This window comes from Pseudomonas sp. GW821-FHT09C10, assembly GCF_059418085.1.
This window is the reverse complement of sequence record NZ_JBWKPE010000012.1, coordinates 113,935-226,092: the sequence shown is the minus strand read 5'-3', so window position 1 is coordinate 226,092 and position 112,158 is coordinate 113,935. Positions and strand designations below refer to the sequence as shown.

At 60.5% G+C, this 112,158-nt stretch carries 107 protein-coding genes and 2 other RNA genes (2 of these 109 cut by a window edge); 51 read left to right on the top strand and 58 right to left on the bottom strand.

Features of this window, described 5'->3' with window-relative positions; all coding sequences use genetic code 11:
* Positions 1-1,193, bottom strand: partial view of a xanthine dehydrogenase small subunit gene (gene xdhA / locus AC07OT_RS22605; RefSeq protein WP_495109076.1) — the 5' portion only. It extends 256 nt beyond the left edge of the window; 1,193 of the gene's 1,449 nt are visible here — the first part of the coding sequence; its start codon is at positions 1,191-1,193; its stop codon lies beyond the left edge, outside the window.
* A gap of 280 nt (positions 1,194-1,473) precedes the next feature.
* On the opposite strand from xdhA, the gene AC07OT_RS22600 reads away from it, so the two are divergent.
* From AC07OT_RS22600 to AC07OT_RS22570, 7 genes are all read left to right on the top strand, one after another.
* Positions 1,474-2,133 (top strand): GntR family transcriptional regulator, encoded by a 660-nt coding sequence (locus tag AC07OT_RS22600; protein WP_027603706.1) that lies wholly within the window; start codon positions 1,474-1,476, stop codon positions 2,131-2,133.
* 2 nt (positions 2,134-2,135) lie between these two features.
* Positions 2,136-5,624 (top strand): chromosome segregation protein SMC, encoded by a 3,489-nt coding sequence (smc, locus tag AC07OT_RS22595; RefSeq protein ID WP_092355397.1) that lies wholly within the window; start codon positions 2,136-2,138, stop codon positions 5,622-5,624.
* Between the two features lie 259 nt (positions 5,625-5,883).
* Complete coding sequence (gene zipA / locus AC07OT_RS22590; RefSeq protein WP_027603708.1) at positions 5,884-6,747, top strand: cell division protein ZipA; 864 nt, start codon at positions 5,884-5,886, stop codon at positions 6,745-6,747.
* Between the two features lie 86 nt (positions 6,748-6,833).
* A complete protein-coding gene (ligA, locus tag AC07OT_RS22585) occupies positions 6,834-9,200 on the top strand; it encodes an NAD-dependent DNA ligase LigA (protein WP_495109075.1) in 2,367 nt (788 codons plus the stop codon).
* 133 nt (positions 9,201-9,333) lie between these two features.
* On the top strand, positions 9,334-10,500 hold the full coding sequence (locus AC07OT_RS22580) for a zinc-binding metallopeptidase family protein (RefSeq protein WP_495109074.1): 1,167 nt from the start codon (positions 9,334-9,336) through the stop codon (positions 10,498-10,500).
* A gap of 146 nt (positions 10,501-10,646) precedes the next feature.
* Positions 10,647-10,743: signal recognition particle sRNA small type (gene ffs / locus AC07OT_RS22575), an RNA gene on the top strand.
* Positions 10,744-10,824: 81 nt separating this feature from the next.
* Positions 10,825-12,231 carry a tyrosine-type recombinase/integrase gene (locus tag AC07OT_RS22570; protein WP_495109073.1) on the top strand — a complete coding sequence of 469 codons (1,407 nt, stop codon included), beginning with the start codon at positions 10,825-10,827 and terminating at the stop codon, positions 12,229-12,231.
* Between the two features lie 40 nt (positions 12,232-12,271).
* Here AC07OT_RS22570 and AC07OT_RS22565 read toward each other — a convergent pair whose 3' ends face one another.
* From AC07OT_RS22565 to AC07OT_RS22555, 3 genes are read right to left on the bottom strand one after another with little or no spacing between them, the layout of a single operon-like run.
* On the bottom strand, positions 12,272-12,574 hold the full coding sequence (locus AC07OT_RS22565; RefSeq protein ID WP_495109072.1) for a type II toxin-antitoxin system Phd/YefM family antitoxin: 303 nt from the start codon (positions 12,572-12,574) through the stop codon (positions 12,272-12,274).
* A gap of 56 nt (positions 12,575-12,630) precedes the next feature.
* On the bottom strand, positions 12,631-12,993 hold the full coding sequence (locus tag AC07OT_RS22560; protein WP_495109071.1) for a BRO-N domain-containing protein: 363 nt from the start codon (positions 12,991-12,993) through the stop codon (positions 12,631-12,633).
* Positions 12,990-13,193, bottom strand: a complete 204-nt coding sequence (locus tag AC07OT_RS22555) for a hypothetical protein (RefSeq protein ID WP_495109070.1) — start codon at positions 13,191-13,193, stop codon at positions 12,990-12,992. Before AC07OT_RS22555 ends, AC07OT_RS22560 begins: the two co-directional genes overlap by 4 nt.
* A 188-nt stretch (positions 13,194-13,381) precedes the next feature.
* Here AC07OT_RS22555 and AC07OT_RS22550 point away from each other — a divergent pair, with 188 nt between their 5' ends.
* Complete coding sequence (locus tag AC07OT_RS22550; protein ID WP_495109069.1) at positions 13,382-13,603, top strand: hypothetical protein; 222 nt, start codon at positions 13,382-13,384, stop codon at positions 13,601-13,603.
* A gap of 55 nt (positions 13,604-13,658) precedes the next feature.
* On the opposite strand, the gene AC07OT_RS22545 is transcribed toward AC07OT_RS22550, so the two are convergent.
* The 4 genes from AC07OT_RS22545 to AC07OT_RS22530 form a co-directional block, all read right to left on the bottom strand.
* Positions 13,659-14,147 carry a ribonuclease H family protein gene (locus AC07OT_RS22545; protein ID WP_495109068.1) on the bottom strand — a complete coding sequence of 163 codons (489 nt, stop codon included), beginning with the start codon at positions 14,145-14,147 and terminating at the stop codon, positions 13,659-13,661.
* 361 nt (positions 14,148-14,508) lie between these two features.
* Positions 14,509-15,306, bottom strand: a complete 798-nt coding sequence (locus AC07OT_RS22540; protein WP_495109067.1) for a hypothetical protein — start codon at positions 15,304-15,306, stop codon at positions 14,509-14,511.
* A 692-nt stretch (positions 15,307-15,998) separates the two neighbouring features.
* Complete coding sequence (locus tag AC07OT_RS22535; protein WP_281113920.1) at positions 15,999-16,268, bottom strand: hypothetical protein; 270 nt, start codon at positions 16,266-16,268, stop codon at positions 15,999-16,001.
* A gap of 382 nt (positions 16,269-16,650) precedes the next feature.
* Complete coding sequence (locus tag AC07OT_RS22530; protein WP_495109066.1) at positions 16,651-17,229, bottom strand: recombinase family protein; 579 nt, start codon at positions 17,227-17,229, stop codon at positions 16,651-16,653.
* A gap of 734 nt (positions 17,230-17,963) precedes the next feature.
* Here AC07OT_RS22530 and AC07OT_RS22525 point away from each other — a divergent pair.
* The 4 genes from AC07OT_RS22525 (at position 17,964) to AC07OT_RS22510 (ending at position 22,131) form a co-directional block, all read left to right on the top strand.
* A complete protein-coding gene (locus tag AC07OT_RS22525) occupies positions 17,964-19,862 on the top strand; it encodes a DUF262 domain-containing protein (protein WP_495109065.1) in 1,899 nt (632 codons plus the stop codon).
* 290 nt (positions 19,863-20,152) lie between these two features.
* An RNA gene (gene ffs / locus AC07OT_RS22520) (signal recognition particle sRNA small type) lies at positions 20,153-20,249 on the top strand.
* A 243-nt stretch (positions 20,250-20,492) separates the two neighbouring features.
* Entirely contained in the window at positions 20,493-21,539 is a 1,047-nt protein-coding gene (locus AC07OT_RS22515) for an N-acetylmuramidase family protein (RefSeq protein WP_495109064.1), read from the top strand.
* A 1-nt stretch (position 21,540) separates the two neighbouring features.
* Positions 21,541-22,131 carry a hypothetical protein gene (locus tag AC07OT_RS22510; protein ID WP_253491713.1) on the top strand — a complete coding sequence of 197 codons (591 nt, stop codon included), beginning with the start codon at positions 21,541-21,543 and terminating at the stop codon, positions 22,129-22,131.
* A 62-nt stretch (positions 22,132-22,193) separates the two neighbouring features.
* Here the strand turns inward: AC07OT_RS22510 and AC07OT_RS22505 are convergent, their stop codons facing one another.
* Positions 22,194-23,057 carry a LysR family transcriptional regulator gene (locus tag AC07OT_RS22505; protein WP_495109063.1) on the bottom strand — a complete coding sequence of 288 codons (864 nt, stop codon included), beginning with the start codon at positions 23,055-23,057 and terminating at the stop codon, positions 22,194-22,196.
* A gap of 102 nt (positions 23,058-23,159) precedes the next feature.
* Here AC07OT_RS22505 and AC07OT_RS22500 point away from each other — a divergent pair, with 102 nt between their 5' ends.
* A complete protein-coding gene (locus tag AC07OT_RS22500; protein WP_495109062.1) occupies positions 23,160-24,119 on the top strand; it encodes a DMT family transporter in 960 nt (319 codons plus the stop codon).
* Here AC07OT_RS22500 and AC07OT_RS22495 read toward each other — a convergent pair.
* Both AC07OT_RS22495 and AC07OT_RS22490 read right to left on the bottom strand, forming a co-directional pair.
* Positions 24,033-24,404, bottom strand: coding sequence for a VOC family protein (locus AC07OT_RS22495; RefSeq protein WP_495109061.1), 372 nt, complete (start codon positions 24,402-24,404; stop codon positions 24,033-24,035). The two genes, AC07OT_RS22500 and AC07OT_RS22495, sit on opposite strands and share 87 nt — an antisense overlap.
* A gap of 54 nt (positions 24,405-24,458) precedes the next feature.
* On the bottom strand, positions 24,459-25,220 hold the full coding sequence (locus tag AC07OT_RS22490; protein ID WP_495109060.1) for a substrate-binding periplasmic protein: 762 nt from the start codon (positions 25,218-25,220) through the stop codon (positions 24,459-24,461).
* Positions 25,221-25,353: 133 nt separating this feature from the next.
* On the opposite strand from AC07OT_RS22490, the gene dnaX reads away from it, so the two are divergent.
* The 4 genes from dnaX to recR all read left to right on the top strand — a co-directional run bounded on the left by dnaX (position 25,354) and on the right by recR (position 29,620).
* Positions 25,354-27,402, top strand: a complete 2,049-nt coding sequence (dnaX, locus tag AC07OT_RS22485; RefSeq protein WP_495109059.1) for a DNA polymerase III subunit gamma/tau — start codon at positions 25,354-25,356, stop codon at positions 27,400-27,402.
* Positions 27,403-27,445: 43 nt separating this feature from the next.
* Positions 27,446-27,784 carry a YbaB/EbfC family nucleoid-associated protein gene (locus tag AC07OT_RS22480; protein WP_003193199.1) on the top strand — a complete coding sequence of 113 codons (339 nt, stop codon included), beginning with the start codon at positions 27,446-27,448 and terminating at the stop codon, positions 27,782-27,784.
* Between the two features lie 132 nt (positions 27,785-27,916).
* On the top strand, positions 27,917-28,951 hold the full coding sequence (curA, locus tag AC07OT_RS22475) for an NADPH-dependent curcumin/dihydrocurcumin reductase (protein WP_065924748.1): 1,035 nt from the start codon (positions 27,917-27,919) through the stop codon (positions 28,949-28,951).
* Between the two features lie 66 nt (positions 28,952-29,017).
* Positions 29,018-29,620: a recombination mediator RecR gene (recR, locus tag AC07OT_RS22470; RefSeq protein WP_027603720.1), complete on the top strand. Its 603-nt coding sequence runs from the start codon at positions 29,018-29,020 to the stop codon at positions 29,618-29,620.
* A 78-nt stretch (positions 29,621-29,698) separates the two neighbouring features.
* Here recR and AC07OT_RS22465 read toward each other — a convergent pair whose 3' ends face one another.
* Positions 29,699-30,247 (bottom strand): adenine phosphoribosyltransferase, encoded by a 549-nt coding sequence (locus AC07OT_RS22465; RefSeq protein ID WP_027603721.1) that lies wholly within the window; start codon positions 30,245-30,247, stop codon positions 29,699-29,701.
* A 79-nt stretch (positions 30,248-30,326) separates the two neighbouring features.
* Positions 30,327-31,061, bottom strand: a complete 735-nt coding sequence (fnr, locus tag AC07OT_RS22460) for a fumarate/nitrate reduction transcriptional regulator Fnr (protein ID WP_027603722.1) — start codon at positions 31,059-31,061, stop codon at positions 30,327-30,329.
* A gap of 151 nt (positions 31,062-31,212) precedes the next feature.
* Here fnr and AC07OT_RS22455 point away from each other — a divergent pair, with 151 nt between their 5' ends.
* Positions 31,213-31,680 (top strand): hypothetical protein, encoded by a 468-nt coding sequence (locus AC07OT_RS22455; protein WP_495109058.1) that lies wholly within the window; start codon positions 31,213-31,215, stop codon positions 31,678-31,680.
* Here AC07OT_RS22455 and hemN read toward each other — a convergent pair whose 3' ends face one another.
* From hemN to ccoN (AC07OT_RS22375), 16 genes are all read right to left on the bottom strand, one after another.
* Entirely contained in the window at positions 31,681-33,063 is a 1,383-nt protein-coding gene (gene hemN / locus AC07OT_RS22450; protein WP_495109057.1) for an oxygen-independent coproporphyrinogen III oxidase, read from the bottom strand.
* 102 nt (positions 33,064-33,165) lie between these two features.
* Positions 33,166-33,849 (bottom strand): sulfite exporter TauE/SafE family protein, encoded by a 684-nt coding sequence (locus AC07OT_RS22445; RefSeq protein ID WP_027603725.1) that lies wholly within the window; start codon positions 33,847-33,849, stop codon positions 33,166-33,168.
* Positions 33,842-34,060, bottom strand: a complete 219-nt coding sequence (gene ccoS / locus AC07OT_RS22440; protein ID WP_027603726.1) for a cbb3-type cytochrome oxidase assembly protein CcoS — start codon at positions 34,058-34,060, stop codon at positions 33,842-33,844. The genes AC07OT_RS22445 and ccoS overlap by 8 nt, the downstream gene beginning before the upstream one ends.
* Positions 34,061-34,082: 22 nt before the next feature.
* Entirely contained in the window at positions 34,083-36,533 is a 2,451-nt protein-coding gene (locus AC07OT_RS22435; RefSeq protein ID WP_495109056.1) for a heavy metal translocating P-type ATPase, read from the bottom strand.
* Between the two features lie 8 nt (positions 36,534-36,541).
* On the bottom strand, positions 36,542-37,081 hold the full coding sequence (locus AC07OT_RS22430) for a FixH family protein (RefSeq protein ID WP_065940648.1): 540 nt from the start codon (positions 37,079-37,081) through the stop codon (positions 36,542-36,544).
* A 15-nt stretch (positions 37,082-37,096) separates the two neighbouring features.
* Entirely contained in the window at positions 37,097-38,524 is a 1,428-nt protein-coding gene (gene ccoG / locus AC07OT_RS22425; protein ID WP_141155755.1) for a cytochrome c oxidase accessory protein CcoG, read from the bottom strand.
* A gap of 207 nt (positions 38,525-38,731) precedes the next feature.
* Positions 38,732-39,142 (bottom strand): type II toxin-antitoxin system VapC family toxin, encoded by a 411-nt coding sequence (locus AC07OT_RS22420; RefSeq protein ID WP_053132925.1) that lies wholly within the window; start codon positions 39,140-39,142, stop codon positions 38,732-38,734.
* Entirely contained in the window at positions 39,142-39,396 is a 255-nt protein-coding gene (locus AC07OT_RS22415) for a type II toxin-antitoxin system Phd/YefM family antitoxin (protein WP_027603731.1), read from the bottom strand. Before AC07OT_RS22415 ends, AC07OT_RS22420 begins: the two co-directional genes overlap by 1 nt.
* 176 nt (positions 39,397-39,572) lie before the next feature.
* Positions 39,573-40,550: a cytochrome-c oxidase, cbb3-type subunit III gene (gene ccoP / locus AC07OT_RS22410; RefSeq protein WP_090400261.1), complete on the bottom strand. Its 978-nt coding sequence runs from the start codon at positions 40,548-40,550 to the stop codon at positions 39,573-39,575.
* The gene (locus AC07OT_RS22405; protein ID WP_003193169.1) at positions 40,547-40,732 is read right to left on the bottom strand and encodes a CcoQ/FixQ family Cbb3-type cytochrome c oxidase assembly chaperone; all 186 of its coding nucleotides are present in this window, start codon (positions 40,730-40,732) and stop codon (positions 40,547-40,549) included. Before AC07OT_RS22405 ends, ccoP (AC07OT_RS22410) begins: the two co-directional genes overlap by 4 nt.
* A 6-nt stretch (positions 40,733-40,738) precedes the next feature.
* Positions 40,739-41,347: a cytochrome-c oxidase, cbb3-type subunit II gene (gene ccoO / locus AC07OT_RS22400; protein ID WP_003193167.1), complete on the bottom strand. Its 609-nt coding sequence runs from the start codon at positions 41,345-41,347 to the stop codon at positions 40,739-40,741.
* On the bottom strand, positions 41,347-42,789 hold the full coding sequence (gene ccoN / locus AC07OT_RS22395) for a cytochrome-c oxidase, cbb3-type subunit I (protein WP_027603733.1): 1,443 nt from the start codon (positions 42,787-42,789) through the stop codon (positions 41,347-41,349). Before ccoN (AC07OT_RS22395) ends, ccoO (AC07OT_RS22400) begins: the two co-directional genes overlap by 1 nt.
* A gap of 350 nt (positions 42,790-43,139) precedes the next feature.
* Entirely contained in the window at positions 43,140-44,087 is a 948-nt protein-coding gene (ccoP, locus tag AC07OT_RS22390; RefSeq protein ID WP_065940645.1) for a cytochrome-c oxidase, cbb3-type subunit III, read from the bottom strand.
* The gene (locus AC07OT_RS22385; protein ID WP_027603735.1) at positions 44,084-44,284 is read right to left on the bottom strand and encodes a cbb3-type cytochrome oxidase subunit 3; all 201 of its coding nucleotides are present in this window, start codon (positions 44,282-44,284) and stop codon (positions 44,084-44,086) included. Before AC07OT_RS22385 ends, ccoP (AC07OT_RS22390) begins: the two co-directional genes overlap by 4 nt.
* Before the next feature lie 3 nt (positions 44,285-44,287).
* Positions 44,288-44,896, bottom strand: coding sequence for a cytochrome-c oxidase, cbb3-type subunit II (ccoO, locus tag AC07OT_RS22380; protein WP_065873836.1), 609 nt, complete (start codon positions 44,894-44,896; stop codon positions 44,288-44,290).
* 10 nt (positions 44,897-44,906) lie between these two features.
* Positions 44,907-46,331, bottom strand: a complete 1,425-nt coding sequence (ccoN, locus tag AC07OT_RS22375) for a cytochrome-c oxidase, cbb3-type subunit I (RefSeq protein WP_065940644.1) — start codon at positions 46,329-46,331, stop codon at positions 44,907-44,909.
* A 79-nt stretch (positions 46,332-46,410) separates the two neighbouring features.
* On the opposite strand from ccoN (AC07OT_RS22375), the gene AC07OT_RS22370 reads away from it, so the two are divergent.
* A complete protein-coding gene (locus tag AC07OT_RS22370; RefSeq protein ID WP_495109055.1) occupies positions 46,411-47,103 on the top strand; it encodes an alpha/beta family hydrolase in 693 nt (230 codons plus the stop codon).
* Positions 47,104-47,196: 93 nt separating this feature from the next.
* On the opposite strand, the gene AC07OT_RS22365 is transcribed toward AC07OT_RS22370, so the two are convergent.
* Both AC07OT_RS22365 and AC07OT_RS22360 read right to left on the bottom strand, forming a co-directional pair.
* Positions 47,197-48,762, bottom strand: coding sequence for a methyl-accepting chemotaxis protein (locus AC07OT_RS22365; protein WP_495109054.1), 1,566 nt, complete (start codon positions 48,760-48,762; stop codon positions 47,197-47,199).
* A gap of 103 nt (positions 48,763-48,865) precedes the next feature.
* Positions 48,866-49,657: a CPBP family intramembrane glutamic endopeptidase gene (locus tag AC07OT_RS22360; RefSeq protein ID WP_495109053.1), complete on the bottom strand. Its 792-nt coding sequence runs from the start codon at positions 49,655-49,657 to the stop codon at positions 48,866-48,868.
* 425 nt (positions 49,658-50,082) lie between these two features.
* Here AC07OT_RS22360 and AC07OT_RS22355 point away from each other — a divergent pair, with 425 nt between their 5' ends.
* Entirely contained in the window at positions 50,083-50,943 is an 861-nt protein-coding gene (locus tag AC07OT_RS22355; protein WP_495109052.1) for a DMT family transporter, read from the top strand.
* 30 nt (positions 50,944-50,973) lie between these two features.
* On the opposite strand, the gene AC07OT_RS22350 is transcribed toward AC07OT_RS22355, so the two are convergent.
* The gene (locus AC07OT_RS22350) at positions 50,974-51,858 is read right to left on the bottom strand and encodes a DMT family transporter (protein ID WP_495109051.1); all 885 of its coding nucleotides are present in this window, start codon (positions 51,856-51,858) and stop codon (positions 50,974-50,976) included.
* Positions 51,859-51,910: 52 nt separating this feature from the next.
* Positions 51,911-53,521, bottom strand: a complete 1,611-nt coding sequence (locus tag AC07OT_RS22345) for a methyl-accepting chemotaxis protein (protein ID WP_373682387.1) — start codon at positions 53,519-53,521, stop codon at positions 51,911-51,913.
* Positions 53,522-53,926: 405 nt separating this feature from the next.
* Between AC07OT_RS22345 and aceK the strand changes: the two genes are divergently transcribed.
* Positions 53,927-55,648 carry a bifunctional isocitrate dehydrogenase kinase/phosphatase gene (aceK, locus tag AC07OT_RS22340; RefSeq protein ID WP_495109050.1) on the top strand — a complete coding sequence of 574 codons (1,722 nt, stop codon included), beginning with the start codon at positions 53,927-53,929 and terminating at the stop codon, positions 55,646-55,648.
* Between the two features lie 133 nt (positions 55,649-55,781).
* On the opposite strand, the gene AC07OT_RS22335 is transcribed toward aceK, so the two are convergent.
* On the bottom strand, positions 55,782-56,261 hold the full coding sequence (locus AC07OT_RS22335) for a hypothetical protein (protein WP_147296056.1): 480 nt from the start codon (positions 56,259-56,261) through the stop codon (positions 55,782-55,784).
* A 1,059-nt stretch (positions 56,262-57,320) separates the two neighbouring features.
* Here AC07OT_RS22335 and hrpA point away from each other — a divergent pair.
* From hrpA to AC07OT_RS22315, 4 genes are all read left to right on the top strand, one after another.
* The gene (gene hrpA / locus AC07OT_RS22330; RefSeq protein WP_495109049.1) at positions 57,321-61,232 is read left to right on the top strand and encodes an ATP-dependent RNA helicase HrpA; all 3,912 of its coding nucleotides are present in this window, start codon (positions 57,321-57,323) and stop codon (positions 61,230-61,232) included.
* A 350-nt stretch (positions 61,233-61,582) separates the two neighbouring features.
* Positions 61,583-62,704 carry a beta-ketoacyl-ACP synthase III gene (locus AC07OT_RS22325; RefSeq protein WP_115488411.1) on the top strand — a complete coding sequence of 374 codons (1,122 nt, stop codon included), beginning with the start codon at positions 61,583-61,585 and terminating at the stop codon, positions 62,702-62,704.
* A gap of 17 nt (positions 62,705-62,721) precedes the next feature.
* Positions 62,722-63,336 (top strand): RNA polymerase sigma factor, encoded by a 615-nt coding sequence (locus tag AC07OT_RS22320; protein WP_027603751.1) that lies wholly within the window; start codon positions 62,722-62,724, stop codon positions 63,334-63,336.
* Positions 63,330-63,563, top strand: coding sequence for an anti-sigma factor family protein (locus tag AC07OT_RS22315; protein ID WP_495109048.1), 234 nt, complete (start codon positions 63,330-63,332; stop codon positions 63,561-63,563). The genes AC07OT_RS22320 and AC07OT_RS22315 overlap by 7 nt, the downstream gene beginning before the upstream one ends.
* Positions 63,564-63,645: 82 nt before the next feature.
* Here AC07OT_RS22315 and AC07OT_RS22310 read toward each other — a convergent pair whose 3' ends face one another.
* A complete protein-coding gene (locus tag AC07OT_RS22310) occupies positions 63,646-64,998 on the bottom strand; it encodes a putative porin (RefSeq protein ID WP_115488409.1) in 1,353 nt (450 codons plus the stop codon).
* Between the two features lie 283 nt (positions 64,999-65,281).
* Here AC07OT_RS22310 and AC07OT_RS22305 point away from each other — a divergent pair, with 283 nt between their 5' ends.
* The 3 genes from AC07OT_RS22305 to AC07OT_RS22295 all read left to right on the top strand — a co-directional run bounded on the left by AC07OT_RS22305 (position 65,282) and on the right by AC07OT_RS22295 (position 66,988).
* Complete coding sequence (locus tag AC07OT_RS22305; protein WP_495109047.1) at positions 65,282-66,406, top strand: GNAT family N-acetyltransferase; 1,125 nt, start codon at positions 65,282-65,284, stop codon at positions 66,404-66,406.
* A gap of 77 nt (positions 66,407-66,483) precedes the next feature.
* Positions 66,484-66,762, top strand: a complete 279-nt coding sequence (locus AC07OT_RS22300) for a BrnT family toxin (RefSeq protein ID WP_065940630.1) — start codon at positions 66,484-66,486, stop codon at positions 66,760-66,762.
* A complete protein-coding gene (locus tag AC07OT_RS22295) occupies positions 66,740-66,988 on the top strand; it encodes a BrnA antitoxin family protein (protein WP_065940629.1) in 249 nt (82 codons plus the stop codon). Before AC07OT_RS22300 ends, AC07OT_RS22295 begins: the two co-directional genes overlap by 23 nt.
* Before the next feature lie 53 nt (positions 66,989-67,041).
* Here AC07OT_RS22295 and aqpZ read toward each other — a convergent pair whose 3' ends face one another.
* From aqpZ to AC07OT_RS22270, 5 genes are all read right to left on the bottom strand, one after another.
* Complete coding sequence (gene aqpZ, locus AC07OT_RS22290; protein WP_115488407.1) at positions 67,042-67,743, bottom strand: aquaporin Z; 702 nt, start codon at positions 67,741-67,743, stop codon at positions 67,042-67,044.
* Positions 67,744-67,969: 226 nt separating this feature from the next.
* Positions 67,970-69,802, bottom strand: coding sequence for an ABC transporter ATP-binding protein (locus AC07OT_RS22285; protein ID WP_108573754.1), 1,833 nt, complete (start codon positions 69,800-69,802; stop codon positions 67,970-67,972).
* An 82-nt stretch (positions 69,803-69,884) separates the two neighbouring features.
* Complete coding sequence (locus AC07OT_RS22280) at positions 69,885-70,448, bottom strand: peptidylprolyl isomerase (RefSeq protein ID WP_027603757.1); 564 nt, start codon at positions 70,446-70,448, stop codon at positions 69,885-69,887.
* Between the two features lie 3 nt (positions 70,449-70,451).
* Positions 70,452-71,255, bottom strand: coding sequence for an alpha/beta fold hydrolase (locus AC07OT_RS22275; protein ID WP_065940626.1), 804 nt, complete (start codon positions 71,253-71,255; stop codon positions 70,452-70,454).
* 14 nt (positions 71,256-71,269) lie between these two features.
* Positions 71,270-72,193, bottom strand: a complete 924-nt coding sequence (locus tag AC07OT_RS22270) for a PA3225 family LysR-type transcriptional regulator (protein ID WP_058425360.1) — start codon at positions 72,191-72,193, stop codon at positions 71,270-71,272.
* A gap of 49 nt (positions 72,194-72,242) precedes the next feature.
* Here AC07OT_RS22270 and AC07OT_RS22265 point away from each other — a divergent pair, with 49 nt between their 5' ends.
* The 4 genes from AC07OT_RS22265 to AC07OT_RS22250 all read left to right on the top strand — a co-directional run bounded on the left by AC07OT_RS22265 (position 72,243) and on the right by AC07OT_RS22250 (position 74,883).
* Complete coding sequence (locus tag AC07OT_RS22265) at positions 72,243-72,557, top strand: hypothetical protein (RefSeq protein WP_027603760.1); 315 nt, start codon at positions 72,243-72,245, stop codon at positions 72,555-72,557.
* A gap of 151 nt (positions 72,558-72,708) precedes the next feature.
* The gene (locus tag AC07OT_RS22260) at positions 72,709-73,311 is read left to right on the top strand and encodes an FMN-dependent NADH-azoreductase (protein ID WP_065940625.1); all 603 of its coding nucleotides are present in this window, start codon (positions 72,709-72,711) and stop codon (positions 73,309-73,311) included.
* 211 nt (positions 73,312-73,522) lie between these two features.
* Positions 73,523-74,398: a carboxylate/amino acid/amine transporter gene (locus AC07OT_RS22255; protein ID WP_141155740.1), complete on the top strand. Its 876-nt coding sequence runs from the start codon at positions 73,523-73,525 to the stop codon at positions 74,396-74,398.
* A gap of 68 nt (positions 74,399-74,466) precedes the next feature.
* Positions 74,467-74,883, top strand: a complete 417-nt coding sequence (locus AC07OT_RS22250; RefSeq protein WP_027603763.1) for an Lrp/AsnC family transcriptional regulator — start codon at positions 74,467-74,469, stop codon at positions 74,881-74,883.
* A gap of 28 nt (positions 74,884-74,911) precedes the next feature.
* On the opposite strand, the gene AC07OT_RS22245 is transcribed toward AC07OT_RS22250, so the two are convergent.
* The 6 genes from AC07OT_RS22245 to AC07OT_RS22220 all read right to left on the bottom strand — a co-directional run bounded on the left by AC07OT_RS22245 (position 74,912) and on the right by AC07OT_RS22220 (position 81,276).
* Positions 74,912-75,589: a phenylalanine--tRNA ligase beta subunit-related protein gene (locus tag AC07OT_RS22245; protein WP_495109046.1), complete on the bottom strand. Its 678-nt coding sequence runs from the start codon at positions 75,587-75,589 to the stop codon at positions 74,912-74,914.
* 4 nt (positions 75,590-75,593) lie between these two features.
* Positions 75,594-76,811 carry an ATP-grasp domain-containing protein gene (locus tag AC07OT_RS22240; RefSeq protein ID WP_495109045.1) on the bottom strand — a complete coding sequence of 406 codons (1,218 nt, stop codon included), beginning with the start codon at positions 76,809-76,811 and terminating at the stop codon, positions 75,594-75,596.
* A 12-nt stretch (positions 76,812-76,823) separates the two neighbouring features.
* Positions 76,824-78,005, bottom strand: coding sequence for an MFS transporter (locus AC07OT_RS22235; RefSeq protein WP_141155738.1), 1,182 nt, complete (start codon positions 78,003-78,005; stop codon positions 76,824-76,826).
* Positions 78,006-78,013: 8 nt separating this feature from the next.
* Positions 78,014-78,328, bottom strand: a complete 315-nt coding sequence (locus AC07OT_RS22230) for a Rieske 2Fe-2S domain-containing protein (protein WP_115486718.1) — start codon at positions 78,326-78,328, stop codon at positions 78,014-78,016.
* A 12-nt stretch (positions 78,329-78,340) separates the two neighbouring features.
* Positions 78,341-79,720, bottom strand: coding sequence for an iron-containing redox enzyme family protein (locus tag AC07OT_RS22225; protein WP_065940620.1), 1,380 nt, complete (start codon positions 79,718-79,720; stop codon positions 78,341-78,343).
* Between the two features lie 269 nt (positions 79,721-79,989).
* Positions 79,990-81,276 (bottom strand): mechanosensitive ion channel family protein, encoded by a 1,287-nt coding sequence (locus tag AC07OT_RS22220; RefSeq protein ID WP_065940619.1) that lies wholly within the window; start codon positions 81,274-81,276, stop codon positions 79,990-79,992.
* 193 nt (positions 81,277-81,469) lie between these two features.
* On the opposite strand from AC07OT_RS22220, the gene AC07OT_RS22215 reads away from it, so the two are divergent.
* Entirely contained in the window at positions 81,470-82,816 is a 1,347-nt protein-coding gene (locus tag AC07OT_RS22215) for a DEAD/DEAH box helicase (protein WP_495100669.1), read from the top strand.
* Positions 82,817-82,865: 49 nt separating this feature from the next.
* Here AC07OT_RS22215 and AC07OT_RS22210 read toward each other — a convergent pair whose 3' ends face one another.
* Positions 82,866-83,141, bottom strand: coding sequence for a hypothetical protein (locus AC07OT_RS22210; protein WP_065940618.1), 276 nt, complete (start codon positions 83,139-83,141; stop codon positions 82,866-82,868).
* Positions 83,142-83,295: 154 nt separating this feature from the next.
* Here AC07OT_RS22210 and AC07OT_RS22205 point away from each other — a divergent pair, with 154 nt between their 5' ends.
* The 5 genes from AC07OT_RS22205 to copD all read left to right on the top strand — a co-directional run bounded on the left by AC07OT_RS22205 (position 83,296) and on the right by copD (position 87,681).
* A complete protein-coding gene (locus tag AC07OT_RS22205; RefSeq protein WP_017134854.1) occupies positions 83,296-83,685 on the top strand; it encodes a hypothetical protein in 390 nt (129 codons plus the stop codon).
* A gap of 130 nt (positions 83,686-83,815) precedes the next feature.
* Positions 83,816-85,531, top strand: a complete 1,716-nt coding sequence (locus AC07OT_RS22200; RefSeq protein WP_495109044.1) for a copper resistance system multicopper oxidase — start codon at positions 83,816-83,818, stop codon at positions 85,529-85,531.
* A 10-nt stretch (positions 85,532-85,541) separates the two neighbouring features.
* Complete coding sequence (locus AC07OT_RS22195) at positions 85,542-86,366, top strand: copper resistance protein B (protein ID WP_092355284.1); 825 nt, start codon at positions 85,542-85,544, stop codon at positions 86,364-86,366.
* Positions 86,367-86,416: 50 nt separating this feature from the next.
* A complete protein-coding gene (gene copC / locus AC07OT_RS22190) occupies positions 86,417-86,803 on the top strand; it encodes a copper homeostasis periplasmic binding protein CopC (protein ID WP_495109043.1) in 387 nt (128 codons plus the stop codon).
* On the top strand, positions 86,800-87,681 hold the full coding sequence (gene copD, locus AC07OT_RS22185; RefSeq protein ID WP_495109042.1) for a copper homeostasis membrane protein CopD: 882 nt from the start codon (positions 86,800-86,802) through the stop codon (positions 87,679-87,681). The genes copC and copD overlap by 4 nt, the downstream gene beginning before the upstream one ends.
* On the opposite strand, the gene AC07OT_RS22180 is transcribed toward copD, so the two are convergent.
* The 3 genes from AC07OT_RS22180 to AC07OT_RS22170 all read right to left on the bottom strand — a co-directional run bounded on the left by AC07OT_RS22180 (position 87,678) and on the right by AC07OT_RS22170 (position 89,719).
* Complete coding sequence (locus AC07OT_RS22180; protein ID WP_495109041.1) at positions 87,678-88,544, bottom strand: DUF6279 family lipoprotein; 867 nt, start codon at positions 88,542-88,544, stop codon at positions 87,678-87,680. The genes copD and AC07OT_RS22180 overlap by 4 nt on opposite strands.
* A 66-nt stretch (positions 88,545-88,610) precedes the next feature.
* Entirely contained in the window at positions 88,611-89,333 is a 723-nt protein-coding gene (locus AC07OT_RS22175; RefSeq protein WP_027603777.1) for a TorF family putative porin, read from the bottom strand.
* A gap of 206 nt (positions 89,334-89,539) precedes the next feature.
* The gene (locus tag AC07OT_RS22170; protein WP_003193095.1) at positions 89,540-89,719 is read right to left on the bottom strand and encodes a PFL_1563 family small protein; all 180 of its coding nucleotides are present in this window, start codon (positions 89,717-89,719) and stop codon (positions 89,540-89,542) included.
* Between the two features lie 322 nt (positions 89,720-90,041).
* On the opposite strand from AC07OT_RS22170, the gene AC07OT_RS22165 reads away from it, so the two are divergent.
* The 3 genes from AC07OT_RS22165 (at position 90,042) to AC07OT_RS22155 (ending at position 93,031) form a co-directional block, all read left to right on the top strand.
* Positions 90,042-90,878, top strand: coding sequence for a CvfB family protein (locus AC07OT_RS22165; protein ID WP_053133042.1), 837 nt, complete (start codon positions 90,042-90,044; stop codon positions 90,876-90,878).
* A 113-nt stretch (positions 90,879-90,991) separates the two neighbouring features.
* Entirely contained in the window at positions 90,992-91,390 is a 399-nt protein-coding gene (locus AC07OT_RS22160; RefSeq protein WP_495109040.1) for a DUF2177 family protein, read from the top strand.
* A 198-nt stretch (positions 91,391-91,588) separates the two neighbouring features.
* A complete protein-coding gene (locus AC07OT_RS22155; protein WP_495109039.1) occupies positions 91,589-93,031 on the top strand; it encodes an NCS1 family nucleobase:cation symporter-1 in 1,443 nt (480 codons plus the stop codon).
* On the opposite strand, the gene AC07OT_RS22150 is transcribed toward AC07OT_RS22155, so the two are convergent.
* Positions 92,943-94,151, bottom strand: a complete 1,209-nt coding sequence (locus AC07OT_RS22150) for an MFS transporter (protein ID WP_495109038.1) — start codon at positions 94,149-94,151, stop codon at positions 92,943-92,945. The genes AC07OT_RS22155 and AC07OT_RS22150 overlap by 89 nt on opposite strands.
* Positions 94,152-94,254: 103 nt before the next feature.
* Here AC07OT_RS22150 and ptrR point away from each other — a divergent pair, with 103 nt between their 5' ends.
* The 3 genes from ptrR (at position 94,255) to AC07OT_RS22135 (ending at position 97,997) form a co-directional block, all read left to right on the top strand.
* Positions 94,255-95,148, top strand: a complete 894-nt coding sequence (ptrR, locus tag AC07OT_RS22145; RefSeq protein ID WP_141155730.1) for a putrescine utilization regulator PtrR — start codon at positions 94,255-94,257, stop codon at positions 95,146-95,148.
* A gap of 143 nt (positions 95,149-95,291) precedes the next feature.
* Positions 95,292-95,414, top strand: a complete 123-nt coding sequence (locus tag AC07OT_RS22140) for a PA1414 family protein (RefSeq protein WP_003193089.1) — start codon at positions 95,292-95,294, stop codon at positions 95,412-95,414.
* A gap of 483 nt (positions 95,415-95,897) precedes the next feature.
* Positions 95,898-97,997 (top strand): NAD(P)-dependent oxidoreductase, encoded by a 2,100-nt coding sequence (locus tag AC07OT_RS22135; protein WP_495109037.1) that lies wholly within the window; start codon positions 95,898-95,900, stop codon positions 97,995-97,997.
* A 65-nt stretch (positions 97,998-98,062) separates the two neighbouring features.
* Here AC07OT_RS22135 and AC07OT_RS22130 read toward each other — a convergent pair whose 3' ends face one another.
* The 4 genes from AC07OT_RS22130 to speB are packed head-to-tail and all read right to left on the bottom strand — an operon-like array spanning position 98,063 to position 102,378.
* Positions 98,063-99,445, bottom strand: coding sequence for a sodium:solute symporter family protein (locus AC07OT_RS22130; RefSeq protein WP_098478939.1), 1,383 nt, complete (start codon positions 99,443-99,445; stop codon positions 98,063-98,065).
* Between the two features lie 24 nt (positions 99,446-99,469).
* A complete protein-coding gene (locus AC07OT_RS22125) occupies positions 99,470-100,984 on the bottom strand; it encodes a purine-cytosine permease family protein (protein WP_495109036.1) in 1,515 nt (504 codons plus the stop codon).
* Between the two features lie 21 nt (positions 100,985-101,005).
* Positions 101,006-101,428, bottom strand: coding sequence for a YybH family protein (locus AC07OT_RS22120; RefSeq protein ID WP_495109035.1), 423 nt, complete (start codon positions 101,426-101,428; stop codon positions 101,006-101,008).
* Positions 101,428-102,378 (bottom strand): agmatinase, encoded by a 951-nt coding sequence (gene speB / locus AC07OT_RS22115; RefSeq protein ID WP_027603787.1) that lies wholly within the window; start codon positions 102,376-102,378, stop codon positions 101,428-101,430. The genes AC07OT_RS22120 and speB overlap by 1 nt, the downstream gene beginning before the upstream one ends.
* 149 nt (positions 102,379-102,527) lie before the next feature.
* On the opposite strand from speB, the gene AC07OT_RS22110 reads away from it, so the two are divergent.
* The 7 genes from AC07OT_RS22110 to AC07OT_RS22080 all read left to right on the top strand — a co-directional run bounded on the left by AC07OT_RS22110 (position 102,528) and on the right by AC07OT_RS22080 (position 110,356).
* The gene (locus tag AC07OT_RS22110; protein ID WP_065924693.1) at positions 102,528-103,421 is read left to right on the top strand and encodes a LysR family transcriptional regulator; all 894 of its coding nucleotides are present in this window, start codon (positions 102,528-102,530) and stop codon (positions 103,419-103,421) included.
* A gap of 5 nt (positions 103,422-103,426) precedes the next feature.
* Positions 103,427-104,032, top strand: a complete 606-nt coding sequence (locus AC07OT_RS22105; protein ID WP_495109034.1) for a tRNA-uridine aminocarboxypropyltransferase — start codon at positions 103,427-103,429, stop codon at positions 104,030-104,032.
* A gap of 231 nt (positions 104,033-104,263) precedes the next feature.
* Positions 104,264-105,166: a cysteine synthase CysM gene (gene cysM, locus AC07OT_RS22100; RefSeq protein ID WP_015885254.1), complete on the top strand. Its 903-nt coding sequence runs from the start codon at positions 104,264-104,266 to the stop codon at positions 105,164-105,166.
* On the top strand, positions 105,166-106,518 hold the full coding sequence (gene rlmD / locus AC07OT_RS22095; RefSeq protein ID WP_495109033.1) for a 23S rRNA (uracil(1939)-C(5))-methyltransferase RlmD: 1,353 nt from the start codon (positions 105,166-105,168) through the stop codon (positions 106,516-106,518). The genes cysM and rlmD overlap by 1 nt, the downstream gene beginning before the upstream one ends.
* Before the next feature lie 123 nt (positions 106,519-106,641).
* Positions 106,642-108,885: a GTP diphosphokinase gene (gene relA / locus AC07OT_RS22090; RefSeq protein WP_027603791.1), complete on the top strand. Its 2,244-nt coding sequence runs from the start codon at positions 106,642-106,644 to the stop codon at positions 108,883-108,885.
* Positions 108,886-108,951: 66 nt separating this feature from the next.
* The gene (mazG, locus tag AC07OT_RS22085; RefSeq protein ID WP_065940604.1) at positions 108,952-109,785 is read left to right on the top strand and encodes a nucleoside triphosphate pyrophosphohydrolase; all 834 of its coding nucleotides are present in this window, start codon (positions 108,952-108,954) and stop codon (positions 109,783-109,785) included.
* A gap of 25 nt (positions 109,786-109,810) precedes the next feature.
* The gene (locus AC07OT_RS22080; protein ID WP_010208656.1) at positions 109,811-110,356 is read left to right on the top strand and encodes a DUF2058 domain-containing protein; all 546 of its coding nucleotides are present in this window, start codon (positions 109,811-109,813) and stop codon (positions 110,354-110,356) included.
* Positions 110,357-110,507: 151 nt separating this feature from the next.
* On the opposite strand, the gene AC07OT_RS22075 is transcribed toward AC07OT_RS22080, so the two are convergent.
* The 3 genes from AC07OT_RS22075 to purN form a co-directional block, all read right to left on the bottom strand.
* Positions 110,508-110,696: a hypothetical protein gene (locus AC07OT_RS22075; protein WP_027603793.1), complete on the bottom strand. Its 189-nt coding sequence runs from the start codon at positions 110,694-110,696 to the stop codon at positions 110,508-110,510.
* 273 nt (positions 110,697-110,969) lie between these two features.
* Positions 110,970-111,683, bottom strand: coding sequence for a DUF3108 domain-containing protein (locus tag AC07OT_RS22070; protein WP_065940602.1), 714 nt, complete (start codon positions 111,681-111,683; stop codon positions 110,970-110,972).
* 8 nt (positions 111,684-111,691) lie between these two features.
* A protein-coding gene (gene purN / locus AC07OT_RS22065) for a phosphoribosylglycinamide formyltransferase (RefSeq protein WP_027603795.1) crosses the window boundary here: on the bottom strand, positions 111,692-112,158 show its 3' portion. It continues 184 nt past the right edge of the window; the window shows 467 of its 651 coding nt (coding positions 185-651); its start codon lies beyond the right edge, outside the window; it ends in the stop codon at positions 111,692-111,694.

Sequence of the window (112,158 nt, the reverse complement as noted above, 5' to 3'; positions counted from 1 at the left end):
TCACTGATCACACCGTTGTCGATCTTTAGGTTGAAGGCTGCACACACAGCGGAAATATCGTCGTCCAGGCGCTTGGAAACCTTGTAGGCACGGAACAGCGCGTGGCCCTTGGGGACGATGATTTTCTCGATGAACTCGCTGTCCTGGCGCGCCGTCACGCGGTAGTCGATGAAGTAGTCTTCCAGCGCCAGGATGCGGCGCACCTCGCCTTTGCACAGCACGATCTGCGCCCCCAGGGCGATCAACAGCGGCGGCGAATCGCCAATCGGCGAGGCGTTGCCGATATTGCCGCCGAGGGTGCCCTGGTTGCGGATTTGCAGGGAGGCGAAGCGGTGCAGCAGGTCGCCGAAATCCGGGTATTCGTGGTGCAGCGCGGTGTAGCAGTCGGAGAGGGCAGTGGCGGCGCCGATTTCCAGGCGGTCGTCGAAGTCCTCGATGCGCTTCATCTCTTCAATATTGCCGACATAGATCATCACCGGCAGGGTGCGGTGAAACTGGGTGACTTCCAGCGCCAGGTCGGTGCCGCCGGCCAACAGGCGGGCTTGCGGGTAGGCGTCGTAGAGGTCGGCCAGGTCGGCGACGGTGAGGGGCACCAGGCAGCGTTTGTCGCCGCTGTTGAGTTCACCGGTTTGGGTCGGCGTGATGGCTTTGAGGCGGGCGATGGTCTCGGCCTGGCGGCTGTCGAACTGGTCCGCCGGTTTGTTGCAGCAGGCCTGTTCGGCGGCGGCCAGGATCGGCCGATAGCCGGTGCAGCGGCACAGGTTGCCGGCCAGGGCTTCGTGGGCCTTCTGGCTGTCGGGGGCGTCGCTGTTCTTTTGCAGGGCGAACAACGACATCACAAAACCGGGGGTGCAAAAGCCGCATTGCGAACCGTGGCACTCCACCATCGCCTGTTGCACGCTGTGCAGTTGGCCCTGGTGCTTGAGGTCTTCGACGCTGATCAGTTGCTTGCCGTGCAGCGACGATACAAATGTCAGGCAGGAATTGAGGCTGCGATAACGGATCTGCTCCACGCCCTGAGGGTCGGTGTGCAACTCGCCGACCACCACGGTGCACGCACCGCAGTCGCCGCTGGCGCAGCCTTCCTTGGTACCGGGTTTGCCCACATGCTCGCGCAGATAGTTGAGCACGGTCAGGTTGGGGTCCAGGGCGTGCTCGCTACGGAGTTCCTGGTTAAGTAAAAACTGGATCACGGAAGGCCTCGCAGACTCATTATTGTTGTTAACCGCTTTGCGCCGAATCTAGTCATGTCTGACTTTTCGGTCAATGATTTTCTGACCAGAAGGTCAGGAAAATGCGATCACAACACTTTCAATTATGGTTCAGTCTTCTGAAACCGGCGTTTTTGGGGGCGTGTGGGTGTTCAGCGTTGCTTATTTCATGCCAAATTCGCCACGGTGGGCGTAGCGCCATCAGCGGGCCAATGCGCTACACTGCCGCGCTTGTACCGATAGACGATTTTGAAGGGAAAACATGACGTTCAAGGCGCCGGACAGTCTCGCCGAGCAAATCGCTCACCACCTCGCCGAACGTATCATTCGCGGCGATCTCAAGCCTGGGGAGCGGATCCAGGAACAGAAAGTCACGCTGGCGCTGAATGTCAGCCGTGGCTCCGTACGTGAAGCTTTATTGATCCTCGAACGCCGCCACCTGATCGCGATCCTGCCGCGCCGTGGCGCCCATGTCACCGAGCTCACGGCGCACAAGGTGCAGAGCCTGTGCACGCTGATGAGTGAGCTGTATATCCTGCTTGGCAATGCGGTCGCCCAGGGCTGGCAGACCCAGGCCGACATGGCGCCGTTCGTCCAGATCCAGCAGCGCCTGGTGAGCAATTTCGAGCGCCAGGACATCCGCGCCTTTGTCGAAGAATGCTTCAATGTGATGCGCGCCGCGTACCCCTTCGCCAACAACCCGTATTTGCAGGAAACCGTCGAGAACCTGCAGCCGGCGATGAACCGTGCCTATTACCTGGCCCTGGATCAGCGCAAGGCGTCCATGAGCGAGTACCTGGCGTTGTTCGAGCAACTGCTCGCCGCCGTACTCGCCCGTGACCTGGAGCAGATCCGCCAGGTGCTGTCGGCCTACTGCCAGCGCAGCAGCTCGCTGGTCATCGCTGCGTTGGCGGACGCCTAAACGTGCGGCTCAAGTGCATCAAACTGGCGGGGTTCAAATCCTTCGTCGACCCGACCACGGTGAACTTCCCCAGTAACATGGCGGCAGTGGTCGGGCCCAATGGCTGCGGCAAGTCGAACATCATCGACGCCGTACGCTGGGTGATGGGCGAGAGCTCGGCAAAAAACCTGCGTGGCGAGTCGATGACCGACGTCATCTTCAACGGCTCCACCAGCCGCAAGCCGGTGAGCCAGGCCAGCATCGAACTGGTGTTCGACAACTCCGACGGCACCCTGATCGGCGAGTACGCGGCCTACGCGGAAATCTCGATCCGCCGCAAAGTGACGCGCGACAGCCAGAACAGTTACTTCCTCAACGGCACCAAGTGCCGGCGCCGCGACATTACCGACATTTTCCTCGGTACCGGCCTGGGCCCGCGCAGCTATTCGATCATCGAACAGGGCATGATCTCCAAGCTGATCGAAGCCAAGCCCGAAGACCTGCGCAACTTTATCGAAGAAGCGGCCGGCATCTCCAAGTACAAGGAGCGCCGCCGCGAGACCGAAAACCGTATCCGCCGCACCCATGAAAACCTCGCCCGCCTCACCGACCTGCGCGAAGAGCTGGAGCGCCAGTTGGAGCGCCTGCACCGCCAGGCCCAGGCGGCCGAGAAGTACCAGGAATACAAGGGCGAAGAGCGCCAGCTCAAGGCGCAACTGTCGGCCCTGCGCTGGCAGGCGTTGAACGATCAGGTGGGCCAGCGCGAAGCGATCATCGGCACCCAGGAAATCAGCTTTGAAGCGCTGGTGGCCGAGCAGCGCAATGCCGACGCCGCCATCGAGCGCCTGCGCGACGGGCACCATGACCTGTCCGAACGCTTCAATCTGGTGCAGGGCCGCTTCTATTCGGTGGGCGGTGATATTGCCCGCGTCGAACAAAGCATCCAGCACGGCCAGCAGCGTCTGCGTCAGTTGCAGGATGATCTGAAAGAAGCCGAACGCGCGCGCCTGGAAACCGAATCGCACCTGGGCCACGACCGCACCTTGCTGCTGACGTTGGGCGAAGAGCTGGACATGCTCACCCCCGAGCAGGACATCACCAACGCCGCCGCCGAAGAGGCCGCCGCTGCGCTGGAAGAATCCGAAACCACCATGCACGGCTGGCAGGAGCAGTGGGACGCCTTCAACCTGCAATCCGCCGAACCGCGGCGCCAGGCCGAGGTGCAGCAGTCGCGCATCCAGCAACTGGAAACCAGCATGGAACGCCTGGCCGAGCGCCAGCGTCGCCTGCAGGAAGAGCGCGTGCTGCTTGCCGCCGACCCGGAAGACGCGGCGATCATGGAACTCAGCGAGCAACTGGCCGAAAGCGAAATGACGCTGGAAGAGCTGGAAGCCAGCGAAGAACAACAAGTGGAGCGCCTGGAGCAATTGCGTCAGCAACTGCAACAGGCGACCCAGGCCCAGCAGCAGGCCCAGGGCGATTTGCAGCGGCTTAACGGCCGCCTGGCTTCCCTTGAAGCCTTGCAGCAAGCGGCATTGGACCCAGGCACCGGCACCGCCGAATGGCTGCGTGACCAGCACCTGGCCGAGCGTCCGCGCTTGGCCGAAGGCTTGAAAGTTGAAGCCGGTTGGGAACTGGCGGTAGAGACCGTTCTAGGCGCCGACCTGCAAGCCGTACTGGTGGATGATTTTGGCGGCTTCGACCTGGCCGGTTTTGCCCAGGGCGATCTGCGTTTGCTCAGCCCCGCCGCTGATGGCACGCGAGTGCCGGGCAGCCTGCTGGACAAGGTCGAAGCGGCGATTGACCTGTCGCCGTGGCTGGGCCAGGTCAAGCCGGTGGAGTCCCTGGAACAGGCCTTGGCCCAGCGCGGTCAACTGGCGGGCGGCGAAAGCCTGATCAGCCGCGACGGATACTGGGTCGGCCGCCACTTCCTGCGGGTGCGCCGCGCCAGTGAAGCGGAAAGCGGTGTTCTGGCCCGAGGCCAGGAAATCGTCAACCTGATCGCCGAGCGTGAAGAGCGCGAAGCCACCCTGGAAAGCCTCGAAACCGAACTGCAAACCCTGCGCGCCACCCAGCGCCAGCAAGAGACCGGCCGCGAGCACCTGCGGCGCCTGTTGCAGGACGAAGCGCGCCAGCAAGGCGAATTGAAAGCCCAGCTTTCCGCGAGCAAAGCCAAGGCCGAGCAACTGACCCTGCGCCGCACCCGCCTCGACGAAGAAGTGGCCGAGATGGGCGAGCAGCGCGCCCTGGAACACGAACAGATCGGCGAAGCGCGCCTGCAGTTGCAGGAGGCCCTCGACAGCATGGCCCTGGACACCGAGCAGCGTGAATTGCTGCTGGCCCAGCGTGACAGCTTGCGCGAACGCCTCGACCGCGTGCGCCAGGAAGCCCGCCAGCACAAGGACCACGCCCATCAGTTGGCCGTGCGCCTGGGTTCGCTCAAGGCCCAGCACGCGTCCACGGCCCAGGCCCTTGAGCGCCTGGAGATGCAGTCCGAACGCCTCACCGAAAAACGCGAGCAACTGAGCCTCAACCTGGAGGAGGGCGAAGCGCCGCTGGAAGAGCTGCGCCTCAAGCTTGAAGAGTTGCTCGACAAGCGCATGACCGTCGACGAAGAACTCAAGACCGCGCAGATCGCCCTGGAAGACGCCGACCGCGAACTGCGCGACGCAGAAAAACGCCGGACCCAGGCCGAGCAGCAATCCCAGCTGATTCGCGGCCAGCTCGAACAACAGCGCATGGAATGGCAAGCCCTGACCGTGCGCCGCAAGGCCCTGCAAGACCAATTGCTCGAAGACGGCTACGACTTGCATGGCGTGCTCAATACCTTGACCGCCCAGGCCAGCGAGAAAGAAGCCGAGGAAGAACTTGAACGGATTGCCGCACGTATCCAGCGACTGGGCGCGATCAACCTCGCGGCCATCGATGAATACCAGCAGCAGTCCGAGCGCAAACGTTATCTGGATGCCCAGGACGCTGACCTGGTGGAAGCCCTGGACACCCTGGAAAACGTGATCCGCAAGATCGACAAGGAAACCCGCAACCGCTTCAAAGATACCTTTGATCAGATTAATGGCGGTTTACAGGCGTTATTCCCGAAAGTTTTCGGTGGTGGCAGCGCTTACTTGGAACTGACGGGCGAAGATCTACTCGATACAGGGGTAACGATCATGGCGCGGCCTCCGGGCAAGAAGAACAGCACCATCCATTTGTTGTCCGGCGGCGAAAAAGCCCTGACCGCGTTGGCCCTGGTGTTTGCCATCTTCAAGTTGAACCCGGCGCCGTTCTGCATGCTCGATGAAGTTGACGCCCCATTGGATGACGCTAACGTTGGACGCTATGCCCGACTGGTCAAGGAGATGTCCCAGACGGTGCAGTTCATCTATATCACCCACAACAAGATCGCCATGGAAATGGCTGATCAGTTGATGGGGGTGACAATGCACGAGCCAGGCTGCTCGCGGTTGGTCGCGGTGGATGTGGAAGAAGCGATGGCGATGGTGGAATCTTGAGTTGGGCCATGAGAGAAAGTTTTCAGCGCGATGTCAGGTGATTTACCGGCCTGGTGAAAGTGGCAAATGGACATATTTGTTCAAGGCATTTTGACAGGCGGTGTAAAGTTATCTTTGGTCGTGCTAGTTTAATGTCAATTTTTCGTGTGCGTGGGCAAAACGTCAGTCAGAACATAGAGTTGGCGCCACGTTTTAAAGCGGTTTGCACGGTGCTAAACCTCTTATTTTTCAGCATTTTTTATTAGAGGCACGGGATTACATGGAAATCGGTCTGCGCGAGTGGCTGATCGTCATCGGCATTATTGTCATTGCCGGTATTCTTTTTGATGGCTGGCGCCGCATGCGCGGTGGCAAGGGCAAGCTCAAATTCCGTCTGGACCGCAACCTGTCCAACTTGCCCGACGACGACGGCAGCGCCGAGCTGCTGGGGCCGCCCCGTGTGCTGGATACCCATAAGGAACCGCAACTGGACGAGCATGACCTGCCGTCGATGAGTGCACCGGTGCGTGAAGCCCGCGAGCCCTCGTCCAAGCGTGGCAAGCGCGCCAGTGCAGCTGTTGCCGAACCCCATCAGGGTGACCTGAACCTCGATGTCGATGAAGGCCCGAGCTTCAGCAGCCGTGATGACGATTTCCCGGATGAAAACGCCGGCAAGAATGCGCCGCGTCAATCCGTCAACGATCAGCCTGCCGCCGAAGAAGTGCTGGTAATCAGCGTGATCTGTCGCGACGCCGCCGGCTTCAAGGGCCCGGCCCTGTTGCAGAACATCCTCGAAAGCGGCCTGCGCTTTGGCGAGATGGATATTTTCCACCGCCACGAAAGCATGGCCGGCAACGGCGAAGTGCTGTTCTCCATGGCCAACGCGGTCAAGCCAGGCACGTTCGACCTGGACGACATCGACCTGTTCAGCACCCCTGCGGTGAGCTTCTTCCTCGGCCTGCCGGGCCCGCGTCACCCGAAACAAGCCTTCGACGTGATGGTGGCCGCTGCCCGCAAGCTGTCCCAGGAACTCAACGGCGAGCTCAAGGATGACCAACGCAGCGTCCTGACCGCCCAGACCATCGAACACTACCGTCAGCGCATCGTCGAGTTCGAGCGTCGCGCCCTGACACAGAAACGCTGAGGATTGGTTTCCAGCGTTGTCATTAGAATAAGCGCACCAACATTTGAGCAGCTTCGGCTGCTCTTTTGCTTTATGAGAGAACACCCATGACCGCCGCCCACACCCGCATCCTCGAACTGCGCGCTGAACTGGATCAGCACAACTACCGTTACCACGTGCTCGACGAGCCGAGCATTCCGGACGCCGAGTACGACCGCTTGTTTCACGAGCTCAAGGCCCTGGAGGCCGAGCATCCGGACCTGGTGACGCGTGATTCACCGACGCAGCGGGTCGGCAGTGCGGCATTGTCAGCCTTTACCCAGGTGCGTCACGAGATCCCCATGCTCAGCCTGGGCAATGCGTTTGATGAAACCACCATGCTGGAATTTGATCGCCGGGTCACCGAGGGGCTTGACTTGCCCGTGGGCGATCTGTTCGGCGGTGGCGCGGCGGTGGAATACAGCTGTGAGCCGAAGCTGGATGGCCTGGCGGTCAGCCTGCTTTACCAGGATGGCGAATTGGTACGCGGCGCCACCCGTGGCGACGGCACCACCGGCGAGGACATCAGCGTCAACGTGCGCACCGTGCGCAATATCCCGTTGAAACTGCACGGCAGCGGCTGGCCGGCGACCCTGGAAGTGCGCGGCGAAGTGTTCATGTCCAAGGCCGGTTTCGAGCGGCTCAACGCCTCGCAACTGGAAGTCGGCGGCAAGACCTTCGCCAACCCGCGTAATGCGGCGGCGGGCAGCTTGCGTCAGCTGGATTCGAAGATCACCGCCAGCCGTCCGCTGGAGTTCTGCTGCTACGGCATCGGCCAGGTGACCGGGGATATCAGCGACACCCATATCGGTAACTTGAAGCAACTGCAGAAGTGGGGCATGCCTATCAGTCATGAGCTGAAACTGGCCAAGGGCATCCAGGAGTGCTTGGACTATTACCGCGATATCGGCGAGCGTCGTAACAGCCTGCCCTATGAAATCGACGGTGTGGTGTTCAAGGTCAACAGCATCGCCTCCCAGCGTGAACTGGGCTTTCGCGCCCGCGAACCGCGCTGGGCCATCGCGCACAAATTCCCGGCCATGGAAGAACTCACCGAGTTGCTCGACGTGGAGTTCCAGGTCGGCCGCACCGGCGCCGTGACGCCGGTGGCGCGCTTGAAACCGGTCAAGGTCGCGGGCGTCACCGTGTCCAACGCCACCCTGCACAACATGGATGAAGTTGCGCGCCTGGGCTTGATGATCGGCGATACCGTGATCATCCGCCGTGCCGGGGATGTGATCCCGCAGGTTGTCTCCGTGGTCACCGAGCGCCGCCCGGAACACGCCCGTGCGGTGCAGATTCCCGAAAGCTGCCCGGTGTGCGGTTCCCATGTGGAGCGCACGCAACTGGTCAAGCGCAGCAAGGGCAAGGAAACCGTCAGCGAAGGCGCGGTGTACCGCTGCGTCGGGCGCCTGGCCTGTGGTGCCCAGCTCAAGCAGGCGATTATCCATTTCGTCTCGCGCCGGGCCATGGACATCGACGGGCTCGGTGACAAAACCATCGAGCAACTGGTGGATGAAAAACTCATCGGTTCGCCGGCCGACCTCTACAAGCTCAAATATGAGCAGATCATCGACCTGGAAGGCTTCGCCGATATTTCCAGCAAGAAGCTGATCACCGCCATCGAAAACAGCAAGACCCCGACCCTGGCACGCTTTATCTATGCCCTGGGCATTCCCGATGTGGGCGAAGAGACGGCCAAGGTGCTGGCGCGCTCCCTGGCGTCCCTTGAGCGTGTGCAGAAGGCCTTGCCGGAAGTGTTGACGTACCTGCCGGATGTGGGCCTGGAAGTGGCCCATGAGATCCACAGCTTCTTCGAAGACAGCCACAACCAGGAAGTGATCGGCGCGTTGCTGTCGCCTGATGAATGCGGCCTGCAATTGCAGGATCAGGGCGAGCTGAGCGCCGAGTTCGCCGCCAGTACCACCTTGGGCGGTTTCCTCGACAAGCTGCACGTACCCTCCGTCGGCCCCGGCGCCGCGCAGAAACTTGCGGACAAGTTCGGCAGCCTGGAAGGTGTGATCAAGGCGGACTGGCTCGACATGCGCCAGGCGCTGCCGGAGAAGCAGGCCAAGGCCGTGCGCGAATTTTTTGATAATCCGGAAAACGCCAGCCGTGCCCTGGCCATCGAGCAGCAGCTCAAGGACTTCGGGATGCACTGGCAGAGCGAGAAGAAGGTGGTCGAAGGCCTGCCCGAGGCAGGGCATACCTGGGTGCTCACCGGCTCCCTGGAGCTGATGAGTCGCGACGTGGCCAAGGACAAGCTCGAAAGCCTCGGCGCCAAGGTGGCCGGTTCCGTGTCGGCCAAGACCCATTGCGTCGTGGCCGGGCCGGGTGCCGGCTCCAAGTTGGCCAAGGCCAGCGAACTGGGGTTGAAGGTGCTGGACGAAGAGGCCTTTGTCGCATTCCTTGCCAAACACAACATTTCGGTCTGACGCGGCGCCGGTGGTGAGCGGGCTTGTCGAATCGTCGCACCGCCCGCGCCGGACTGCGAAGCCGCCCTTGAAGAAAGTGGAACGATCCTGAGTCCCAGATGATCTAGTCTCAGTCACCCAGGGAGAGATCGCCATGTTCCGCTACTTCGAGCAACTCAGTTCGCGCATCGCTGCACCGTTCATGGCCGAAACCTCGCGCAACGGCAAGGTGTGGCAGTGTCGGTGCGGGCAAGCGCTGTTCTTTCGCAACAGCCAATGCCTGGCCTGCCACGCGCTGCTGGGCTATCAACCGCAGCAAAGCCGCTTGTCCTCCTTGCAGCCTGGGCCCGTGGAAGGCACCTGGCTACAGGACGACAACCTCGACGCCGGCGCCTTCCGCCGCTGCGCCAACCTCGACACCGCGGCGGCCTGCAACTGGCTGATTCCCGCCCACAGCACCGCACCGCTGTGCGTGGCGTGCAGCCTCAACCGCACCATCCCCGACCTGTCGATCCCGGAAAACCCCGAGCGCTGGCGCAAGGTGGAGACCGCCAAGCGTCGGCTGGTAGCACAGTTAATCAGCCTGGGCCTGCAAGTGGTGCCCAAGAGCGTCGACGAGGACAGCGGCCTGGCGTTCGACTTCGTCGGCATCGACCTGGAAGGCAACGCGCCCATGACCGGGCATGCCAACGGCCTGATCACCCTCGACATCAAGGAAGCCGACGACGCCCACCGAGAAAAAATCCGCGTGCAGATGCGCGAACCCTATCGCACCTTGCTGGGCCACTTTCGCCATGAGGTCGGTCACTATTACTGGGATCGCCTGATCGCCAACAGCCACTGGCTGGAGCCTTTTCGCAGCCTGTTCGGCGACGAACGCGCCAGTTACGCCGAGGCCCTCGACCAGCACTACCAGAACGGCCCGCGCCCCGACTGGCAGCAGACCTGCGTCAGTGCCTACGCCACCATGCACCCCTGGGAGGACTGGGCCGAAACCTGGGCCCACTACCTGCACATGATGGACGCCGTCGACACCGCCCTGGGCTTTGGCATGAGCGCCCGTGAGATGGACCTGGATTACCAGCCATTCCCCCTCACCACCCTCTACGACCCCGAACATCCCGGCGGCGTGGCATTCCTGTCCTTCGTCAACGCCTGGATCGAACTGGCGGGCATGCTCAATGAACTGTCCCGCGCCATGGGCCAGCCGGACTTCTACCCATTCGTGCTGCCACCGGCGGTGATTGCCAAGCTGCACTTCATCCACCTGGTGATCCAGGAAGAGGGTGGCCGGGCGGACGAGGTGTTGCAGGCACAATGATGAACCCCTGTGGGAGGGGATGCTGACGGCCATGGCAAGTGCTTGAACCTCTTCATATTTTTAATCCGTTGCCAACGGTTGTAACTTCCGATGAGATCGGTACAATGGCCCCGCTTGCCGAGAGGCCAGCGTCGTTATGGTGACCCCATCGGTCCCCCCGCAACGATTACCCGTGAACCTGGTCAGAGCCGGAAGGCAGCAGCCACAGCGGGAACATTGTGTGCCGGGGTGTGGCTGGTGGGGTTGCCTCCATAACGCTCAAGTAATTGATTCTTAACGGTTTTTCACTCTTTACCACGCGGTGGTACAAGGAGTGATACATCCGTGTCGACCATCCCGTCCTACCTTTTGCTGTCCCGCCACTCGGTCTACTACTTCCGAATCGTGGTGCCGGATGTCATTCGCCCGTTGTTCCCCCAAAGAGAAATTCGTCGCTCCCTGCAAACTCGTTGCAAGCGGGAGGCGCTGATTCGTGGGCGTGACATTCTGGCCCAGGTCCAAGGTCTGTTCACGCAAGCGTTCCAGGGGAATAGACCCTGTGTTGAGCTTCTGCGCGGTGCCTGGGAGGCTGGGGGGAAGCGCCTTGCTTGTTGGGCGTCGTGGCTGCGTCAGCAGCAGTTGCTTGGCGTCGCCATGCCTTCGCCTGAGGTCTTACGGGAAACGCCCTCAGTCGCCGTACATGCACCCACAGCCGCGCCTTCCGTGATAGCAAAGGGGCCTGTGCAGCAATCACCTGGCTTCCTTGCTGTGGTGGATGAACAACTGGTCCAGCAACGCCGGGAGGGAGTTGCGGTGAAGTCGCTGGACGACAAGCGTGCGGTCGCCGTGCTGCTGACCCGAATCATTGGCGACATGCCCATCGACCAGATAACCCGGAAGGATGCACACCTGTTCCGGGAGACTGCTTTGAAGCTTCCGCCGCGACTTCATCAGTTGCCCGACCAGCCCCTTGAGCAATCAGTTGCGGAGGCGACCACGACCATCAGCGTTACGACGTTCAACAACTACGTGAAGAACCTTACGACCTTCTTTTCGTATGCGGTCAGGGAGGGCTATTGCAGTCGCAATCCGTTCGATGGTCTGCGTGTGCGTATTCGGCGCAAGGTCAGCGAGGAACGAAGCGCTTTCAGTGCTGATGACTTGGAGGCGTTGTTTAACAAGTCCACCTATGCGCCAGCCCATGGCCCTAAGCCAAATCAATACTGGCTTCCGCTCCTAGGGCTCTACACAGGGGCTAGGCTCAACGAACTGTGCCAGCTTTACACTGACGACGTGGTGACCATAGACGGTATCGCCTGCATTCACATACGAGCTACAAGGCCCGACCAGAAGCTCAAAACGGCGTCATCCGAAAGACTTGTACCGTTACATTCCAGGCTCTTGGCATTGGGCTTCTTAGAGTACGTGACAAAGGTGAAAGAGGCGGGGAGCGAGCGTGTATTCCCAGAGCTTACTTGCCATAAGAAGCATGGTTACAGTGCCGCGCCGTCGAAGTGGTTTACTCGGGTGCGTGAACAGTTGGGCTTCCGCGATGACGCTGCCAAGAAGGACTTTCACAGCTTCCGCCACACCTTGGCTGACCACCTAAAACAAAAGGGGGTCGCGGAGTCACTTGTCGGTGGGCTACTGGGGCATCAGACGGGGGGCATCACGTTTGGTCGTTATGGAAAGGACTTCAGGCCGGATGTACTGGCACCCGTAATGGAACTGGTCACCCTTGAGTCTTTCTAGGGGGCTTGGATGAATACTGTCCAGGTGTTCCAGTGTGCTGTCAGGAACCCTTGTCGCCATCGCCTGACTTCGTCGGTGTAAGTCCTGCGGCGGTGGTACCTTCAGTGAGTGGATTGCCTACATAAAAAAGGTCTTCGATTTCTTTATCCATCGCGTTGGATGCACTGGCGTCGAATGTGTATTGACCTTTCAAGGCGCCAATGCGTGGCAACACCGGTTGGAGCGCGACAAGTTTCACCAGCGGCTTTCCGTCACGAGTGATGACGACTTCCTCCCCGCTGTATGCGCGCTCGACGTACTGCTTGAAATCGGCGTCCAGCTTCGCGTAGTCGATGTAGTGCATGTGTAACCCCGGTCAGTGCATGTTGTTCGATGGTAGCAGGGAAGGCGGTGACCAGCTCATCTTCGGACAGCTCGCCGGTCGCAACCTTTTCTTCGCCCAGGACATAGGCGCCGTCCTTGCGGATGGCTGGGAGGTGTCACCCAATCCTGGAAGGCGCGGGCTTCGGGCTTGTTGGAGCGCATGACCAGCTTGTACACGCCGGACTCCGCAAGGATTTTCGCGGTGCCCATGCCTTTGGCAGAGGTTAAACCCCTGGGTAAGGTGCGAATCTCGTTGGCTGATAGGAAGCTGAAGTTTGTACCCGCTTGAGCAATGCCCAGGGCGCGACGGACGTCGGAGGCGACAAACCAGGGGCTACCCTCCAGCTCGACCACGCGGACGTCTAAGGGGCCAAAGGCGAACTTTTGAAGGGGGCTCATACAGCGCACTCCAGCACCGGCCGGGTGGTGTGAAGGCGGCGCGTCATTTGCTGCATGTAAATCATCAGCTCCAGGGCCGTCGTGACGGGCAGGTCCGGGGCAATGCTTTTGTGAACCTGCTCGATGTCGTCAGCGTCATAGCCTTCGACTTCCAGTTGTTCCTGGAACAGCTCCAGGATGCTTTCAAGACGCCGGCTCATTGGACGTCACCGACCAGGACGCGAATGTTCAGGGCCGCTTGCGTTGCCGCTTTTGCTTCGTCACGGAGGGCCACGGCCTGGGTGTCCAGGGCTTCGGCTTGCTCGACCTTGGCGTTAGCCTGGTCGTGGTTACATCGTGGCGCGAATAGCTGGCTACACTGGATTACCGGAACGCAATGGAGGCGGTTATGGGAGCAATCGATGATAAGGAGCGATCCGACGCCTACCTTGAAGTGATGGAGCGTCTGTGTCGTGAATACGGCGAAGCCTTGAAAGATTACGACAAGGCTAAGGAGGCTGGGGACTCTGAAGTAGCATCCCGGTTGGAGCTGGTCGTGGCTAAAAAGTCCAGCGTCATGCAGGCATACATGGAGCGCATTCGGGATGGCACTGACGCCGACCTGCACTGAAGCGCAAGCTAAAACGACAGGGGGCTGGGCACACGCCCCATTCCCCCATCGGTGATTACGTCGCCTCGCTCGCCATGGTCAGCTCATAAAGGTACTCGCCATTAGCTCCTCGGCAGGCCAGGGAGTCGGCCTCCTCGTTACCCAGGTTACCGGTGTGCCCCTCGACCCAAACGAAAGTCACCTCCCGGTGCTCTATGAGCTGGTCGATCTGCTCCCAGAGGTCACGGTGCTCAACAGGCTTCTTCTTACTATTCTTCCAACCCTTGGCCTTCCAGTTGGGCAGCCATTCGTTTGCCCCTTTGACCACAAGCTGGGAGTCGCTGTAGAGCGTGATAGGCATTGGCTTGTTGCACCGCTTCAGCGCCTCCAGGGCAGCCAGCAGTTCGGCTCTGTTGTTGGTCTGGGGCTGGTCACGGGGGACCGGAGCGGCAAGTTTCATTGTCTTGCCTTCGGGGTTGGTGATGTAGGCGCCCCAGCCTGCTTTGGCATTGGGTTTACCGTTGTTCGGGCAGGCGCCGTCGACGTAAGCAATGTACGTGGTCATGGATTGATGTCCTTTGAAAGTGGGTGTGCAGTGGCAGACCAGATAGCTCTGTGTCTACCAGTGAGGGTTTTTAAATGAAGGGTAGAAACGCACCGGGCCAATTCTGCACATATGTATAAAGGCGAACAGACCGAGCCAATGATTGGGCATCGACACAAGGGCGGCCGTGGTAGCCGGCAGTAGCGAAGCTGCTGTCGGGTGCCCAACGAGGACGACCAACAACAAGGGAGGGTGTTGGGGATAATCCGTTGTTGGCTTCTGTAAAGGTGAAACCTGATTAAAACTTTGGTGGATGACTACTAAGCATGGCCCTCTAACCTGGCCTTTATTGTTGGTCCGGCTCTACGGTCCCATGCAGCAGCTACGCTACTGCCTGTGCCACGCCTGCCCCTGAATCGTTAGTTCGTTGAGTTACTACATCTGAAATAGGCACCATGGAGGGGTCTTCTGGGGCTCTCTTATAGTATGCGGCGTTAATTAAGTAGCCAGGGTCGAAGGCATCATCGCCAAGAGCGCGTCGAAGTATTGTCAGTTCTTCACGTGTCGGCATAGTTGTTTGGCAGTCAATTGTCGGGTGGGTTTGGAGGAGTTTTTTCCGGTACTCGGCATTCGCTACCTCATCGGTTGGAAGATCCATCTCGTAGACAAGTGATGCCGGTCTGGATTTCATGAGGTACGGCAATGCTAATTCGACCGCTTTCACATAACGCTGAGCGTGCCGAGCCTGTATCCCAAGCAAATCACCAACATTGTTTGAAGTGATTGTTTCAAGGCTTTCTAGAACGACCATCAGACTTTTAACGGAAAGAGGCTTGGATGAGCCTCCTTGGCCTGTAGCGCGGTCATGCCAGTCAAGCCTAGCGATGCCCTCAATGATTTCCTGGGCAAAGTACGGGTATCGGCCATACAAGGTGTAGGGGCCAAGTATTCCATTAAAGGGGTTCTGGATCTGTTTTGCGGGGCGTCCCCGTCGCTCGCCAGGTTTCTTTACCACTTCTTTTTTTGATGTGGCTGGTCGGTCCCCCTTGGCTTTGTAGATTGCTAAGCGCTGCTTGATTAGCAGGTCGGCGTTAGCCTTCATCCGTTGATACATTTCTTGGACTTGGCGTGGGTCGAGCTTTTTATCACCTTGAGTCGCGGTCTTATTTCCATTAGTCATGGCTGGTTCACCGTGCCCGCACGATAGGGCCGAGGGCTTGCCAGTAAGGTGCCTCCCAGTCGGGCTGGAGAAGGTCAAGTATGTCGGCGTTGTTCCACGTAAGGCCGCTGACCATGGCCAGCTCCAGGGCTTCAGCAATTCGTGTGTCGCGTCCTTTGCGCCGACTAATGGCGCGGGCAAGGTGGGTCAGGCGGTCAAGGTGGTCTGCACGTAGGTGTAGATTGAGGCGCACAAGGCGCATGGGTTGTTTCATGGGATTGAAGTCCAGTGATAGCAACACCAAAGCCCCGCCGTGGTTTGCCAGGCAGGGTTGATGGGTCGTAGGAGGTGGGATTGAGGTGCCGCCGGTCGGGACGCCGGCCTGGTTATACAAAGACTGGCAGTAATTCCCCTGGGTGCCGTCTGAAGGGGGATGACGGGTGCCTTTCTTACTGACTGGCACTAATTAATGTTTTTAGTCCTCAAGCCCAGCAGGGCCAAGGGTTACAGGCACATTACAGATGCTGGAGAAATGGTTGTTCAGCGGGATTGCTCGGAAAGAGGCGATGGTTCGCCCTGATGTGAACCATGAGGCGGTACGTCTACCTGATGGCTCAACACGGGCTATGGGGCCGGAGTTAGTGATAAGCCCCCCTCCGGACTGTATAGGGGGCAGCAGTGCGCCAGGTTGTCCTCCCCAGGGCTTCGTTTGCCTACATGAAGTGGATCATGGCCTGGGTGATAGTGATGCGGTGTTCCTTTGCGTAAGCCTCGATCTTGGCCATTTTTTTCCCTTTCTCCATGGCAATCCGAGACGCCTTAGTTTCAATGGCGTTCAGCCGCTCTGCCTCTTCGGCTTCTTTCTTCTGTGACTTGGGTTCCTCTACAGCGTAGATACCCGTCTTCACCAGCGCCTTATCGGGTCTGAACCTAGCCTGAGCCTTGATTGTGCGCTTGCTTCTCGACTTCTTTTTCTTCGTCATTTCGTAGGTGACTCCAGGTAATTGGAGCCCACTTTTTAGCAGCGCTGACAGGTTCAAAACAGTCTGGTTGGGAAGTGTGATAACGTTGACTCTATGCCCTGTAGCCCAGTAGCTGCGGGCCTTAGCTACCATCTTTGAGACCCGGAACCGGACCTGTTTGTGGCTATTTGCCACAAAGTTCTTAGGCCATGGCTTATTGCATGGACAAAGTCTGCAATAGTCATTCGACCTACAACGGCGTAGATACCCAGCAATACAAAACGTTTAGACCGCCTCAATGCTTCGCTGTATGAAGGCGCCAGAATTGCTGGCGTGATAGTTGAAGCATCCCCCCTCCCACTGAACACACGCCATGTCGCCCGCAGAGGTCGCCGGATGCGATTCAATCGGAAGACAAGCTAGCCTTGCAGGCCCGCTTCACGGTGGCCGTCGACACTCCCCAGTGGTCAGCAGTGGCTTTGATGCTGGAGCTGGTCTCCTTCCTCCACGCGGCAATAGCGGCATCGTCGTGCTGCTTGGGAGGGCCCAGCTTGCGACCGTCGGCCTTGGCCTTGTTGATTCCCGCCATCTGCCGCGCCTTAATGTTCTCCCGCTCCAGCTCCGCGACACCGGCCAATAGTGTCAGCATGAGTTTCCCCGTGGGGGTGGACAGGTCGAAGCCCTCGCGCATCGACACGACAGTGACTCCCTTTGCTTTCAGTGATTCAACACTCTCTAGGACGTCGATGGTATTACGGCCCAGTCGGTCGATGGCGGCGACGACAACGGTGTCCCCTTTCCTGGCATAGCTGAAGAGGGCTGCGAACCCCTTCCGCTGCATCGCCTTGGTCGTTCCGCTGGTGGCTTCGTCTGTGAACCAGCCATCTTCCGATACGTTGAAACGGTGGCCGATGGCGTGGCGCTGCGACTCGATGGACTGGCCGTCGGTGCTGACGCGGGTGTAGGCGATGATGGCGGTCACGGTCGAAGCTCCTGGTTCACAATGTAGGATCATAAAGCTACAGGCTAGCTCATATCAAGTCAACACTTGTGATCCATCCTGCAGGCCGCATTCCTCCACCCACGGACATGGCCGGCGAGGCTGGCTCATAAGGTGTACTTACTGAGCTATGCATTGACTAGAAAACGGGGGGGGGGGGGCGGACACGAGCATTGATTCATGGCAAGCGGCACGACGACTTACTAGCAGCCCAGATTTTGATGGCGTCTATCTTGGATGTATCTCTGTTACCAAAGCGACTGATCTAGTCACAGGCTATGACGTTCGCGTTGCGCCGTATCCGCCCCCTAGTTCGAAGATGTGAGGAAAGGGGGGGGGGAGGGGGGAAAACTCCGGTGCCTATATTGCTAAAAGGGGGACAGATTTTTCGGTAGAAAATACTCTACATCATGCAGTGAGTAAGGCTGAGTTAACCTAAGTCGCGCGCATGTCTTCTACCTAATCGGTGTGTTTCATATACTTTATCGGAATAAAGCAGTAAGCAGCTCACGATTCTCGGCCATGCTCTTTTTGTCTAGTGATAAGCCCTACAGCAATGGTCAGCTGGTCGCATCTTCAAAGGATGGATGGCATTTTGCCTCTAACGTTGGTAGCGTAATGGGCATGAGCTTAGGCGTTTCGGTCTGCGGGTTTCACGGGGGCGTAAGGCTGGGTTTTCATTTCTTCGCATGCTTTCACAAGGACTTGAATTTTATATGCAAATAACGTTTGATAGAAAAACTGTAAATACATGCTTGCAGCAAAAGTTTGTGCTGCCGACGTATCAGCGCGATTATAAGTGGGAGTCAAAGCATCTTCATGAATTGCTATCCGACATTCAAGAAGCATTTTTGGCTTGTTGGAAGCCAGCGCATGGCAGGAAAGATGTTTTAGGCTACGACTCCTATTTTCTGGGTACGATAATAACGACGCAGGTAGGTCAGGGCGGAAAGGCTATTGTAGACGGCCAGCAACGGGTGACGACTCTGACATTGCTCTTTGCTTACATTCATAGACTAAGGAAAAAGCATCCTGCGCTCAATATATCTCCCGTGGAGCAAGCCATAAGGCGTCAAGTGGCTGGGCAAAGTGAATATAATCTTGATATGGATCCTTCTCGGCACGCATTGTTTGATGCGCTAATTGATGGCCCCGACGACGAGGCTGATCTAATTTCAGTTGTTGAAAGTATTCCTAATAAAGATTCGGGGACAATCAGGATTTGGGAGCTTTATCAGCAAATCGAAGGTGCGTTGGCCGCTGATGTTACGTCTGAAAATCTAGTGCCGCACCTTTTTGACTTCATCACTGAGTGTGTGTGCATGTTCGAGATTGGCGTGCCTCGTGAGCAGGATGGTCACAAGGTTTTTGTTACGATGAACGATAGGGGGTTGAAGCTAGGACCCATAGATTTGTTGAAAGGGTTTTTGCTTTCCAGTATCTCGACCGATAGCGAGAATAAAACTGCGCATGCGTCCTGGAATGAATGTATAAATAAGTTAAAGTCTTTGGGGAGTGACGAGGACTCTAATTTTTTCAAGACTTGGATAAGGTCAAAATATGCTAATACAAGTCGAGGAAAGAAGCGGGGTGATGCGCCTGGAGACTTCGAGGTGGTTGGCGACAGTTACCACCGCTGGGTTATGGACAACAAAGATTCAGTAGGGTTGAAGACAAGTGACGACTTCTCTAACCTGTTGACAGGCGCGTTGCCTTACTATGTTGATTTGTATTGCAAAATCAAAAAAAGCGAGCAGAGCTTTCAAGCTAATTTTCCTCATGCTTTTTTTAATGGTGCTCGAGACCTTACGTTGCAGTCGATGGTTATTCTTAGTGCGGTTAAGGCTACAGATACAACATCAGAAGCCACAAAAAAGATTAAGTCGATTTCTTATTATTTAGATCATTTGGCGACGGCTCGCGCGATAAATGGTAAGGAAAATACTTATGATAACATTAGAGATATTATCTTTGAGCTCACGAAGGAGTTGAGGGATTTAGATCTTGCCAGTCTAAAGACTAAGTTGTTAGGTCGGATTGATGCGGATCGAGACAAGATTGAGAATATCAAGAATTGCTCTTATACGAATATGAAGCGTCAAGATTTGCTGCATATTTTAGGGAGGATGTCAGATCACCTTGAGGTCTCTCTCGATATGACGAACCGAGTAGGCTTTGCAGACTATGCAAGCCGGACTAGAGATTCTAGAACGTTTGATATTGAACACTTGATTTCTCATGATTTCGCAGCAACCAATACTGATGTTCTTAATTCGGGTGGCGTTGCATATTCTAATAACAATGATTTTGTAGCGAGTAGAAATAACATTGCTGGGTTGATTTTACTTCCTAGAAGTAGGAACCGCTCTATGAGGGATATGGCTTACAGCGCTAAACTTCAACGGTATGCAGGGGAGAACGTATTGGCGCAGACCTTAACTGAAAGCTTCTTTCTAAATCAGCCTAACTGGACTAAGTTTTCTGCTGAGTCAGGTATAATTTACAATGCGATGATGCATGCTGATGCAGCCTCATTGGCCGCACGAAACGAGTTTTATGAGGCCTTGGCGAAAAGAATTTGGTCGAGAGAAAATCTGGAAGTTATTTTTTCATAAGGGGTGGAGGGATATTCCTTCGAGTGTTTGAGCTCCATGTGTTGACTGCTCAGAGAAAATCTCGACTAAGGCTGATGCCTCCCGTGCATTCTTAATCTGTACTGCACGGGTGGTACAAAAGGGGGGCAAGCTGGTGGTACAAATACCTTGCCAGACCTGCCCGTCTTCGCCGTACAATGCCGCCAAATTCACATCCGCCAGCGTGACGTGAAGAACCGAATTTGAGAGAGCTTTCGTCTTTGATTTGAATGGCCCCGCTTGCCGAGAGGCCAGCGTCGTTATGGTGACCCCATCGGTCCCCCCGCAACGATTACCCGTGAACCTGGTCAGAGCCGGAAGGCAGCAGCCACAGCGGGAACATTGTGTGCCGGGGTGTGGCTGGTGGGGTTGCCTCCATAACGCTCTTCCTTGCAGTCCCCCTTCGATTCAAATTCAAATGACCTGTTTTCAGTCAACTGCCGATGTTTTATTGCGCGGTCGATGATGGTTGTTTCACAACTTTCCAACACCCCTCTGGACAACCCCAAACTGCCTTGTTAGTTTCCGCCGGCCACTTGTTACAGAGTATGACGAGGGCGCCGAATTGATATTGAAGTGCCATCACTTCTTTAACTAACAAGGATGTCTGTGATGAAAAGCCTGCAAGGGTTACCCCGTCTTATCAGTGCTTCGGTAGGTGCGCCGGGTAAAGCCCGCAACTTGCCCGCCGATGTGCAGTGCATCCAGTATTTATTCAATCTGATCATTCCCAAGATGGGTTTCCCGCTGGCCGAAAACGGCAAGTGCGATGGCCAGTTGGTGCAGTGCATCAGCCAATACCAGTTTCGCCACCTCAAGTATGCCCATCCCGATGGCGTGGTCGATCCCACCGGTCGTACGTTCAACAGCCTGATCGAAGAAGCGGTGAAGGTGCCGGTGAAGGCCTTCCCGACGATGCGCATCCCGAGTTTTCTCAATGCATTCGGCAACAACCAGGGCGATGCGGTGCAGGCCACGGTCAATGTGTACCTGGACCGCATGCGCGCGATGATCGAGGCCGAGCGGCGTAACCGGCAATTGATGCTCCAGGCCACGTGCGACGGGGGCATGACCCTCAGCGAAACGGACTTCCAGAACGCCGCCACGCAATTGGGCAGCGGTATTTCGGTGAATATCATCAAGGCCTTCGCCACCGTGGAATCAGGTGGGCGTTCCGGGTTCGGGCCGGCCAAGTTGCCGGTGATCGCGTTTGAAGGGCACTTGTTTCGCAAGTACACCAAGCACATCTACGACCAGGCTCACCCGCTGCTGTCCTACCCCTACAAGAAAAAGGCCGGGCCGCAGTGGCAGGCCAATAACAAGGACCAGGCCAAGGCTTGGGAAACCATGGCCACCGCATTTGGCCTGGACCAGGAAGCGGCCCTCATGTCGGCGTCGTGGGGCATGTTCCAGATCATGGGCTTCAACTACGCGTCGTGCGGTTACAAGACGGTGTTTGAGTTCGCTGCAGCATTAAAGGTAAATGCCGGCAACCAACTAAAAGCCTTCCTCGGTTTTTGCAGCAAGAGCCCGGCATTGATGAAGGCCATGAAAGCCAAGGATTTTACCGGCATGGCACGTAACTATAACGGCGAGGACTACGGCAACTACGACGTCCTTATGCAAAAAGCCTACGAAAAACTTGAAGGGAAAAAATAGGATGATCCGTTTTCTAGCGATAGGTGTGTTGTCGTTGTGCGCCGTGGGCCCTGCCTTGGCCGGTTCGGCCGCGTTGCATTCGGGCAAGTACGAAGGGCTGATGCTGGCGGTGACGCCGGAGCATCAGGTCGAAGGGTTCTATTCGGAAGCCATGGGCGAGGGCGTCACCCGCCGTTGCGCGTTTTACCTGCAAGGCAAGCCTGAGGCGCTCACCACGTGGCTTGACGAGGCTCATCCCGGCAGCCTGGCGCCTTCGTCCGATGGCGTGACCCTGACGGTGGAAGAGGGCCGCCAGCACCCCGGCTGCCTGAATGTGCTGATGCCGGAGATTGCCACCGGCCTGGACCTGACCCAGACCGCCAGCAAACAATGGATCGGCCTGGTGACGGTGTCTGCCGACAAGGCTTACCTGCTCAAGGCCCCAGGCGCCAAGGCCGCCAAGCGTCCGTATATCGTCAAACGCGATGTGGTCGGTGTGCTGGCCTTCAAGGACGGTTGGGCCCAGGTCGAGTTCATCAATGCCGACGACCGCTCGTTCAGTGGCTGGATCAGCCAGGATCAATACACACGGTTGACCGCTCCGGAAAGCTGATTGCGCAGATGTTTGAAATCGAAAGGTGGGAGGGCGCAAGTCCGTTCCACCTTTTTTATGTGTCAGCCAAAAGTTTCGCGCAACAGCTCGGCAAACGCATCCCGGGCCAGATGCCGCTGGGTGTCCTTGTGCCAGAACAGCAGGTTATCCACGGCCGCCAGCTCTTCAAATCGATAGGACGCCAGCTGATTGGCCTGCTCATAGCGGGCCAGGATCCCCTCCGGCGCCAACGCCACGCCAATCCCCGCGCTGACGCAGCCGATGATCGTGCCCCAGCTGGCATAACTGGCGATAGTCGGCTTGAAGTCATGGGGCTTGACCCAGTTTTCCAGGGCTGCGCGATAGGGGCAGCCGGGTGGCCATACCAGCAGGGTGCGGCCGGCGAGGTCCTCGGCGCCACTGATGGGGTCGCTGGACACGCTGGCGATCAGCACCAGGCGCTCGCTGTAGACCACGCTGTGTTCGAGCTTGGTGCGTGTGTTGCCGGCGGCCACCAGCGCCACATCCAGGCGGTGGTGTTGCAGGTCGTCGAGCAACGGGCCCCAGGCGCCGGTCACCAGTTCCAGGCTGACATCGGGGTAGCGCCGGTGATACTCCGCCAGCAGGGGCGGCAAACGCCCGCTGGCGCTGGACTCCACCGCGCCGATACGCAAGGTGCCACGGGGAATCGCATTGGCGTCCACGGCGCGTTTGGACTCATCCACCAGCGCCAGGATGCGCTCGCAGTAATCCAGGAAAATCTCACCGGCGGCACTGATGGCCAGTCCACGCCCGGCGCGGATGAATAGCGGTGTGCCCAGCTCGCCTTCCAGCTGCTTGATGCGCGTGGTGATGTTGGACGGCACGCAATGCAGCAGCACGGCCGCCTGGGCCACGCTGCCGGTTTGTGCCACGGCTCGCACCATTTTCAGTTGGGCCAGTTCCATTGCTCAGTTCCAGTGATTGCAGAAGTCAGAAACGGTTAATTGTCCTGCGCCTTGCCCGGGCCAAGACTGACGGCACTCCTTCCCGGTTTCTGGACGCCGTCGATGAATACCCCTTCACCCGTAAAGCTTACGCTAGTCATCGCCAGCGTCATCCTGTGTTGGGCCTATTCGCCGATTGGCGTGCACATGGGGCTGCACAGCTACAGTCCGGGCCAATTGGCGTTATTAAGGTTTTTGATTGCCTCGCTGTTCATGGGCGGTGTGGCACTGGTGATGGGCATCGGCCGGCCGCGCCTGCGGGATGTTCCGTGGTTGCTGGTGCTGGGGTTCTTCGGCGTGTTCCTGCATCACACCAGTCTCAACTATGGGCAGCAATGGGTGACGGCGGCGGCGTCCAGCGTCCTGGCGCAGTCGGCGCCGTTGTTCAGTGTGCTGATCGCGTTTTTCTGCCTGAACGAGCGGGTCAGTGCCTGGCGCTGGGGCTGCGTCTTGCTGGGGCTGCTCGGCGTGCTGGTGGTGATCTGGGGGGATCAGGGGCTGGGTGAGATCGACCCGCGTGGTTTGTTGATCCTGCTGGCGGCGGTGTCGTGGAGCGTGTACTTCGCCCTGCAGAAACACTATGCCCACCGCTACAGTCCGCTGACCATGGCGTGCTACATGGTGTGGGCGGGCACCCTGATGCTGTGTGTGAACCTGCCGGGCCTGCCGGCTGCAGTGGTGCAGGCGCCGTTGGCGGAGAACGTGGCTGTGCTGGTGCTCGGGATTTTCCCCAGCGCCTTGGCGTATCTGGCCTGGGGGTATGTGTTGAAGCATGTGGAGGTCAGTCGCGCGTCGGTGGCGATGTACCTGATCCCGCCGGTGGCAATGGTGATGGCCGCGACGTTGCTGGGCGAACACATTGCCGTGCAGGTGATGCTGGGCGCTGTGATCGTGCTGACCAGCGTGGCGGCCATCAGCCTGGAAGGGCGCTGGCGGTCAGTCGTTCAGGCAAAACGCGCGCAAGCGGTGGCCATCGAGGTCCTGGGCGACAAAGGTGTAGCCGAAATCCAGGGCCGTCGGTGACTGGACAATGATGGCACCCCGTTCTGCCCATTGGTCGTGCAACGCGTCCACGGCGGTCGTGTCGGGCAGCGAGAAGCCCACTTCACCGCCACCGCCTGTGAACCGGGCTGCCGGCTCGACGGTATGACGCGACCACAGCCCGAGTTTTACCCCGTTGTCCAGAATGAACAGGGCAAAGGTCGGGTTCAATTCGACCGGCGGCTTGCCCAGCAGGCGGCTATAGAAATTGGCACTGGTGGCTGGGCTGTCGACGTACAGCAGGAAGTAATGGGCGAGGGTGTTCATGTGGGTTCCTTGAGAACGGGCGTGGTGTGGAGCCGAGTCTATAAGGAGTGCCTGTCAGTTTTTGTCAGGAGCGTGCAGGGGCACCGGGTCTTCGCCAGTGTATAGCTTGATGATGTCGTCGATTTCGCCGGACATTTTCATCCGCAGCAAAGTGCGCAGGATCTTTTGGGCCGGCACGTCGGGATCGTTGCGCACGATGCAACCGAGGTTTTGCTCCTCAATTACCGCAACTTTGTGCAAGCGCTGGCTGATTGGCATTTTCTGGTTGAAACGGTCGACGATCCATTCGTTACTCACCGCGTAGTTGAATCGCCCCGCCACCAGCTTGTGCAGCACCTGTTCTTCGCTGCGTGCATCGTCGCGGGTGAGTTGGCCGTTGGCAAACAGTGGATCGAGGGCGCCATAGCGATAGTTGAGCACCGTGCCGATCGGCTGGGGTGTCAGCTTGAGCACCTGCACCGGCTGGTTGCGCACACTGACCAGCACATTGCGCTGCACCATTAAAGGCAAGCTCCAGATGTAGTCGCCGGACAGGTTGTCGACCCACGCCTGGGTGACATAACAGCGCACATCAATATCCCCGTGGCCCATGGCTGTGGCGATACGGGCGCGGGCCAGCACGTGGAATTCCGCCGGCTGGCCAACCTGGGTGGCCAGGCTCAACATCAAATCATACAAAATACCCTGTGTAGGCCGGCCGTTCTCCACCTGCACCATAGGCATCGCCCAACTGTCGGAAACCGAGAAACGCAGCGGTGCAGGCGCCGCCAGGCAAGCCGTGGTCATCATCCATAAAGCGCCCAGGACTACGCGCATACACTCTCCGGGTTCAGGCCTTTTCGGGGCCAGTCAGCAGAGCTTAGTCAGATTAGGCGAGCGTGCCGGATGCAATTTCCCCCTTGCTCCGCTAGCATTACCCGCTTCCGCTTCCCAGTTGCGACGGTTTTCGATGAGTTATCAGGTTCTTGCACGTAAATGGCGTCCGCGCTCGTTCCGCGAAATGGTCGGCCAGACCCATGTGCTCAAGGCTCTGATCAATGCCTTGGACAGCCAGCGGCTGCACCACGCCTACCTGTTCACCGGTACCCGGGGAGTGGGCAAGACCACCATTGCGCGCATCATCGCCAAATGCCTGAACTGTGAAACCGGTATCACCTCGACGCCCTGCGGCACCTGCTCGGTATGCCGTGAGATCGACGAAGGGCGTTTCGTCGACCTGATCGAGATCGACGCCGCGAGCCGCACCAAGGTCGAAGACACCCGGGAACTGCTCGATAACGTGCAATACGCGCCCAGCCGTGGCCGCTTCAAGGTCTACCTGATCGACGAAGTGCACATGCTTTCCAGCCATTCCTTCAACGCCTTGTTGAAAACCCTGGAAGAGCCGCCGCCCTACGTCAAATTCATCCTGGCCACCACCGACCCGCAGAAACTGCCTGCAACGATCCTGTCGCGGTGCCTGCAGTTCTCCCTGAAGAACATGACCCCCGAGCGCGTGGTGGAGCATTTGACCCACGTGCTGGGCGTCGAGAACGTACCGTTCGAAGACGACGCACTGTGGCTGCTTGGCCGCGCCGCCGATGGCTCGATGCGCGATGCCATGAGCCTCACCGACCAGGCCATTGCCTTTGGTGAAGGCAAGGTCATGGCCGCCGATGTGCGCGCCATGCTCGGCACCCTGGACCACGGCCAGGTGTTCGACGTGCTGCACGCGCTGATCGAGGGCGATGCCAAAGCGTTGCTCGAAGCCGTGCGCCACCTCTCGGAGCAAGGCCCGGACTGGAACGGCGTGCTCTCGGAAATCCTCAATGTGCTGCACCGCGTCGCCATCGCCCAGGCGTTGCCGGAAGGTGTCGACAACGGCCATGGCGACCGCGACCGCGTGTTGGCACTGGCCCAGGCGTTGCCGGCCGAAGACGTGCAGTTCTACTACCAGATGGGCCTGATCGGTCGTCGCGACTTGCCTTTGGCACCCGACCCGCGCGGAGGCTTCGAGATGGTCCTGCTGCGGATGCTGGCCTTCCGGCCTGCCGATTCGGCGGACGCACCGAGACAGCCGCTAAAGCCAGTGGGGATCAGCCAGGCCACAGTTGATTCCGCCAAACCAGTGGCTGGCGCGGCGGTGGTCGCGCCAGTGGTTGCTGCCCCCGTCGCACCGGTGCCTGAGCCGGCAGCGGTGGTGGCGGCAGCGGTGGTTGAGCCGGAACCGGTTGTCGAGCCCGAGCCTGTGGTCGACCTGCCCTGGAATGAGCCGGTAGACGCTGAGGTCGAGGTCGAACAGCAGCCCTATGTCGAGCCCGTCCTGGAAACCGTCGGTGAGCAGCCTGAGCTGACGCCGATGCCTGCGCCGACGCCGGACAGCGTGGTACCGGCCGCCCCCGAGTGGGTGTCGGCCCCGGTTCCCGAGCCGACTGTGGCCCAGGTCGAAGCCGCAACCCCGGGCATCGACCTCGACGACGAACCGCCGCTGGACGAAGACTACATCGAGCCGGACATGGATTCGGCCTACAGCTACCTGGACGATCTGGCCAGCGAGCACACCGCCGGGCCGGCCCCGGAACCCGAGGCGGAGCCTGCTGCGGCACCGGCCACCGGCCTGGCCCTGCAATGGCTGGAGCTGTTCCCGAAACTGCCGATTTCCGGCATGACCGGCAGCATCGCCGCCAACTGCACCCTGATCGCCATCGACGGCGACCACTGGCTGTTGCACCTGGACCCGGCCCACAGTGCGCTGTTCAACGCGACCCAGCAGCGGCGCCTCAATGACGCCCTGAACCAGTACCATGGGCGCACGCTGACCATCGCCATCGAGTTGATCAAGCCCGAGCAGGAAACCCCTGCCCAGGCCGCGACCCGCCGGCGTATCAACCGCCAGCGGGAGGCTGAGGACTCGATCCACGGCGATCCGCTCATCCAGCAAATGATGCAGCAGTTCGGTGCGGTCGTTCGCCAAGATACAATTGAACCTGTCGAAGCCCCGGTGCCCCAGGCGTCCTGACACCGGGCTATTCATTGATCCACGTACTTTTGAGGTGATTCCCATGATGAAAGGTGGCATGGCCGGCCTGATGAAGCAGGCGCAGCAGATGCAGGAAAAGATGGCCAAGATGCAGGAAGAGCTGGCCAACGCCGAAGTCACCGGTAAAGCCGGTGGCGATATGGTCAGTGTGGTGATGACCGGTCGTCACGACATCAAGCGCGTGAGCATCGACCCAAGCGTATTGCCAGGCGTGGGCGAAGATGACCTGGAAATGCTCGAGGCGCTGTTCGCCGCGGCCGTCAACGACGCCGTGCGCAAGATCGAAGCCAACAGCCAGGACAAAATGTCCGGCGTGACCGCCGGCATGCAACTGCCACCGGGCATGAAGCTGCCGTTCTGATCGCCAGGCTTTAGCTAGACTCCAATGCCAGGCCTCGTGCCTGGCATTTTTGTTTGTGCCAATCCAATCGAACCCTGGCGCGGCACCCATGGTCTGCACCCTATACCGATAGATTCGATCAAGGAGCCCTTCATGCCTCACGAACCGACTTTGAACCAGCGCATTGTCCTGGTCTCACGCCCTCAAGGCGCACCCACGCCGGAAAACTTCCGCCTGGAACGGGTGACCTTGCCGGAGTTGGCAGACGGCCAGGTCCTGCTGAAAACGCTCTACCTTTCCCTCGACCCTTATATGCGCGGGCGCATGAGCGACGCACCGTCCTACGCCGCACCGGTGGAAATCGACGAGGTGATGACCGGCGGGGCTGTCAGCCGTGTCGAGCAATCGCGTAATCCGAAATTCGAGGTGGGTGATCTGGTCGTCGGCGCCACCGGTTGGCAGAGCCACAGCATTTCCGACGGCCGCAACCTGATCCCGGTGCCCAATGGCCTGGCCAGCCCGTCCATGGCCCTGGGGGTGCTGGGCATGCCGGGCATGACCGCCTACATGGGCCTGATGGACATCGGCCAGCCGAAAGCCGGAGAAACCCTGGTGGTGGCGGCTGCCTCCGGCGCGGTGGGTTCGGTGGTCGGCCAGGTGGCCAAGCTCAAGGGCCTGCGTGTGGTCGGTATTGCAGGCGGTGCCGAGAAGTGCCGCTACGTGGTGGACGAATTGGGTTTTGATGCCTGCATCGACCACAAGAGCGCAACGTTTGCCGACGACTTGGCCCAGGCCTGCTTCAAGGGCGTGGACATTTATTTCGAAAACGTCGGTGGCAAGGTGTTCGACGCCGTGCTGCCGTTGCTCAACCCTAAGGCGCGCATCCCCCTGTGCGGGTTGATCGCCGGCTATAACGCCCATGAAGCGCCCAGCGGGCCTGACCGTTTGCCGGCGCTGCAACGCACGTTGTTGACCAAGCGTGTACGGATCCAGGGCTTTATCGTGTTTGACGACTATGGTGATCGCCAGCCGGAGTTCCTCAGCGCCATGGCACCGTGGGTACGCGACGGCAAGATCAAGTTCCGCGAAGACGTGGTCGAGGGCCTGGAGCAGGCGCCCGAAGCCTTTATCGGTTTGCTGGAAGGGCGCAACTTCGGCAAGTTGGTGGTACGGGTCGCGCAGGATTGAGCATTTGACGCTAATCCGAGGCGCGGGTATAAACCGCGTCTCGTTGTTTTGTCGGACCACTCGCCCATGAGCTTCAGCCCCCTGATTCGCCAACTGATCGACGCCCTGCGCACGTTGCCGGGTGTCGGCCAGAAAACCGCCCAACGCATGGCGCTGCAACTGCTGGAGCGGGATCGCAGCGGCGGTACCCGGTTGGCCCAGGCCCTGAGCCAGGCCATGACCGGGGTGGGCCACTGCCGCCAGTGCCGTACCCTTACCGAAGAAGAACTCTGCCCGCAATGCGCCGACCCGCGCCGCGACGACACGCTGCTGTGCGTGGTGGAAGGGCCGATGGATGTTTACGCGGTGGAGCAGACCGGTTATCGCGGACGCTACTTCGTGCTCAAGGGCCATCTCTCGCCGCTCGATGGCCTGGGGCCGGAGGCCATCGGCATTCCGCAGCTGGTGGCGCGTATCGAGGAGCAGGGCACCTTTACCGAGGTGATCCTGGCCACCAACCCGACCGTGGAAGGTGAAGCCACCGCGCATTACATCGCCCAACTGCTGAGCAACAAAGGCCTGGTCACTTCGCGCATCGCCCATGGCGTGCCGCTGGGTGGCGAATTGGAGTTGGTGGACGGCGGCACGTTGGCGCATTCGTTCGCCGGTCGTAAACCGATCGCACTCTGACGATCAGCGCAGGATCAAATGTGGGAGGGGCAGTGCGGCGAATCCACTTGCCCCTGATAGCGTCAGTCCGCGCAGCCGTTACCGCTCGGTGAGGGCAAAGCGGGTCAGGCAAAACGTCGGGATGCCCATGTCTTCCAGGCGTTGCGAGCCGCCCAGTTCCGGCAGGTCAATGATCGCCGCCGCTTCAAAGATCTTCGCCCCCATGCGTCGCACCAGGTTGGCCGCCGCGATCAGGGTACCGCCCGTGGCGATCAGGTCATCGAACATCAGCACCGAATCACCTTCGCACAGGCTGTCGGCATGCACTTCGAGGAAGGCCTCGCCGTATTCGGTCTGGTAACCCTCGGACAGCACATCAGCCGGCAGCTTGCCCTGCTTGCGGAACAGGATCAGCGGCTTGTTCAGTTGGTAGGCGATGATCGAACCGATCAGGAAGCCGCGCGCATCCATCGCGCCGATATGGCTGAAATCGGCCTCGACATAGCGATGGGCAAAGGTGTCAGCCACCAGGCGCAGGGCCTTGGGCGATTGGAACAGCGGTGTGATGTCACGAAAGATCACCCCAGGCTTGGGGAAGTCGATGACGGGGCGGATCAGGGATTTGATGTCGAACGAATCGAAAGTCATCGTCGAAGAGTCCTGGGCGGAAAACGGACTCGAAGTATACCTGCGGCCTCACCGATTGGCGCGGCCGCAAGCGTCTGCATCAGCCTTCCAAGGAACCACCGGCGAGTGCGCACAGCTGGATCGGGTCGAGGATGTGCACTTCCTTGCCTTCGGCGGCCAGCAGTTCGCTCTGCTGGAAGCGGGTAAACACACGGGATACGGTTTCCACTGCCAGGCCCAGGTAATTGCCGATTTCGTTGCGCGACATGCTCAGGCGGAACTGGTTGGCCGAGAAACCACGGGCACGGAACCGCGCCGACAGGTTGACCAGGAAGGTGGCAATGCGCTCGTCGGCGGTTTTCTTCGACAGCAGCAGCATCATCTGCTGGTCGTCACGAATCTCGCGGCTCATCACGCGCATCAACTGACGGCGCAGTTGTGGCAGTTGCAGAGCCAGTTCGTCCAGGCGCTCGAAGGGGATTTCGCACACCGACGTGGTTTCCAGGGCCTGGGCCGACACCGGGTGAATCTCGGTGTCCATGCCCGACAACCCGACCAGCTCGCTGGGCAGGTGGAAACCGGTGATCTGCTCTTCGCCGCTGTCGCTCAGGCTGAAGGTCTTCAGCGCACCCGAACGTACTGCATAGACGGAATCGAACTTGTCCCCCTGGCGAAACAGAAACTCGCCTTTCTTGAGCGGGCGACCGCGTTTAACGATTTCGTCCAGCGCATCCATGTCTTCCAGATTCAACGAAAGTGGCAAGCAGAGGGGAGCCAGGCTGCAATCCTTGCAGTGAGCCTGGCTGTGAGCGCGCAGTTTGACTGGCTCGGACATTTCTTAAATCCTTGTGGGAAAACACACATAAGACGTAAGGGTACCGCACTGGCGGGCAGTGAAGCCAGCCTGTACAAAAAACAGGCAACGGTATAAAGCTTTTTGTACCGATGCCGATACAGTTGCATATCTATCCTTCGGAGCTCGGATCATGTCTGTTATCGCGGCTTACAACCCTGCCATCCGTGTACCCAGCGTGCAGGACTTGAAGCCCGCTGCCGAGGCCGAGCAAAAGCTGCCCGTGGCCGCGCCGGCGCCTGAAACCAAGGTGATTGAAGGGGTGACGGTGACTATTTCCGCCGCCGCGTTCAAGGCGGCCGGGGCGCCCAAAAGCGCGAATGCCGATATCGACGACAGCGGCCTGGACGATAACGTCAAGGAGGTGCTGAAAATGATCCGCAAGCTGAAACAGCAGATCGCCGAGAAAATGGCTGAGCTTCAGGCGATCGCGGCAGACAAAAGCTTGACCCCGGAGCAGGCCCGGGCCAAGACCGCCAATGTGCAAGGCGCGATCAGTTCGTTGCAGGCAGGTTTGATGACGGCCCAGACCTCTCTGGCCAAAGCGATGAAGACCATGAGCGCCGATGACGCGCTCAAAGCCGCTTCGTTGTCGATGTAACTAGATCACCCGCGAAAACCGCTGCCGGTTCTGGTGCTCCAGGTACGCATCGAACACCATGCAGACCGAACGCACCAGCAGCCGTCCGGCGGGCAGCACGCGAATGCCTTGGGCATCCAGCTCGATCAGGCCGTCTTGCGCCATCGCCTCAAGTTGCGGCCAGACCTCGTCGAAATACCCGCGAAAATCGATGTTGAACGCCTGTTCGATCTGCTCGAAGGCCAGGCTGAACGTGCAGATCAACTGCTGGATCACTTCCCGACGTAACCGGTCATCCGTGGTGCAGATCAAGCCACGGCTGGTGGCCAGTTGGGCGCTCGCCAGGGCGTTCTGATAGCCGTTCAGGTCACTGCTGTTCTGGCAGTACAGATCGCCGATCTGGCTGATGGCTGACACGCCGAGCCCGATCAGGTCGCAATGGCCGTGGGTGGTGTAGCCCTGGAAGTTACGTTGCAGCGTGCCTTCTTCCTGGGCAATGGCGAGTTCGTCGTCCGGCAGGGCGAAGTGGTCCATGCCGATATAGCGGTAGCCGGCCTGGGTCAGTTGCTCGATGGTGGTCTGCAGCATCAGCAGCTTGGATTCCGGCGACGGCAGTTCCTCGCTGTTGATCCGTCGTTGGGGCATGAAGCGTTCCGGCAGATGCGCGTAGTTGAACACCGACAGGCGGTCCGGCTGCAGCTTGATCACTTCCTCCACGGTGCGCGCGAAGTTGATCGGCGTCTGCTTGGGCAGGCCGTAGATCAGGTCGATATTGATCGAGCGAAACTGCAGGGTACGCGCGGCGTCGATCACCGCGCGGGTTTCTTCCAGGCTTTGCAGGCGGTTGACCGCGCGCTGCACGTCGGGGTCGAGGTCTTGCAGGCCGATGCTCACACGGTTGAAGCCCAGTTCACGCAGCAGGCCCATGGTCGCCCAGTCGGCTTCGCGCGGGTCGATCTCGATGCTGTAGTCGCCGGAGTCGTCGTCGAGCAGATTGAAGTGCTGGCGCAGGCTGCCCATGACCTGGCGCAGTTCGTCGTGGCTGAGAAAGGTTGGGGTGCCGCCGCCGAAGTGCAGTTGTTCAACCGACTGTTTCGGGTCGAGGTGGCAGGCCACCAACTGAATCTCCTGCTCCAGGCGTTGCAGGTAGGCCTGGGCGCGGCCGCGGTCCTTGGTGATCACCTTGTTGCACGCGCAGTAGTAGCAAATGTTCGCGCAGAACGGCACATGCACATACAGCGACAACGGTCGCGTGGCCTTGCGGCTTTCGCGCAGGGCGTGGAGCAGGTCGAAGGTGCCGACCTGGCTGTCGAATTGTACGGCGGTGGGGTAGGACGTGTAGCGCGGTCCCGCCAAGTCGTAGCGTTGAATCAGATGTGGGTCCCAACGAATGGCGTCGAGCATGCGGGCATTCCCCGGATAGGCTAGTGAGCCGAGTCTAGGGGCGTGGCCGGTAGGGCATCTTGATTTGCATCAACGGGGAGCGGCGCTATGCCACATAGCCTTTTAATGGCCCATCAGCCAGTGCTGGTGCGGACCTGGCAGGGTCCAGATACCGAAAATAATCACCAGCAGGCCACCGGCCATACGCACGCTGCGCTTGCGCAATAACGCGGTCACGCGCTCGGCCGCCAACCCGGTCGCCAGCAGTACCGGCCATGTGCCTAAGCCAAAAGCCAGCATCAACAGCGCACTGTCCAGCGCATTGCCCTGGCTGGCGGCCCACAGCAGGGTGCTGTAGACCAGCCCGCACGGCAACCAGCCCCACAGCGCGCCCAGCAGCAGCGCGCGGGGCAGGCTGGACACCGGCAGCAAACGGTTGGCGACGGGCTGTATGCAGCGCCACAGGCCGCGCCCGAGGCTTTCGATACGGGTGAGGCCGCTCCACCAGCCGGCCAGGTACAGCCCCATGCAGATCAGCAATAATCCGGCGAGCACACGCATGAACAGCGCCGCCGGGCTGTTGGCCACGGCCCAGCCGGCCAGGCCGATCAATAACCCGGCGCTGGCATAGCTGAGGATGCGCCCCAGGTTGTAGGCCAGCAGCAGGCGGAATCGGCGGCTGCGTTGTTCCTTGGGAATCGCCAGGGTCAGCGCGCCCATCAGCCCGCCGCACATGCCCAGGCAATGGCCGCCGCCCAGCAGGCCGAGGATCAGCGCAGAAACCAGCAGCGGCGCCAGCTCAAGCATGGGGCGGGTCTTTGGGCACGGGCGGTTGCTCGGGGCCGTTGGCTTCGTCGACGGCCGCCAGGTGGTTGGGGTCCTGGTCGTCGAACAGCACGCTGTGGGCCGGGCCGTCGAGGTCGTCGTACTGGCCGCTGTCCACCGCCCAGAAGAAGATGTAGATGGCCACGCCCACTAACAGCAGCGCCGCCGGAATCATCACGTATAGAGCTGGCATCTGCACTCCATGCCCGCGCGGCTCAAGCCGGCAGCGGGCGGGTTACCAAAGGGGCGCTTGTGGCCTGCGCACTCGGCAGGCGAGTCAGGCGCAGGGCGTTGAGCACCACGGTCAACGAACTGAGGGACATGCCGATCGCCGCCCAGATCGGGGTGATCCAACCGAGGGCGGCAAACGGCAGCATAAGGCCATTGTACAGCCCCGCCCACAGCAGGTTTTCAATGATCACCCGACGGGTGCGTCGTGCCAGGGTAAAGGCCTGCACCAGCGCGCCGAGGCGGTTGGACAGCAGCACCGCATCGGCGCTGGTCTTGGCCAGGTCGGTGGCCGAGCCCATGGCCACGCTGATGTCGGCGGCGGCCAGCACCGGCACATCGTTGACGCCATCGCCGAGCATCAGCACCTTGCGGCCTTCCTTGTGCAACTGTTGCAGCACGTGGAGCTTGTCGTCGGGGCGCAGGCCGCCGTGGGCTTCATCGATACCCAGTTCGGCAGCGACGCTGGCGACCATCGGCGAACTGTCCCCCGACAGCAGCAGCGTGCGCCAGCCGCGCGCCTTGCAGGCGGCCAGCAGGGCGGGGGCATCGCTGCGCAGGCGGTCGTCGAGGACGAACCAGGCCAGGGCACCGTCGCCGTCGCCCAGCAGCAGCCATTGGCCGTCATCCTCCGGAGCGGCGGGAATCGGGCAACCACTGAGTGCACAAACAAACCCCGGCTGGCCGATGCGCAACTGGCGTGTGCCGACACGGCCTTCCAGGCCGAGGCCCGGGGAACTGAGCACCTCGTCGGCGGCCAGCGGCGCACGCCCGAAGGCGCGGGCAATCGGGTGTTCGGAGCGGTTTTCCAGGGCGGCGGCGAGGCCCAGGCATTCGTCGCTGTTCAGAGCGGCCAGGGGCCGGATCGCTTTCAACGCCAGGCGGCCTTCGGTGAGGGTGCCGGTCTTGTCGAAAATCACCGTGTCGATCTGGTTCAGGCCTTCGAGCACATGGCCACGGGTCAGCAATAGGCCGAGCTTGTGCAGGGTGCCGGTGGCGGCGGTGAGGGCGGTCGGCGTGGCCAGGGACAACGCGCACGGACAGGTGGCGACCAGCATTGCCAGCACGATCCAGAACGCCCGCGATGAATCCAGCTCCCACCACAACAGACCGATCACCGCCGCGGCAATCAGCGAACACAACAGGAACCACTGCGCGGCGCGGTCGGCGATCTGCGCCAGGCGCGGCTTCTCGGCCTGGGCCCGTTCCAGCAGGCGCACGATGGCGGACAGGCGGGTCTCATGGCCCAGGGCGCGCACTTCGACGGTCAACGCACCTTCGACGTTCAGCGTGCCGGCGGTGACGGCATCACCGGTGTGGCGCGGCAGCGGCAGGTATTCCCCGGTGAGCAGCGATTCATCGATGCTGGAGCGGCCGTCGAGGATCACCCCATCTGCCGGCAGAACCGCGCCCGGATGCACCAGCACGCGGTCGCCCAGTGCCAGTTCGCTCAAGAGAATACGTTCGCTCTGGCCGTCACCTTTGAGGCGCAGGCATGAAGCGGGCAGCAGGTTGACCAACTGCGCGGTGGCGGCGGCCGTGCGTTCCCGGGCACGGCGTTCCAGGTAGCGACCGGCCAGCAGGAACAGCGCAAACATGCCCACCGCATCGAAATACAGCTCGCCCACGCCGGTGATCGCGGTCCAGATCCCGGCCAGGTAAGCCCCGCCAATGGCCAGGGACACCGACACGTCCATGGTCAGGTGACGCGTACGCACGTCGCGCATGGCGCCCTTGAAAAACGGCGCACAGCTGTAGAACACGATGGGGGTGGTCAGAAACATCGCCACCCAGCGCAGGATCACATGCAGTTCGGGGCTCAGGTCGATATTGAATTCCGGCCAGGTGGCCATGGTCGCCATCATCGCCTGGAACCACAGTAGCCCGGCGACCCCCAGCTGGCGCAGGGCCAGGCGGTTCTCGCTGGCCAGTTGCTCGGCCGCACGGTCCGCTTGATACGGGTGGGCGGCGTAGCCGATATGGCGCAGTTCACTGAGCACCTGGCTCAACGGCAATTGCCCGTCGGCCCAGCGCACCTGCAGACGATGGTTGGACAGGTTCAGCCGCGCCTCGGCCACGGCGGGCAGGCTGCGCAGGTGTTTCTCGATCAACCAGCCACAGGCGGCGCAACTGATGCCTTCCATCAACAGGGTGGTTTCGGCGAGCTCGCCTTGATGATGTACGAAGGGTTTTTGCACGTCGGCGCGGTCATACAACACCAGTTCATCCACCAGTTGCACCGGCAGCGTCTCGGGGTTGGCCGAGGCTTCGCTGCGGTGCTGGTAATAGCTTTCCAGTCCACCGGCCACAATGGCTTCGGCCACGGCCTGGCAGCCGGGGCAGCACAGCTCGCGGCGCTCGCCGAGGATCACGGCGGTGAACCGACTGCCGGGCGGGACCGGCAGGGCGCAGTGGTAGCAGGGGGTTGGGCTGGTCATGGGCGCTGCTATTTTTTCAGGTCTTCAGCACCCAGCAACGGCTCATCACCCAGCAGCAAGTCCTTGTCGTGGCTGACTTCCTCTTCCTCGAACAGGCGCCACGTCTTGTCGCCCTCCACACCCAGCAATTCCACGAAGCGGCGGCCTTCGACCTTGTCGGTGACCTGGCCGATGTAGCGGCCCGGTTCGCTGTCGCTGCGGGTCAGGTTGATCTTGCGATCCTTCTCCGGCTGGGTCGGGGAGATGAGGTTCAGTTCCAGGGTGTTCGGGTTGCTGTAGCCGGTGAGTTGCAGCTCGACTTCGCCGGTCAGCTCATCCAGGTGCAGCTTGGCGCGCAGTTGCAGGGTCTGGGCCAGACGTTCGCGGTCCAGGGAGCGGTTGATGCCTTTGCCGGCCTCGTAGTAGTTGTCGTTGACCAGGTTGTCCGGGTTGTTCACCGCGATGGTCACCATGGACAAGGTCAAGGTCACCGAGCAGGCCAGGATCCCAATGATGATCCAGGGCCAGAGGTGCTTGTACCAGGGGCTTGCGGCAGTGGCTACGGGCATTGTTCAGTTCTCTCGTTATCGAACTTGTGGGCCGATGAATCGGCTCTTGGCTTCAACGTGGACGCTGGCGTCATCGGCATCGGTGAGGATGAATTTCACCTCGTTGGTACTCGACGGCAGTTGCTCCGGCGCACTCGACAGCTCCACCGGCATGCTGACGATATCGCCCGCCGCCACTCTGATTTCACGTCGGCCTTGCAGCTTGAGGTCCGGCAGGCCGGCGGCGTCGAGCACGTAGGTGTGATCGCGCTGGTCCTTGTTCATGATCTTCAGGCTGTAGACGTTTTCGATGCGCCCTTCGGCGTTTTCACGGTACAGCACGCGGTCTTTGCTCACGTCGAAGCCCACCAGCGAACGCATGAAGAACGCCCCGGCCAACAGGCTGATCATCGCCAGCAACACCAGGGCGTAACCGATCAGGCGTGGGCGCAACGTGTGGGTTTTCTGCCCCGACAGGTTGTGCTCGGTGGTGTAGCTGATCAGGCCGCGCGGGTACTCCATCTTGTCCATGATGGTGTCGCAGGCGTCGATACAGGCGGCGCAACCGATGCACTCGATTTGCAGGCCGTCGCGGATGTCGATACCGGTGGGGCATACCTGGACGCACATCGTACAGTCGATGCAGTCCCCCAGGCCCTGGGCCTTATAGTCGGTGCCTTTTTTACGCGGGCCACGCACTTCGCCACGGCGTGGATCGTAGGAAACGATCAGGGTGTCCTTGTCGAACATCACGCTCTGGAAGCGTGCGTACGGGCACATGTAGATGCACACCTGTTCGCGCAGCCAGCCGGCGTTGCCATAGGTGGCGAGGGTGAAGAAGCCGACCCAGAAATACGACCAGCCGTCGGCCTGGCCGGTGAAGAAGTCGAACACCAGCTCGCGGATTGGCGAGAAGTAGCCGACGAAGGTCATGCCGGTGACAAAACCGATCAACAGCCACAGCGTGTGCTTGCTGAATTTGCGCAGGAACTTGTTGGCCCCCATGGGCGCCTTGTCCAGCTTGATGCGCTGGTTGCGGTCGCCTTCGGTGACCTTTTCGCACCACATGAAGATCCACGTCCACACGCTTTGCGGGCAGGTATACCCGCACCACACGCGGCCGGCGTACACCGTGATGAAGAACAGGCCAAACGCCGCGACGATCAGGATGCCTGACAGCAGGATGAAGTCCTGGGGCCAGAAGGTCGCGCCGAAAATAAAGAACTTACGTTCCGGCAGGTTCCACCACACCGCCTGGTGGCCGCCCCAGTTCAGCCACACCGTGCCGAAGTAGAGCAGGAACAGGCCGGCGCCGCCGAGCATGCGCAGGTTGCGGAACAGGCCGGTGAAGGCGCGGGTGTAGATTTTTTCGCGCGAGGCGTACAGGTCGACAGTCTTGGTGTCAGCACTGCTGGCGTTTTTGGCAGGCGGGGTAACGTCATGTACCGGTATCTGGTTGCTCATCATTGCATCCCACGGCGGTGGAGATTTGCCTCGGCCAGTACGTGCCAACCGGGGTCAAATTAAGGGTCTTGCAGTGGCGTAATGATACGCCCCCGGTACGGCTCAAAGGGTGCGACCTTTGGTCGCGTTGGGGGAAATCAATTGATGGTGTACGTGATCTGGATCAATTGACTTGGGAAGTATGGACGGTTTTCGTGGGGGAGGCGGTCATTCGTCCCAAGGATTGATCAGTGGAACGCCGCTGGATTTGAAGTCGCTGACGTTGCGCGTGACAACCGTGAGCCCATGCACCAGCGCGGTCGCGGCAATTAATGCGTCACTTTCATTGGCGCGGTCCGGCACATGCAAGTGTGCGCAACGCAACGCAACTGCAGCATCGACGGGCAGGATTCTGGCATCAAAGGCCGGCATCACATGACGCTTGAGCCAGGTTCGCAACACCTTCCCCTGAGCCGGGTCGCGCCGCTCAATGCGCAAGACCCCGGTTTCCAATTCTTTCAGGGTGATTGCCGAAATAAACATACGCGGTGCGATGACACTTTTGGCCCAGGCGACCACGTTTGCATCAGCCTGGGGTTTACGCAGTTCAGAGATGACGTTGGTGTCGAGCAGATACATCAAGAGAGGTCCACGGGTCGATGAGTGATCACGGCACGTTCGGTTTCAAAGTCGATATCGGCCGCTTCCGGCATCACCAGCAGGTCAACGATGTTGGCATTGAGACCTGTCAGCTTTTGGTAGTCCTCAATGCTTAGCAGTACATGGGCAGGCTTGCCGCGATCGGTGATAAAAACCGGGCCTTGGCGAGCGGCTTTTTTGGCACCGCTTGTGTCTTGATTGAATTCGCGACTGGAAATGGTGGTGAAAGTCATGGTGCGCCTCCCCTGGAACGGGTTGAATGTAGTTACGTTACTACTTGGCCTTGGCAAGCCACAAGCTTAAAGCTACAAGCGGTCAACGTGCTTTTCCCATGGGGGGTGTCACGGCCTTGGAAATGAAAAAGCCCCGCCAGCTTTCGCTGGGCGGGGCTCTTTTATTTTCGAGAACCTTACTGCTCTTCGGCCTTCTTATCCCCATGGGACAAGCTGTAAACATACGCCGCCAGCAAGTGCACCTTGTCGTTGCCTTGCAGTTGCTCCTGCGCAGGCATCTGGCCCTGGCGGCCCCAACGGATGGTCTGCTGCAGTTGGGCGAAGCTCGAACCGTAGATGAATGCACCCGGGTGGGTCAGGTCCGGAGCGCCCATGGCAGGGGTGCCTTTGCCGGCCGGGCCGTGGCAGGCCACGCAGTTGGCGGCGAAGAGTTTCTCACCGTTGGCCACATCGGCTTTCACGCCTTCCGGCAGCTTGCGGCCGTCGAGGTTGGTGACGACGAACGCGGCAACGTCGCTGACGCCTTGCTCCTTGAGGATGTCCAGCCAGGCCGGCATGACGGCATGGCGGCCCTTCATGATGGTTTCCTTGATGGTGGCCGGTTCGCCCCCCCAGCGCCAATCGGCGTCGGTCAGGTTGGGGAAACCGTAGGCACCCTTGGCGTCGGAGCCGTGGCACACCGAGCAGTTGGAGGCGAACAGGCGACCGCCCATCTTCAGGGCTTGCGGGTCCTTGGCGACATCTTCAATCGGCATTGACGCGAATTTGGCGAAGATCGGCCCGAACTTGGCGTCAGACCTGGCCATTTCCTTTTCCCATTCGTGCACGCCGGTCCAGCCGGTCTGGCCGTTGGCGAACGGGGTTTGCTTGTCGTTGTCGAGGTAGTTGTAGCCCGGCAGCAGGCCTTTCCAATTGCCCAGGCCAGGGTAGAGCACCAGGTAGCCAAGGGCGAAGATGATGGTGCCGACGAACAGCATGAACCACCACTTGGGCAGCGGGTTGTCGTACTCCTCGATGCCGTCGAACGAGTGGCCGACGGTCTCGTCGGTCTGCTCGGCGCGCTGGCCCTTGCGGGTCGACAGCAGCAGCCAGGTCAAGGCGAAGATGGTACCCAGGCTGAGGACTGTGACGTACAGACTCCAGAACGTAGTCATTCTTTGTTACTCCTAGAAGCTTGCTCGACGTGCTTGATGGCTTCGGGATCATCCGCAAAGGGCAACATGGTCGCGTCGTCAAACTCCGACTTGCGCCGGGGACTGAACACCCACAGCGCCAGGCCGATAAAGGCCACCATCACCACGACGGTGCCCAGGCCTCGAATCATCCCGATATCCATGAAGAATCACCGTTTGCTTTTGATGATGGTGCCCAGGCCTTGCAGGTAGGCCACCAATGCGTCCATTTCGGTCTTGCCCTTCACGGCTGCGGCTGCACCGGCGATGTCTTCGTCGGTGTAGGGCACGCCCAGGGTGCGCAGGACTTCCATCTTCTTCGCGGTGTCCTTGCCGTCGAGCTTGTTTTCCACGAGGAACGGATACGCCGGCATTTTCGACTCAGGCACCACGTTGCGCGGGTTGTACAAGTGCGCACGTTGCCAGTCATCGGAGTAACGCCCGCCGACACGGGCCAGGTCCGGGCCGGTGCGCTTGGACCCCCACAGGAACGGGTGGTCCCACACGCTTTCACCGGCGACCGAGTAGTGGCCGTAGCGTTCGGTTTCGGCGCGGAACGGGCGGATCATCTGCGAGTGGCAGCCGACACAGCCGTTGGCGATGTAGACGTCGCGGCCTTCCAGTTCAAGGGCGGTGCGCGGCTTCATGCCTTCGACCGGCTTGTTGGTCACGTCCTGGAAGAACAGCGGAACGATCTGGGTCAGGCCGCCGATACTCACGGCGATGACCATGAAGAAGGCCAGCAGGCCGATATTCTTCTCGACTACTTCATGCTTCATCAGTGGGCTCCCACAACGGCGATCTTGGCGGCGGCTTCGGCTTCTGCCGGGTCCGAGGCACGCACGGTGCGCCAGACGTTGTAGGCCATTAACAGCATGCCGCTGGCAAAGAACGCACCCCCGAGGGCGCGGACGATGAAACCAGGGTGGCTGGCTTGCAGCGCTTCGACGAAGGAGTAGGTGAGGGTGCCGTCATCGTTGATCGCACGCCACATCAGGCCCTGGGTGATGCCGTTGACCCACATCGAGGCGATGTAGAGCACGGTGCCGATGGTGGCCAGCCAGAAGTGCGCGTTGATCAGCCCGACGCTGTGCATCTGCACACGGCCGAACAGTTTGGGGATCATGTGGTACAGGGCGCCGATGGAGATCATCGCTACCCAGCCGAGGGCGCCGGCGTGTACGTGGCCGATGGTCCAGTCGGTGTAGTGGGACAGCGAGTTGACGGTCTTGATCGCCATCATCGGCCCTTCGAAGGTCGACATGCCGTAGAACGCCAGGGACACCACCAAAAAGCGCAGGATCGGGTCGGTGCGCAGCTTATGCCAGGCGCCCGACAGGGTCATCATGCCGTTGATCATGCCGCCCCAGCTCGGGGCCAGCAGGATGATCGACATCGCCATGCCCAGGGACTGCGCCCAGTCCGGCAGCGCGGTGTAGTGCAGGTGGTGCGGACCGGCCCAGATGTACAGGGTGATCAGCGCCCAGAAGTGCACGATGGACAGGCGATACGAGTAAATAGGCCGTTCGGCCTGTTTGGGCACGAAGTAGTACATCATCCCCAGGAAACCGGTGGTGAGGAAAAAACCTACGGCGTTATGGCCGTACCACCACTGGATCATCGCATCCGTCGCCCCGGCGTAGGCCGAGTAGGACTTGAACAGGCTGACCGGCAACGAGGCGTGGTTGACGATATGCAGCATCGCCGTCACCAGGATGAAGGCCCCGTAGAACCAGTTGCCCACATAGATGTGCTTGGTCTTGCGCTTGACGATGGTGCCGAAGAACACCACTGCGTAGGTCACCCAGACGATGGCCAGCAGAATCGCGATCGGCCATTCCAGCTCGGCGTATTCCTTGGTGGTGGTGTAGCCCAGCGGCAAGGTGACGATGGCGCCGACGATGACCGCTTGCCAACCCCAGAAGGTGAAGGCCGCGAGGCTGTCGGAGATGAGTCGCGTCTGGCAGGTTCGCTGCACGACATAGTAGGAGGTGGCAAACAATGCACATCCGCCGAAGGCGAAGATCACCAGGTTGGTGTGCAGCGGGCGCAGGCGGCCGAAGGTTGTCCATGGCAGACCGAAATTCAATTCCGGCCAAACCAGTTGCGAGGCGATGAACACCCCGAGCCCCATGCCAAGGATCCCCCAGACCACCGTCATGATGGCGAACTGGCGGACTACCTTATAGTTATAAGCAGTCGGACTGATTGCTGTGCTCATTCTAAGGTTCCACGGTTTAGGTTTTTTTATAGGTAAAATTCGGCCGCAAGTATGTAGAAAGCAAGGGGCCATTGCAACGCAAGGCTGACCTGTGTCAATGCGTTCCACGCCAGATTCTGCGCCCTTTCCATGTTTGGCGTAAGGATAAAATCCCAAATCGAAAGCTGATCGAGTGGACAGGAAATTTCGGGGGTCGCAACGACTGTCGTCGCGTACGCCAGGATCGGTCCGCTGTGCAAGCAAGCGTAGACCCGAATGGCAGGAGGGGAAAGGTGTGCTTTGGAAGGGTGCGACACTTGGTCGCGTAGCGCGGTAGAGCTGCCGCCCCAGAGTGGGGCGGCAGTCAGGTGTTACTGGGCTGGGCTTTCTGGCGTTGCGCCATCAGCGTTATGGGACAGGCTGTAAACGTAGGCGGCGAGCAGGTGCACTTTGTCGTTGCCCTGCAGCACTTCCTGGGCAGGCATCTGGCCTTGGCGGCCGTGGCGAATGGTCTGCTGCAACTGCGCGAGGCTGGTGCCGTAGATGTAGCCGGCGGGCAGGGTCAGGTTCGGCGCGCCCATGGCTTCCATGCCGTGGCCCTGCGGACCATGGCAGGCCACGCAGGTGGTGTTGAATGCGGCTTGCCCTGCGGCCAGGTCGGCGGTGCTGTCGGCCGGCAATGGCAACTTGGCCAGGTCGTGGCGCACATAGGCGGCGACGTTTTTCACGCCGTCGTCGCCGAGCATGTCACCCCAGGCCGGCATCGCCGCGTGGCGACCGTTCATGATGGTGGTCTTGATCGCTTCGGCCGAACCGCCCCAACGCCAGATGTTGTCAGCCAGGTTTGGAAAGCCGAATGCGCCCTTGGCATCCGAGCCGTGGCACACCGCGCAGTTGGAGGCGAACAGACGGCCGCCCATTTTCAACGCTTGCGGGTCTTTGGCGACTTGTTCCACGGGCATGGCCGAGAATTTGGCGAAGATCGGCCCGAACTTGGTGTCGGCCTTGGCCATCTCCTTGTCCCACTCCTTGGCCGAGGTCCAGCCGTCTTCATAGCCCGGCAACACGCCTTTCCAGTTGCCCAGGCCCGGGTAGAGGACCAGGTAGCCGACCGCAAACACCAGGGTGCCGGCGAACAACATGAACCACCACTGGGGCAGGGGGTTGTCGTATTCCTCGATACCGTCGAAGGCGTGGCCCATGGTCTGGTCGACACTGCCCTTGGTCTCGCCCTTGCGGGTACCGATCAACAGCCAGGTCAGGCCGATCAGGCTGCCGAGGGTCAGTACGCAGATCCATGTACTCCAAAAGGTAGTCATGGCCGGTTGCTCCTTGTTACAGGCTCTTCTTGAGCGTCGGTTGGAGAGGGTTCATCGGCGAAGGGCAGCAGGCGCGCCTGCTCGAATTCCGCATTGCGCCGGTTGTTGAACACCCACAGCGACAGGCCGATAAAGGCGATGGCGACCACCAGCGTGCCAAGGCCGCGGATGGTGCCCGCATCGAATTCAAATCCCATGGCTCACCTCTTGCTCTTGATGGCAGTGCCGAGTACTTGCAGGTACGAAACCAGCGCGTCCATTTCGGTCTTGCCCTTGAGGCTGGCCACGGCGCCACTGATGTCGTCGTCGGTGTACGGCACGCCGAGGGTGCGCATCACGTTCAACTTGGTCTCGGTGTGGCTGCTGTCGACCGCCGCCGTGACCAACCACGGGTAGGCCGGCATTTTCGACTCAGGCACGACGTTGCGCGGGTTGTACAAGTGCGCGCGGTGCCAGTCGTCCGAGTAGCGTGCGCCGACGCGCGCCAGGTCAGGCCCGGTGCGCTTGGAGCCCCACAGGAACGGGTGGTCCCACACGCTTTCACCGGCCACCGAGTAATGGCCGTAGCGCTCGGTCTCGGCGCGGAACGGGCGGATCATCTGCGAGTGGCACTGTACGCAACCTTCGCGGATGTAGATGTCGCGGCCTTCCAGTTGCAGCGCGGTGTAGGGCTTCATGCCTTCCACCGGCTTGTTGGTCACGTCCTGGAAGAACAGCGGGACGATCTGGGTCAGGCCGCCGATGCTCACGGCGAGCACCATGAGCAGCATCAGCAGGCCGACGTTCTTTTCAATCGTTTCGTGTTTCATCACTGACTCCTCAGGCCATCTGCGCGGCAGGTGCGGCTTCGACAGGTTGTGCCGAGCGCACGGTGCGCCATGTGTTGTAAGCCATCAGGAACATGCCGCTGAGGAACACCGCACCGCCCACCAGCCGCACGATGAAGCCTGGGTGGCTGGCCACCAGGGTTTCGACGAAGGAGTAGGTCAAGGTGCCGTCTTCGTTGATCGCACGCCACATCAGGCCCTGGGCGATGCCGTTGACCCACATCGAGGCGATGTAGAGCACGGTGCCGATGGTGGCCAGCCAGAAGTGCGCGTTGATCAGGCCGAGGCTGTACATCTGCTCGCGACCGAAGACTTTCGGGATCATGTGGTACAGCGCGCCGATGGAGATCATCGCTACCCAGCCGAGGGCGCCGGCGTGTACGTGGCCGATGGTCCAGTCGGTGTAGTGGGAGAGGGCGTTGACGGTCTTGATCGCCATCATCGGACCTTCGAAGGTCGACATGCCGTAGAACGCCAGGGACACCACCAGGAAACGCAGGATCGGGTCGCTGCGCAACTTATGCCAGGCACCCGACAGGGTCATCATGCCGTTGATCATGCCGCCCCAGCTCGGCGCCAGCAGTACCAGCGACATCACCATGCCCAGGGACTGTGCCCAGTCCGGCAGCGCGGTGTAGTGCAGGTGGTGAGGACCGGCCCAGATGTACAGGGTGATCAGCGCCCAGAAGTGCACGATGGACAGGCGATAGGAGTACACCGGGCGCTCGGCCTGTTTCGGCACGAAGTAGTACATCATCCCGAGGAAGCCGGCGGTGAGGAAAAAGCCTACCGCGTTATGCCCGTACCACCACTGCACCATGGCATCCGTCGCACCGCCGTACAGCGAGTAGGACTTGGTCAGGCTGACCGGGATTTCCAGGTTGTTGACGATGTGCAGGATCGCCACGGTGATGATGAACGCACCGAAGAACCAGTTACCGACGTAGATGTGCTTGGTGTTGCGCTTCATCACCGTGCCGAAGAACACGATGGCGTAGGCCACCCAGACGATGGTGATCAGGATGTCGATCGGCCATTCCAGCTCGGCGTATTCCTTGGAGCTGGTGTAGCCCAGGGGCAAGCTGATCGCGGCCAGGAGGATGACAAGTTGCCAGCCCCAGAAGCAGAACGCGGCGATTTTCGGCGCGAACAGCTGGGTTTGGCAGGTACGCTGCACCGAGTAGAAGGAGCTGGCGAACAGCGCACAGCCACCGAACGCGAAGATCACCGCGTTGGTGTGCAGTGGGCGCAGGCGGCCGAAGCTGGTCCAGGGCAAGTCGAAGTTGAGCGCGGGCCAAACCAATTGGGCGGCGAGAAAAACCCCGAGCCCCATGCCGACGATGCCCCACACCACCGTCATAATGGCGAATTGGCGGACCACCTTGTAGTTATAGGCGGTACTTAAAGTAGTGTTCATGGTTCCCCATCCACGGTTCAACCCAAGCAAATGCGGCACTTGGGCTGGAGTTATAGGCAGACTGAATAGCGAGGCAAGCATGGGCAAAGAGCACAAGGCCAGTATTGACGGGGATCAATGGGCGCAGTGTGTGCGGGAACACGGGTGGCTTTGGGATGTCGCGTCGGGCCGTGCTTCGGGTGATTGCGTGACGTTGATCCTGGCCCATGGCGCCGGCGCACCGATGGACTCATCCTTCATGAACGACATGGCTGCACGCCTTGCCGGGCATGGCGTCAACGTGTTGCGCTTCGAGTTTCCCTATATGGCCCAGCGCCGGGTGGACGGCGGCAAACGCCCACCCAACCCGGCGCCAAGACTGCTGGAAGCCTGGCGCGGGGTGTATGCCGAGGTGCGACGTCATGTCGCTGGGAAACTGGCCATTGGCGGCAAGTCCATGGGCGGGCGCATGGCGAGTCTGTTGGCGGACGAATTGGCCGCCGACGGGCTGGTGTGCCTGGGGTATCCGTTCTATGCGGTGGGCAAACCGGAGAAACCACGGGTCGAGCATTTGGCCGGGCTGAGCACGCCGACGCTGATCGTGCAGGGCGAACGGGATGCCCTGGGCAATCGGGGGGCGGTGGAGGGCTATGATTTGTCGCCGAGCATCGAAGTGATGTGGCTGGTGGCGGGAGATCATGATTTGAAGCCGTTGAAGGCTTCGGGGTTTACGCATGAGCAGCATTTGGAGGCTGCGGCCGTGCAGGTGGCTGAGTTTCTCAGCGCCTGTTAGGGCCAATCGGGAGCAAGCCCCCTCCCACATTCGACCGCATTCCAAGGGATGTACGCGGTTAACTGTGGGAGGGGGCTTGCTCCCGATATCGGTCTACCGGTTGAAACGCTCGACCAACGAATACTGGGTATTCGCCGTATGCGTCAGCTCTTCACTCAACTGCGCCGAGTTCATTGCCTGCTCCGAGGTCTCGTCCGCCAACAGCGCAATGGTGCTGATATTGCGGCTGATCTCTTCGGCCACCGAGCTTTGCTCTTCGGTGGCGGCCGCGATCTGGGTGGTCATGTCGGTGATATGCGCCACCGCTTCACTGATGCCCACCAATGCCTGGTCCGCCTCCATCACCCGCGCCACGCCTTCTTCGGCCTGGCGATGCCCGGTGTCCATGGTTTGTACGGCAGCGGCAGCGGTTTGCTGCAGCTTGGCGATCAGGGCGTGGATCTGCCCGGTCGACTCAGCCGTGCGCTGCGCCAGTTGGCGCACTTCATCGGCGACCACCGCAAACCCACGGCCCATCTCACCGGCTCGCGCCGCTTCAATGGCGGCGTTGAGCGCCAGCAGGTTGGTCTGGTCGGCAATGCCTTTGATCACGTCGACTACGCCGCCGATCTCGTCGCTGTCCTTGGCCAGTTGGGTGACGGTCACGCCCGTTTCCCCCACGGCCACCGACAGACGTTGAATCGCCTCGCGGGTTTCCCCGGCAATATCGCGACCGCGACCGGTCAGGCGATTGGCTTCCTGGGTCGCGTCGGCCGTGCGCTGCACGTGGCTGGCCACTTCCTGGGTGGTCGCCGCCATCTGGTTGACCGCCGTGGCCACCTGCTCGGTTTCCACGCGCTGGCGTTCCAGGCCGCTGGAGCTGTTATGCGCCAGGGTATTGGACTGCGCCGCCTGGTCGTTGAGGTGCTCGGCGGTGTCCTGCAAGCGCGTCAGGCAGGTCTTCAGACGTGCCTCCTGGCTGAGGATCGACATCTCCAGGCGCGCCTGGGCACCACGGCTGTCGGTGTACATCTGCGCGATCAACGGGTCGGAGGTGGTCTGTTCGGCCAGGCGCAGCAGGCGCTTGAGGCCGCGCTGTTGCCAGCTCAGGCCCAGCAGGCCCAATGGCACCGACAAACCCGCCGCCAGGGCAAAGCCCCAGTGGGAGTTGAGCGACGCACCGATCATGAAGCTCAACTGGCTGATCAGGATAAACGGCAGCCAGTCCTGCAACACCGGCAGCCACTTGTCCCGCTGGGGAACGGCCGACTTGCCCTGGTTGATGCGTTGGTAGAGCGCTTCGGCACGGCGGATCTGCTCGGCGGTGGGCTTGATGCGCACCGATTCGTAGCCGATCACCTGGTTGCCTTCGAAGACCGGCGTCACATAGGCGTTAACCCAGTAGTGATCGCCCGTCTTGCAACGGTTCTTAACGATGCCCATCCATGGCAAGCCTTGTTTGAGCGTGGTCCACATATGCCCGAACACGGCCGCTGGCACGTCCGGGTGACGGACCAGGTTGTGCGGGGCACGCACCAGTTCGTCGCGAGAGAACCCACTGATTTCGACGAATGCGTCGTTGCAGTAGGTGATCACGCCTTTGGCATCTGTGGTGGAGATCAACCGTTGCTGAGCGGGGAAGGTACGTTCGCGCTGGGTAACGGGCTGGTTATTACGCATGATTGTTCAATCCGCAAGGCTTTCATTGGGTATCGGCGGTAACGGGGGTTTATTTAACTTATTTTTGCAACAATCGGCGGGTTGGTCATTCCTCGAGTGGATATCAACCCGCCAGCATCGGATAGGTAAACAACCCGAAGTGAAGCAGATTCAAGCCAAAGTGCGTGGCAATCGCCGCACCCAGCCCGCCAAACCGATACGCCAGGCCGTAACCGACCCCGGCGATGCCCGCCAGCAGCACCCATTGCCACCCTGCACCCAGGTGCACCAGGCCGAACAGCAGCGATGCCAGCAGCAGCGCGAGGTTTTCGCCGTAGGGCAACTGTTTGAAGCGTCGGCTCAAGCCGCCTTGAATGTAGCCACGGAACAGGGCTTCTTCCACCAGGGTCACCAGCAACAGGTTGTTGAGTACCCACAGCCAGGCCTGGTCCGGCCATTTCGGCGCCCAACTGATCACGCCCAGCAGGGTTGCGCCACCCAGCGCAACGATGGCGGTAAGGGTCAGTACCAACGCGGTGACGCAGATCCACAGGCGCAACGGACGCCGCGCCACAATCCACGGGCAGGCCAGCAACAACCAGAAACCAATCAGCGGCTTGTCCTGGTTCAGGTACATCGAGAACGGCACGGCATCGGGGGTGAAGCGCTGCGGGGCAATGCCGCGACCGTTATGGAACCCCGGCAGCCAGTGCATCGCCAGGCCTAGCGCCAACACGATAAACAGCCCGTGACCCAGGTAACGCGCCCACGGCGTGCGCTGCTGGCGTACGGCATAGCCGGCGATCAACAGCAGGGCGACGGACACCAGCGCCAGTGCGCCCAGTTGCCCGTAGGCCAAGGCCAGCACATAGCCGATGGAAAGAAGCGCCAGGTACAGCCAGGGCAGTGGGAGCATGGAGGAATCCTTGGAAAAAACCGGTCGGCATTATAGCGATGACCTGCGTGCCGAAACGTGAAAACGCCTCCCCGCAAAAGGGCTTGGGCAAGTGATTGCAAAACATGTCATCGGCTGGTTATAGTCCTTGCGTCCTTATTCCTTCAAAAAGATCAGCACATGCCAGCTTCCCTGCGCATAGCGGTAGTCGATTCAGCGGTCAACGCTGTGCGCGTGCCGTGCGCGAACAAGCAGCCTGTGCAGATCAGTCACTACCCCCCACCTGTCAGTAGCACGCCGGTGTACGCAGTCGTATCACCGCCGGGTGTTGGCATTTCGGGCTGATCGGCACGTTGTTGTGCCCGCTCTGCCTGCCTGAAAAAAACTACTGAATTTCAGCCTCTGCGGCTGAATCGGCTTTTTTTGCCTGATTACAGGTGGTAACCATGTCCGTTCTTTCGAAACACTCCGTGGCCGCGGCGGCCTCGACGAGCCTGTTTGTCCTGCTGTGGAGCAGCGGGGCGATCTTCTCCAAACTGGGCCTGGCCCATGCTTCGCCCTTCGCCTTCCTGCTGATCCGTTTTGCCATCGCCCTGGCGGGGCTGGTGATCCTGGTGCCGGTCCTGCGGTTGAAACTGCCGCGTCCCGGCAAGCCCATGTTGTACGCGGCGGCAACCGGGTTGGTATTGCTGGGGGCCTATCAGATTTTCTATCTGCTGGCCCTGGACCTCAGCGTCACCCCCGGCGTCATGGCGACCATCATGGGGGTGCAGCCGATCCTCACCGTGGTGCTGATGGAGCGCCAGCGATCCTGGCGCCGGATGTTCGGCCTGAGTCTGGGCTTGGCCGGGCTGATCATGGTGGTCTACCAAGGCATCGGGCTGGCGGGCATGTCCCTGGCCGGGATGCTGTTCGGGCTGCTGGCTCTGGCAAGCATGACCTTCGGCTCGATCATGCAAAAGCGCATCACCGACAACCCCCTCGGCACCCTGCCGGTGCAGTACCTGGCGGGGCTGCTGTTGTGTTCGGTGTTTGTGCCGTTCCAGCCGTTCCACGTTGAACACAACGCCGGCTTTTACCTGCCGGTGCTGTGGATGGGCCTGGTGGTGTCGTTGCTGGCAACGCTGTTGCTGTACCGCCTGATCGCCCGGGGCAACCTGGTGAATGTCACCAGCCTGTTCTACCTGGTGCCGGCAGTGACGGCGGTGATGGATTACCTGATCTTCGGCAATCGGCTCGCGATGCTGAGCCTGTTGGGGATGGGCTTGATCATCATTGGGCTGGTCTTCGTGTTCCGCAAAAACTGATGCCCCCCGTAGGTGCCGGCCAGCCGGCGCCTACGGTTTTCGAGGCCGCAATACCAGCCACAACGCCCCGGCAATCAACACGCCGCCATATAAATGCGCCATTGATAACGGCTCGTCGAGCAACAACGCCCCCCACAACACGCCGAACGGCGGGATCAGGAAGGTGGTGGTCATCGACCTCACCGGCCCAATCGCGGTGAGCAGCCGAAAGTACAACACGTACGCAAACGCCGTACACACCAGCCCCAACCCCAGCAGCGACGACCAGACCTGCCAGCCACCCCAACTCGCCGGCGGATGGCTGATCGCGCTGTAGGCAAACAACGGCAGCAGAAACAGGGTCGCGCCCAGCATGCTGCCCAGGGCCGCGAGACGACTGTCCAGGCCGCCGCGCTGGTCCAGCCAGCGCCTGGCGAGGAACCCGGCAAAGCCATAACAGGTGGTGGCCAACAGGCAAGCCAGTGCGCCCATCAATAATTCCAGGTCAAACGCCACCGGTCCTGCACGGGTCAGCACGCCTACACCGAACAGGCCCAGGCACACCCCGGCGATTTTCGACGGGGTGAGGCGTTCGCTGAAAAACAGCCCGCCAATCAACACCCCCATCAACGGCGTGGTGGCATTGAAGATCGCCGAGTAACCCGCCGGCAGTACCTGGGCGGCCACCGAATACATGGTCGCCGGGATCCCCGAGTTGATCACCCCCAGCAACAGGACCGTCTTGAACTTGCCCTGGAAATCCCAGCGCATCCGCGCCATCGCGAGGATCACCAATAGCCCGGCGGCGGCAATCGATACGCGGAAAAATGCGGTCGGCACCGTGCCGATTTCCGGCGCGATGATGCGCATGAACAAAAAGCTCGCGCCCCAGATGGCGGCGAGCCCCAGCAGGTAAAGGGTGTCAACAGGCCTCACGGAACACTCCTACATCAATAAGGCCGCGAGTGTTGCACGCCGCCTTCACTGATTACAGGACAAACCGCGTCACCAGCCCATTCAGGTCCACTGCCAGGCGCGACAGTTCCTGGCTGGCGGCCGAGGTCTGGGTGGCGCCGGCGGCGGTCTGGGTGGACAGGTCGCGGATGTTCACCAGGCTGCGGTCCACATCGCGCGCCACCAGCGCCTGTTGCTCGGCGGCGCTGGCGATCACCAGGTTGCGCTGGCTGATCTGCGAGATGGCGGCGGTGATTTTTTCCAGGGCGCTGCCGGCGCTGTTGGCCCGTTGCAAGGTCTGGCCGGCGTGCTCGGCGCTGCTGTTCAGCGCCTCGACGGTGGCCTGGGTGCCTTGCTGGATACCGGTGATCATCTGTTCGATTTCTTCGGTGGAGTCCTGGGTGCGCTGTGCCAGCGAACGCACCTCGTCGGCGACGACCGCAAACCCACGCCCGGCTTCACCGGCACGCGCCGCTTCAATCGCGGCGTTGAGCGCCAGCAGGTTGGTTTGCCCGGCGATGCCACGGATCACTTCCAGCACCTTGCTGATGTCCTGCGCTTGCAGCGCCAGGCCTTCGGCCTTGTTCGAGGCGCCGAGCACTTCGTCCACCAGGTTCTGGATCGAGCTGATGGTTTCGCTGATCTGGTAGTGGCCGTGCTTGCTGTCTTCATCGGAAGCCTGGGACGCCTCGGCGCTGGACACCGCATTACCCGCGACCTCGTCCACCGCCGTGCTCATCTCGGTCACGGCGGTGGCAGCCTGCTCGATTTCATCGTTCTGCGCCTGCAGGCCGCGGGTGCTTTGTTCCATCACCGCGCTCATTTCTTCCGCGGCGGAAGCCAGTTGCTGCGCCGATTCGCTGATGCCTCGGATGGTGGTCTGCAGCTGCGCTTGCATGGTCGCCAGGGCGCTCAGCAATTGCGCGGGTTCGTCATGGCCGCGCACCACGATCGGCTGGCTCAAGTCGCCGGCGGCGATGGTGCGCGCCACGTTCAGGGCCTGGCCGATCGGCGCGGTGATGCTGCGGGTCAGCAGCCAGGCCAGCAGCAAGGTGGCGATCAATGCGACTGCGATAATCAGGCCGACAATCCACTGTGCGCTCGAATACATCTGTGCGGCCGAATCAGCCGCCGCTTCGACGCCGTTCTGGTTAAAGACGATCAGGTTTTCCAGGCTCTGGCTCAGGAGCGTGCCCTGGGGGGCGAGACGGCTGACGAGCAGGTCGAGGGCGTCTTGCTGTTGATCCTTGTCCACCAGCGCGACCATCTGCCCGACGATGGCCAGGTACGTCGCGACATTGCCCTTGAGGGTTTTCAGCAGTTCGCGCTCTTCGTCATTGCTCAGCAAGGTTTCATGACGTTCGAGTAGGGCTTGCAGTTCGCTGCTGGTGCGGCTGATCAGGCCTCTGCTGGTGTCACGCACGCGAGATTCGTCGGTGCTCACCAGGCGCAGGGACTCCAGGCGGACAGTGGCCACCAGGGCTGCGCTGTCGTGGATATTCTCGATGCTCGGCATCCAGGTTTGTTCAATGACCAGCGCGCTTTCCCGCAGCTTGGCCATCTGGCCCAGACCAAACATTCCCACAATCACCAGCAAGCTGGCCAAAACCCCAAAACTCAGACTGGCACGCAGACCGATCCTCATGTTCCTCAATGACATCTCAATGCTCCTTGGGCGATTAGAACCTGCTCCCGGATCGGTCTTCGGACCTTGTTAGGGTGGGAGAGGGCGCGCTATATATCAAAGTGCCATCAAGGTAGTAATCGGGGTTTCCCTTAGTTGGATCCAAAGCCCTATGGAGGACCCGCGGCCGTTCTGGTTGGCGGTTTTCCGGCTTCTACCTGCCAGGCCACGGCGCTCAAGGCGTGTGGATCAAACGCGGATCGACTATGAGGTGCGTTTATTGACCGGATGGTCGAATTAAAAAAATTGAAAATAAATGTACGAAATGAACGGACTTGTATAAGTCAGTGCAAAAAATGACCCTTCTCCTGCCTGCGTACACTGGCTAAGCTCAGGGCTTCCCGATGCCCGCTCGAGGTTTCCCGCATGTCGCCATCCACGCCTGCCCTCGCTATCGCCCGCACCATCCTCGAAGGCTTCGACGATTACCGCGAACACTTTCGCCAGATCACCGATGGTGCCCGCGAGCGTTTCGAAAGGGCCCAGTGGCAACAGGGGCAGGCGGCGTCGGCGGCGCGGATCAACCTGTACGAAGACAAGGTCGGTGAAGTCAGCGCGCGCCTGCGTGCGAACTTCGAGGGCAGCGCATTGCTCGACATTGACCTATGGCCGCTGGTGAAAAGCGCCTATATCGGCCTGATCGACCTGCGCTTTGACGATGAGCTGTCCGAGACCTGGTACAACTCGATCTTCTGCGGCCTGTTCAGCCATGACCTGATCAGCGACGGCTGCATGTTCATCCACACCACGCGGCCGAGCCTGCGCCGGGCGCGGGCGGCACAAACCCGTATCTACGCGCCCGCCGGCCAGATTCCTGAGATGCTCGCGCAGATTTTTGCCGACTATCGTTTCAGCGAGCCCTACGCCGACCTGGCAGCCGACCTGCATCGCCTCGAAGCCCAACTGCGGGAAAACCTGCCGGACTGGGTGTGCAAGGACCCGGACCTCAAGGTCGAGCTGTTTTCCTCGGTGCTCTACCGCAACAAAGGTGCCTACCTCGTCGGGCGCATCTACACCCGCGACGAACAATGGCCCCTGGTGATCCCGCTGCTGCACCGCGAAGGGCAGGGCATCCAGATCGATGCGCTGATCACCGACGAGGCCGAGGTGTCGATCATCTTTTCGTTCACCCGTTCCTACTTCATGGTCGACGTGCCGGTGCCGGCGGAATTCATCGGCTTTCTCAAACGCATCCTGCCGGGCAAGCACATCGCCGAGCTGTACACCTCGATTGGTTTCTATAAACACGGCAAGTCGGAGTTCTACCGCGCGCTGATCAATCACCTGGCCACCACCGACGATCGATTCATCATGGCCCCCGGCGTGCGTGGCATGGTCATGAGCGTGTTCACGCTGCCGGGCTTCAACACCGTGTTCAAGATCATCAAGGACCGTTTTTCACCGTCGAAAAACGTCAACCGCGCCACGGTGATCGAGAAGTACCGCCTGGTCAAAAGCGTCGACCGCGTCGGGCGCATGGCCGATACCCAGGAGTTCGCCGACTTCCGCTTTCCCCTGGGCAAGTTCGAGCCCGAGTGCCTGGCGGAACTGCTGGACGTCGCCGCCGGCACCGTCGAAGTGGAAGGCGACACCGTGCTGATCCGCCACTGCTGGACCGAACGGCGCATGACCCCGCTCAACCTCTACCTGGAGCACGCCAACCCCGCCCAGGTGCGCGAAGCCCTGGAAGACTACGGCCTGGCGATCAAGCAACTGGCGGCAGCGAACATCTTCCCCGGCGACATGCTGCTGAAGAACTTCGGCGTCACCCGTCACGGGCGCGTAGTGTTTTATGACTATGACGAAATCTGCTTTCTCACCGAGGCCAACTTTCGCCACATCCCCGCGCCGCGTACGCCCGAGGACGAAATGGCGTCCGAGCCCTGGTATTCCATCGGCCCGCTGGATGTATTCCCGGAAGAATTCCCGCCGTTCCTGTTCGCCGATGCCGGCCAGCGCAAGTTGTTCGATGAGCTGCACGGCGAGTTGTACAACGCCGATTACTGGAAAGGTTTGCAGGACGCTATTCGCGCGGGGAAGGTGATTGATGTGTTTCCGTATCGACGCAAGTGGGGAGAAGTATCTTGAACTGCTCAGTCACTGTGGTTTAGCACACCCTGGAGTGTTCCCACTGAAAAAAAACTACTGGCAACTATAAAAAATGCCAGTAGTTCAAGGTGGTACAGGTTATAAGTCAATATGTCTAATGGTCCGGTTGAGGTTACTTCAGGAATGGTATGTCTTTGTTAGTTTCCAGTACCCTGTCACTCCAGTTAGTCAAACGATTTCTGTCAGCTTCGTTGGACGAACGACTCTGGCCTGTAGCCGTTGCCTGATAGAGGTCATTCATCGATTCTTTATACGTTTTATCGATATTATTAGTTGAATACCCTTTGTCCTGTAATTCAATTTTTCTCTGTAGCAAACCTATAGGCTTGTCAACATGACTTTGACCGAATTTTGACGTAGGGAACTCGTTGGGGAGACTTTTTAAAGTTTCAATGGTTTTCCACGAACTGGAGGAAGAGGCCGAGGCACCTTGTGGCATGCTGTCTGGCGTGCGTTGGTGCTTTTCTGAAAATGAATGTCCATAGCCTCCGACACGAGAGGAAGACATGCGATCTATAGGCATAAAAACTCCGATGAGCATTGTTGTTGATGATTGGTAAATAGCGCGTCGAATATGATTTCGATATTGCATCAGCGCATCAGTGTTTTCTCACAAAAGCGCGGGATGCTTCTTTATTCCTTTCGCGAAATAAATCGCTGTGTTTTTAATAGAGTATTCAAGTGTTGAATGGAAAAGACGCATCTTCTTGGTTTTCGTTTGTTAAAGGTTACTCATGAAGTTCATTCCTCGAATGGCCTGGCTTGTAGAATGATATTGCGAGATTCTATTCGCCGTCAGGCTTGTTGGCCGCTCCGATGAAGCTTGGCTGCTGGTTGATGTTGACGACGGCCTTTTGGTATAGGCCGGAGCAAACTCGTAGCTCGGTGGTGGCAGGGTATCTGCCGAGCGTGGTTGGGACCGCATGGACTCTTGGTAGCTCGGCGGCTGGCGCGGCGTTACGGAATCGATTGGCATATTAAGCTCCGTATTCAATGGGGAGTACTTTGAGTTGCTTGAGATATCTGGCAACTCATTGAAGCCTGCGTATCTCACCCATCAAATCGGACTTTCTCTTTTTAACAGTGTGACGGGCGCCCAAAGCCCTGTAGTACAAGTCGCTATTGGGGGCAGCCCTCATTTTAAACTTTGGACAATATGAACATCCCGAGCGTTGCCAGTCTGCTTGTAGCGCTGTTTGCGCTTCGATTCTCCGTCAGGTTGGTGGCCGGCTCGGCTGGAGTACGGCTATTACTGGTCGAAGGCTGCGTACCTGTTGCTTGCGCATAGCTCGGAGGGGGCTCATTGGGCGGCAGGTTCCGAGAACTCATTGCTTCATCGTATGAGGGCGGGTTGTCTGAGGGTGTAGTGGACGGCCTGATTTCCATGGAAGCTCCGTTTCACGTTAGGTGGGTGTCTGGAAGTCTCATTGAACCGTTCACATGCCATCCATCCCATCGGACTGCTGCTATTGAAACTACCGAATGGTCCACTCCGTGTCGTAGTAAATATCGTCATCGGCGGTAAGTCAGCGCAGTCCTGATTGACTGACCGTCTCCATACTGGTCGAAATCTGCGACAATCCCCGTCCTCTCTGATGACTTACGCTGCGCAGGCCTCACCTGCCTCACCCAAAAGACCCTTGCCGCCCTGATGACTGACCAAGCGCCCGCTATCGACCAACTGCTGAAAAACCTCGACCACGCCATGCTCGCCGACCGCCACCGCTTGCGGCGCCAGTTGCTCGAGCTGCGCAAGAAGCCCGACGAGGAGAAGCTGGCGCAGTGGGTGGTGCGCATGCAGGCGTCCTGCGCCCAGGTCACGGCACGGCGCGCCAGCCTGCCGGTGATTCGTTACGACGACAGCCTGCCGATCGCCGCCAAGCGCGATGAGATCAAGGACGCGCTGCAAAAGCATCAGGTGCTGATCATTGCCGGCGAGACCGGCTCGGGCAAGACCACCCAGTTGCCGAAGATCTGCCTGGAGATCGGCCGCGGCCAATATGGCCTGATCGGCCATACCCAGCCACGCCGGATCGCTGCGCGCAGCGTCGCCAGCCGCGTCGCCGAAGAGTTGGCCACGCCGCTGGGCGCGTTGGTCGGCTATCAGGTGCGCTTCGAAGACCAGAGCGACGCCAACACCCTGATCAAGCTGATGACCGACGGTATCCTGCTGGCGGAGACCCAGAACGACCGTTACCTGGAACGCTACGACACGATCATCGTCGACGAAGCCCACGAACGCAGCCTGAACATCGACTTCCTGCTCGGTTACCTCAAGACCCTGTTGCCGCGTCGTCCGGACCTGAAAGTCATCATCACTTCGGCGACCATCGACCTGGAGCGTTTTTCCAAGCACTTCGACGACGCACCGATTGTCGAGGTCTCGGGCCGCACCTTCCCGGTGGACACCTGGTACCGCCCGCTGACCCTGGAACAGGACGAGGAGGGCAACCGTGTCGAAGACGACCTGACCGTCGACCAGGCGATCCTCGCCACCCTTGATGAAATCGCCGCCTATGAGCGCAGCGAACGCCGCAGTCCCGGCGACGTGCTGGTATTTTTGCCCGGTGAGCGCGAGATTCGCGATGCGGCCGAGATGCTGCGCAAGGCCCAGCTCAAGCACACCGAGATCCTGCCGTTGTACGCGCGCCTGTCGCCGGCCGAACAGCAGCGCATTTTCCAGTCCCATCCAGGGCGCCGCGTGGTACTGGCGACCAACGTCGCGGAAACCTCGCTGACCGTGCCGGGCATTCGTTATGTGATCGACAGTGGTACCGCACGCATCAGCCGCTACAGCTACCGCGCCAAGGTGCAACGCCTGCCGATCGAGGCGATTTCCCAGGCCAGTGCCAACCAGCGTAAAGGTCGTTGCGGCCGTGTGGAGCCGGGGATCTGTATTCGCTTGTACAGCGAAGAGGATTTTATCGGGCGTCCGGAATTTACCGACCCCGAGATTTTGCGCACCAACCTCGCGGCGGTGATCCTGCAGATGCTGCACCTGCGCCTGGGCGAAATCACCGATTTCCCGTTTATCGAACCGCCGGACGGCAAGGCCATCAGCGACGGTTTCAACCTGTTGCAGGAACTCTCGGCGGTCGACCGCAACAGCCAGCTCACGCCATTGGGCCGCCAGTTGGCGCGCCTGCCGGTGGACCCGCGCATGGGCCGCATGCTGCTCGAAGCCGCCAAGCTCGGCAGCTTGCAGGAAGTGTTGATCGTGGCCAGCGCCATGTCGATCCAGGACCCGCGCGAGCGCCCACCGGAGCGCCAGCAGGCCGCCGACCAGGCCCATGCACAGTGGAAAGATGCGGATTCGGACTTCGCTGGGCTGGTCAATTTGTGGCGTGGCTTTGAAGAGCAGCGCCAGGCACTCACCGCCAGCCCGCTGCGCAACTGGTGCCGCAAGAACTTCCTCAACTACCTGCGCCTGCGCGAGTGGCGCGACTCCCATCGCCAGTTGAGCCTGATCTGCCGCGACATGCAGTTGACCGTCAACAAAGAACCGGCGGACTTCCCCAAGCTGCACAAGGCGGTGCTGTCCGGCCTGCTCAGCCAGATCGGCCAGAAGACCGAAGACGGCGATTACCTCGGCGCCCGTCAGCGACGCTTCTGGATCCACCCGTCCTCGGGCATCGGCAAGAAACGCCCGCAATGGCTGATGACCGCCGAACTGGTGGAAACCACCAAGCTGTATGCGCGCATGGTGGCGAAGATCGATGCCGACTGGATCGAACCGCTGGCCGGGCACTTGATCAAGAAAAACCACTTCGAACCCCACTGGGAGAAGAAGCGCGGCCAGGTGGTGGCGTTCGAGCAGATCACCCTGTTCGGGCTGATCGTGGTCGGGCGTCGGCCGGTGCATTACGGGCCGATTGACCCGGTGGTGTCGCGGGAGTTGTTTATTCGCGAAGGCTTGGTGCGTGGCGAGATCCAGTCCCGCGCCAAGTGCCTCACGGCCAACCAGCAACTGCTGGAGCAGCTCGACGAACTGGAAGCCAAGGCACGCCGCCGCGATATCCTGGCCGACGAAGAGACCTTGTACGCGTTCTATGACGCACGGCTGCCGGCGGAGATCCACCAGACCGCCACCTTTGACAGCTGGTACAAGGTCAACAGCCAGAAAGATCCGCAGTTGCTGATCATGCGCGAGGAAGACGTGCTGGCCCGCGAGGCCAGTGAAGTCACTGCCGCCCATTACCCGGACACCCTGCACCTGGGCGACCTGGAACTGGCCCTGAGTTACCACTTTGAACCCAACCACCCCCGCGACGGCGTGACCCTGCGCGTACCGGCACCGCTGCTGCCAGCCTTGCCGCCGGAGCGCCTGGAATGGCTGGTGCCAGGGCTGATCGAAGCCAAGTGCATCGCCCTGGTGCGCAACCTGCCCAAGGCCCTGCGCAAGAACTTCGTGCCGGTGCCGGATTTCGTCAAGGCGGCGCTGCAGCGCATCGAGTTTGGCCAGGGTTCGCTGCCCCAGGCATTGGGGCGCGAATTGCTGCGCATGACCGGGGCGCGGGTCAGCGATGAGGCCTGGGCCGAAGCGGCGCAGCAGGTGGAAAACCATCTGAAGATGAACCTGGAAGTGGTCGACGGCCAAGGCAAGTTCCTTGGCGAGGGCCGCGACCTGGCCGAACTGACTGCACGCTTTGCCGAAGCCAGCCAGGCCGCGCTGGCCGTGCCGCACACCGCGAAAAGCCAGCAGCCGGTGGAGGCCAAGGTGTTCGCGGCGGTGGCTGAGAAAACCCAGCAGAAGATCGCCGGGCTGTCGATGACGGTCTACCCGGCACTGGTGGAAGAAAACGGCACCGTGAAAGAGGGGCGTTTCTCCACTGCCGCCGAGGCTGAGTTCCAGCACCGCCGGGCGTTGCAGCGCCTGCTGATGCAGCAATTGGCGGAACCGGCGAAATTCCTGCGCGGCAAATTGCCCGGCCTCACTGAACTGGGCCTGATGTACCGCGAACTAGGGCGTATCGATGCCCTGGTGGAAGACATCCTGCTGGCCAGCCTCGACACCTGCGTGCTGGAAGGCGAAGCCAGCCTGCCCCGTGACGGTGCCGGTTTGGCGGCACTGGCTGAACGCAAGCGTGGCAGTTGGACCGAACACGCCGAACGCCTGGCGCGCCTGACCCTGGACGTGCTGAAGCTCTGGCATGGCCTGCAAAAGCGCTTCAAGGGCAAGATCGACCTGGCCCAGGCCGTGGCCCTGAACGACATCAAGCAGCAATTGAGCAACCTGGTCTATCCCGGCTTTGTGCGCGAAACCCCGGCGCAGTGGTTCAAGGAGTTGCCGCGTTTTCTCAAGGCCATCGAATTGCGCCTGGAGAAACTGCCGAGCCAGGTGCAAAAGGATCGGGTGTGGAGCAGCGAACTGGGCGGCCTGTGGGCGCAGTACCAGACCCGCTTGAACAAGCACGCCCAGGAAGGCAAGCGCGACCCGCAACTGGAGCTTTATCGCTGGTGGTTGGAGGAATACCGGGTGTCGTTGTTTGCCCAGCAGTTGGGGACCAAGGTGCCGATTTCCGACAAGCGCTTGAGTAAGCAGTGGAGCCTGGTCGAGGCCTGATCCTTTCTCGGTCACCCACACCAGGCAGGTCCAAATGTGGGAGGGGGCTTGCCCCCGATAGCGATGTATCAGTCACAGAATCTTTGTCTGACACACCGCTATCGGGGAAAAGCCCCCTCCCACATTGAAACTTGATGGTGTTTTGTTCAGGGTGTTTGTCTGGCATATGGCGCCAAACCCCAGGGTTTGTGGCAAACTTCGCCGCTATAAATGCCGGGATCGTCGCAAAAGTCTGCGGCGCGAAGGAATAAAGCGTTGCCAGTTTGATGTCCGCTGGGCGGAATAAAACTACTTAAAGTTTGGTACGACGGTACCAATATCATCTGCCTGACAGATTTAGAGGAACGACCGTGCATAACGTCGTCATCAGCGGCACTGGCCTTTACACCCCTGCCAACAGCATCAGCAACGAAGAGCTGGTGCAGTCTTTCAATGCGTACGTGCACCAGTTCAACTCGGACAACGCCGCTGCCATCGAGCGCGGTGAAGTCCAGGCGCTGACGGAGTCGAGCGCTGCGTTCATCGAAAAAGCCTCGGGCATCAAGAGCCGCTTTGTGATGGACAAGGAGGGCATCCTTGACCCGCAGCGCATGGCCCCGCGCCTGCCTGAGCGCAGCAATGACGAGTGGTCGGTGCTTTGCCAGATGGCCATCGGTGCCGCCGAGCAGGCCCTGCAGCGCGCCGGCAAGACTGCCGCCGACATCGATGGTGTGATCGTCGCCTGTTCCAACCTGCAACGTGCCTACCCGGCCATCGCCATCGAAGTCCAGGAAGCCCTGGGCATCGCAGGCTTCGGTTTCGACATGAACGTGGCGTGCTCCTCGGCGACCTTCGGCATCCAGAACGCCGCCAACAGCATCCAACTGGGCCAGGCCCGGGCGATCCTGATGGTCAACCCGGAAGTCTGCACCGGCCACTTGAACTTCCGCGACCGCGACAGTCACTTTATCTTCGGCGACGCCGCCACGGCCGTGGTCCTCGAGCGCGCCGACCTGGCGACCTCCGAGCATCAGTTCGACGTGGTGAGCACCAAGCTGCTGACCAAGTTCTCCAATAACATCCGCAACAACTTCGGCTTTCTCAACCGCGCAGCGGAAGAGGGCATCGGTGCGCCCGACAAGCTGTTCGTGCAGGAAGGCCGCAAAGTCTTCCGCGACGTGTGCCCGATGGTCGCGGAACTGATCGGCGTGCACCTGGAAGAGAACCAGTTGAACGTGGCCGATGTGAAGCGCTTCTGGCTGCACCAGGCCAACCTGAGCATGAACCACCTGATTGTGAAGAAACTGCTGGGCCGCGAAGCCACGGTGGAAGAAGCACCGGTGATCCTCGATACTTACGCCAATACCAGCTCGGCGGGTTCGGTGATTGCGTTTCACACCTACCAGGACGATCTGCCCAAGGGCGCTGTCGCGGTACTCAGTTCGTTTGGCGCAGGCTATTCGATCGGTAGCGTGATCCTGCGCAAGCGTTAAGACAATCGAGGTCTTGAATGGCAGCAGCGGACGACGCGCACCTGCTTGAACGACTGCTCAAGGGCGAGCAACGGGCCTACAAGGAATTGGTCACCACGTACCAAAGCGCGATGCGGGCGGTGGCGTATGCCATCGCCGGCCAGCGGCATGCCGACGAAGTGGTGCAGGACGCCTGGCTGTCGGTGGTGCGCAACCTGGCCAAATTCGAAGGGCGTTCCAGCCTCAAGACCTGGCTGCTGACCATCACCGCCAACGCCGCCAAGGGGCGCTATAAGCAGAATCGCCGGGAAGTGCTGCTCGACGACTTGCCTTCGCCCCACGGCACCATCGGCGATGATCGATTCTCCCCCGATGATGGCCACTGGGCCGTCGCCCCGTATGCTTGGCACCAGGACACCCCGGAAGCCTTGCTGACCGAGGATGAACTGCGCAAATGCCTGGAGCACACGTTGCTGAGTTTGTCCGAACTGCAAAGCAGCGTGCTGGTGCTGCGTGAACGCCAGGGCCTGGAGCTGGAAGAGATCTGTAATCTTCTGACGCTCTCACTCTCCAATGTCCGCGTGCTGTTGCATCGAGCACGGCTTAAAGTCTTCGCCACGGTGGAGCATTTTGAGGAAACGGGCGAATGTTGACCTGTAAAGAACAAGTGGTACGTTCCAGTGACTATCTCGATGGGCAATTGACCTTTCGCGAACGTCTGCTGGTGCGTCATCACTTGATGTTCTGCCCCAACTGCCGACGGTTTATCCGCCAGATGCGCCTGCTGCAGGCGACGTTGCGGATGCTGCCGCAGGAACCGGTGAAGGATGTGGATGCCTTGGCGCAGCGGCTGGCTGCCGAGCGGCTCAAGGAACGATAAGGCAGCTTCGAGCTGCAAATGAAAAGCGGCAAGTGACGCGCCTCTCCTTGAGGCGCGTCGCTTGCCGCTCAGTGCTGCTTTTTTAGAACTTGGCTTCTGCGTCCAGCTGCAGGGTGTTGGCGTTGGCGTCGCGATAGCCGGCGACGCTGGCGTAGTCGGCCTTGGTCAGGAAGTAAGTGGCGCCGATGGCAAAGTTCTTGTCGATGTCGTAACCCACCTTGAACTTGTGACCCCGTGCACCGGTGAAGCCCCCGGCGAAGTCCGAATCGGTGAAGGCGCCGACCACTGCGTAGCGTTGTACGTCGCGGTAGTTGTAGTCCAGGTTGAAGCCGAACACTTTGGACTTGGCACCCAGCAGCCAGGCGGTGTCCTGGTCTTTTTCAGTGGCTTCGTTGTTTTTCACGTATTGACCATAGAACGACAGCGGCACGGCCAGGCCGCCGATGTCGACTTGGCCGAAGCCTTCGTACAGGCGGTACTCGCTGGCGTTGCCGGCAGTGGTATTGGCGACGGTTTCGCCTGGGGTCAGGCAGCCAGGCGTGGTACCAGTGGTTGTCGGGCAACGGCTGTCTTCATCGTTCTGGAACGCGTAGACGCTGCCGCCCAGGGTCAACTTCAGGTTATCGGTCAGCGAGAAGCGAGACCCCAACTGGCCAGCCGTCATGCGCAGGTCATTGCGAAACTGCACGCCGTCGCCGTTCACGTTGTCCTTGAGGTTGTAGTTACCCAGGCTGCCGAACAGCTCGGCGCTGCCGCCCAGTGGGTATTTGTAGGTCACGGCCAGGCCTTCGGGGTTGATGTCGCTGTCCCAGATCACATCGCCCATGCTGACCCACGGTTGCAGCATCTTGCCGCCGATCACGTGCAGATTATTGATTTGAGTCGGGTGGTAGTCGATGTAACCCAGATCCAGCCAGATTGACTTCTTGTTGAAGTAACCGTCCAGGTCCTGGTTGGTGGAGCGAGCATCATCGTTGCTGCCGGTGGCGACGCGAATGCCGGTGTCGACTTGCGAGTTGATTTCGGTAAACGCACCCAGGCGGGCTCGGATGCGCTCGCGATCTTTGTCTTTACCGCCGTTGTTGGGGGTACCGTCGATCTTGATGGTCTCATGACGGAAACGCACATCGCCCTTGAGCTGGGTCTTGGCGGCCCAGGCCAGCTTCTGGTCGAAGCTGCTCAGCTCGTTGGTTTTCTTCGCGGTGGCCGCGATCTGTTCGTTGGTCTCTTGTTGAGCTTGCCGTGCGATCTGCTGTTCTTTCTGGTCTTTGGCCAACTCGTTTTGCAGTTCGGTGTACTGCGAAGCGGTGATCTGGCCGTTGGCCTTGAGCATGTCGAGCAATTTAGCGTCGACTGCAGCGCCGGCCGGAACGCTCAGGGCCAGTAACAGGCCACCGCACAGGGCCGCTGCAGTTTTAGTGGAAGCAAGACGCATATCAATCTCCGAAAGTGAGGAGGGATGGCAAACCATCCAGGACACAACCGACCGATGACGGACGGAAAAATAACCACCTGATAGAACCAGGCGCTCTAAAAACAGGCGTCAGTATCACGATCGTTTATGACGGAGCAGTGGCGAAGTGATGTCATGTAGATGACAAATTATTTAAGAATGGAACTATTGATTTAGAGCCTTGTCGGGCGATTCGGGGGTGTGCCCGGACCTGCGATAAGCGATACTCGCCAGGCTTTCATGCCATGACGTAGTGAGGATGCCAATGCCGCTGCAACGCCTGGACAACCTGTCCGAAATCGCTCCGCAGGCCTGGGACGCACTGGTGCCGGACGCCCAGCCCTTTGTGCGGCACGCCTTCCTCAGCGCGCTGGAAGACAGTGCCAGCCTGGGCCCTCAATCGGGCTGGCAACCCGAACATTTGTTGCATTGGGAAGGCGACCGCCTGGTGGCGGCATTGCCCAGTTATCGCAAATGGCATTCCTACGGCGAGTACGTGTTCGACCATGGTTGGGCCGATGCCTGTGAGCGTGCGGGCATTGATTACTACCCCAAGCTGCTGACGGCCGTACCGTTCAGCCCGGTCAGCGGCCCCCGCTTGTTGGCGGCCAGCGCCGACGATGGGTGCGAACTGCTGAAGAGCCTGCCGGGCTATCTGGAAATCGAAGGGCTCTCCAGTGCCCATATCAACTTCACCGACGGCCTGGCCGATGAGGCGTTAGCCCAACAACCGGGTTGGTTGCAGCGCCTGGGCTGTCAGTTTCACTGGCAGAATCGTGGCTACCGTGACTTCCAGGATTTCCTCGACGCCCTCAGTTCCCGCAAGCGCAAACAGATGCGCAAGGAGCGCGAACAAGTGGCGGGGCAGGGCATCGACTTCGAATGGTTGCAAGGCCACGCGCTGAGCGAGGCGCAGTGGGATTTTGTCTACGCCTGCTACGCCAATACCTACGCGGTACGCCGCCAGACACCGTACTTGACCCGCGCGTTTTTCAGCCTGCTGGCCGAGCGCATGCCCGAGGCGATCCGTGTGGTGCTGGCCAGGCAAGGCACACGCCCGGTGGCCATGGCCTTCAGCCTGATCGGTGGCGACAGCTTCTACGGCCGCTACTGGGGTTGCCTGGCGGAGTTCGACCGGCTGCATTTCGAAACCTGCTTCTACCAGGGTATGGACTATGCCATCGCCCACGGCCTGCAACGCTTCGACGCCGGCGCCCAGGGCGAGCACAAATTGATTCGCGGGTTTGAACCGGTGATTACCCGGTCGTGGCACTACCTGCGCCACCCCGGGTTGAAGAATGCCGTCGAGGATTTCCTCGAGCGCGAGCGGGTGGGGATTGTGGCGTATGCCGAAGAGGCGAGGGCAGCCCTGCCTTACCGGCAGGGCTGAACCATCGGTCTGACAATGCTGGCAAGACACAATGGAGTCGATATTCTGTATGTACAAAAGTACATACAGGATGCGCCATGCATTTTGAGTGGGATGAGTCCAAGAACAAAGTCAATATTTCCAAGCACGGTATCGATTTCAACGACGTTCCGGATATCTTTCGGCATCCAATGCTGGCCTTGCGCGATGATCGAGCGGATTATGGCGAAGAGCGTTGGATCAGTATTGGCTGGATCAAATTGTTAATGGGTGTGGTCGTATACACCGAGCGGCACGGTGATGTGATCCGTATCATTTCCGCCCGAAAAGCAACCAAGAAGGAGGCCAAATATTATGACGCAAACATCGAAAACTGATTGGGAGCGCCTGGCCAAGATGAATGATGAAGAAGTTGATACCAGCGATATTCCTGAATTGGACGCGGAATTTTTCCGGCGTGCAGAGTTGCGTGTGCCGGTGAAGCAGGCAGTTACGATTCGGCTGGATGCTGACGTTTTGGAGTGGTTTAAAGGTCAAGGTACGGGTTACCAGACGCGTATCAATCAATTGTTGCGCCAATACATGCAGGCTCATCAGGGTTGAGCATTTGCCCATTGAAATCAGCCCTGCTCTACCGGCAGGGCTGATCCTTTGCCTCAGACCGGCTCCTCCTTGCCCAGCCATCGATAGACAACACCGCCCGCCACCGCACCCAGGATCGGCGCGAGCCAGAACATCCACAACTGCTGGATCGCCCACCCGCCGACGATCAAGGCCGGGCCGGTACTACGGGCCGGGTTGACCGAGGTGTTGGTCACGGGGATGGAGATCAGGTGGATCAAGGTGAGGGCCAGGCCAATGGCGATGGGCGCGAGGCCCTTCGGGGCACGGTGGTCGGTGGCGCCGAGGATGATCAGCACGAACATCGCTGTCATCACCAGCTCGCAGACAAACCCCGCTGCCATTGAATAGCCGCCCGGCGAATGCTCGCCATAGCCGTTGGAGGCCAGCCCGCCGGCCAGTTCAAAGCCCGGCCTGCCACTGGCGATGAAGTACAACAATGCGGCGGCGACTACTCCGCCGATGACTTGGGCCACGATGTACGCCGGTAACTCCCTGGCCGGAAACCTTCCGCCCACTACCAGCCCCACCGATACCGCCGGGTTGAGGTGACAACCGCTGATATGCCCGATGGCCACCGCCATGGTCAGCACCGTGAGCCCGAACGCCAAGGCCACACCCAGCAACCCGATCCCGACGGCGGGAAACGCGGCGGCCAACACCGCACTCCCGCAACCGCCCAACACCAGCCAAAATGTTCCCAACCCCTCTGTGACTGAACGCTTGAACAAAGACATGCAACACGTCCTTGATAGATCGCTCTACCCAATCAGTAAATCAGTGATGCTCCCTGCAGATTTACTTCAGCGCCCGTCTGGGCACTGCACTGAGTACAGCACGGTTTTTACACAAATCCAGGCCACCAAATGTGGGAGGGGGCTTGCTCCCGATAGCGGAGTGTCAGTCGCAAAATGTGGTGACTGACCCACCGATATCGGGAGCAAGCCCCCTTCCACATTTGCTTCAGTCGATGCCGACAAACCCCCCGGTCTGGTGCTGCCACAACCGCGCATACAACCCGCCATGGGCCAACAGTTCGGCATGGCTGCCCGTCTCGGCAATCTGGCCTTTCTCCAGCACCACCAGGCGGTCCATCCGCGCGATGGTCGACAACCGGTGCGCAATCGCAATCACCGTCTTGCCTTGCATCAGGGTCTCCAGGCTTTCCTGGATCGCCGCTTCCACTTCCGAATCCAGCGCCGAGGTGGCTTCGTCCATGATCAGGATCGGCGCATCCTTGAGCAGTACACGGGCAATGGCGATACGTTGACGCTGCCCACCGGAGAGTTTCACCCCGCGTTCGCCCACGTGGGCATCCAGCCCGGTACGCCCTTCCGAGTCCGACAGCAGCGGGATGAACTCATCGGCACGCGCCTTGTGCACGGCGGCCCAGAGTTCTTCGTCGGTGGCGTCCGGCTTGCCGTACAGCAGGTTGTCGCGGATCGAACGGTGCAGCAGCGAGGTGTCCTGGGTGATCATGCCGATCTGTTCGCGCAGGGTTTCCTGGGCCACTTCGGCGATGTTCTGGCCGTCGATCAGGATGCGCCCGCCTTGCAGGTCGTAGAGGCGCAGCAGCAGGTTGACCAGGGTCGACTTGCCCGCGCCGGACGGGCCGATCAGGCCGATCTTTTCACCGGCCTTGATCTCAAGGTTCAAGCCGCCAATGATCCCGCTCTGCTTGCCGTAGTGGAAATCCACGTGCTCGAAGCGGACTTCGCCACGGGGCACGCTTAAACGCGGGGCGTTGTCGCGATCAATCACGGCCAGGGGTTGGGCGATGGTTTTCAGGCCGTCCTGCACCATGCCGATATTTTCGAAGATGCCGTTGACCACCCACATGATCCAGCCGGACATATTGACGATACGAATCACCAGGCCGGTAGCCAGGGCAATCGCGCCCACGGAGATCAGCGACTGGGTCCACAGCCACAGGGCCAGGCCGGTGGTGGTGACGATCAGCAGGCCGTTCATGCTGGTGATTGCGATGTCCATGCTGGTCACCACGCGGCTGGCCAGCTGGGTTTTTTCGGTCTGCTCGATGATCGCTTCCTTGGCGTACTGCTGCTCGTATTGGGTGTGTGCGAACAGCTTCAAGGTGGTGATGTTGGTGTAGCCGTCGACGATGCGGCCCATCAGTTTGGAGCGTGCCTCCGACGAGATCACCGAGCGTTCTTTCACGCGCGGCACGAAGTAGCGCAGCGCCAGGCTGTAGCAAACGATCCAGGTCACGAGTGGGATCATCAGGCGCCAGTCGGCCTCGGCAAACAGCACCAGGGAGCTGATGGCGTAGATCGCCACGTGCCAGATAGCGTCCACCGCCGCCACGGCGGAATCGCGCAGGGAGTTGCCGGTTTGCATGATGCGCTGGGCGATACGCCCGGCGAAGTCATTCTGGAAGAAGTTGAGGCTCTGCTTGAGCACGTAGCTGTGGTTCTGCCAGCGGATCAGGCTGGTCATGCCGGGGCTGATGGTCTGGTGCACCAGCAGGTCGTGCAAGGCGCCGAAGATCGGGCGCAGCAGCAGGGCGACCACGGCCATCCAGATCAGCTCGGTGCTGTGGAGCTGGAAGAAGTTGGCGGGTGGCGTGCCCTGGGCCAGGTCGATGATACGGCTCAGGTAGCTGAACAGCGCGACTTCAATCAGCGCACCGATCAGGCCCACCACCAGCAAGGCGGCGAAGTGCGGCCACACCTGGCGCAGGTAGTAGAGGTAGAAGGGCAGGACTTTGTCGGGAGGGGCGGCGCTGGGGGCGTCGCGAAAAATATCGATCAGTTGTTCAAAACGACGATAGAGCATTAGGGTTGACGCCCGCCTGGCGGGCTCTCCTTTCAAATGCGCGCGCGGCCTTGTGGGCTGCGCGCGGAGCTACCTGCAGACCTCAGTCGATGCGCTTGGCCGACTTGATCAGGACAGGATCGATAGGCACGTTCTGCATGCCTTGCTTGGTGGTGGTCTGGGAGTTGACGATGATGTCGACCACATCCATGCCCTTGACCACCTTGGCGAACACGGCATAACCGGCATCGCGACCCGGGTCGAGGAAGGCGTTGTCAGCCACGTTGATGAAGAACTGGCTGGTGGCCGAGTCCGGGTTCGAGGTGCGGGCCATCGACAGGGTGCCACGCACGTTATGCAGGCCGTTGCTGGCTTCGTTCTTGATCGGCGCTTCGGTCGGCTTTTGCGACATCTGCTGGGTGAACCCGCCACCCTGGACCATGAAGCCCGGGATCACGCGGTGGAAGATCGTGTTGGTGTAGAAGCCTTTGTCGACATAGGCGAGGAAATTCTTGGTACTGATCGGCGCCTTGACCGGGTCCAGTTCGATTTCAATGTCGCCGTTGGTGGTGGAGATCAATACGTGTGGCGCCTTGGAAGGCTCGGCGGCCATCAGGTTGGCAGCGAACAGAACGGAACCGGCAAAAAAGGCGATTTTTTTCAGCATGGGTCAGTGATCCTGGGTAGTGGTTTCGACTGTCTCTAGAAAATCGAGCAGGGTGGTATTAAAGACTTCGGGTTGGTCCAAGGGCGTGGCATGGCGGGAATCCTCGATCACCACCAGTCGCGCATCGGGCAGCAGTTTTACATAGTTTTCTTTCTGGGCCACGGGGGTGTAGTCGTGGTCGGCGCTGATGACCAGGGTTGGACAGGTAATCCTCGAAAGTCGTTCCTGTACGCCCCAGCCCACAATCGCATCGAAGCTGGCGAGATAAGCACGTTTGTCGTTTTTTGCCCAGCGTTCGGCCATCTTGCGGCGCAGGTCGGCCTGCTCAGGTTTGGGGAACAGCCGGTCACCGAGGGCCTTGCCGATGGTGGCCAGGCTGAGGGTGCGGGCCAGGGTCCATCGCTTGGCCCACTGCCAGTAATCGTCGGCACTGCGCACCTTCACCTGCGGCGCGCTGTTGACGATGCACAGGCTCTTGACCCGGCCGGGTTCGTCCACCGCCAGCTGGAACGCGATCATGCCGCCCATGGACAAACCCACCACATGGGCGGGCGGCAGGTCCAGGTGCTCGATCAGGGCGATCAGGTCGTAGGTGAACCCTTCGATGCTGTAGCGCTCCCGAGGCTTGTCGGAGCGCCCATGGCCGCGCACATCCACCACGATCAGGCGGTAGTGGCGGGCCAGCACCGGCACCTGCAGTTCCCAATCCTGGCTGCTGGAGCCCAGGCCGTGGATCAGGATCAGCGGCGTGCCGTGGCCGTATTCCTCATAGTGCAGGCTGCAGCCTTCATGGTCGAACCAGGCCATGCATGAACTCCGTTTCAGGCTTGCCGGGGGGCGGCGAAAGGCGCGTCCAGAGGGGCGGTGTCAAAGGTGCGCAGCAGCTCCACGAGGATCTGCGTTGCTGGCCCCAAGGGTTTGTCCTTGTTTGAATACAGGTAGAACGTGGGGTGGCGGCTGCCGCCCTGTTCCAAGGGTAGCTGCTTGAGCACGCCTTCGGCGAGTTCACGCTCGATCATGTGCCGTGGCAGCCAGGCAAAGCCCAGGCCGCTGCCGACAAACGCGGCGGCGGTGGCCAGGCTGCCGACGGTCCAGCGTTGTTCGGCGCCGAGCCAGCCTACATCCCGGGGTTGCTGGCGGCCGGAGTCGCGGATCACTACCTGCATCTGGCTTTCCAGGTCCTGGAAGCTCAACTCGCGGTTCATGCGGTGCAAGGCGTGCTCGGGGTGGGCCACGGCGACGAACTCCACGTCGCTCATTTCGGTGCCCAGGTAGCCGGGGATGCTGAAGCCGCAAATCGCAAGGTCGGCCACGCCTTCCATCAACAGCTCTTCGACGCCGGACAGTACCTCTTCACGCAAACGCACCCGGCAGCCACGGCTCTGCGGCATGAACGCGGTGAGTGCGCGTACCAGGCGCGCGTTGGGGTAGGCCGCATCGACGACCAGCCGCACTTCGGCTTCCCAGCCCTGTTCCATATGGTGGGCGAGGTCTTCCAGCTGGCTGGCGTTTTTCACCAGTTGCCGGGAGCGGCGCAGCAGCACTTCACCGGCGTCGGTGAGTACCGCCTTGCGCCCGTCGATGCGCAGCAGCGGCACGCCGAGTTGGTCTTGCATACGGGCCACGGTGTAGCTCACCGAAGACTGCGAACGGTGCAGCGCTTCCGCTGCCTGGGCGAAGCCGCCGTGGTCGACGACGGCTTGCAGCGTGCGCCATTGATCGAGGGTAACGCGGGGCGCTTTCAAGATGTGTTCCTCTTGTCCTAAGCTGGCGGTCCCTATTGGAGACTGCCGAATGAGAAAATTCTGTTGTGTGTTGCTGACGCTGCTGCCGATGAGCGCGTTTGCCTACCCCATCGACGTGACGAAAAAGATCGACGGCGTGAGCATCGATTACACCGCCTCCGACGTGGACGGCGATATCAGCTCGATCCAGCTGAATAACTACGGCACCCAGGACGCCGTGTGTTCGGTAACGTTCACCAACGGCCCGGAGTCGCCGCGTCGTCGCACGGTTACGGTGCCGGCGGGGAAAAGCACCAACACCACGGTCAAGTTCAACCGCGCCATTATCAAGATGCGTATCGCGTTGGCCTGCGCGCCGAAATAACACACCAGCGGAGCATGCCCATCGCGATACTCCGCTTATAAACAAATTTATAGATGGGTTATAGCAGTTTTTTGCGCTTTTTTATCGAATTGGCTCTGTTTAATCTCCACTCCATCGACTTACAGCAATTACAGATGGAGCCTACGAAGCCATGTCCAATGTCCTGATCATCGAAAGCAGCGCCCGCCAGCAGGATTCGATCTCCCGTCAACTGACCCAGCAGTTCATCAGCCAATGGCAGGCCGCCCACCCGATGGACCGGATCACGGTACGTGACGTGGCGCTCAACCCGGTTCCGCACCTGGACGCCAACCTGCTCGGCGGCTGGATGAAACCGGCGGATCAGCGCAACGGTAGCGAACAGGCTTCCCTCGACCGCTCCAACGAGTTGACCGACGAACTGCTGGCCGCCGACGTGCTGGTGATGGCTGCACCGATGTACAACTTCGCCATCCCCAGCACCCTCAAGGCCTGGCTGGATCACGTGTTGCGGGCGGGTGTGACCTTCAAGTACACCCCCACCGGGCCGCAAGGTTTGTTGACCGGCAAGCGTGCCATTGTGTTGACCGCCCGGGGTGGCATCCACACCGGCGCCAGTTCCGATCACCAGGAACCGTACCTGCGCCAGGTCATGGCCTTTATCGGCATCCACGATGTCACTTTCATTCACGCCGAAGGGGTGAACCTGAGCGGGGACTTCCAGGAAAAGGGCATCAACCACGCCAAGGCCCAGCTGGTACAGCTCGTGGCATGAGGTGGTTGATCCTTTAATCGTCAGATAATCGCGCGGTGTTTATATCGCTCCACGCAAACCCTTCAAGTACGCGTACGAACCTCCCTTTGCACTTGTTGCTCCTGAGTGCTCCTGCCCGACTGCCGCTTTAGCGAGGTCGGGTTTTTTTTGCCCCGAGTTTCTTCAATCGCCGAAAACCTTTAATGTCCCGCCCATTCGATGCGAGGCGCACATGGGCTATCTACTGGTTGTCACCCTGATTCAGGCATTTTCCTTCAGCTTGATCGGCGAATACCTTGCCGGTCACGTCGACAGCTACTTCGCGGTGCTGGTGCGTGTAGTGCTGGCCGGGCTGGTCTTTATCCCGCTGACTCGCTGGCGTTCGGTGGAACCTGCCTTTATGCGCGGCCTGCTGGTGATCGGCGCGCTGCAGTTTGGCGTGACCTATGTGTGCCTGTACCTGAGCTTTCGTGTGCTCACGGTGCCGGAGGTGCTGCTGTTCACCATCCTCACGCCGTTACACGTGACCCTGATCGAAGACGCCCTCAACCGGCGCTTCAACCCGTGGGCACTGGTTGCTGCCCTGGTGGCGGTGGCGGGGGCGGCGGTGATTCGCTTCGACCAGATCACCCCGCACTTCCTGATGGGCTTCCTGCTGCTGCAGCTGGCTAATTTCACCTACGCCGCCGGGCAAGTGATGTACAAGCACCTGGTGGCACGCTACCCGAGTGACCTGCCGCACTACCGGCGCTTCGGTTACTTCTACCTCGGCGCGTTGCTGGTGGTGTTGCCGGCGTTCCTGCTGTTCGGCAAGGCCAACTTCCTGCCCGAAGCGCCGCTGCAGTGGGGCGTGCTGGTGTTCCTCGGGCTGGTCAGCACTGCCCTGGGAATGTATTGGTGGAACAAGGGCGCCTGCCTGGTGCATGGCGGCACGCTGGCGGTGATGAACAACCTGCATGTGCCCGTGGGGTTGTTGCTGAACCTGCTGATCTGGAACCAGCACGAGCCGCTGGGTCGCCTGGCCTTGGGTGGCCTGGTGATCCTGGGGGCGGTGTGGATCAGTCGATTGGGCGTAAAGCCCGCGCCTGGCGTACAGTCTGCGACGTGATCGGTCGAGGGCAAGCGTGAGCGGCAATGAAAGTCTGCTATCGAAAAGAACGGTGTGGGGGCGGCAGAGTGGACAAGATTGATGAACTGATCATTGCAGCCTTGAAGGATGACTCCCGAGTCAGCCTGGCGCAATTGGCGCGGCAAGTTCACAAGTCTCGAACCGCAGTGGAGTCGCGCGTTCAAAAGCTGATTGAAAAAGGCATCATCCTGGGCTTCACCATCAACGTCGCCGAGGGCGATGAGACCCTGCAAGCGGCGTTCTTGATGCTGACGCTCAATGGCAGCAACTGCCATCTGGTGTTTCCGAAGATCCAGCAGTTCAGCCAGGTGGTGCATGCCTATTCACTGTTTGGCGACGTGGACATGATGCTCGACGTTCGGTACAGGAGCTTTGAAGAGCTGATGGTCTTCAAGGACAGCCTGCTGAAGATCGAGCATGTGAAGGAAGTGGTGGTCAACCCGGTGCTGAAGGCCTGGCGCTAGGCGCCGGCCACTCCTTCATGTGCTGGCTTCAGGCGTGGTCGCGTACGGTTTCAAGAAAATGATGGCTCAGGTTCGGCATTTTCTGGCGCAGGGTGTCCACGAGTTCTTCGATGACCGCCTGGTTGAATTGGAACGATGTGTCGTCGTGCCCCAGGATCACCACCAACAACCTCGACGAGTCTTTTGTCAGCCGGAAGTCGTGGGCATCGGCATCCACCTTGCCGATGCTCGCCAACGGCACATCACCGCAGGTATAGACGATATCGCCGACGGGAATGGTGATGGCCTTCTTGGCGAACAGGGGGCGTAGCACCCTCGGCTTTTCCGACCGCATCACGTAGATGTCATCCTTCTGATGATAGGTGTGCACGCCGATACTGACCCCATGTCGGATCGCGACCGCGTTATAGGCGTCGACGATGTTGTTGATGGGGTACACGCCTTTGGCGATGAAGCGGCGCAGCAGCTTTTCGTTGGCACTCACGGTATTTTCGTAGCCGAGTTTCTTGAGCTGTTTGGCAAACCCTTCGTACACGACGTTCGAGTCCAGCTCGTTAAGGCGCGAGGCCACGTGGTTCAGGTTACTTTGCAGTACCCCGACGAAGCTCTGGTCATCCGACACGGTGACGTCTTCGATCACGGCGGCGCACGCATTATTGATGCCCAGCTCACAGGCTGACTTTCTGATGATCAAGCGACTTTTCATAACCTTAGCCCCACAGTTTTTTTCGCAGGTTGGCGGTACTGGCGTCCAGTTGCTGCGCCGAAGGGCTTTGCAGCCAGAACAGCCCCGGACAGGTGGCGAAGTCGATCGTGACCGGCGTGGTATCGCCGGCGCCGATGAAATAACGGTGCCCGCAATAGGCCTCGTCCGCCTGGGCGCTTTGTATGGCCTGGGGGGAGGGCGGAGCGAAGGCATGGCGTTCATCGGAGCAGAAGAAACCGATCCGGCCATGGCTGATCTGGCTGACCGCATCGGTCTGGGGGCGTGGGTGGCCGAGGTAGCTGTCGATCGACAGTGACAGCAAGTCGGGGTGATACACCTGCTGGAACAGCAGGGGCGCGATGCCGCCGTGCAAGCGACCGCCGGCCTCGATCATCACCGGCCCGTCCTCAGACCAGATGATTTCCATATGAATCGGCCCGACCCGCACGCCCAGGGCCGCTGCCGCCTGGCGCGCGTAGTCGGTCAGCGGTTGCAGTTCTTCAGCCCGAGGGTCGAGGGTGTCGAGGCTTTCGTAGACAAACATGCTGCCGTTCTTCTGGATCTTGGTGTACTTGCAGACGCTGGCAACGACGTAGGTGCCGTCAAAGGCGACCATATCCACCACGTACTCCGGCCCCGCTATGAACGATTGCACGATAAAACCGAGGTTGACTTCGCCCAGGTCGTTTTTCTGCTGCCAGGCCGCGTTTTTCAAGGCGGTCTCCACTTCGCCCTTGCCCTGGGCAAACACCACGCCTTCGGTGGCGGCCGAGTTCAGCGGCTTGACCACATAGGTGGCGGAGTCGTCGAGTTTGGCCAGCACTTCACCGATGCGCCTCGGTGAGCTCAGTAAGTGCGAATCGATGTGGGCCAACTGGTATTTTTTCAGCGCCTGCTGCATGGAGAACTTGTTGCGTCGCAGGTCGCTGGTGATACGGCTGTTGCCCGGGATGTCGAGCAGCTCCGTCAGGTAGTCCGTGAGGTAGATCGCGGTTTCGCAACCGGCGATCACGGCGTTCGGTGACAAGGCTTCCAGGGTGATCAACAGGCTCTCTTCCCAGGCATACACCTCATGGAAGTTCTCGGTGATCAGGTCGTTGGTGAAGTGTTCAGGCAAGGCGCGCGTGGAGATCACGGCGATGCACCGTATGCCCTGTGCGTTGAGCAAGGGCGCGTAGAGTTTGCCCGTGGAGAACGGGTCAACGATGAGTACGGTTTTCACGTCGTGCATTCCTTATTCCGTGGTGGCGGTGGGCGCGGCGGCCGGGGTCAGGTTCCACGCCAGTACGGCGGTGGCCAACAGGCCGGCGGAGACGATCATCAACAGGCGGGCGCCTTCGAGTCCGAGAAATCCCGAGGTGGTGAAGAACGTCAGGATCATCGGTGCCGAGCCACTGACCAGCAGGTAGTAGAGTGAGCTCTTGGCCGCGATCACATCGGCGACCCGGGCGTTGGGCGCCGACTCGATCAGGGTTTTACGCAACTGGATCCGCAGGCTGTTGATGCAAAAACCCAGCAGGAAGGCTGCAGCCATCATCACGTAGAGGTTCTGGAAGTAGACGATTGCCACGTCCGCCAGTATCACCAGCGAGATGGCCCCGTAGCTGTTGAGCTTGATGCGCGGCAACACCGCGGCGCTGAAGGCGCCCAGGCCGGCCAGGCCACTGGCGACGCCGAACAGGGTGGCATTCCACTCATTGAGCTTTTGAAAAACGATGGGCACCAGGCTGTTGAACGCGCCGATATGGAAACCGATCATGCTCAACACGATGATGAGGATGTAGAGGTTGCGCGGCAGGTCCAGCGGCCGCGCAGTGGAGGGCCCTGTGGCCTGTTCGCCGGTGTGTTCGTTGGGGGTGTCGGCCACCAGGAGGATCGCCGCGAGCGAGAGGATCGCCGCCAGGCTGATGATCTGCAGCGTCTGGTTGACCGAGAACACATCCACGATCAACCCGCCCAGCAGCGCACCGCCGAAGGCACCGATCTGAATGGAGGTTTGCATCAACCGCGCGCAGGTATCGCTGTCGGTGAGGCCGGCCAGCACCAGCTTGGTATTTTTCGATTCCAGGGTGCTGATGGTGAAGTAGTCGGTGACGCCCACCACGAACGCGATGGCCAGGAAGCCGATCGGCAGCAAGGCGGCCTGGGTAAACGACAGCCCCAGTACTGCGGCGAAGGCCGCCAGGCGAATGTACAGCAGGCGTTTCAGGCTGAGTTCAATGGTAAAGAACTTGCCGATGTACTGTTCGCACAAATAGGGCACCACGGTGGCCACGCACAAGGTGGCGCCGACCAGGAATGTCGAACCGGTGGTCTCCAGGCCGAACCAGACCATCGCGATGACAATCGCCATGTCGAGGCCGGTGAACAGGGTCACGATTGAATAGAACGCGGTCAATGTCGATTTAGTATTCATGGGCTTCATCAGTCGTAACGGGAGATTTTAAGCAGCGGCACACAGCGCTCGGTGTCGCCGACGACGGTGCTGATCTGGTTCCTGACGCGCACCGTGGGCAGTGCTTTCTTTTCCAGGTTGCAGACCTTGTAGGCGTTGTCGTGCCAGGGGCAGATCACGCTTTGGCCGTCACCTGTCACTTCGCCCATGTGCAGCGGGCCGCCGCGATGGGGGCACGCGGTGGGCAGCAATTGCGTCGAATAGGCGTGACGCTTGAGAAAATAGGTTCTTTCCTCCACGGCCACATAGTTGGCGTGGGTGATATTCAGGCTGATGGCTTTCATTGGGTTGCCCACTCAGATGGCGGTGACGGTGTACGTGCAGGACGGGCTGGTGATGCGGGTGCCGTGCAGCATTCCCTTGGGAATCACCACGCCTTCGCCGGCCTTGAGGTGCACCGTCAGTTCGGGGCTGGCGACGAACTCCAGCTCGCCTGATTCGACCCAGAACAGTTCGTCATTCGGGTGGGTATGCAGCACCGACAGCTCGTGTTCGGTCTCGGTAATCCTCAGGTCCACGGGTTTTTGGCCCTGGAGCGCCGCTGCCTGCGCGCGATGCTCTTCGAACGCGTCATGCCAGTTGATATGGGCATACAACTCTTCGTCGGCGATGTCCTGAAGCAGCCTGAACTCTTCAAAGCCGCGAATAAGGTCTGGGATGATCTTGGTGCCGAACTGCTTGATCATGGGAATGATCAGGCGCTGGAGGGCCATTCTTCCGTGGTGCACATCGATGTGGGCATGCTCATCGAAATAGTCCGTGGAGACGCTGCCGTTGAAGATGGTCTTGATCGCGCGTGACTGGTGCTTGGTGGTCAGCGCCAACGTGGCTTCGGTGTAGTACATGGCGCCGATATAGCGGAACAGCTCGCCATGGTTGGCCGATACATAGTGGAAGTAGTTGGTGAGCGACAGCGACGCCGGCGTATAGAACTGCCAGTAGTGGTGCACGTGATGGGACATGCCCATGTCCTGGAGCATGTCTTCAAAAATGGTGCTGTGCTTCTTTTTGTCGACGCCGTAGCCATACTCGTCGATCAGGATCTTGAACAATTCGCTGGTGTACACGCCGCTGTTACCCAGTACGTTGCGGGCCATGGCCGATGCTTCACTGAGGAAGTCTCCCGCACATTGCGTCATGAAAAACCTGGCGGCTCGCTCGGGGTGGCGGCTGGTGGTCAGCACTTCATGGAGTTTGGACTCGGACTGGGCGACGTCATCCAAGACTTTATCAGTGTGGGCGATAAAAGAGTCCAGGCACCAAGGGCCGTTGATATGCACTTCTTCCTTGAGCCAGTTGTACAAGTAGTGTTCCAGCAACGGGCGGATCTTTTTGCCACTGGCTGCGTGCTGCGGATCATAGAAACGCTTGAACGCCTTGAAATCGAGTTCCAATGGCGGCTTGGGCAAGAAGACCAGATCTTGTTCGTAGATATTCAATAACAACCGCTGTGCCAATAGATGCTGGCTGTTTGAAAGCTGGTCGCTGGTCAGGCAGGTGGTGATGATTGAATCGGTGACGTCCTGCGGCCGCGAAGGGCGCTGGTAGGGGTTTTGGGTATAAAAGTCGTGGGGTTGAGCAAAGGCGCCAGCACCACAATAGTGGGTCAATGCTTCGGCATTCGAACTTAATACAAAGTCTGCTGCATTATCGGAAAGCTGAGTTGTCCATAACATGAGGGTGGCCTTTTGCTGGCGTTGTTTGATTACCAGATGCTAAGGCGTTGGTTTTTTTTAAAACAGATTAGAAATAGTGCGCGCAAGTAGTGAAATTCACTAAAGGCGTAGGAGAAATTTTCTTTATGGGGTGGGGCCGTTGAATAAACGGCAGCAGCGGCTATACATAGATGCCGGCTTTTATCGGTCGTGTTTAGATGAATACGCTTGCACCCATCGTTCTATATAGCGACGAGGCGCTTGCCAGCCCCTCGTCGCTATCGTTGTCACTACGCCGGGGTTTCCAAGGTTCGGGCAGTGCCTGCCAGGGCCAGTATCCCGGTGCGCAAGTCGGTGCCGCTGGGTTGCTGGTAAAGATTCAATCCGAACTCCGGCAACACGGCCAGCAGGTAGTCGAAAATATCCCCCTGGATCCGCTCGTAATCGGCCCACGCGGTGGTGCGGGTGAAGCAGTAGATCTCCAGCGGCACGCCCTCGGCGGTGGTTTGCATCTGGCGCACCATGCAGGTCATGTTCGGCTGGATGTCCGGATGGCTTTTGAGGTAGGCCAGGGCATACGCGCGGAAGGTGCCGAGGTTGGTCATGCGCCGGCGGTTCGCCGACAGTTGCGCGCTGTGGCCCTGGGCTTCGTTCCAGGCCTTGAGTTCGGCCTGCTTGCGCCCGATGTAGTCGGTGAGCAGGTGCACCTGGGTCATGCGCACTTCTTCATCGTCGCGCAAAAAACGCACGCCGCTGGCATCGATAAACAGGCTGCGCTTGATGCGTCGCCCACCCGAGGCCTGCATGCCGCGCCAGTTCTTGAACGATTCGGACATCAGGCGCCAGGTCGGGATGGAGACGATGGTCTTGTCGAAATTCTGCACCTTGACGGTGTGCAGGGTGATGTCCACCACATCGCCGTCGGCGCCGACCTGGGGCATTTCGATCCAGTCGCCGACGCGCAGCATGTCGTTGCTGGTCAATTGCACGCTGGCGACGAACGACAACAGCGTGTCCTTGTAGACCAACAGGATCACCGCCGACATCGCACCCAGGCCTGACAGCAGCAAGAGTGGCGAACGGTCAATCAGGGTCGCGACGATGATGATCGCGCCAAACACGTACAGCACCATCTTCGCCAGCTGCACGTAGCCCTTGATCGAGCGGGTACGCGCGTGTTCGGTGCGCGCATAGATGTCCAGCAGGGCGTTGAGCAGGGCGCTCATGGCCAGCATCAGGAACAGGATGGTCAGGGCCAGGGCCACATTGCCGATAAACAGGATGGCGGTCTTGCTCAGGTCCGGCACCAGGTACAGGCCGAACTGGATCACCAGCGACGGCGTCATCTGCGCCAGGCGGTGGAAGACTTTGTTGTGCCGCAGGTCGTTGAGCCAGTGCAGCGCCGGTTGCCGGCCGAGCAATTTGACGGCGTGGAGGATGAGGTAACGCGCCACCCGTCCGAGCAGCAGGGCCACCACCAGCAACACCAGGAAACCGAGGCTGGCATGCAGCAGCGGGTGTTCGTCGAGGGTGCCCCAGAGGTCTTGGACGTTGAGCCAGAGCTGTTTGATATCCATGGATGAAAACGATTCTTCTGTAAGACAAGACGGCGCGATTAGAGCATTTAAGTGCAACAAAGTTGATGCCGTGGACAAATGCTCTGACAAAAAAGCAACTGATTAGCGCCGTTCGCGTAAAGACACTCGGTTTGGACGCCCGAAACCGGTACCCTATGCAGCTGATTTTTTGTATTTCTTCGAGGTAGCACCCGTGTTTTCCCAATTCGCCCTGCACGAACGCCTGCTCAAAGCCGTGGCCGAGCTTAAATTTGTCGAGCCTACGCCTGTGCAGGCAGCGGCCATCCCGCTCGCGCTCGAAGGGCGTGACCTGCGGGTGACGGCTCAAACCGGGAGTGGCAAGACCGCCGCTTTCGTGCTGCCGATCCTTAACCGCCTGATCGGCCCGGCCAAAGTCCGCGTCAGCATCAAGACCCTGATCCTGCTGCCGACCCGCGAGCTGGCCCAGCAGACCTTGAAGGAGGTGGAGCGCTTCTCGCAGTTCACTTTCATCAAGTCCGGCCTGATCACCGGTGGCGAAGACTTCAAGGTCCAGGCCGCCATGCTGCGCAAGGTGCCGGACATTCTGATCGGCACGCCGGGCCGCATGATCGAGCAACTCAATGCGGGCAACCTTGACCTCAAGGAAGTCGAGGTGCTGGTGCTCGACGAAGCCGACCGCATGCTCGACATGGGCTTTGCCGACGACGTGCAGCGCCTGGTGGCTGAATGCGTGAACCGTCAGCAGACCATGCTGTTCTCCGCCACCACCGGTGGTTCGACCCTGCGCGAGATGGTCGCCAAGGTCCTGAACAACCCTGAGCACCTGCAGGTCAACAACGTCAGCGACCTGAACGCCACCACGCGCCAGCAGATCGTCACCGCTGACCACAACGTGCACAAGGAACAGATCCTTAACTGGTTGCTGGCCAACGAGACCTATCAGAAGGCCATCGTCTTTACCAACACCCGCGCTGCCGCCGACCGCATCTACGGCCGCCTGGTGGCCCAGGACTACAAAACGTTCGTGCTGCACGGCGAGAAAGACCAGAAGGACCGCAAACTGGCGATCGACCGCCTCAAGGCCGGCGGCGTGAAGATCCTGGTCGCCACCGACGTCGCCGCACGCGGCCTGGACGTGGACGGCCTGGACATGGTCATCAACTTCGACATGCCCCGCAGCGGCGACGAATACGTGCACCGCATCGGCCGTACCGGGCGTGCGGGCAACGATGGCCTGGCGATCTCGCTGATCTGCCACGGCGACTGGAACCTGATGTCGAGCATCGAGCGCTACCTCAAGCAGTCGTTCGAGCGCCGCACCATCAAGGAAGTCAAAGGCACCTACACCGGGCCGAAGAAGGTCAAGGCATCGGGCAAGGCCGTTGGCGTGAAGAAGAAAAAGACCGACGCCAAGGGCGAGAAGAAAAAGGCCGGCGCCAAGTCGCCGACCAAGCGCAAGATCGCCAACCGGCCGAAGACCGACAACCTGTCGCTGGTCAGCAAGGATGGCATGGCGCCGCTCAAGCGTCGCAAGCCAGAAGCACCCGCTGCCGAGTAAGGCGTGAGGGATGTGAAAAAACCGGACGTTGTCCGGTTTTTTTATGGCCTCAGTTTTTCGCTTTGGCCGCCGCTTCTTTCAATTCCTTGAGGCGGGCGTCGATCAACTGGCACTTGTCGGGAAACTCCGCGCTTTCAGTATCCAGGTCCATCTTCTGCAGCTCGTCGTTCATCTCCTTGGCCTTGGTCGGGTTCTGCTCGGTGAGTTTGGCCACTTCCTGGGCCAGTTGCTCGCGCTTGGCCGTGGCTTCTTCCGGGGTGCAGGCCCAGGCGGGCAGGGCGGTGAGCAACGTGGCGGCGATGGCCAGGTTCATCAGGGTTTTCATGGTCGGACCTCCTTGGCGGTGATGCTCAGTTGAGGGGGCGAACGTCTGGAAAGTTCAGAGAAATGACGCCCGTCGGTTGGTCTGAACGGCCACAGACCCACAGGGTCACTCCTACAGACGGGCTACTTTCCTTAGGCCTGCAGGAGGAATCAGGATGACGACTTACAACTGGGATCTGATCGAACGTCTGCTGCACGAAGTGCAGAACGGCGAGGGCAGCTTTGCCCCGCGCAAATACGCCGAGCAGGAAGCGGCCGAGAAGGCCACGGCGGGCGAGTCCACCGGTAACCTGGATGCGCTGAAAAAGACCGCCGCGGACTATGAAGCGCTGTTGTTCAAGCGTGGGTTTATCGAGTCGCGGCCTGAAGAAGAAGGCGGCAACGGTGAGAATTTCATTCTGACCGCCCTGGGCGCGCAGCTGTTGGCGCTGATCGACAGCTCCATCCCGGGCAACGATCATCCGCGCCAGGTGCTGGATGAGCAGGCCGATGCGTTGGACCCGGCGACCTTTGCAGAAGTGGCCTCCAAAGCGCAGATCGCCTGACCCCTCCATGCCCCGGCACCCAGGCGGTGCCGGGCACGCCGAAACTGTCGGATCGGTAATCTGCCGCTAAGGTTGCTGACAGCCGGCGACCCCTAATCTGCTGCCATTCAACTGACGGACTTGAATCGGCATGCACTCTACTACCTCCAGACGAACCTTCGTCAAAGGCCTGGCCGCCGGCGGCCTGCTCGGCGGGCTCGGGCTATGGCGCACGCCGGTATGGGCGCTGACAAGTGCGGGCGAACCCACGGTGCTGGAGGGCAGCGAATTCGCTCTGTTTATCGAGCAGACGCCGGTCAATCTCACGGGTCAACAGCGCACTGCGTTGACCATCAATGGCAGCCTGCCCGGCCCGTTGCTGCGATGGCGTGAGGGCGACACAGTGACCCTGCGCGTGCACAACCGCCTTCGCGAGCCGACGTCGATCCACTGGCACGGCATCTTGTTGCCGTCGACCATGGACGGCGTGCCCGGCCTGAGTTTCAAAGGCATCGAGCCGGGTGGTGTGTTTGTCTATCAGTTCAAGGTCAGACAGCATGGCACTTACTGGTACCACAGCCATTCCGGGTTCCAGGAGCAGCAGGGGGTGTACGGCCCGCTGGTCATCGAGCCGTTGGAGCCCGAGCCCTTCACCTGCCAGCGCGACTACGTGGTGATGCTCTCGGACTGGACCGACGAAGACCCCGTCGCCCTGATGAAGACCCTCAAGAAGCAGTCCGATTACTACAACCGGCATAAGCCCACCGTGGGCGATTTCGCACGGGATGTGGGCAAACAGGGCTGGTCGGCCACCGTCTCTGACCGGCTGATGTGGGCGCAGATGAAGATGAACCCTACCGACCTCGCGGACGTCAGCGGCCAGACCTACACCTACCTGCTCAACGGCCAGCCCCCCGGCCTCAACTGGACCGGAGTGTTTAAGGCGGGGGAGAGAATACGCCTGCGCTTTATCAACGGTTCCGCGATGACCTATTTCGATGTGCGCATTCCGGGACTGAAGATGACCGTCATCGCCGCCGATGGCCAGCCGGTCAAGCCGGTCAGCGTCGATGAATTCCGCATTGCGGTCGCCGAAACCTTCGATGTGCTGGTGGAGCCCACGGCAGCGGCCTACACGCTGTTTGCCCAGTCCATGGACCGCACGGGTTATGCCCGTGGCACGCTTGCCCGCCAGGCGGGGGCGACGGCACCCGTACCGGCACTTGAGCCGCGCCCCTGGCTCACCATGGACGACATGGGCATGGGTGGGATGGATCACGGCGCCATGGCGGACATGCCGGATATGGCGGGCATGGATCACAGCGCGATGGGCGCGATGTCGATGCAGAGCCACCCGGCCAGCGAGCAGAACAATCCTTTGGTGGACATGCAGGCGATGAGCCCGGTGCCCAAGCTCGACGATCCCGGTATCGGCCCGCGCAATAACGGTCGGCGAGTGCTGACCTACGCCGACCTGCACAGCACCTTTGAGGACCCCGATGGCCGCGACCCCGCGCGCACCCTTGAATTGCACCTCACCGGGCATATGGAGAAGTTCGCCTGGTCATTCAATGGCGTGAAGTTCTCCGATGCCGAGCCCTTGCAGCTGACTTATGGCGAGCGCGTCCGGCTGGTGCTGGTCAACGACACGATGATGAGCCACCCGATTCACCTGCACGGCCTGTGGAGCGACCTGGAGGATGAAAACGGCCAGTTCCAGGTCCGCAAGCACACCATCGACATGCCGCCGGGCTCGCGCCGCAGTTACCGGGTGACCGCCGATGCCCTGGGCCGTTGGGCCTATCACTGCCACCTGCTGTACCACATGGAAATGGGCATGTTCCGTGAAGTGCGCGTGCATGAATGAGGACGCGAACATGAACCGTCGAGTTTTATCGGTGTGTATCGCGCTGGCCGGGTGGGCATTCGGCTCGCCGGTGCAGGCCGAGGAGTTTCAAGGCATGAGCCCGGCGGTTCCGGCGCTGACCGAAAGCCGTACGCCGATCCCGCTGCTCACCGACGCGGATCGCGCCGCTGTGTATAACGCGCCGGGTGGGCATGTGGTGCATGACAGCGGCATCAACTCGATGCTGCTGGTCAACCAGCTGGAATGGCAAGGCGGCGGTGGCGGTGGTGCGCTGAACTGGGACATCAAGGGTTGGGTCGGTGGTGACATCGACCGCCTGTGGCTGCGCAGCGAAGGCGAGCGCAGCGCCGGTCGCACCGACAGCGCCGAGGCCCAGGCGTTGTGGGGGCACGCCATCAGCCCTTGGTGGGACCTGGTTGGCGGCGTGCGCCAGGACTTCAAGCCCGGGGACAGCCAGACCTGGGCCGCGTTCGGCCTGCAGGGCATGGCGCTCTACAACTTCGAGGCCGAGGCGACGCTGTTTGTGGGCGAGTCGGGCCACACCGCGGCACGCCTGGAAGGTGACTACGACATCCTGCTGACCAACCGCCTGATCCTTCAGCCGACGGCCGAACTCAATTTTTATGCACAGAACGATCCGCAGCGCCGGGTGGGCGCAGGCCTGTCGGAAAGCGAGCTGGGGCTGCGCTTGCGCTATGAGGTGCGCCGGGAGTTGGCGCCTTACGTGGGGGTGAGTTGGAACCGCAGCTATGGGCGGACGGCGCAGTACGCTCGCGATGAAGACGAAGACATCAGCCAGCTGCGCTGGGTGGTCGGTGTGCGCCTTTGGTTTTAACCGGTTTCTTATTCCTATAACTCGCCGCCTTAAGCGGCCTGGAGCCTTGCATGTCGATGTTGAAAACCGCGTTAACGGGGGGAGCGCTGTGGGCCGGATTGATGATCAGCCTGCCGGCCTCGGCCCATCCGAAACTGTTGTCGTCCCTCCCTCCAGCCGGGGCCCAAGGTGCCGCGCCGGCCGTCATTGAACTGCGCTTTTCGGAGAACCTGCTGACGCAGTTTTCCGGGGCCAGGCTGAGCATGACCGATATGCCCGGCATGCCCAATTCGCCGATGCCCATCAAGGCCAGTGTCGCGGCGAGCACCGACCCCAGGGTGATGCTGATCAAGCCGGCCTCTGCACTGGCTACCGGCACCTACCGGGTCGATTGGCGCGCAGTGTCATCCGACACTCACCCGATTACCGGTAACGTGGTGTTCAGCGTCCAGCCATGAGCGAACTGACCCAAGTCACACTGCGTTTCGCGCTCTATCTTGACCTGATGCTGTTGTTTGGCCTGGGGCTCTTTGGTCTTTACGGGCTCAAGGCGCCGGAGCGCGTGCTGCTGAATTTGAGGGGCCTGCTGCGGCTGACGGCTGGCGTCGGGATAGTGCTGTCGATAGCGTCGCTGTTGGCGCTGACCCAGGCCATGAGTGGCGCGACGGATTGGCAGACGCTGTGGCCGCATCTGCACATGATGCTCTGGCAGACCGACCTGGGCGTGACGTGGTGGCTACGTATGGGGGCGCTGGTGGTGGCTGCGCTTGGCCCTAGCCTGCCACTGACCGCGTTGTCGGGCGCCGCCGCGTTGGTGACGCTGGCGTGGACCGGGCACGGCGTGATGCATGAAGGCACGCTGGGTGTGTGGCACATCCTCAGCGACGCCGCGCATCTGTTGGCAGCGGGTGGCTGGGTCGGGGCGTTGGCGGCGTTCGGGTTGTTGTCGAGGCGCACGTCTTTGCACGATGCTTATCACGTTCGGGTGCTGGCAAGGGCGCTGAAGGGGTTCGAGCATGTGGGAGCGGGATTTGTCGCGGTACTGATCGGCACCGGTGTGGCCAACTATCTGTTGGTGGTCGGGCTGAATCTGGACGGCCTTACCGGCGGTGTCTACGCGATCCTGTTGTGCCTGAAACTGGGACTGTTTGGCCTGATGCTGGGGCTGGCGGCGCTCAATCGTTTCCACCTGACGCCGCTTCTGCAACGGTCCGTGGCGGCCGGTGATTATGTCGCTGCCATGGCTGCGCTACGGCGCAGCATGGTGCTGGAGATGGGGGCCGGGGCGCTGGTCCTCGCGCTGGTGGCCTGGTTGGGCACCCTGGCGCCCAATTAGGACTGCGCGCTTTTCAGGCACTTGAGCGCCTGGAAGTCACTGCGGACCTTGTCGATTTTCTGGGTGAGTTTCAGCCGTTGCGGCACGCTGCTGTCGGCCATGACGTCGATGATCAGGCTGCGCGCGGCGGCTTCGGTCTGGGCATACGCCGCGCGATACTCCGGTGTCCACAGGCTTTCGCGGTCCACCAGCAGTTGCTGGATTTTCTGCGGGAAATCGGCGCTGTGGCGTTGCTGCACGGCGTCGATGAATTGTGCCTGCCAGTGGGCTCGGTTGCCGATCCACTGCTCGTTCTGCTCGCCCAGGCTGATGGACCACGCCATTACCCGGTTCTTCTGGCTATCGCTCAGTGGACCCATCCACGCATCCAGACGCTTGTTCATACGCTCGGCGCGGTCCTGGATCTGCTTGGCCAGCGGCGGCTTGAGGTATTCGTCCTGGCGTTTGCGCAGGTCCTTGGCCAGGGCATCGTTCATGTCGTTGACCTGCTGGTCATCCAGCCCTTGTAACAATTCAATCGCCGACGGGGTGATTTCCCGCGCCACCTCGGCAATCGCCTGCTTGGACTCAACCGTGCGGGTTTGCAGCGCTGCATCGGTGACCTGATTGTTCTCGACCATTGCTTGCAGGCGGTCGAGCCAGTCGAGGTAACCCGGCAATTGTGTGGTGCAGTGCCAGGCCAGGTGGTCCTTGAGCTTGTCGTTGAACCAGCTCTTCTGCCCGGCGTTCATGTCCAGGTAGTCGTTGAGGGTCCAGGGGATGATCACGTCCAGGTTACGGTAGGCCAGGCCCACGCGGTTGCAGCCGGCGAGCACCAGGCTCAGGGTCAGGAATACCACCAGCAGTTTGAGCCGATGCAACATGGGCGTGTCCTTGCGCAGAGGGAGTCAATGCATGTGAACCCGCGGCGCATGCGACAGTTCAGCCCATCAATAAAACGACCGCACCGCCTTCAAGGTCAACAGGCCATCGCATTGCGAATTGTGTCCGGAGTAGGCCGAGCAATCGCCGCCGCTGAGGCTGGAGTCGCTGTAGATCAGGTCCAGGTCGATGCCTTTCCAGGCGCGGGAGAACTGTACCGACCAGTCGCTGAAGCTGCTGATGGTGCCGCCCTCTACCGAAGCCGGCGTGCCCAGCTGATGGGTGGTGTACTTCATGCTGACGCCGATGCCGAAGGGCTGGGTACCGCCGAGGTCGGCGAACAGCGTGCTGTCCTGGCGGTCCGGGTCGTTGCTGAAGGAGGCGCCGAAACGATTGCCGAGTAGATTCAGACCGCCGTAGAACTCCTGGCTGTCGAGAGGGCTGAGCTTAGGGTAGCTGTAGTGGATCAGGCCGACTTCGTAGCCCAGGGTCTGGTCGAAGGGGTGTTTGAACCCCATGTAGGAGTCGACTTCGAGGGTGCTGGCCGAGGACAGGCCCATGTTCGGCGAAAACTGGCCGAAGTACAGGCCGCTGTCATGGCTCAGGTCCAGCCCGCCATGGAACGAGTCGCTGCCCGGCGAGGTCGGCTTGACCAGGCCCTGGGCCATGCTGCGGCTGGGGGTGGTGCCTAATTTCAGGTCGAAGTCACCCAGTTCACGCTGGAAAATCTGCGCTTCGGCGAGAGGGCTGGCCGCCAGGATACTGGCCACGAAAATGCAGCGTTTAAGCATGCTTCACTCCATGAAAAGCGAGGAGCAGTATCGGAAAAATAGGGCAGATGCCCGTGCTAGACGTGTGCAAGCATACCGGCGAATGCCAGGAGGTGAGGCCCGTTCGTCGATTTGCACGTTCTGAAGGTGACGCGAGAGGGTATTTCGGGCTCTAGTCCTAGCGCCTTGAAGGCAAGACGCTTAGGGACCAGATGTGCTGCGCGGTGTTACTTTTTACCCAGGCTGATCTGCTTGGACGGGCCGAAAGTCTGGCCGCTCACGCCCTTGGCAATTTGCTGGATTTCGCCACCGGACTTGAGGAAAGCAGCAATCTGGCTGTTGATCGATTCGCTGGTTTCAACGGCGGGAGCTGGCTTTGCTTTGCTGTTGGATGCTTTTACACGCATGGCGGCCACTAACCTGTAGAAAATTAACTTGGCCAGGCATCGTACAGGAAATACTTGACAATTGCTTGGTAAATATCCTCCGGGAATAAGCGCGGCGGCGGAAAACAGCCAAAGTTAATCTTTGAAATAAACCCCTAACTTACTGTTTTAACTCGAAACCACGGGCTGAGTCGGCAACGGTGGCGTGGAAAAATTCAGCCGAATGATCGGACGAGCGGGGCGCTGCCACTGGAGCGCCAGGCAAACCCGCGATTTTTCAGGCGCGCGCGCGCGGCGAGGGCAACTCGGGTAGAATGCCGCCCACGCAATGAGGGTATTGGAAATGGCTTTAGTCGGGCGCTACAACAGCTTGCAAGTGGTTAAACACACTAACTTTGGTTTGTACCTCGATGGTGCGCAAGATGGCGAAATCCTCTTGCCTAATCGGTATATCCCCAAAGATATTCCCAGTGAAGATGAAGACTGGCTTAACGTTTTCATTTATCTGGACAGCGATGACAAACTTATCGCCACTACCGAAAAACCGAAAGTTCAAGTCGGCGAATTTGCCAGTTTGAAAGTCGTGGAAGTCAACAGCATTGGCGTGTTCCTCGACTGGGGGTTGCCAAAGGATCTGTTGCTGCCGTATTCGGAAGAGAAACGTCAGATGACCGCCGGTGAATACTGCGTGGTGCATGTCTATCTCGACAAACACACTAAGCGTATTACCGCGACCGCACGCCTCGACCGCTACCTGGACAAGACGCCGGCCAACTACGTCGTGGGCCAGGAAGTCGACCTGCTGGTCGCCGAAGCCACCGACATGGGCTTCAAGGCGATCATCAACAACAAGCACTGGGGCCTGATCCACAAGAACGAAGTGTTCAAGTTCCTGCGCCCGGGCAAGGAAGAAAAAGGCTTTATCAAAGAGATCCGCGCCGATGGCAACATCAGCCTGAGCCTGCAACCGGTCGGCCAGGAAGCGGCGTCCAGCCTCAACTCGAAGATCCTCGCCAAGTTGCGTGAAAACAACGGTAGTTTGCCGGTCAGCGACAAGAGCGACCCGGCGGTGATCAGCAACTTGTTTGGCGTGAGCAAGGGCAACTTCAAGAAAGCCATTGGTGCACTCTACAAGCAGGGCCAGATCGTGATTCACGCGGATCGCATTGAACTAAGCTGAGTGCGGTTTGCTCTTCTGTAGGAGCGAGCGTGCTCGCGAAAAAGGTCCATCCGACACCGTGATGCGCCTGGAATATTTTCGCGAGCAAGCTCGCTCCTACAGAGGCTGCATCAATGTCCAAGAAGTCTGTCTTCGCCTACCTCGGCACCTTGCTTGCCTTCCTGATCCTCGACGGCCTCTGGCTTGGCGTCCTCATGGGCCCGACCTACAAATCCCTGCTGGGTCCGCTGATGCTCGATCAGCCTCGCCTGTTGCCCGCCGCGCTGTTCTATCTCTTGTATGTCCTCGGTTGCGTGGTGTTCGTGGTCTTGCCCAGTGCCAGTTGGCAGCGCGCGGCGCGACTGGGTGCATTGCTGGGCCTGGTGGCCTACGGCACCTATGACCTGAGCAATTGGGCCACGCTGCAGGGTTGGTCCGGCGGGTTGGCGGTGATGGACATGGCCTGGGGCGCCTTCCTCACAGCGGCGTGCTGCTCGGTCGGGTACGTGTGTGCACATCGGGTGCACCAGTGATTGTGTACAGGATTAATCTGCACCGTTGCTGAGCGAAGTCCCCGTTATTAAACCCCTATGTACCCCGTTGGAACGCCGTTGCAGAGGGATTGTGTTCTATTGGCACGCATTCTGCTGACTATCTCGTATACAAACCATGCCGCCTCCCGTATGCACCCCCGTGACGGAAGCGCAGGCCGGTATTACGAGGAGCCCGCGATGACCGAACAATTGCCCAAAGGCTACAGCCCCCGCCTGTACAACCAGGACCTGGGGCCGCTGCCGCAAAAGTGGACCTGGTACAACATCTTTGCCTTCTGGATGAGTGACGTGCACAGCGTGGGCGGCTATGTGTTCGCCGCCAGTCTGTTTGCCTTGGGGCTGGCCAGTTGGCAGGTGTTGATTGCCTTGCTGGCAGGCATTTGCATTGTGCAATTGATTGCCAACCTGGTGGCCAAGCCCAGTCAGCAGGCCGCCGTGCCCTATCCCGTGATCTGCCGGCTGGCGTTTGGCGTGTTCGGCGCGAACATTCCCGCCGTGATTCGCGGCTTGATTGCGGTGGCCTGGTACGGGATTCAGACCTACCTGGCGTCGAGTGCCCTGATCATTGTGGTATTGCGCTTTTTCCCACAGATGGCGGTGTTTGCAGAGCCGCATTTTGCCGGCCTGTCTTACCTGGGCTGGTTTGGTTTCCTCAGTTTATGGGTGTTGCAGGCGGCGGTGTTCTGGGCCGGCATGGAGTCCATCCGCCGCTTTATCGATTGGGCGGGGCCGGTGGTCTATGCGGTGATGTTTGCCCTGGCCGGCTGGATCGTCTGGAAGGCAGGGTGGGCAAATATCAGCTTTACCCTGGCGGAAAAATCCCTGTCGGGCTGGCAGGCGATCGGCCAAGTGATCGTGGCGACGGCGCTGGTGGTGTCGTACTTTTCCGGGCCGACCCTGAATTTCGGTGATTTCAGCCGTTACTGCCGCAGCATGCAGGACGTGCGGCGTGGCAACTTCTGGGGCCTGCCGGTGAACTTCCTGGCGTTTTCCCTGGTGACCGTGGTGATCGTCTCGGGCACCTTGCCGGTGTTTGGCGAAATGCTCCATGACCCGATCGCTACAGTCTCGCGCATTGATAACAGCATGGCGGTGCTGCTGGGCGCTTTTGCATTTGTAACTGCCACCATCGGCATCAACATCGTCGCCAACTTCGTGTCCCCGGCGTTCGACTTCGCCAACGTCGCACCGAGCAAAATCAGCTGGCGCGCCGGCGGCATGATCGCCGCGGTGGCGTCGATCTTCATCACCCCGTGGAACCTGTTCAATAACCCGCTGATGATCCACTACACCCTGGATATCCTCGCGGCCTTTATCGGCCCGCTGTTCGGGATTCTGCTGGTGGACTTCTACCTGATCAAAAAGCAGAAGATCGACGTGGACGCGCTGTTCGATGACAGCCCAAGCGGGCGCTATTACTTCGACGGCGGTGTGAACTGGACGGCGGTCAAGGCGCTGGTGCCCGCGACACTGGTGGGTGTCGCGATCACCTTCACGCCGGCGTTGCAGGGCATGGCTAACTTTGCCTGGTTCACCGGCTGCTTCCTGGGTGGGCTGTTTTTCCTGGTGTTGGCGCGGCGTGAGCAGGTTCGTGCGCCGGCACCGTTGGTCGCCGGCTGACCAACACCCCTCCCGCCACTGACAGGCCTGCACCGGCAATTACCAGCGCCGGTTGCAGGCCTCCGCTCAGGTGGCTGCTCACCGACGCCAGCAACGGCCCACTCAATTGGCCGATGGCAAAGCTGGCGGTCAGCAGCCCGGTGTTGCGCTGATAGCCGTGGGGCGCAACGTCCCGCAGGCGCGCCATCACCAGCTGCATGCAGGCCAGGAACGGCCCGCCGCACAGCAACACCCCCAGCGCCAGGCCCCAACCGTTACCCAGCAGGCAGGCGAATACCCCGGCCGCCTGCAGCCACAACGTGGTCATCAGCCAGCGGCGGGTGGTGTCCGGGTCCTTGGGACGCAGGCTTGCGACCACTACCCCAATCGCCGCGGCCAAACCAAAGCAGGGCCAGAACAGATCAGCCTGCCAGGCGCCGTTGAATTGCGCGCTGGCCATCTGTGACAGGAAGGTCGCCGGAATGATGTAGCCCAGGCCGAACAACACGTAGATCCAGCACAGGTGAGTAATGCTGCCGTTGCTGGCCGTGTCGGCGCGGCTTGTAACAGGCGCAGTGACGGCGGACGGCTGTGGCAGGAAGGGCAAGATTGCCAGCAGCATCACCAGCGCCACTACGCCATAGATCAGCCACAACGTTGCTGAGCTCTGGCCCAACAGGTTGGAGCCCAGCGCCAGCAACCCGGTCAATACAATCCCCAGCCCCGGTCCGGCGAACACCAGGGCGCCGAGGCGTGCACGCCCGGCGGCAATCGCCAGCGGCTGGCTCAGGCTGGTGATCATCACCAATGCCCAGGCACTTGCAACGCCGGTACCGAAGCGCAACAGCATGTGTGGCCAGAAACCCTGGGCCCAGTACGACGCCAGGGTCAGCAACACGCACAACCAGAGCCCGCCATACAGGCGACCCCGCACATGGTGATGGCTGCGCGCAAAAATCGAATCCACCGCGCCCACGAAGTAGCCCAGGTAATTGGCCGCTGCGATCAGTCCGGCGCCGGTCAGGTCGATCTGGCCTTCACTGAGCAAGTGGGGCATTTGCGGGGTAAGGGCGAAGCGGCCAATGCCCATGGCCATCATCAGGGCGATAAAGCTGGCGAGTAAGCGGGTGAGGGGTGACATGGTCGGGTGTCCTGCCGGTAAGCGAATACCGTCAGGCTAGAGTGGATTGACTTTCTGTAAAAATGAATAATAGTGAGTAACTTGTTCAGTTTTGGAGAAAGTCATGGAGTTCAGTCAATTGCGCATCTTCCAGGCGGTGGCGGAAGAGGGCTCCATTACCCGTGCTGCCGAGCGCCTGCATCGAGTGCCGTCGAACTTGTCGACCCGGCTCAAGCAGATGGAAGAACAGCTTGGCGTGGAGTTGTTCGTGCGCGAACGCCAGCGCTTGCAGCTTTCTCCGGCGGGCAAGGTGTTGCTGGACTACAGCACTCGTCTGCTGGCGCTGCATGATGAAGCCCATGGCGCCGTGCAAGGCGGGCAACCGGCCGGCAATTTTGTACTGGGCAGCATGTACAGCACGGCGGCAGTGCATTTGCCGAAGCTGCTGGCGCGCTATCACAAGGCCTATCCGATGGTGAACCTCCAGGTGCTGTCGGCGCCCAGCGGTGAACTGCTCGAAGGGTTGATCACCGGTCGCCTGGACGCCGCATTTGTGGACGGGCCCATCACGATTGCCTCCCTGGACGGTGTGGCCCTGTGCGAAGAACGCCTGGTGCTGATATGCGAAGCCGACCACCCACCGGTGCGCGGGCCGCAGGATGTTGCCGGCCGTTCGGTGTTCACTTTTCGCCGCAGTTGCGCCTACCGCACGCGCCTGGAAACCTGGTTTTCCCACGAGCACGTCGCCATGGGGCGGGCGATTGAGATCGAGTCTTACCAAGGCATGCTCGCCTGTGTCATCGCCGGTTCAGGGGTGGCGCTGATGTCCGAATCCATGCTCGACAGCCTGCCGGGCAAGGACAGCGTGTCCGTTCATCCGCTGACAGGGCAATTTGCCACTGCGACGACCTGGCTGATGTGGCGAAAGGGTATGCTCGGCGCTAACCTCAACGCATGGATCGACCTGCAGCACGAGGGCAGGGCCGAGGTCCTGCAAGACGCACGTGCGATTGCTTGAGCGATCCGTCAGGATTTGCATCAATTCAGTAACAGTTCGTTGTGGTTTCATTCAAGCAATACGTAGGACTTAGGGCTACTATCAATGTAGGAAAAGGCGACAGAACTTGCGCCGACCAGCATTTCCCTCAAAGGGGGCAAACCATGAAAGAGAAAATCCAGAACTGGCTCCACGACCTTGGCGTTGCATTGGGCTTGATCGAGCCCCCCCTGCAACCGGTGCCGATTCGTACCGATGACGAGCAGCGTCGTCCGCGCCGCAGATAATCTCTGGCTGAAGCAGGATTGAAGGTGGGGGCGAGTAAGCCCGCTCCCACCGTTTATTTTGCGCCAGGCAAAACCAGCGGGCGTGACATCCCACGTCGCAGCGTCCATGCAGAACTTTTAACGCCAGCCATGCTCCTCGCCGCCCAAGTCACCCTTGCCTCGGGCCTGCGCGATAGCCCCCTCACGCCCTAACACTCACTCTCCTCAGTGTCTGAACAATCGTTCGGATGCGAGCGTCTGCTTTCAGGAACCGTCTGTCATCCCTCGGTAACCCAGGCAAGTAGTCCGAATCCATGCAGGTCAGCCAGGCCGATGACCTTCACGTGTCGGAATCAGGCTACTCGTTCATCAGAAGTGGCTGGCTTATTCAATTCAAACCATGAGCGTAGGTTGAGTTTCTCAATGGCCTTCCAATAACGCCCCCCCTTTATTGAATGGCTCTCTGCGAGGCATCAGTCCGTCAGAAGTGTTGGAGACACAGCTATGAGGCTCTCTTCCATTCCGCCAGTCGCCGCGTCACTCATCGCCATAACCGGAAATATCCTGCATCTCGCACCGGTGTCGAGAGCCTGGAAGGCTCACGCACCCAGCAACGTGGTGTTCTTTCCCCCGACATTGACCAAACACGATCTGCTCATACAGATCGGTCTCCTGAGTCCATCGGCGATCATTGTCGGGGATCAGGCGATCGATGCAGACGTCATCGCCCAATGGCGCATATCCCACCCGTTTGGCGACCTCCATTTGATCCGCAGAGGTACGAGCCTGGATAAGGTGCGACTGGACCTTTGCGGTTCCAACGACATCCGCGTAGTCAATACGCCGGGGGTCAACGCGCCCCATGTCGCCGCCTATATGGCGCGCTGGCTGACACTGGCCGATGGCTCTCTGCCGCGCGACATCTGTGTGCTGGGATACGGCAACGTGGGCAGGGAGCTGGTCAAGTTATTGCTTGATCGAGATCCGGAGGTTCGGATCAAGGTATTGGATCGACATGGTCAGAGGCCGGACACTCTCGGCAAAGCCTGTTCCGACAGCCGAGTGTCCTTTGGTGTGGACTGGTTCGAGGTGCTGGAGGGGGCTCGTGCCGTCGCTATCTGTTTATCCCTGAATGATGAGTCCACCCATCGCATTGATCGGGCCCTTATTCAGTGCCTGCACAGACAGGCTCGTCTGGTCTGCGTCGCCAAGCCGGATGTCTTCAGCGATGACGCTTTACGGGCCCTGGCAACGGCTGAAGCTATCCAGCTTGTATTGGACTACGGGCCTGGGACACTGGATGCATTTCGGGTGCGCGCACAGGCACTCGGCTGCAGTGTCTCCAAGTGGCGCAAACCGGCGACCCTGACAACCCAGGCGGCAATGACTGAAGCCTGCCATGGCGACCTTGACTATGCCGTCTCGATTCAACTGAGCCTGACCGCCTTGCGCTGCCTGGTCCGGCGCAAACTTGCCCACTCACTGATGATCCCCGCGCAACAGGCAGATGCCGGCGCGCCGCGCGTATCGATCATCGGTCGAGGCATCAACGGCCTGCTCCAAGCCGTGATGTTCCGCCTGGCCAATTATCAGGTCTCGGTCTACGGAGGACATCAGCAGAGCGATGGCGCCAGTCATAAGCAGGTGAACATGCGCCACCTTTCAGCCACGGAGACGACTGCAAAGCCGCTGGACAACGCTTATCTGATGCCTGGAAACCAGTACCTGGCCGTGGAATGCAACCGTGCAGGCATTGAGCTGTTTGAAAAGTTTCTGGCCGACAATCCATCGTTAGCACGGTTTGCACGGTCGCGGATTGTACGAGCGTTTATGGACGACGCTAGTGGCGTAGAAGCCGCGATCCACGAGCAACGCGATATTGAAAAAAGGCCTTGGCCGAGTGGCAAGCCAGGACGTGAACTTGTAGAGATCAGTCGCCTTCAATTCCAGAAAAGTTATGGGGTCCCAGGGATCGCTCGGGCTATTGAAGTATCGGGTTACGATGTGGAATTTGTCCAGCTAAGGGATGAGATAGTGGCGCTTTTGGCGCGCTCTGGGGTTCAGTTCCTACCCCAGCATCTAAGCCCTGTCCAAATTGCTGAGTTGAGCAGAGAACACGTCGTCGTCACTGCCCTGGGGGTAGAGGAAGAAGAAGTCATCGCGATCATTGGCTGGTTTTTTAAGATGCGTGCTGTTGGTAGTGAAGCTGTCGGAATGCGCGGACTCAAACTGCAGTACGATCTGCCCATTGGTGTCATGAATTGCCGCCTGGACGGGGACTATATTCTTGTCTCCGGTGGGCAGGTTCCTCCCGATTCCACGCCTGCGTACAAGGAGCAGATACTGACGGCATGTCAAGCAGCCGTTTCTCGTCACTTTCCAAAGTCTTACCGCCGGGCGATCGAAAGTGGCGACTTGCAAATTATCGAATGTGCCAGGCCTGGCACTCCGGATGGACTGTCGATAGTTTATTGCTCCGCCTACAACCGCATTGCCGCCGGCGGGACGTATGCCGGGGGCACAACCCAGGGATTGGTGTGGGCCTCCTTGGTCGAGGAAATCATCCAGGCTAAGGCACCCGCAGTTTCGGCCATGTACTCATGATAAAAAACGGGTGCGACATCCGACGTCGCACCCGCTGAAGAAACCACTCCAACCCCCGTTATTGCTTACACCGCCCGAACCACCCCCGCCTCGGGCCGGCGTGACAGCACACTCACCAGCACAAAACTCACCAGCGCCACCGCCAGGCTGTAGTAGATCGGCGTGTTCGCATCCAGGCCATCCTTGAACATGAACACCAGCGCCGTTACAAAACCCAGGCTCATGGAGGTGATTGCCCCCGACGTGGTCGCGCGCTTCCAGAAGATCGCGCCGATCAGCGGGATCAGCATGCCGCCCACCAGCAGGTTGTAGGCCAGGGTCAGGGCGCTGATCACGTCATTGACCACCAGTGCGATGCCCAGCACGACGATACCGGTCAGCATCGTGAACAGGCGGTTGATTGCCAGGCTCGATTGTCTGCCGCCGCGCAGGCGTGGCAGCAGGTCTTCGGTCAATACGGTGGAGGCGGCGAGCAAGCCGGCGCTGGCCGTCGACATCATCGCCGCCAGTGCCGCCGCGATCACCAGGCCGCGGATGCCGTCCGGCAGCGAGACTTTGACGATGGCCGCGAACGCGTTGTTGACGTTGTCCAGGTCCGGAATCAGCACATGGGCCGCCATGCCGATCAGCGCACAGGCCAGGCCGTAAAGGATGCAGTAGAAGCCGGCGAAAGTGCCTGCGTACTTGGCGACCTTTTCGTCACGGGCGGTGAACACCCGCTGCCAGATGTCCTGGCCGATCAGGATGCCGAAGAAGTAGATCATGAAGTAGGTGATGATCGTGTCCCAGCCGATCGCGGTGAAGCTGAAGCTCGATGCCGGCAGCTTGGCCACCAGCTCATCCCAGCCGCCGACGCGGTACAGGCAGATCGGCAGCAGGATAAACATCAGGCCGACGGTCTTGATCACGAACTGCACGATGTCGGTGAGGGTCAGGGACCACATGCCGCCGATGGTCGAGTAGACCACCACCACACCACCGCCCAGCAACACCGAAATCCAGAACGGCAGGCCGAACAGCACTTGCAGCACCGTGCCGATGGCCAGGATCGAGGTCACGCCGATCATCAGCGCGTAGGCCAGCATGATCACCGCACTCGCCTGGCGGGCCATGGGGTTGTAGCGTTTTTCCAGTACCTGGGTGACGGTGAAGATTTTCAGCTTGAGCAGCGGCTTGGCCAGGAACAGGTTCAGCGCGATGATTCCCATGCCCAGCGCCGCACACAGCCAGAAGCCGGAGATGCCATGCACATAACCCAGGCGCACGGTACCGACGGTGGATGCACCGCCCAGTACCGTGGCGGCCATGGTGCCCATGTACAGCGACGGGCCCAGGTTGCGACCGGCCACCAGGTAATCTTCGTGGGTCCTGGCGCGGCGCATGCCGTAATAGCCGAGCACGAGCATGCCGGCGGCGTAGATGAGTACGACGAATAAATCCAAAGCCATGACGGCGGGTCTCCGATTATTGTTTTAGGTAGCAGGTGTGCTTGTTGTGGCGAGGGCGCTTGCTTGCGCTGGGCTGCGAAGCGGTGCCTTGGGGCCATACACCGAAGCCGGCTCCGGAAACACACGCAACAACGTCAGGTACACCACCGACGCCAGCCCCAGCGTCACCGGCAGGCTGATATCGATGCCATCGGCCAGGTTGCCCAGCGGCCCGACAAACTGCCCCGGCAGGTTGACGAAGCACAGGCCCACCAGCGCACTCGGAATCCAGGCCCCCAGCCCGCGCCAGTTCCAGCCATGGCTGAACCAGTAGCGGCCGCCGGTTTCACCCCGGGTGAACACCTGCAGGTCATCCGGGCAGTAGAAGCCGCGACGCACGATCAGGCCGATGATCATCATCACCATCCATGGCGTGGTGCAGGTGATGATCAGCACGGCGAAGGTCGATACGCTCTGCACCAGGTTGGCGGCGAAACGTCCGATAAAGATGAAGGCAATCGACATCACCCCGATCAGCAGCGTGGCCTTGACCCGCGACAGCAGGCGCGGGAACACGCTGGACATGTCCAGCCCGGTGCCATACAGCGAAGTGGTGCCGGTGGACATGCCGCCAATCACCGCGATCAGGCACACCGGCAGGAAGAACCAGGTCGGTGCCACCGCCAGCAGACCGCCGACGTAGTTGTTGGCCGCGATGTAGTCCGGCGCCTTGATCGCCACGATGGTGGCGGTGGCCAGGCCGAACAGGAACGGGATCAAGGTGGCGATCTGTGCCAGGACTACCGCCAGCATGATGCGCATTTTCGGTGTCTCACGCGGGATATAGCGTGACCAGTCACCCAGGAACGCCCCGAAGGAAATCGGGTTGCTCATGGCCACCAGCGCCGCGCCGATAAACGCCGCCCAGAAGCCGGTCTGGCCCAGTGCTACGTTGCCGGCGAAGTGGCTGTCGAAGGTCGGCGCGAACGCGAAGATGCCCAACAGAAACAGCAGGCTTGCCGCCCAGACCGCAATGCGGTTGACCCACAGCATGAAGCGAAAGCCGTAGATGCACACCGTCAGGACAAGCATGGCGAATACGCCGTAGGCCAGGCCCAGGGTCAGGTCGGTTTCCGGCAGGCCGATCAGCCGTTTCGCACCGCCGACCAGCGCATCGCCTGAACTCCACACCGACAGTGAGAAGAAGGCAATCGCCGTCAGCAATGACAGAAACGAGCCGACAATCCGTCCATGCACGCCGAAGTGCGCACCGGAAGACACCGCGTTGTTGGTGCCATTGATCGGCCCGAACAGGCCCATGGGGGCGAGGATCAACGCACCCACCAGCACACCCAGCACAATCGCCCAGACGCCGGCCTGGAACGACAGGCCGAACAGCACCGGAAAGGAACCGAGCACGGCGGTGGCAAAGGTATTGGCGCCGCCAAAGATCAGGCGGAACAGATCCTTGGGGGTGGCGGTACGTTCGTTGTCCGGGATCTGTTCGACCCCGTTGGTTTCTATTGTGCGAATACTTTTATCGTTGTTTTTATTATTCATGATCAGCTCCGATCACATTGGCTAAGGGGGCGGCAGCCCTTCCGGCATAGCGGACAAATGTTCGTGACAGGCCAGCCACAGGCCTTCTTGTTGTTCTGTGCGAGATCCTTGGCGTTTGAAGACAATGGTCTCGCGTTCCTGGCTAAAGAATTGCTCCCCGTTCATGCGCAGCTCGGTGGCCACGTCATGGATAAATATCGCCACGTCGCCCTGCAGGCTGACCACGGCGTTACTTGAGGTGCAGGACACCACCTCAAATCCTTCATCCCGGCGCCAGCTGTCCCACAACGCCTGGTAGGCATCGCGACTGAGCAGCGGCTGGGGGAGGGTGTAGAACACAAAGCTGGCATCGGCCGTGAACGCGCCGAAGTAGGCGGCGCGGTCGTTGCGCGCAAAGGCCGACACCAGGTCGGCGGCGGCTTTCAATACCTGCGGCACGCTCATCAACGGTGCGCCACGCCAGGCAGTACGCAGAGCATCTCGTACAGCAGGTTGGCGCCCAGCAGCGAGGTGTTGCCGGTGGTGTCGTAGGGCGGCGAAACTTCTACCAGATCACAACCAACCAGGTCGAGGCCCTGGCAGCCACGGATGATTTCGATTGCCTGGATGGTGGTCAGGCCGCCGATTTCCGGGGTGCCGGTGCCGGGCGCCCAGGCCGGGTCGATGCCGTCGATGTCGAAGCTCAGGTACACCGGGCCGCCACCGACTTTTTCCCGCACCTCGGCCATCAGTGGCGCGAGGGAGTGGTGCCAGCATTCTTCGGCCTGTACTACGCGAAAGCCCTGTTTGCGGCTCCAGTTGAAGTCTTCGGCGGTATAACCCTGGGCGCGCAGGCCGATCTGCACCACGCGGTCGCAATCGAGCAGGCCTTCTTCCACGGCGCGGCGGAAGGTGGTGCCGTGGGCGATTTTCTCGCCGAACATATGGTCGTTGACGTCGGCGTGGGCATCGATGTGCACCAGCCCGACCTTGCCGTGCTTCTTGTGGATCGCCCGCAGGATCGGCAGGGTAATGGTGTGGTCGCCGCCCAACGTCATCGGGATCACGTTGTGCTCGAGAATCTCATCGTAGGCCTCTTCGATGATGCGCACGGCGTCCAGCAGGTTGAAGGTGTTGATCGCCACGTCGCCAATGTCCGCCACCGACAGCGAGTCGAACGGCGCGGCACCGGTGGCCATGTTGTAAGGGCGGATCATCACCGACTCGGCGCGGATTTCACGCGGCCCGAAGCGGGTGCCGGCACGCAGCGAGGTGCCGATGTCCAGGGGCACGCCGATAAAGGCCGCATCCAGGCCCTTGGCCGATTGCAGGTGGGGAAGACGCATCATGGTGGCGATGCCGGCGAAGCGCGGCATTTCGTTGCCGCCCAGTGGTTGGTGGAAAATCTTGTCCACGGGATTGCCTCATCGTTGTTGTGTTTATCAGGGGCCGATTCTGCGAAAAGCGCAGGAAGGGAAGAATCGGCAGGGGCAAATACTTAGTTCAGGTTTTTCTAAACTAATGCGGGAGGGTAGACTGCCCACATCTACAGCCGGAGCCGCCCATGGCCAGCGCCTTGCCCGACCTGAAACTCCTGCGCATCTTCGTCAGCGTCGTGCGCCACCAGGGGTTCGCCAATGCCCAGCACGAACTCAACCTGTCCACCTCGGCCATCAGCACCTACATGAGCCAGTTGGAAAGTGCGTTGGGCCTGGTGCTGTGCCATCGCGGCCGGGGTGGGTTCAGCCTGACCAGCAAAGGCGAGCTGTTCCACCAGGAAACCTTGCGCCTGCTGGGTGAGCTGGAAGGCTTCGAGCAATATGCCGCCGCGCTCAAGGGCGAGCTGCGCGGCACGCTCAAGCTCGGCGTGCTCGACTCCACCGTGAGCGACAAGGCCTTGCCGTTCGCCGAGGTTATCGGCGCCTACAGCCTGGAGCACCCGGCGGTGCACCTGAACTTATCGGTGATGAGCCCCTACGAACTGCAACTCGGCGTGCAGGACAACCGCCTGGACCTGGCCATCGGTGCCTTCTCCAACCGCATGAGCGGGCTGATCTACATGCCGCTGTACCGCGAGCAGCACTGGTTGTATTGCAGCACCCGCCATCCGTTGTTCAGCGAACGGCGTATCCCCGAGCAGGTGATCACCCAACAACGCATGGTCGGGCGCGGCTACTGGAGCCAGGCCGAACTGGCGCGCCACGGCTTCAAACACAGCGCCGCGACGGTGGAAAGTATGGAAGCGCAGCTGATCCTGGTGCTCTCCGGTGCCTACATCGGCTACCTGCCCGAGCACTACGCCCAGGCCTGGGCCGACAAGGGCGACCTGCGCGTATTGCTGCCGGCGACCTTCGGCTACCAGGCGCCGTTCTCGATGATCATGCGCCGGGGTCGCAGCCGCGAACCGCTGATCCAGACCTTCCGCGATCTACTCAAAGCCCAGCTCAACCAGGCCTGAAAACCATGTCCCGACCCCACTGTTCCCGCTGCCTCAGGCCCGCCGCCCATTGCCTGTGCGCGCTGATTCCCAACCTCGACAGCCGCACACGTGTGCTTGTTTTGCAGCACCCGAGCGAGGTCAACCATGCGCTCAATACCGCGCGGCTGGCGGCGTTGGGATTGAACAATGCGCAGTTGGTGGTGGGCGAGGTCTTTGATGACTTGCCCACCCTGTTGAACCCGCCCGGCTATCAGGCGCGGCTGTTGTTTCCGGCTGACGATGCACAGCCGCTGCAAGCCTATGCACCCGGCGCCCAGCCGCTGTTGCTGGTAGTGCCCGACGGTACCTGGCGCAAGGCGCGCAAACTGCTGCACCTCAATCCTTTGTTGGCGGCGTTGCCTCGGGTGACGCTGGTCGAGGGCGCCGTGTCTCGCTATCGACTGCGCAAGGCGCCGGGGCCAGGGGCGTTGTCGACGGTGGAGGCGATTGTGCAGGCGTTGCAGGTGCTGGAGGCGCCGGTGTCGTTTGAACCGTTGCTCAAGCCGTTTGATGCATTGATCGAAGGGCAGATTGCGGCGATGGGAGAGGAGGTCTTTCGGAGAAATCATGGCGATGGGCATTTGCGCTAGGCGGGGTATCGAGGCGCGGCCATCGGGGGCAAGCCCCCTCCCACAGTTAGCCGAGTTTCAACATGAGAATGCGGTCCAGTGTGGGAGGGGGCTTGCCCCCGATGGCGCCCGCCCAGCCAGCACCTCCCTCGCTTATTCCTTTAAGCCATAAGCACCACACTTTGCGTGATATGGCCCGCCGACCTTTCCCGGTATGATGTTCGCCCCCGCAGTCTGGATTGCGAATACGCCATGACCTTGCAGTACCCTACAATCGCCGATTGCGTCGGCAACACGCCCCTGGTCCGCTTGCAACGCATGGCGGGTGAAACCAGCAATACCCTGTTGCTCAAGCTCGAAGGCAACAACCCGGCCGGCTCGGTAAAAGACCGCCCGGCGTTGTCGATGATCACCCGCGCCGAACTGCGCGGGCAGATCAAGCCCGGCGACACCCTGATCGAAGCCACCTCGGGTAATACCGGGATCGCCCTGGCCATGGCCGCCGCGATCAAGGGCTACAAGATGGTGCTGATCATGCCCGACAACGGCAGCGCCGAGCGCAAGGCGGCCATGACCGCCTATGGCGCCGAGTTGGTGCTGGTCACCCAGGAAGAAGGCATGGAAGGCGCCCGCGACCTCGCCGAGCGCATGGCCGCCGAAGGCCGTGGCCAGGTGCTGGACCAGTTCGCCAATGGGGACAACCCCGAAGCGCACTACACCACCACCGGTCCGGAAATCTGGCGCCAGACCCAGGGCACCATCACCCATTTCGTCAGTTCCATGGGCACCACCGGCACCATCATGGGCAACTCGCGCTACCTCAAGGAGCAGAACCCGGCGATCCAGATCGTCGGCCTGCAACCGATGGAAGGCGCGGCGATCCCAGGCATTCGTCGCTGGCCCGAAGAGTACTTGCCGAAGATCTACAACGCGACGCGCGTGGACCGCATCATCGACATGGCCCAGCGTGAAGCCGAAGACACCACCCGCCGCCTGGCGCGTGAAGAAGGCATCTTCTGCGGCGTGTCGTCCGGCGGCGCCGTGGCGGGTATGTTGCGCTTGTCCAAGGAAGTGGAAAACGCGGTGATCGTCGCGATCATCTGTGACCGAGGCGACCGTTACCTGTCGACCGGCATTTTCGACGAACCCAACTGATGGCCAAGCACGAGAGAGGCCTGCGCTTCCAACCGACGGGCGGCAGCCGGGCCCCACAGATTCCCGTGGGCAAGAAGCAACGCCTGACCATCGAGCGCCTGGCCAACGACGGCCGCGGCATCGTGTTCTTTGAAGGCCGCACCTGGTTTGTCAACGGTGCGCTGGCCGGCGAAGAGGTTGAAGCGCGGGTATTGGGCACCCACGGCAAAGTGGTCGAGGCCCGCACCGAACGCGTGTTCAAGGCCAGCGAGCTGCGCCGTCCGGCACCGTGTGCGCACTTCGGTCGCTGTGGCGGTTGCAGCGTGCAGCACTTGCCCCATGCCGAACAACTTGCCCTGAAACAGCGCATGCTCGCCGAGCAACTGTCCCGCGTGGCCGGTGTCGAACCGCAGGAGTGGGCCGCGCCATTGAGTGGGCCGGAATTCGCTTACCGGCGCCGCGCCCGGGTGGCGGTGCGTTGGGATGCCAAGGCGAAGAAGCTTGAGGTGGGTTTCCGCGCCGTGGCCAGCCAGGACATCGTCGCCATCGATGATTGCCCGGTGCTGGTACAGGCCTTGCAACCGATCATGCAGCGCCTGCCGAACATGCTGCGCCGCCTGAGCAAACCTCAGGCCCTGGGGCATGTGGAGTTGTTCAGCGGTTCGTCCGTCGCCGTGTTGCTGCGGCATATGGCGCCGTTGTCGGAGGCGGACCTGCTGATCCTGAAAGAATTCTGCAGCTTCCATGACGCCCAGCTGTGGCTGCAGGGTGAAGGTCAGCCGGAACCGATTGAGCCCGATCAGTCACTAGGTTTCCGATTGGACCCATGGGACTTGGAGTTGGCGTACCGACCGGGGGATTTTGTCCAGGTCAACGCCGGGGTCAACGAGGCGATGGTTGCCCAGGCCCTGGACTGGCTGGCGCCGCAGCCTGATGAGCGGGTGCTGGACCTGTTCTGCGGCTTGGGCAACTTTGCCTTGCCGCTGGCGAAACAGGTGCGCGACGTGGTGGCGGTGGAGGGTGTTCAGGTCATGGTGGACCGGGCTGCGCAGAACGCCATCAGCCACAATTTGCATAATGCGCAGTTTTTTCAGGCCGATTTGTCCCAGCCGTTGACTGACGCGGAATGGGCCAAACAGGGCTTTTCTGCGGTACTCTTGGACCCACCCCGCGATGGTGCCCAAGAGGTTGTGCGCAAGCTCGCCACCCTGGGGGCCAAGCGCCTGGTGTATGTGTCCTGCAACCCGGCGACGCTGGCGCGGGACACGGTTGAGCTGGTCAAGCAAGGCTACCGGCTAAAACGTGCCGGGATCCTCGACATGTTTCCGCAGACAGCGCATGTCGAGGCCATGGCGTTATTTGAAGCGGGCTAGGATGCCCGTTTAATCCGACTGGCCTGCATTCTCCAAGGCCTATGATCTGCCACGGAGCTCGCAGTAAAAAGGTCGGCGATGATTTTGGCGCATCCAAGGTGCGTCATAGGGAAGGTAAGCAAGATGGTACAGGTGAGAGCACACCAGCCGATCAACACCGACGGCAGTATCAATCTCGAGGCATGGCTGGATCATGCCATCAGTGTCGACCCGGCACTGGACCGTGAAGCCTTGAAAGCAGCCTGCGAGTTCGCTCGTGAGTCTGAGCAACAAGACAATGCAGCCAAGAACCTGTGGGCCGAAGGCACTTCCAGCTTTCGCACCGGGTTGGAAATCGCCGAGATCCTTGCCGATCTCAAGCTGGACCAGGACTCGCTGATCGCCGCCGTGCTCTATCGCGGCGTGCGCGAAGGGCACATCCAGTTGCCGACCGTCAGCCAGCGTTTTGGCGCGGTGGTGGCCAAGCTGATCGACGGCGTGCTGCGCATGGCCGCCATCAGCGCCAGCCTCAGCCCGCGCCAGTCCATGGTGCTGGGCACCCAGGGCCAGGTGGAAAACCTGCGCAAGATGCTGGTGGCGATGGTCGACGACGTACGTGTCGCCCTGATCAAGCTGGCCGAACGCACCTGCGCGATCCGTGCGGTGAAGACCGCCGACGACGAAAAGCGCAACCGCGTCGCCCGCGAAGTCTTCGACATCTACGCACCGCTGGCTCACCGCCTGGGTATCGGCCATATCAAGTGGGAGCTGGAGGACTTGTCCTTCCGCTACCTCGAACCTGATCAATACAAACAGATCGCCACGCTGCTGCACGAGCGGCGGCTCGACCGTGAGCGCTTTATCAGCGACGTGATGGGCCAGTTGCGCGCCGAGTTGCAGGCCACCGGGGTTGATGCCGACATCAGCGGCCGCGCCAAACACATCTACTCGATCTGGCGCAAAATGCAGCGCAAGGGCCTGGCCTTCAGCCAGATCTACGATGTGCGTGCGGTGCGCGTGCTGGTGCCGGAAATGCGCGACTGCTACACCGCGCTGGGTATCGTCCATACGCTGTGGCGGCACATTCCCAAGGAGTTCGACGACTACATCGCCAACCCCAAGGAAAACGGCTATCGCTCGCTGCACACCGCCGTGATCGGCCCCGAGGGCAAGGTGCTGGAAGTGCAGATCCGCACCCACGCCATGCACGAAGAGGCAGAGCTGGGCGTGTGCGCGCACTGGCGCTACAAGGGCACCGACGTCAAGGCCGGGTCCAACCAGTACGAGGAGAAAATCTCCTGGCTGCGACAAGTGCTGGAATGGCACGAAGAACTCGGCGACATCGGCGGCCTGGCTGAACAGTTGCGCGTGGATATCGAGCCGGACCGGGTCTACATCTTCACCCCCGACGGCCATGCCATCGACTTGCCCAAGGGTGCGACGCCGCTGGACTTCGCCTACCGCGTGCACACCGAGATCGGCCATAACTGCCGGGGCGCCAAGATCAACGGGCGCATTGTGCCGCTCAACTACAGCCTGCAAACCGGTGAACAGGTCGAGATCATCACCAGCAAGCACGGCACGCCGAGCCGCGACTGGCTGAACCCGAACCTGGGCTACATCACCACATCGCGGGCGCGGGCGAAGATCGTCCATTGGTTCAAGTTGCAGGCCCGCGACCAGAACGTCGCCGCCGGCAAGACCCTGCTCGAACGCGAGCTGGGCCGCCTGGGCCTGCCGCAGGTGGACTTCGACAAGCTGGCCGAAAAGGCCAACATGAAGATCGCCGAAGACATGTTCGCCGCCCTCGGTGCCGGCGACCTGCGCCTGGCGCAACTGGTCAACCTGGCCCAGCAACTGGTCGAGCCGGAGCGCGGCAACGAACAACTGGAGCTGATCCCACGCAAGGCCACCGGCTACAAGCCCGGCAAGCGCGGCGATATCCAGATCCAGGGCGTCGGCAACCTGCTGACGCAAATCGCCGGTTGCTGCCAGCCGTTGCCGGGAGATGCCATCGTCGGCTACATCACCCAGGGCCGTGGCGTCAGCATTCACCGCCAGGACTGCGCCTCGGTACTGCAACTGGGCGGGCGCGAGCCGGAGCGGATTATCCAGGTCAGCTGGGGCCCGGTGCCGGTGCTCACCTACCCGGTGGACATCATCATCCGTGCCTACGATCGTTCCGGCCTGCTGCGCGACGTCTCGCAAGTGCTGCTCAATGAGCGCATCAACGTGCTGGCGGTCAACACCCGCTCGAATAAAGAGGACAACACCGCGTTGATGTCCCTGACCATCGAGATTCCGGGGTTGGACGCACTGGGGCGGTTGCTGGGGCGGATTTCCCAGTTGCCGAACATCATTGAGACACGGCGCAACCGTACCCCATGATTCGCGGAATGAATGCAGGCTAAATGTGGGAGGGGGCTTGCTCCCACACTGATCGGACACAGAACGATGTATTCACTTGAAGACCTGCTGCACCTGATGAGCCGCCTGCGGGACCCGCAATACGGGTGCCCTTGGGACATCAAGCAAACCTACGCGACCATTGTCCCGCACACCCTGGAAGAGGCCTACGAAGTGGCCGACGCCATCGAGCGCGGCGACTTTGATCATCTGCAGGGGGAGTTGGGCGACCTCTTGTTCCAGGTGGTGTATTACAGCCAGCTGGCGCGGGAAGAGGGACGTTTCGAATTTGCCGGGGTGATCGACAGCATCACCCGCAAGCTGATTCGCCGCCATCCCCATGTGTTCCCGACCGGCGATCTGTATGCGCCGCTGGATATTCCTCGACTGAGCGAAGAGCAGGTCAAGGAACGTTGGGAGCAGATCAAGGCCGAGGAGCGTGCGGAAAAATCCGACGCGCCGGAGCAGCTGTCCCTGCTGGACGATGTGCCCAGCGCCTTGCCGTCCCTGTCCCGGGCCGCCAAATTGCAGAAGCGCGCCAGCCAGGTCGGCTTCGACTGGCCATCGGCGTTGCCGGTGGTGGATAACGTGCGCGAAGAGCTGGACGAAGTGCTCGAAGCCATGGCCGACAACGACCCGGAGGCCATCGCCGATGAAGTCGGTGACCTGCTGTTCGCGGCGGTCAACCTGGCCCGTCACCTCAAGGTCGACCCGGAAACCGCGCTGCGTGGGGCCAATGCCAAGTTCGAGCGACGCTTCCGATTTATCGAACAGGCATTGCGCGATACCCACCAACCCATAGAAGATTGCACCCTCGAAGAGTTGGACGCCCTGTGGGGCGAAGCCAAACGTCAGGAAAAGAACGTGTCCAGCTGCGGTTGAGCAGTTGCCTAAGTGAGTAAGCACCATGAGCCTTTCCCTTCGCGACCAGTTGCTCAAAGCAGGTCTGGTCAACCAAAAGCAGGCCAAGCAGGTCGGCAAAGAGAAACAGAAACAGCAGCGCCTGGTCCACAAGGGCCAGATCGAGGCCGATGACACCCAGGCTCGCCTGGCCGCCGAGGCGCAGGCCGAGAAGGTCAAGCGTGACCAGGAACTGAACCGACAGCAGCAGGAAAAAGCCGAGGCCAAGGCCCGTACGGCCCAGGTCAAGCAACTGATCGAGACCTCGCGCCTGCCTAAGCTCACGACCGAGGACTACTACAACTTCGTGGATGACAAGAAGGTCAAGCGCCTGTCGGTCAACACCTTGATGCGCAACAAGCTGAGCAACGGCTCCCTGGCCATCGTGCATCACGGTGGTGGCTACGAGGTAATCCCCCGTGAAGCCGCGCTGAAGATCCAGGAGCGCGCCCCGGAACGTATCGTGCAGCTCAATATCCTCACCGAAAGCCAGGTGCCGGATGAGGATGATCCGTACGCGGCCTACCAGATCCCGGATGATTTGATGTGGTAAGGCTGTAGCTACGAATTGTGGCGAGCAGGCTTGCCCTGCGTTGGGCTGCGAAGCAGTCCCAGAATACACAAACCCCGCTCAAAAGGCGGGGTTTGTGTTTTATAGGCCTCCCAACTGCGTGGGGCTGGGGAGCCTACAGGATTTCGAAGTTTCAGGCGCTTTGCGTCTGGCGTTTCATCTCAAGGGCTTCGAGCTCGTTTTTATAATTATGAGCGTCGCTCTCGTTATGAAACATGCCGACCAGCAGGTCTTGTTGGTGGACATCCCAGATGTGAATCCCATGGCCCAGCGCTTCGTGGGACATATGTTCGTCGTCGCGTTCAGTTACTTTTACAGTCATCTGCTTGCTCCAATTTCTGGTGGGTATGCGGCAAGTCGTCGCAGGTCTTTTTATACGGTTTGTTAGCTTGCTAAGTAAACCGCTTTAGAGGTTTATGACAGAAGTTTCATGTTGGGCGCCATCGGGAGCAAGCTCCCTCCCACAGGGGAAAGTGTTCGCAGTTCAAATGTGGGAGGGGGCTTGCTCCCGATGACGGCAGACACTTGAACCCAAAACCCCAGACGAAAAAAAGCCCCGCATTCAGCGAGGCTCTTGTTCAGCTCATCCGCGCACTCAGTTGCCTTTGACAGCCTTGCCGTCAACGGTACCGTCTTGCAGCATGATGTTGTATTCCTTGCCGTCGGTCTCAACCTGACGCAGGGCAACCAGGATGCCGCCCTGGTCCTTGGCAAACCACATCTGGGTGATGCGCTTGCTTTGAGTCGGGTCGCGTACGCGCTCGACCTTGATCGCGTCAATGCTGCCGACCTTGGTCTGGACCTTTTCCGGGCCGATCACGCGGAAGTCGTAGGTGTCGACGTCGGTGCCTTCAACCACGTTGTAGCTCATGCTTTTCTTGCCGGCTGCCACGTCGCGCTGCAAGGCCAACTGGTAGGTCGACTTGTCGAGCATGCCGCTTTGCAGGGGCACATTGACCGGGTCTTTGTTTTCAAAGCCGGTGACTTTCTTGGTCGACGGGTCGAAGTCCAGGTTGATCTTCTTGGTCTTGCCCAGGCCGCCGCGTTCGAAGGCGTAGCTCTTCGGTTGCAGGGTGTCCTTGTCGAACAGGATCACGCTGGTTTCGGTCAGGCTGGCGATCATCATGGAAGCCTTGAAGTTCAAGGTCCAGGTGCCGTCACCGTTCTTGGTCAGGCTGCGTTCCGCCGAACCACTCATGGGCAACTGTTTCCAGTCGGCGGTGTAGCTGGCGGAGAACGGGTGTAGATCTGCCGCTTGCACGGCAGGCAAGGCGAACAGCGCAAAAGCGAAGAGCAAGGCGCGACGCATAAAATCTCCTAGGTTCGAATCAAGTGGCCGCTGGCCGCAAGTAACTGACCGTCCAATAATGCACCCTGGTCACCAAGAATCAACCGCCCCTCGGCAAACCAGCGCACAGCCAGCGGGTAAATCCTGTGTTCCTGGGTATGTACCCGTTGCGCAAGGGTCTGCGCCGAGTCGTCAGACTCTACCGGAACCACTGCCTGTACGACCAGAGGCCCGCCATCGAGTTCCTCGGTAACGAAGTGCACGCTGCAGCCATGCTCGTTGTCACCCGCATCCAGCGCGCGCTGGTGCGTGTGCATGCCTTTGTACTTGGGTAGCAGGGAAGGGTGGATATTCAGCAGGCGCCCTTCGTAGTGCCGCACGAAACCAGCGCTGAGAATGCGCATGAAACCGGCCAGTACCACTAGTTGGGGGTTGAAGGCGTCGATCAGTTCGACCAGGGCGCTGTCGAAGGCCTCGCGGCCTTCGAAAGCCTTGT

Bases quoted from the DNA above. Each gene is read 5' to 3' on its own strand.
- AC07OT_RS22600 (WP_027603706.1), top strand. From the start codon at position 1,474: ATGACGTTCAAGGCGCCGGACAGTCTCGCCGAGCAAATCGCTCACCAC.
- zipA (WP_027603708.1), top strand. From the start codon at position 5,884: ATGGAAATCGGTCTGCGCGAGTGGCTGATCGTCATCGGCATTATTGTC.
- ligA (WP_495109075.1), top strand. From the start codon at position 6,834: ATGACCGCCGCCCACACCCGCATCCTCGAACTGCGCGCTGAACTGGAT.
- AC07OT_RS22580 (WP_495109074.1), top strand. From the start codon at position 9,334: ATGTTCCGCTACTTCGAGCAACTCAGTTCGCGCATCGCTGCACCGTTC.
- AC07OT_RS22565 (WP_495109072.1), bottom strand. From the start codon at position 12,574: ATGCACTACATCGACTACGCGAAGCTGGACGCCGATTTCAAGCAGTAC.
- AC07OT_RS22560 (WP_495109071.1), bottom strand. From the start codon at position 12,993: ATGAGCCCCCTTCAAAAGTTCGCCTTTGGCCCCTTAGACGTCCGCGTG.
- AC07OT_RS22555 (WP_495109070.1), bottom strand. From the start codon at position 13,193: ATGAGCCGGCGTCTTGAAAGCATCCTGGAGCTGTTCCAGGAACAACTG.
- AC07OT_RS22550 (WP_495109069.1), top strand. From the start codon at position 13,382: ATGGGAGCAATCGATGATAAGGAGCGATCCGACGCCTACCTTGAAGTG.
- AC07OT_RS22545 (WP_495109068.1), bottom strand. From the start codon at position 14,147: ATGACCACGTACATTGCTTACGTCGACGGCGCCTGCCCGAACAACGGT.
- AC07OT_RS22540 (WP_495109067.1), bottom strand. From the start codon at position 15,306: ATGACTAATGGAAATAAGACCGCGACTCAAGGTGATAAAAAGCTCGAC.
- AC07OT_RS22535 (WP_281113920.1), bottom strand. From the start codon at position 16,268: ATGACGAAGAAAAAGAAGTCGAGAAGCAAGCGCACAATCAAGGCTCAG.
- AC07OT_RS22525 (WP_495109065.1), top strand. From the start codon at position 17,964: ATGCAAATAACGTTTGATAGAAAAACTGTAAATACATGCTTGCAGCAA.
- AC07OT_RS22515 (WP_495109064.1), top strand. From the start codon at position 20,493: ATGAAAAGCCTGCAAGGGTTACCCCGTCTTATCAGTGCTTCGGTAGGT.
- AC07OT_RS22510 (WP_253491713.1), top strand. From the start codon at position 21,541: ATGATCCGTTTTCTAGCGATAGGTGTGTTGTCGTTGTGCGCCGTGGGC.
- AC07OT_RS22505 (WP_495109063.1), bottom strand. From the start codon at position 23,057: ATGGAACTGGCCCAACTGAAAATGGTGCGAGCCGTGGCACAAACCGGC.
- AC07OT_RS22500 (WP_495109062.1), top strand. From the start codon at position 23,160: ATGAATACCCCTTCACCCGTAAAGCTTACGCTAGTCATCGCCAGCGTC.
- AC07OT_RS22495 (WP_495109061.1), bottom strand. From the start codon at position 24,404: ATGAACACCCTCGCCCATTACTTCCTGCTGTACGTCGACAGCCCAGCC.
- AC07OT_RS22490 (WP_495109060.1), bottom strand. From the start codon at position 25,220: ATGCGCGTAGTCCTGGGCGCTTTATGGATGATGACCACGGCTTGCCTG.
- dnaX (WP_495109059.1), top strand. From the start codon at position 25,354: ATGAGTTATCAGGTTCTTGCACGTAAATGGCGTCCGCGCTCGTTCCGC.
- AC07OT_RS22480 (WP_003193199.1), top strand. From the start codon at position 27,446: ATGATGAAAGGTGGCATGGCCGGCCTGATGAAGCAGGCGCAGCAGATG.
- curA (WP_065924748.1), top strand. From the start codon at position 27,917: ATGCCTCACGAACCGACTTTGAACCAGCGCATTGTCCTGGTCTCACGC.
- recR (WP_027603720.1), top strand. From the start codon at position 29,018: ATGAGCTTCAGCCCCCTGATTCGCCAACTGATCGACGCCCTGCGCACG.
- AC07OT_RS22465 (WP_027603721.1), bottom strand. From the start codon at position 30,247: ATGACTTTCGATTCGTTCGACATCAAATCCCTGATCCGCCCCGTCATC.
- fnr (WP_027603722.1), bottom strand. From the start codon at position 31,061: ATGTCCGAGCCAGTCAAACTGCGCGCTCACAGCCAGGCTCACTGCAAG.
- AC07OT_RS22455 (WP_495109058.1), top strand. From the start codon at position 31,213: ATGTCTGTTATCGCGGCTTACAACCCTGCCATCCGTGTACCCAGCGTG.
- hemN (WP_495109057.1), bottom strand. From the start codon at position 33,063: ATGCTCGACGCCATTCGTTGGGACCCACATCTGATTCAACGCTACGAC.
- AC07OT_RS22445 (WP_027603725.1), bottom strand. From the start codon at position 33,849: ATGCTTGAGCTGGCGCCGCTGCTGGTTTCTGCGCTGATCCTCGGCCTG.
- ccoS (WP_027603726.1), bottom strand. From the start codon at position 34,060: ATGCCAGCTCTATACGTGATGATTCCGGCGGCGCTGCTGTTAGTGGGC.
- AC07OT_RS22435 (WP_495109056.1), bottom strand. From the start codon at position 36,533: ATGACCAGCCCAACCCCCTGCTACCACTGCGCCCTGCCGGTCCCGCCC.
- AC07OT_RS22430 (WP_065940648.1), bottom strand. From the start codon at position 37,081: ATGCCCGTAGCCACTGCCGCAAGCCCCTGGTACAAGCACCTCTGGCCC.
- ccoG (WP_141155755.1), bottom strand. From the start codon at position 38,524: ATGAGCAACCAGATACCGGTACATGACGTTACCCCGCCTGCCAAAAAC.
- AC07OT_RS22420 (WP_053132925.1), bottom strand. From the start codon at position 39,142: ATGTATCTGCTCGACACCAACGTCATCTCTGAACTGCGTAAACCCCAG.
- AC07OT_RS22415 (WP_027603731.1), bottom strand. From the start codon at position 39,396: ATGACTTTCACCACCATTTCCAGTCGCGAATTCAATCAAGACACAAGC.
- ccoP (WP_090400261.1), bottom strand. From the start codon at position 40,550: ATGACTACGTTCTGGAGTCTGTACGTCACAGTCCTCAGCCTGGGTACC.
- AC07OT_RS22405 (WP_003193169.1), bottom strand. From the start codon at position 40,732: ATGGATATCGGGATGATTCGAGGCCTGGGCACCGTCGTGGTGATGGTG.
- ccoO (WP_003193167.1), bottom strand. From the start codon at position 41,347: ATGAAGCATGAAGTAGTCGAGAAGAATATCGGCCTGCTGGCCTTCTTC.
- ccoN (WP_027603733.1), bottom strand. From the start codon at position 42,789: ATGAGCACAGCAATCAGTCCGACTGCTTATAACTATAAGGTAGTCCGC.
- ccoP (WP_065940645.1), bottom strand. From the start codon at position 44,087: ATGACTACCTTTTGGAGTACATGGATCTGCGTACTGACCCTCGGCAGC.
- AC07OT_RS22385 (WP_027603735.1), bottom strand. From the start codon at position 44,284: ATGGGATTTGAATTCGATGCGGGCACCATCCGCGGCCTTGGCACGCTG.
- ccoO (WP_065873836.1), bottom strand. From the start codon at position 44,896: ATGAAACACGAAACGATTGAAAAGAACGTCGGCCTGCTGATGCTGCTC.
- ccoN (WP_065940644.1), bottom strand. From the start codon at position 46,331: ATGAACACTACTTTAAGTACCGCCTATAACTACAAGGTGGTCCGCCAA.
- AC07OT_RS22370 (WP_495109055.1), top strand. From the start codon at position 46,411: ATGGGCAAAGAGCACAAGGCCAGTATTGACGGGGATCAATGGGCGCAG.
- AC07OT_RS22365 (WP_495109054.1), bottom strand. From the start codon at position 48,762: ATGCGTAATAACCAGCCCGTTACCCAGCGCGAACGTACCTTCCCCGCT.
- AC07OT_RS22360 (WP_495109053.1), bottom strand. From the start codon at position 49,657: ATGCTCCCACTGCCCTGGCTGTACCTGGCGCTTCTTTCCATCGGCTAT.
- AC07OT_RS22355 (WP_495109052.1), top strand. From the start codon at position 50,083: ATGTCCGTTCTTTCGAAACACTCCGTGGCCGCGGCGGCCTCGACGAGC.
- AC07OT_RS22345 (WP_373682387.1), bottom strand. From the start codon at position 53,521: ATGAGGATCGGTCTGCGTGCCAGTCTGAGTTTTGGGGTTTTGGCCAGC.
- aceK (WP_495109050.1), top strand. From the start codon at position 53,927: ATGTCGCCATCCACGCCTGCCCTCGCTATCGCCCGCACCATCCTCGAA.
- AC07OT_RS22335 (WP_147296056.1), bottom strand. From the start codon at position 56,261: ATGCAATATCGAAATCATATTCGACGCGCTATTTACCAATCATCAACA.
- hrpA (WP_495109049.1), top strand. From the start codon at position 57,321: ATGACTGACCAAGCGCCCGCTATCGACCAACTGCTGAAAAACCTCGAC.
- AC07OT_RS22320 (WP_027603751.1), top strand. From the start codon at position 62,722: ATGGCAGCAGCGGACGACGCGCACCTGCTTGAACGACTGCTCAAGGGC.
- AC07OT_RS22315 (WP_495109048.1), top strand. From the start codon at position 63,330: ATGTTGACCTGTAAAGAACAAGTGGTACGTTCCAGTGACTATCTCGAT.
- AC07OT_RS22310 (WP_115488409.1), bottom strand. From the start codon at position 64,998: ATGCGTCTTGCTTCCACTAAAACTGCAGCGGCCCTGTGCGGTGGCCTG.
- AC07OT_RS22305 (WP_495109047.1), top strand. From the start codon at position 65,282: ATGCCGCTGCAACGCCTGGACAACCTGTCCGAAATCGCTCCGCAGGCC.
- AC07OT_RS22300 (WP_065940630.1), top strand. From the start codon at position 66,484: ATGCATTTTGAGTGGGATGAGTCCAAGAACAAAGTCAATATTTCCAAG.
- AC07OT_RS22295 (WP_065940629.1), top strand. From the start codon at position 66,740: ATGACGCAAACATCGAAAACTGATTGGGAGCGCCTGGCCAAGATGAAT.
- aqpZ (WP_115488407.1), bottom strand. From the start codon at position 67,743: ATGTCTTTGTTCAAGCGTTCAGTCACAGAGGGGTTGGGAACATTTTGG.
- AC07OT_RS22285 (WP_108573754.1), bottom strand. From the start codon at position 69,802: ATGCTCTATCGTCGTTTTGAACAACTGATCGATATTTTTCGCGACGCC.
- AC07OT_RS22280 (WP_027603757.1), bottom strand. From the start codon at position 70,448: ATGCTGAAAAAAATCGCCTTTTTTGCCGGTTCCGTTCTGTTCGCTGCC.
- AC07OT_RS22275 (WP_065940626.1), bottom strand. From the start codon at position 71,255: ATGGCCTGGTTCGACCATGAAGGCTGCAGCCTGCACTATGAGGAATAC.
- AC07OT_RS22265 (WP_027603760.1), top strand. From the start codon at position 72,243: ATGAGAAAATTCTGTTGTGTGTTGCTGACGCTGCTGCCGATGAGCGCG.
- AC07OT_RS22260 (WP_065940625.1), top strand. From the start codon at position 72,709: ATGTCCAATGTCCTGATCATCGAAAGCAGCGCCCGCCAGCAGGATTCG.
- AC07OT_RS22255 (WP_141155740.1), top strand. From the start codon at position 73,523: ATGGGCTATCTACTGGTTGTCACCCTGATTCAGGCATTTTCCTTCAGC.
- AC07OT_RS22245 (WP_495109046.1), bottom strand. From the start codon at position 75,589: ATGAAAAGTCGCTTGATCATCAGAAAGTCAGCCTGTGAGCTGGGCATC.
- AC07OT_RS22235 (WP_141155738.1), bottom strand. From the start codon at position 78,005: ATGAATACTAAATCGACATTGACCGCGTTCTATTCAATCGTGACCCTG.
- AC07OT_RS22230 (WP_115486718.1), bottom strand. From the start codon at position 78,328: ATGAAAGCCATCAGCCTGAATATCACCCACGCCAACTATGTGGCCGTG.
- AC07OT_RS22225 (WP_065940620.1), bottom strand. From the start codon at position 79,720: ATGTTATGGACAACTCAGCTTTCCGATAATGCAGCAGACTTTGTATTA.
- AC07OT_RS22220 (WP_065940619.1), bottom strand. From the start codon at position 81,276: ATGGATATCAAACAGCTCTGGCTCAACGTCCAAGACCTCTGGGGCACC.
- AC07OT_RS22210 (WP_065940618.1), bottom strand. From the start codon at position 83,141: ATGAAAACCCTGATGAACCTGGCCATCGCCGCCACGTTGCTCACCGCC.
- AC07OT_RS22205 (WP_017134854.1), top strand. From the start codon at position 83,296: ATGACGACTTACAACTGGGATCTGATCGAACGTCTGCTGCACGAAGTG.
- AC07OT_RS22200 (WP_495109044.1), top strand. From the start codon at position 83,816: ATGCACTCTACTACCTCCAGACGAACCTTCGTCAAAGGCCTGGCCGCC.
- AC07OT_RS22195 (WP_092355284.1), top strand. From the start codon at position 85,542: ATGAACCGTCGAGTTTTATCGGTGTGTATCGCGCTGGCCGGGTGGGCA.
- copC (WP_495109043.1), top strand. From the start codon at position 86,417: ATGTCGATGTTGAAAACCGCGTTAACGGGGGGAGCGCTGTGGGCCGGA.
- copD (WP_495109042.1), top strand. From the start codon at position 86,800: ATGAGCGAACTGACCCAAGTCACACTGCGTTTCGCGCTCTATCTTGAC.
- AC07OT_RS22180 (WP_495109041.1), bottom strand. From the start codon at position 88,544: ATGTTGCATCGGCTCAAACTGCTGGTGGTATTCCTGACCCTGAGCCTG.
- AC07OT_RS22175 (WP_027603777.1), bottom strand. From the start codon at position 89,333: ATGCTTAAACGCTGCATTTTCGTGGCCAGTATCCTGGCGGCCAGCCCT.
- AC07OT_RS22170 (WP_003193095.1), bottom strand. From the start codon at position 89,719: ATGCGTGTAAAAGCATCCAACAGCAAAGCAAAGCCAGCTCCCGCCGTT.
- AC07OT_RS22165 (WP_053133042.1), top strand. From the start codon at position 90,042: ATGGCTTTAGTCGGGCGCTACAACAGCTTGCAAGTGGTTAAACACACT.
- AC07OT_RS22160 (WP_495109040.1), top strand. From the start codon at position 90,992: ATGTCCAAGAAGTCTGTCTTCGCCTACCTCGGCACCTTGCTTGCCTTC.
- AC07OT_RS22155 (WP_495109039.1), top strand. From the start codon at position 91,589: ATGACCGAACAATTGCCCAAAGGCTACAGCCCCCGCCTGTACAACCAG.
- AC07OT_RS22150 (WP_495109038.1), bottom strand. From the start codon at position 94,151: ATGTCACCCCTCACCCGCTTACTCGCCAGCTTTATCGCCCTGATGATG.
- ptrR (WP_141155730.1), top strand. From the start codon at position 94,255: ATGGAGTTCAGTCAATTGCGCATCTTCCAGGCGGTGGCGGAAGAGGGC.
- AC07OT_RS22140 (WP_003193089.1), top strand. From the start codon at position 95,292: ATGAAAGAGAAAATCCAGAACTGGCTCCACGACCTTGGCGTTGCATTG.
- AC07OT_RS22135 (WP_495109037.1), top strand. From the start codon at position 95,898: ATGAGGCTCTCTTCCATTCCGCCAGTCGCCGCGTCACTCATCGCCATA.
- AC07OT_RS22130 (WP_098478939.1), bottom strand. From the start codon at position 99,445: ATGGCTTTGGATTTATTCGTCGTACTCATCTACGCCGCCGGCATGCTC.
- AC07OT_RS22125 (WP_495109036.1), bottom strand. From the start codon at position 100,984: ATGAATAATAAAAACAACGATAAAAGTATTCGCACAATAGAAACCAAC.
- AC07OT_RS22120 (WP_495109035.1), bottom strand. From the start codon at position 101,428: ATGAGCGTGCCGCAGGTATTGAAAGCCGCCGCCGACCTGGTGTCGGCC.
- AC07OT_RS22110 (WP_065924693.1), top strand. From the start codon at position 102,528: ATGGCCAGCGCCTTGCCCGACCTGAAACTCCTGCGCATCTTCGTCAGC.
- AC07OT_RS22105 (WP_495109034.1), top strand. From the start codon at position 103,427: ATGTCCCGACCCCACTGTTCCCGCTGCCTCAGGCCCGCCGCCCATTGC.
- cysM (WP_015885254.1), top strand. From the start codon at position 104,264: ATGACCTTGCAGTACCCTACAATCGCCGATTGCGTCGGCAACACGCCC.
- rlmD (WP_495109033.1), top strand. From the start codon at position 105,166: ATGGCCAAGCACGAGAGAGGCCTGCGCTTCCAACCGACGGGCGGCAGC.
- relA (WP_027603791.1), top strand. From the start codon at position 106,642: ATGGTACAGGTGAGAGCACACCAGCCGATCAACACCGACGGCAGTATC.
- mazG (WP_065940604.1), top strand. From the start codon at position 108,952: ATGTATTCACTTGAAGACCTGCTGCACCTGATGAGCCGCCTGCGGGAC.
- AC07OT_RS22080 (WP_010208656.1), top strand. From the start codon at position 109,811: ATGAGCCTTTCCCTTCGCGACCAGTTGCTCAAAGCAGGTCTGGTCAAC.
- AC07OT_RS22075 (WP_027603793.1), bottom strand. From the start codon at position 110,696: ATGACTGTAAAAGTAACTGAACGCGACGACGAACATATGTCCCACGAA.
- AC07OT_RS22070 (WP_065940602.1), bottom strand. From the start codon at position 111,683: ATGCGTCGCGCCTTGCTCTTCGCTTTTGCGCTGTTCGCCTTGCCTGCC.